Here is a 109816-nt window from a genome sequence, read left to right as displayed (position 1 = left end):
GTCGGAGGCGAAGTAGGTCAGCTCGCCGTCGGACTTGATCAGGACCCGGTCCTTGTCGTCGCCGAAGTCGGTCGTGCGCATCCACAGCGCGCCGTCCTGGGTGTAGACGTGGCCGAGGTCCTGGAGGCGCTGGAGCGTCTCGGGCACCGAGCCCGACTCGTGCAGCGACAGCTCGGAGAACCACACGTCGAAGTGGGTGTTGAAGCGCTCGAGCGAGGCCTGCTGCAGCCCCAGCTGGATCTCGTAGCCGGCAGCCCGCACCGCGGCGCGGCGCTCGTCGGCGGGCAGGTTGAAGATCCCCGGGTGAGCGGCGCCGACCTGGGTGGCGAGGTCGTCGATGTAGCCCCCGGCGTACCCGTTCTCGGGCTTGGGCAGGCCCAGCGCGGAGGCCACGATGGAGTCGGCGAAGTGGTTCATCTGCACGCCGCGGTCGTTGATGTAGAACTCGCGGGTCACCTCGGCGCCCGCGGCGGCGAGCACACGGCCGATCGCGTCGCCGAGCACCGCCCAGCGGGTGTGACCCAGGTGCAGCGGCCCGGTCGGGTTGGCGGAGATGAACTCCACGTCGATCTTCTGGCCCGCGAGCGTCCGCGTCCGGCCGTACGCCGCCCCGGCGGCCACGACCTCGGCGGCGATCCGGCCCTGGGCGCCGGCCTCGACGGTGATGTTCATGAACCCCGGCCCGGCGACGTCGACGGCCGCGATCCCGGCGTCGGCCCGCAGGAGCCCGGCCAGCTCCTCGGCCAGGGCGCGCGGGTTGGTCCCGGCCTTCTTGGCCAGCTGGAGGGCCACGTTGGTGGCGTAGTCGCCGTGCTCCTTCTGACGGGGGCGCTCGACGGTCACCTGGGACGGGACGCCGTCGGGCAGCGCGAGGCGCCCGTCGTCGACGAGAGCGGTCAGGGAGTCCACGACGAGGGTCGACAGCTGGGCGGGAGTCACCGACCCAGCCTATCGGCGGGCACCGGTTGGTCGCTCGGGAGCATCGGGCGGTAGTGTTCCGGCTCGTGCCACTGGCACGTCCCCACCCCGCCTCCGTAGCTCAGGGGATAGAGCACTGGTTTCCGGTACCAGGTGTCGCAGGTTCGAATCCTGCCGGAGGCACCACCCCTTCGCCTCGCCTCAGGCGGCGAAGTCCTGCACCACGTAGGTGCGACCGGACGACCCCGAGCGGTAGGCGTCCACACCGAGGTAGCGGAAGCGTCCGTTCAGGATGTTCGCGCGGTGGCCCGGCGAGTGCATCCACATGTCGACGACCCTCTCCGGCGACAGGTAGCCCGAGCCCCAGGCGATGTTCTCCCCCGCCCCGCGACGGTGGCAGCGGTTGATGATCGGCCACAGCGACTGGTGGCGGAACGCGTCGTGACCAGCCAGGTAGCGCGCCCACGAGGAGGCGAAGCCGTCGACGCAGGACTGCGCGCGCAGCGGCGCCAGGCCGTGGGCCCGCCGGGCGGCGTTGGTGAGGTTGAGCATCTGAGTGTCGTACGACGCCGCGATGGAGCTGTAGGCGACCCGCGCCGAGGCGGTGCCCGACGAGACGGAGGTGCTGACCGGCGTGGTGGCGGCGCCGGCAGCACCGGCGACGGCGACCTCACAGACGCCGACCCCGGCGACGAGGCCGGCTCCGAGGGCGAGGGACGCGAGCGTCCGGACGGTGCGGCGGTGGGACCGGACGTGGCTCATGGTGCACTCCCTCGAGAAACCCTGAAACGGTTGATAACGGACAAACCATCTCATACGTCCTCGGCTTTGGCACCCCCCTTCGCCGAACCGGATCGGTCCCGGACACGTCCGGGATTCCCCTCCTCCCCTGCGGTCCGCCGGAGCGGGGGTCTAGCCTTGACGCGAAGTCCCACACCCGCGTGTCGAAAGAGGCGAAACTGGCCGTGCCCGAGTCAACCGACGAAAGCTCGCCCTCGGGGTTCGGAGCCAACGAGTGGCTCGTGGACGAGATGCGTGAGCGCTTCGAGAAGGACCCCGACAGCGTCGACCGCGTCTGGTGGGACTTCTTCGACAAGGGCCACGCCGCCGACGCCTCGTCCGGCGACGGGTCCCCCTCGTCCAACGGGTCCACCTCGGAGGGCTCAGGGAGCTCGGGCGGCTCCGACACCGCCCACCACGCCGTGATCGAGTCCACCGGCGCCCCCAAGTCGCGACCCGCGGCGCCGGCGCCCTCCGACAGCACCCCCGCGAAGAAGAAGTCCGGTGCGTCCTCAGCGCCGGCGGCCACCACGAGCACGGAGAAGACGACGGACGACAAGGCGGCCCCGGCCCAGAAGCCGGCGGCGAAGAAGACCACCACCAGCAGCAGCAGCAACTCCTCCTCACGACCCACCGCCAAGGGGGCGGAGGAGAAGACCCGCGAGGACGCCCAGGACGCGGCCAAGGACGAGCCCACCTTCACCGTCCTGCGCGGCGCGCCGGCCCGCACCGTGGCCAACATGGACGCCAGCCTCACGGTCCCCACCGCGACCAGCGTGCGCTCGGTGCCGGTCAAGCTGCTGTGGGACAACCGCATCGTCATCAACAACCACCTGGCCCGGGCCCGCGGCGGCAAGGTCTCCTTCACGCACCTGATCGGCTTCGCCCTGGTCAAGGCGCTCAAGGCGATCCCGGACATGAACGTCGGCTTCGACACCGTCGACGGCAAGCCCAACCTGATCACGCCGGCCCACATCAACCTCGGCCTGGCCATCGACCTGCCCAAGCCCGACGGCACCCGCCAGCTGCTGGTCCCCAGCATCAAGGCCGCGGAGTCGATGGACTTCGCGCAGTTCTGGACGGCGTACGAGGACCTCGTGCGCAAGGCCCGGGGCGGCAAGCTCGCCGTCACCGACTTCCAGGGCACCTCGATCTCGCTGACCAACCCCGGCACCATCGGCACCAACCACTCCGTGCCGCGGCTGATGAAGGGCCAGGGCGCCATCATCGGCGTCGGCTCGATGGAGTACCCGCCGGAGTTCCAGGGCGCGTCGGAGGAGACGCTGACCCGCAACGCGATCAGCAAGATCATGACGCTGACCTCGACCTACGACCACCGCGTCATCCAGGGCGCGCTGAGCGGCGAGTTCCTGCGCCGGATGCACGGCCTGCTGCTGGGCGAGGAGGGCTTCTACGACGAGATCTTCCGGTCGCTGCGGATCCCCTACGAGCCGATCCGCTGGTCCAAGGACATCTCCACCAGCCACGACGACGAGATCTCCAAGCAGGCCCGGATCCTGGAGCTGATCCACGCCTACCGCGTGCGCGGCCACATGATGGCCGACACCGACCCGCTGGAGTACAAGCAGCGCAGCCACCCCGACCTCGAGGTCGAGAGCCACGGCCTGACCCTGTGGGACCTCGACCGCGAGTTCGCGACCGGGTCCTTCGGCGGCGAGCGCCGGTTCATGAAGATGCGCTCGATCCTGGGCATCCTGCGCGACTCCTACTGCCGCACCGTCGGCATCGAGTACATGCACATCCAGGACCCCGAGCAGCGTCGCTGGATCCAGGAGCGGGTCGAGCAGCCCCACCAGAAGCCCCCGCGCGAGGAGCAGCTGCGGATCCTGCTCAAGCTCAACCAGGCCGAGGCCTTCGAGACCTTCCTGCAGACCAAGTTCGTGGGCCAGAAGCGGTTCAGCCTCGAGGGCGGCGAGACCACGGTCCCGCTGATCGACGAGATCTGCGAGGCCGCCGCCGCCGAGGGCCTCGACGAGGTCACCATCGGGATGGCCCACCGCGGTCGCCTCAACGTGCTGGCCAACATCGTGGGCAAGTCCTACAGCCAGATCTTCCGCGAGTTCGAGGGCAACATCGACCCGCGCACCGTGCAGGGCTCCGGCGACGTGAAGTACCACCTCGGCGCCGAGGGCGAGTTCGCCTCCGACAACGGGGACCGGATCAAGGTCTCCGTCGCGGCGAACCCCTCCCACCTCGAGGCCGTCGACCCGGTCCTGGAGGGCATCGCCCGCGCCAAGCAGGACGTGCTCAACCAGGGCGAGCAGTTCCCGGTCCTTCCGGTGCTCGTCCACGGTGACGCCGCGTTCGCGGGCCAGGGCGTGGTCGCGGAGACGCTCAACCTCTCCCAGCTGCGCGGCTACCGCACCGGCGGCACCGTGCACGTCGTGGTCAACAACCAGGTCGGCTTCACCACCTCGCCGGCCGCGTCGCGCTCCTCGCTCTACTGCACCGACGTGGCCCGGATGGTCCAGGCGCCGATCTTCCACGTCAACGGCGACGACCCCGAGGCCTGCATCCGGGTCGCCCGGCTGGCCTTCGAGTACCGCCAGGCGTTCAACAAGGACGTCGTCATCGACCTGGTCTGCTACCGCCGTCGCGGTCACAACGAGGGCGACGACCCGTCGTACACCCAGCCGCTGATGTACGACCTGATCGAGAAGAAGCGCTCGGTGCGCAAGCTCTACACCGAGTCGCTCATCGGGCGTGGCGACATCACGCTCGAGGAGGCCGAGCAGGTCCTGCGCGACTACCAGCAGCAGCTGGAGCGCGTCTTCACCGAGGTCCGCGAGGCCACCTCGACGCCCGACGGGTGGACGACGGTGCCGGACTACCCCGAGAAGAGCCACGAGGACTTCACCACCGCGATCAGCGTCGAGGCCCTCAAGCGGATCGCCGACTCCTACGTCAGCGCGCCCGAGGGCTTCACGGTGCACCCCAAGGTCCTCCCGCAGCTGCAGAAGCGGTCCGCGGCGATGACCAACGGCCCGATCGACTGGGGCTCCGGCGAGATCCTGGCCCTCGGCTCGCTCCTGATGGACGGGCGACCCGTGCGGCTCTCCGGCCAGGACTCGCGCCGCGGCACCTTCGCCAGCCGGTTCGCCACGATCATCGACCGCACCAACGCCGCCGAGTGGACGCCGCTGGCCAACCTCACCGAGGACCAGGCGCAGTTCTACGTCTACGACTCGCTGCTCTCGGAGTACGCCGCCCTCGGGTTCGAGTACGGCTACTCCGTGGCCCGGCCCGACGCGCTGGTGGCCTGGGAGGCGCAGTTCGGCGACTTCGTCAACGGCGCCCAGACGGTGATCGACGAGTTCATCACCTCCAGCCACACCAAGTGGGGCCAGTCCTCGGGCGTCGTCCTGCTGCTGCCGCACGGCTACGAGGGCCAGGGTCCCGACCACTCCTCGGCCCGCATCGAGCGGTTCCTCACCATGGCCGCCGACGAGGCGTTCGTGGTGGCCCAGCCCTCGACGCCCGCCAGCTACTTCCACCTGCTGCGCCGCCACACCCTCGGCGAGCAGCACCGGCCGCTGATCGTCTTCACCCCGAAGTCGATGCTGCGCCGCAAGGAGGCCGCCTCGCGGCCCGAGGACTTCACTTCGGGCACCTTCCGGCCGCTGATCGGCGACGACCAGGTCGACCCGGAGAAGGTGGACACCCTGGTGCTCTGCAGCGGACGCATCACCTGGGACCTGATGGTGGAGCGCGCCAAGCAGCAGGGCGACTCGCCCACGACCGCGATCGCGCGGATCGAGCGTCTCTACCCCCGCCCCGAGGAGGAGCTGGCCGCGGAGATCGCGCGCTACCCCCACCTCAAGGAGGTCCGCTGGGTGCAGGACGAGCCCGCCAACATGGGTCCGGCCCCGCACTTCCAGCTCAACCTGTTCCCCATGCTGGACCACGAGGTCGAGGTCATCTCGCGGCCGATGTCCAGCTCGCCGTCGGTGGGCCAGCACTCCCGCCACGTCGAGGAGAACAAGGGCCTGATGAGCGCCGCCTTCGCCGAGGTGCGGGGCGCCGCGGAGGCGAAGTACTAGACGCCCATGTACTTCACCGACCGCGGCATCGAGGAGCTCCAGTCGCGCCGGGGTGGCGAGGAGGTCACCCTGGCGTGGGTCGCCGAGCGGCTCCAGGAGTTCGTCGACGTCCACCCCGACTTCGAGGTGCCGATCGAGCGGTTCGCCACCTGGTTGGCGCGACTCGACGACCCGGACGACGACTAGATGTCCACGCCGGGCTCGTCGACCACGCAGCCGCGGTCCGCCGGGTCGGCGTACCCGCCTGCGCCGTGGCACCTGCACGGCCAGCTGTGGCTCTCGCTCTTCACGGTCCGTCCCGGCAGCGACCCGGTGCACCCCGACCGCCCCGGAGGGGTGTACGGCGTGGCGCTGGTCTCCTACGAGGACCCGAGCCCGTTGGTCTACTCCGAGCTCCTCGTGGCCCGACCCGTGCGCGCGCAGGCGCAGATCACCGACATCTGGGTGGACTCCCCCGCCTCGCGCGACGGTGGCCGCGACCTGTGGGCGATCCCCAAGGACCTCGCGACCTTCCGTCGGGGTGACCGACCCGGACCGGCCGACCGCACGACGTGGGACGTCGCGGTGCGGGGCCGCCACAGCCTGGCGGCGCGCTTCACCGACGTCTCGCGCCACGCCCCCGTGCGCACGCCGTTCGCCTTCTCCACCCGCCAGGTGCGCGAGGACGGCGAGGTCGTGGTCACCGGCGTGACCGGCACCGGCCGGGTGCTCCCGTGCCGCTCCCGGTGGGACGTCGACCCCACGGGCCCGCTCGGCTGGCTCGCCGGGGCCCGTCCGCGCGGCAGCGTGCGGGTCGCCGACTTCGCGATGACCTTCGGCACGGCCGGCTGACCGGCTCGTCCCGGACGTGCGTCACCCCCCGCCGCGGGCGAACGGCAGGGGGGTGACGACGAGGTGGGCCCGACCGACCAGTGTGACGGTCGGACCGGTCAGAGGTCGGCGTCGTCCTCGCGGGAGGAGGGACCACGCCGGGGCTCCTCGAGCGTGTCGCGCGAGGCGCGCCTCGCCGAGTCGCGGATCTCGAACATCTCGGTGGCGAACCCGCCCAGGGTGCGGGCGACCTCTCCCACGGCCGAGGTGATGATGGTCGTCACCGAGCCCACGGCGTTGCTCGCCGCGGTCACGCCCTCCTGGAGCGCGTCCTTGCGGATCTCAGCCTTGCTGAGCCGGTCCTTCATGGCGCCATCCTCCCCCATCGCCGCCGATCAGGCAGCCATCGGGCGGGCCGAGGGCGTCTCGGCCTCGGGCGACGCCTTCGGCGCGCGCGTGCCGGGCAGGGCCAGCCGGACGATCTTGGCGAACACGCTGCCGAGCTGACGGTGCAGCGGACCGGAGTTGTACTGCAGGCCGTAGCGCTCGCAGATCTCCTGGACCTCGCCGGCGATTTCGGGGTAGCGACGCGCCGGGATGTCGGGGAACAGGTGGTGCTCGATCTGGTGCGAGAGGTTGCCGCTCATCAGGTGCATCAGCCTGGAGCCGGAGATGTTGGCCGAGCCGAGGACCTGGCGGTAGTACCAGTGACCGCGCGACTCCTCGGGCTTGCCGTCGGGGCCCACCGAGTCCAGGCACTCCTCCTGGCTGAAGCTCTCGACCCCGGCCGGGAAGTGGCCGCAGAAGATGATGTTGAAGGCCCAGACGTTGCGCACCAGGTTGGCGGTCACGTTGCCGGCCAGCGTCAGCGGGAACAGCGGGCCGGTCAGGGCCGGGAACAGGACGTAGTCCTTGAGGGCCTGGCGCTTGACCTTGGCCATGATCCCGCGGTGGAGGGCGGTGTTCTCGGAGATCTTGCGCTTGCCGGCGACGATGTTCTCGACCTCGAGGTCGTGCATCGCCACGCCCCACTCGAAGAACGTCATCAGCAGGAACGCGTACACCGGGTTGCCCAGGTAGTAGGGGTGCCAGGGCTGGTCCTCGTCCATCCGGAGGATGCCGTAGCCGATGTCGCGGTCCTTGCCGAGGATGTTGGTGAAGGTGTGGTGGATGTAGTTGTGGGAGTACTTCCACTGCTCCCCGGGGCAGACGTTGTCCCAGTCGAACATCCGGGAGTTCAGGCCCGGGTCGCCCATCCAGTCGTACTGGCCGTGCATGACGTTGTGGCCGATCTCCATGTTGTCCAGGATCTTGGAGATGCTCAGCGAGGCCACGGCCAACGGCCAGGCCGGCGGGAGGTACATCAGCGCGCGGCCGGCGACCTCGAACTGCTTCTGCTTCTTCACCACGCCACGGATGTACGCCGCGTCCTCCTCGCCGAGGTCGGCGATCACGCGCTGGCGGATGGCGTCGAGCTCGCGGCCGAACTGCTCGAGCTGCTCGGCGGACAGGCGCACCTTGGCGCCGTCGCGCTCGGTGGCCTCGATGGGGCCGGACGGGGTGGTCGTGGGGGTCTGGGTGGCGGTGCTCACGATGGTGGTTCCTTCCACTCGGGGTGTCGGGTCGGGCCGTGCCGGACGGCCCGGGTCAGGAGGTCAGAGGTCGACGGCGACGTCGCCGACGGGGGCGGAGACGCAGATGCGGATCTCCTCGTCGGGCTGCGAGGACTCCTCGCCGGTGAGGACGTTGCGCACCGTCCCCTCGGTCTTGCGGCACACGCAGGAGAAGCAGATCCCCATGCGGCAGCCGAACTCCGGCGTCAGGCCCGCGGCCTCGGCCTGCTCGAGGATCGAGTCGCCGCTGTTGGTGGCCGTGGTGCCGGCCCGGTCGAAGGACAGCTCGCCCTCGGCGTCCTCCCCGTCGACGGTGGCGCGGCGGGTGGAGAGCTTGAAGAACTCGGTGCGCAGGCGGGGCGACCCGGCGTACGCCTCGGTGACCAGCTCCATCATCCCGGCCGGGCCGCAGGCCCAGGTGTCGGTGTCGCGGAAGTCCGGGACGATCCTGCGCAGGCGCTGCTCGGTGAAGAGCTGGTCGCCGTGGAAGAGGTGCACGTCGACCTGGTTGTCGGCCCAGGCGATGCGCTGGAGCTCTTCGGCGAAGATCTGGTCCTCGGCGCTGCGCGCGAAGTGGATGAAGGTGACTTTGCGGTTGGCCCGGCCGTCGTACCCGTCGCGCAGCAGGGTGCGGACGTGGGACATCGCCGGGGTGATGCCCGAGCCGCCGGTGATGTAGACGAGGCGGTTCACCGTCGGCGTGGCCGCGCTCTCGTGGAGGGTGAACTCCCCCTGGGCCTGGCTCAGGTGCAGGACCTCGCCGGGCTGGGCCTCGTCGACCAGGTAGGCGCTGACGCGCTGCTGACCGGGACGCTCCGGCTCGTGGGCGCGCACGGTGATCGTGAACTGCTCGCCGGGGGCCGAGGCGGCCGAGGAGATCGAGAAGCACCGCGTGGTGCGGCGGTTGCCGTTGATCTCGACCCCGACCTGGACGTACTGGCCCGCGCGGTGCCCGCGCCAGGTGCTCGTGGGCTGCAGGGTCAGCGTCGCCACGGGGGTGCGCTCGGACTCCGGACCGTGGGTCTCGCGGGTGACGTCGACGATGCGGGCGCGCACCTCGGTGGCGGCCCACATCGGGTTCACCAGCTCCAGGTAGCGGTCGACGCCGTGCGGCGAGGTCAGCGCGGCGAGGGTCTTGGAACCCAGCACGCGGTCGGCGAGGGGCTGAAGCAAGGACATGACTTCTCCCGTCGTAAGAATTGAGTGAACATCTGTTCACCGAAAAGGATGCTCTGCTGCTCTGCCGGGGTCAAGGAGGAGCACGCGTGACGCCGACCACCACGGCCTCCGGGGCGGCGGGTCCCCGCCCGGGACGGGCCCGACTGCGACGCGGGTCACCCCCACGGAGCCGTGATCCGGGCGGGGTAGGGTCGCCGTCATGGACCGGGCCTCCGCAGCAGCGCTGACGGACGACGTCGTCCGGACCCCGGAGTCCCGCGGGGAGCGCAAGAGCCGCACCCGCCGCGCCATCATGGACGCGGCCCTCGAGCTGTGCGAGGACTCCAGCCTGGTGGCGCTGTCGCTGCGCCAGGTGGCCAAGGAGGTCGGGATCGTGCCGACCGCCTTCTACCGGCACTTCTCCTCGATCGACGACCTCGGGCTGGCCCTGGTCGAGGAGTCCTTCGTGTCGCTGCGCGAGATGCTGCGAGACGTGCGCCGGACGGACCCGACGTACCGCAACATCATCGACCGGTCGGTCGAGGTGCTGCTCGAGCACACCCGTTCACGGCACGCCCACTTCGCCTTCATCGCGCGCGAGCGTCTGGCCGGCCCTCCCGGCGTACGAGCGGCGATCCGGCACCAGATCGAGCTGGTCGAGCGGGAGCTGGCCACCGACCTCGCACGCCTGACCGACCCCGACCACTGGTCCACCGAGGACCTGCACGTGCTGTCGAACCTGATCGTCACCTCGATGGTCGGCACCACCGAGGCGGTGGTGACCGCGCGCCCCGAGGCCGAGGCCGCGATCATCGAGCACGCCCGCACCCAGCTGCGGATGATGCTCGTGGGCGCCCTCAACTGGCGCTCCAGCTGACCCGCTAGCGGCCCGGGCCCGGGCTCACCGTGAGGTCGGGGATCGTGGCGTCGCGGGGCAGGTCGAGGACGTGCAGGATCGCGTCGGCCACGGTCTCGGGGCGGATCCAGGCATCGGGGTCGTAGTCGGCCCCCTCCTGGTCGTGCACGCGCTGCTGCATCGGGGTCGCCGTGCGGCCGGGGTGCACCGTCGTCACGCGCACGCCGTGCGGGGCCTCCTCCTGCCGCAGGGCGTCGGCGAGGGCGCGCAGCCCGAACTTGCTCGCGGCGTACGCCGACCAGCCCGGGTTCGCACGCAGGCCGGCGCCGGAGTTCACGAAGACCACGGTGCCGCGCGCCGAGCGCAGGGCCGGGAGCGCGATCCGGGTCAGCTCGGCGGGGGCGAGCAGGTTGACGTCGAGCTGGGAGCGCCAGGCCCCGGCCGACAGCTCCCCGACCGTGCCGAGGTCGACCACCCCGGCGGCGTGGACCACCGAGTCGAGGGGTCCGGTCAGGTCGAGCAGCGCGACGGAGGCGACGTCAGCCAGGTCGGCCACGACCGTCCTCGCGCCCCCGAGGGACGCGGCCAGCTGCTCGGCCCGCTCCTCGTCGCGCGCGAGCACGACCAGCTCGTCACCCCGCTCGAGCAGGGCCCGCGCCACGCAGGCGCCGATGCCGGAGCCGGCGCCGGTCACCAGGTGCGTGCGGCGGTCGTCGGTGGCCCTCACCGGGTGAAGACGATCTTGCCGAAGACGTCACCCTCGGCCATGGCCGCGAAGCCGTCGGCGGCCTGCTCCATCGGCAGGGTGCGGTCGATCAGCGGCTTGGTGCCGGTGGCGTCCAGCAGCGTGACCAGGCTGGCCAGCTCCTGCCGGGTGCCCATGGTCGAGCCGATCACCCGCAGCTGGAGGAAGAAGATCCGGGTGAGCTCGGCGTCGTCGAGCTGCGGTCCCGAGGTGGTGCCCGAGGTGACCAGCGTGCCGCCGGGGCGCAGGGAGCGGATCGAGTGGGACCACGTGGCCTTGCCGACGGTCTCGATGACGCCGTCGACCTTGACCGGCAGGCGGGCGCCGGACTCGAAGACCTCGTGGGCCCCGATCTCCAGGGCGCGGGCGCGCTTGGCCTCGTCGCGGCTGGTGGCCAGGACGCGCAGGCCCGCGGCCCGGGCCAGGGTGATCGCCGCGGTGGCGACGCCGCCGCCGGCGCCCTGCACCAGCACGGTGTCGCCCGCGCGCAGGCCGCCCTGGGTGAACAGCATCCGGTAGGCGGTCAGCCAGGCGGTCGGCAGGCAGGCGGCCTCGGCGAAGGAGAGCGACGCGGGCTTGGGCACCACGTTGCCGCGCGGCACGGCGACCTTGTCGGCGAACGTGCCCTGGAAGCGCTCGCTGAGCAGCGACCGCTTGGGGTCGAAGGTCTCGTCGCCGGTCCACGACGGGTCGCTGATCACCGCGTGCACGACGACCTCGTTGCCGTCCTCGTCCAGACCTGCGGCGTCGCAGCCCAGGATCATCGGGAGCGCCTCCTGGCGCAGGCCCACGCCCCGCAGCGACCACAGGTCGTGGTGGTTCAACGAGGCGGCCTTCACGGTGACCGTGGTCCACCCGTCGGGCACCTCGGGGTCGGGGCGCTCCCCGACGACGAGGCCGTCGAGGGGGGTGTCGGAGGAGAAGCTGTCGGCGTAGACGGCGAACATGCAACCGACCCTAGCGGGCGCTCAGCGCCGCGCGACCCCGTCCCGACGGGCGGCCTCGGCGACCGCCTGCGCCACCGCCGGGCCGACCCGCGGGTCGAAGGCCGAGGGGATGACGTTGTCCTCGCTCAGGTCCTCGCCCACGATGCCGGCCAGGGCCGCCGCCGCGGCCAGCTTCATGCCCTCGGTGATCGCCGTGGCGCGCACGTCGAAGGCCCCGCGGAAGATGCCGGGGAAGGCCAGCACGTTGTTGATCTGGTTGGGGAAGTCCGAGCGCCCGGTCGCCACGACCCGCGCGTGGCGGTGGGCCACGTCGGGGTGCACCTCGGGGGTGGGGTTGGCCAGCCCGAACACGATCGAGTCCGGCGCCATCGTGGCCACGACCTCCTCCGGCACGGTGCCGCCGGAGAGACCGATGAACACGTCGGCGCCGACCATGGCGTCGGCCAGGGTGCCGGTGCGGCCGGTGAGGTCGGCGGTGATCCGGGCCAGCGCGGCCTTGGAGTCGTTGAGGTCGGTGCGCGTGGAGCTGATCACGCCCGTGCGGTCGGTGACCGTCACGTCGCGGATGCCGGCGGCCAGCAGGATCTTGGTGACCGCCACCCCGGCCGCGCCCGCGCCGGAGACCACGACGCGCGTGGTCTCCATCAGCCGCCCGGTGAGGCGCACGGCGTTCTCCAGCGCCGCCAGCGTCACCACCGCCGTGCCGTGCTGGTCGTCGTGGAAGACCGGGATGTCGAGGCGGGCCTTGAGCCGGTCCTCGATCTCGAAGCAACGGGGCGCGGAGATGTCCTCGAGGTTGACGCCGCCGAAGCTCGGGGCCATCCGGACCACGGTCTCGACGATCTCGTCGACGTCGACGGTGTCCAGGCAGATCGGGATCGCGTCGACCCCGCCGAACTGCTTGAACAGCACCGCCTTGCCCTCCATCACCGGCATCGCGGCGCGCGGGCCGATGTCGCCCAGCCCGAGGACGGCCGTGCCGTCGGTGACGACCGCGACGGTGTTGGGCACCCACGTGTAGTCGTCGCTCATCGAGGGGTCGGCCGCGATCGCCTCGCACACCTTGGCCACGCCCGGGGTGTAGGCCAGGGACAGCTCGGCCGGTCCGGTCAGCGCCACCCGCGAGGCGATCTCCATCTTGCCGCCGACGTGCAGCGCGAAGACCGGGTCGTCGGCGTGCGCACCGCGGGGAGCGGGCGCGGCGGGCGCGAGCGAGCCGGTCGGGTCGGCGGGGGCGCTGGTGGGGGTGCTGGCGGGGTCCGGTGCGGCCATGGGGCGGTCCTTGACGTGGGGCTCCGGGGAGGGAGCACGGGGAGGCGGGAACGGTGCGAGAGGTGACGTGGGTGTGGTCCGGCGACTCGACGCGAGGCCCGTGATGAGGCCGCGGAGTCGCGCACACGCAGGGGGATGACCCTGGTCGTCATCGTGCCACAGCGACCTCAGGCCCGGGACCGGGGCACCGGACCGGGGCGCGGCCACACGCGGACCACCACCGTGGCCAGGACGTCGGCGTCGGGCACCGCGCCCGCCGACCAGGAGTCGCGCCCCTCACGCGGGTTGTCGCGACTGACCCACCAGCCCTCGGGGGTCAGCCGGTCCAGCCGCTTCACCGCGACCACCCCGTCGGAGAACCGCACGATCGCGACGCCGCCCGCCCTCGGGACGCCGTCGTAGCGCACGAGCAGCCGGTCGCCGTCGACCAGCGTCGGCTCCATCGAGCGGCCCCGGACGAGGGCCAGGCCGAAGGGCAGTGTGACCCGTCGCAGACCGGGTACGTCCACCCCGGCACCTCCTCGTGCACCTGCCTCAGGGCACCTCCCCGGCGGGAGTAGTGTCGCAGCAGAGCCAGGCGCTCGAGCCACCCGGCGCCGTACCTGACACCACGTGAGAGGACCCACCCATGCTCAAGAAGCTGTTCGCCCCCACGATCGAGGTCTCGGCCCACTGCGACCTGCCGTGCGGCGTCTACGACCCGGCCCAGGCCCGCATCGAGGCCGAGTCCATCAAGGCCGTCATCAAGAAGGTCGCCGACAACGACGACCCCGACTTCCGCACCCGCGCGATCCTGATCAAGGAGCAGCGCTCGGAACTGGTCAAGCACCACCTGTGGGTGCTGTGGACCGACTACTTCAAGCCCCCGCACTTCGAGAAGTACCCCCAGCTGCACACGCTGGTGAACGAGGCCACCAAGCTCGCCGGCGCCAGCGGCACCAAGGGCGAGCTCGACGAGGGCGTCGCCGACCAGCTGCTGGCCAAGATCGACGAGATCGCCGAGATCTTCTGGGAGACCAAGAAGGCGTGACCTGCGTGGCAGGTCCCTGACCTGCATATTCACGCATCGGACGCCGCCTCAGTCCGCAGAGAGTCCGCAAGCGGACTGAGAGCGGCGTCCATCACGCTCCGGGTGCGGTCCTCGTCACCCGGCCACAGGTGGGCGTAGGTCCGCAGCGTGATCACCGCGGACGCGTGCCCGAGCACCGTCTGCACCTGCTTCACCGACGCCCCTCCCGCGATCAGCGCCGAGGCGAAGAAGTGCCGGAACCCGTGAGCCGTGACGTCGACACCGGCCTCCTCGGTCGCGGCCGCGAGCAGCCGCTTCCAGCGGCTGTAGTGCAGCGGGTCGCCGAACTCGTCGACGAACAGCGCGTCGCCGCTGCCGTACGCCGTTAGGTGGCCCGCCAGCTCGTCGAGCACGACCTGCCCCACCGGCACCGTCCGGCGCGACGCCTTCGACTTCAGCGAGGCCACCACGTTGGCCTGGGTCCGCTGGCGCTCGACCCGGATCGTGCGTCGCAGGAAGTCGACGTCGCCGACCTCGAGACCACGCAGCTCGCCGATCCTCAGCCCGGAGCCGGCGAGCAGCACGACCACGGCCCGCCACCGCTCCCCCATCGCGTCGGCCACTGCGGCGACCTCCTCGACGGTCGGCGGGATCACCTCGGCGCCGTCACCGCGCGGTAGCCGGATCCGCCGGCACGGGCTTGCCGATATGACCCGGTCCTCGACCGCGGCCGCGAACACCTGAGCCGTCACGTCGTAGATGTTGCGCACCGAGCCCGCGGACAAGCCCTTCGCCTCGAGCTCGCGGACAAAGCCCTGCACCGCGGTCGCCCGTACGCCCGCGATCGACGCGGCGCCCAGCGCAGGCAGCAGGTGGAGGCGCAGCGCGTTGTCGACGATGCGGCGCGTGCCCTCGCTGGAGACCTGCACAGCCTGCCACTGGGCGGCGTACGCCGCGACCGTGACCCGGCCGGCGCGCGGGTCGACGTAGTCACCGCGGACGACAGCGGCGGTGACCTGGTCGAGCCACCGCTGGCCGTCGACCTTCCGCGCGAAGTGCCTGGAGTGCTCGCGGCCGGCGTCGTCGCGGTAGCGCGCGCGCCACCGCCCGTCCGGACGCTTCGCGATGCTGGCCACGAGTCAGAGGTCCTTGAGCGGGTTGCGCGAGATGACGGCCTCGACCGAGTAGCGCTCGGCCGCGTCGTGGGCCAGTTGGAGCACCTCGGCGGGTAGCTCGCTGCCGTCCCACCGGGTCTCGGCGATGGTGTCGAGCAGGTTGCGGCGGGTGGTGGCCACGTGGCTGGCGGCCAGGTCGAGTTCACGGGCTTGCTTCTCGAGGTGGGTGACCACGCCTCGGACGAAGCTGGTCAGGCGGGCCGACTCGTGGCTTTCGCTCAGCAGCGCGTCCAGCTCGAAGCCGATCACCTCAGCCAGCGCCACGGCCTCGGCCCACTTCAGCGACCGGGCACCGCTCTCGAGACGGGTGATCGTCTGCGGGTAGATGCCCTCGAGACCGTGCTCGCCCAGTCGGTCGGAGACCTGCGCTTGAGTCATGCCGGCCTTCTCGCGGAGCTGGCGCAGCCGCGCCCCGATTGCCTGATCGCCCTTAACCACAACGGCACCGTAACACCAAAACCACACACTAGGCAGGTGTCATCAGGGTGGTGAGCGTGTACGCTTCTAGCACTAGCACTGCACAACATTTTGGCAAGGAGCCCGCCATGGAAACCTTCCTCCGCATCGAGGACGTCTCCGAGATGACCGGCGTGCCGGTCCCCACCCTTCGGCACTGGCGCGCCGCCGGCACCGGCCCGCGGTCCGCCAAGTTCGGCAAGCGCATCGTCTACCGCGAGGCCGACGTCCAGCACTGGATCGACGTGCAGTTCGAGCTCGACGCCCAGGAAGCGTGAGGTGACCTGGACCAAGCTCGACGACGGATTCCACGCGCAGGCGTCGCTCCTTCGCTGCAGCGACGCCGCGTTCAGGCTCTACGTCACCGGGCTCACCTGGGGCAACCAACAAGGCACCGACGGCCGCACACCGCTCGAGGCGGTCTACACGTTCGGGATCCGCGGCGAGGTCAAGGACGCCATCGACGAGCTGGTCCGCGTCGGGCTCTGGAGCGAGGTCCACGACGAGGACGGCGAGGCGTGGCAGGCCGACTGGGCCCACCAGGAGGACTCGGTCGTGGTCGCCGAGCGGCGTGCGCGTCAGTCCGAGAAGAGCGCACGAGACCGGCTGCGTCAGGACATGCACAAGGCCGGCGATCATCGGCTGTGCGCCGCGCCGCGCTACTGCGGGCACGCCGACCCACGTAACGCACAACGTGTCGTACGTCGTGGCGTAGTGGGTGAGATACCTGATGACACACGAGGTGTCGCACGTGGTGAGACACCTCGCCCCGTCCCGACCCGGTCCGACCCGTCCCGACCCGACCCGGCCCGACCTCAAGGGAGGGTCGAGAGGGGAGGGGGCACGGGCGCCAACTCCGCTGGAGCTACGTCGACGACCGGCCCCGGAGGGGACAAGCCGCGCCCGCACGACTTCCCCTACGACGCCTTCCCGGACCTGGAGGCCCTCTACCCAGAGCCCTTCCCGCGCGGCACCATCTGCCCCGCCTGCGGCCTGCCCGAGGGTCACATCGCGCACATGTCTCACGACTACAGCGGCGACGAGACCGTCACGACCTGCAACGACTGCGGCGCGCCCCCAGACCACATCTGGCACACCTGGCACCTGGAGGCCTCGTGACCACAGCCCCCGACGACTCCTGGACCACCCGCATCACCAACCCGCAGCTCCCGCTTTGGATGCGCGTCGCCGCCTACGCCGAAGCCCACGCCAACCGTCACGGCCACTGCCCCCTCACCCCCGAGCAACTCCACCGCGGCATCGACCCCACCCTCCCGAAGTCCTCCATCAGCGAAGCCATCCGCCGAGCCATCACCGTCCGCTGGCTCGACCCCGCGTCCACCGCACGATGCCTCATCCTCGCCGGCTACAACCCGGCCGACCCACGCTGCCCAGCCACCCACCGCACAGGAGCCTGACCATGACCATCTGCACCTGCACCGGACGCGGTCCGAGAGGCATCGAGCACCTCGTCTGGCCGGCCCGCCGACTCCGGAACAGGATCCGCAGCGCCTGGCTGTGGCGTCGGCAGGGCCGCCCGCTAGACGAACCGATCGTCGTACGCCGCGGCCAGATCACCTCCTGCCGACACGGCCACTACCTCGTGACCGACTGGTGTTGGGATTTCAGGCACCAGACCAGCCCGATCGCTGCCGACATCCTGGTCGACCGCTACACCGGCCGTTACCCCGTCCAGCGGGTGCGCGACCTGCACTGCTGCCCCGCCTGCCGATCGGAGTGACCAGCACCTGGTCAGGCCGCGTGGTCACCGAGGCCCGAGCCATCGTGGCCACGTGGCTGCCCGCACCCTGCGGCCAGTGCCGCAAGCCCGTCGCCCTCGACGACGACTGGGTCGTCGGCCACACCCTGGCCAGAGTCACACACCCCGAGCTCACCCTCGACCCCACCAACTGGCGACCCGAGCATCGCGCCTGCTCCGACAAGACCGGCCAGGCCGCCGTCATCGCGAAGGCGAAGCAAGACGCGCTCCGATCCGTCGGGATGTCCGATTTTCCCCGTTCGGGGGCCGGCGGGGAGCCCCCGCCCCTTCCCGTCTCTCTCCCTGCCGTCGAGGACCGCTGGACGGTGCCCGCGCGGCTCCGGTGGGCACATCACGTCCGCACGGCGCCTGACTGGCTCGCTCCGTACCTTCGGGTGCCTGGGGATGCGTCACCACCGCTGGCCATGACGGAGGTGCACCCGCTCGCGGTGTGCAGCTTCGCCGCAGAGTCGTGCACGCACGCGTGGCGCGGGGTGCCGTTCCTGGTGGAGCCGTCGGCCATCGCGTGGGTCGAGCAGAAGCTGGGGATCCGGCTGCGGTGGTGGCAGCGTCTGGCGATGCTGCGGCAGCTTGAGCACGACGCGGCGGGTCGGCTGGTGTGGCGGACGGTCGTCGAGTCCGGGACGCGGCGGATCGGGAAGAGCGTGCGGCTGCGGTCGATCGCCCTCTGGCGGCTCGAGCACGGCGTGCGGCTGTTCGAGCCTGGGCAGACCGTCATCCACTTCGGGCGGAAGCTGGACGTGGTGCGGGAGGTGCAGGAGCAGGCGTGGCCGTGGTGTGAGGCGCAGGGCTGGGCGGTGACGCGGAACAACAACGCCCGTGGTGTCACCCACCCGAACGGCGCCCGGTGGCTGGCGAAGACGTCGGCGTACGGGTTCGACGTGCACCTGGGCTTGGCCGACGAGTGCTGGGACATCGAACCGAGCCGGATCTCCGACGACCTCGAGCCGGCCGCGCTGGAGCGGGAGTCGTCGCAGGTGGCGTTGACCAGCACGTCGCACCAGCTGGCGACGCCGCTGATGAAGCGGCGGATCTCGGCGGCGATGGCTTCGGACGACGGCCGGACGCTGCTGCTGCTGTGGGGTGTGGAGCCGGGTGCGGACATCGAGTCGCCGGCGACGTGGAAGGCGGCGTCGGCGCACTGGTCGCAGGACCGGAAGGAGCAGATGGCGGCCACGCTCGCCGAGGCGCAGGAGGCGGAGCCGACGCTGGCCGAACCGGATCCGGTCGGGGCGTGGGCCTGCCAATACTTGAACGTCTGGGACCTGGTCGCGCGGAAGAAGGTCAAGGGCGAGCAGGTCGTCACGGCCGAGTCGTGGGGCGAGCTGCGCGAGGAGCTGCCGCTCGAGGATGTGCCGGCGTCGGTGGCGGTCGAGTCGTGGTTCGGTGACGGGATCAGCGTCGCGCTGGGCTGGCGGTCCGGTGCGCGCGCGGCGGTGACGGTGCAGGATCACCCGACCCTGGAGGCCGCGGCGGCCGCAGTGTCAGCGACCGGGTACCGCGGCGTCGTGCTGGTCGGATCGTCCCTGGCGACCGACCCGGCGCTGGCCGGGCTGCGACTCCAACCCATGACCCAATCGCCGTCGGCCGCCGTCGCGGAGCTGATGCGGCTCCTCGGCGAGGACGCGGTCCGCCACGACGGCGACGAGCACCTCTCCGGGCAGGTCCTGGGGGTCCGGACGGAGCCCGGGACGGGCGGGATCCGCCTCACGTCGCGGAGCCGCGTCGACGCCGTGAAGGCCGCCGTTTGGGTTATTTCCCGAAGCCGTTTAGCCGGTTCCGGTAAGCCGCGGATCGTGACGGCCAGAAGGCGTGCTTCTGCCTGAGGTAGGCGCCCAGGCTTCTCTCTGTGGGCGTGCTGAAGTCGTGGTTCCTTGGTCGGGCAGACCCGCTTGTGGAAGCCGCTCTCTCGTCGTCGGCGGACGCTGCTGGCCCCTCTGGTGCCTCCTCCTCCCAGTCGGGTCCGGCGTTCGCCGTCGACGAGGTCTCCTACCCCGCCAGCGTGGTCGGGTTGGAGTCCTACAGCTCCTCGCTGGCGCTGGCGCCGAGGATCGACCGGGCCCGCGCGCTGCAGGTCCCGGCCGTGAAGCGGTCCCGTGACCTGATCGCCGGGACGCTCGGCGGGCTCCCCCTCGAGCTGTTCGGCCCGGACCGCCGGCAGCAGTCGTGGCGGCTGTTCGAGCAGCCTGAGGCGAACGTGCCGCGGTCAGTGACGATGACCAAGACCTTCGAAGACCTCCTGTTCGACGCGGTCGCCTGGTGGCGGATCGCCGAGCGCGACTACCGCGGCTGGCCGACGGCCGTGAAGCGCCTCGAGGTCGGCCAGGTCACCGTCACCAACGGCGTGGTCTACGTCGACGGCAAGGCCGTCCCAGACGCGGACCTGATCCGGTTCCACAGCCCCAACCCCGGGCTGCTGACGGCCGGCGCGCTCGCGATCCGAACGTGCCTGCGGCTCGACCACGCCGCGGCCAACGCCGCCGACGGCGTCCCGCCCGTCGACTACTTCACGCCGAGTGAGCAAGCCGACCCCGCCGGCGACGGCGTCATCGAGGAGCTGCTCGACGACTGGGACGAGGCGCGCCGCAACCGCACGACCGCCTACGTGCCGTACGCCCTGAAGTACAACGTGGCCGGCTGGGACCCGGAGAAGCTGCAGCTGGCCGAGGCCCGGCAGCACGCCGTCCTCGACATCGCCCGCCTGACCGGCCTGGACCCCGAGGACCTCGGCGTCTCCACCACCTCGCGGACCTACCAGAACGGCTTCGAGCGCCGGAAGGCGCTGATCGACTTCACGCTCGCGCCGTACATGGTCGCCGTCCAGGACGTGCTGTCCATGCGCAACGTCACCCAGCAGGGGTACGCCGCGCAGTTCAACCCCGACGGCCTGCTTCGCGCCGACGCGAAGAGCCGCTACGAGGCCTACGCCGCAGGCCTCGCCGTCGGCGCCATCACCCCCGAGCGGGTCGCCGAGATCGAGGGCGTGCCCGTCGCGAGCGTCCGCGCGCTCCCTGGCGCCCAGACCGTCGACCAGAACGGAGCCCCCGTGGCTGCCTCGCACCTCCGCCCCGTCCAGAACTTCAGCACCGGCCCCGACGTGCGCCTCGACGCGGTCGGCGCCGAGGTGTTCGAGGTCAACGTCGAGGAGCGCACCATCCGCGGTCTCGCGGTGCCCTACGGCAAGGCCGCGCTCTCGGGTGGCATGGCCTGGCAGTTCTCCAAGGGCACCCTGCAGTACGCCGACGTCAGCCGCGTGAAGCTCTGGGTCCAGCACGACGCCTCCCGCGCGGTCGGCGTCGCCACCAAGCTCGAGGACACCGACGCCGGCCTGGTCGCGACCTTCAAGGTCGCCCGCGGCGCCGAGGGCGACCAGGCCCTCTCGCTCGCCGAGGACGGCGTCCTGGACGGCCTGTCGATCGGGCTCAAGAACGGCGGGAAGTTCCAGACCCGCGACGGCATCCAGCACGCCGTCGAGGCGCCGCTGATGGAGATCAGCCTCACCCCCGCCCCGGCGTTCGACGACGCCCGGGTCCACGCAGTCGCGGCGTCCGCCGCCAGAACAGGAGTCACCATGCCCTGCACCCTCTGTGGAGCCGTCCACGCCGCCGGCGTCACCGAGTGCGACGCCACCGTGCGCGCCGCGTTCGAGGCCGCCAACACCGGCCCCACCTTCGACGCCCAGCCGATCGCCGACGCGATCACCGCCGGGTTCGCCGGCCTGGTCAACCCGCAGGGCGGCCCCGGCCTGGTCCAGGTCGGCCAGTTCGAGGTCAACGAGCCCTCGCCCTACCGCTTCGACGGCACCGAGGGCGCCGAGTCCTTCTCCGAGGACCTCCGCAGCTACAACCAGGACCCCGAGGCCCGGCAGCGCCTCGAGACGTTCATGGAGGACGCCTGGAACCACCAGTTCGCCGTCACCTCCGGCAACACCGGCGCCCTCAACCCGGCCCAGAACCGGCCCGACCTGTTCGTGCCGAACCTGACCTTCACCCGCCCCCTGTGGGAGATGGTCTCCACCGGCGTCGTCACCAACAAGACGCCGTTCACCATCCCGAAGTTCGCCTCGGCCTCGGGCCTGGTCGGCCCCCACACCGAGGGCGTCGAGCCCACCCCCGGCGCGTTCTCGGCCACCAGCCAGACCGTCACCCCGGCGCCGGTCTCCGGCAAGGTCGAGATCGTCCGCGAGGTCTGGGAGCAGGGTGGCTCGCCGCAGGCCGACCAGATCATCTGGGGCGAGATGCAGAACGGCTACTACGAGGCCGTCGAGGCCAAGATCGCCGCCCAGCTCGCGGCCGTGTCCACCGCCGAGATCAACCTCGCCTCGGCCGTCGACGCCGCGCTGGTCAACCTGATGACCGGCATCTTCGTCGACCTGCAGTTCGTCCGCGGCGGCAACCGCTACAGCCGCCTCGCGCTCGACGGGCTGCTGTTCAAGGCGCTGGTCAACGCGGCCGACGGCAACCAGCGCAAGCTCCTCCCGCTCCTCGGCCCGGCCAACGCCCAGGGCCAGACCTCCGGCGGCTTCGACCGGGTCGCGATCGGCACCCAGGAGGGCCGCGCCGCCTGGGCCCTCGGCTCGACCAACGCCTCGAAGTCTTACCTCTTCGTGCCCTCCAGCGTGTGGGCCTGGGCCTCGGCCCCGAAGAAGTTCACCTTCGAGTACCGCGTCTCCGCGATCGACCTCGCGATCTGGGGCTACACGGCCTCGGCGGTCCTGCGGGACTCCGACGTCAAGCCGATCGACTACACCACCGCGGACGTCTGATGAGCACCGCGCAGGAGCGCTACCTGGGGGGCAACGCGCCCACGCCGTTCGCGCTGGGCGACGCCCCGGAGCCGGCGACCTTCCCCGAGGCGAAGAAGCCCCGCGCCAACGTGAAGCCGTCAGCGACCCACACCGGCACCGACCCCCAGGGTCGCGCCGTGGGACCCGCCGAGGACCACACGAAGCTCAAGCGCGACGTCGACGGCCTCTCGGTCAAGGAGGGCGCCACGCGGGCCCAGGAGGCGTCCCGGTGACCGCCGCGAAGCCCAAGGTCGTCGGGACGATCGTCGACGTCCCCGAGGGCGGCAAGGTGACCCGCCCCGACGGGACCGTCTCCACCGTCACCGGTGGGTCTTACGTCCTCGACGAGCCCGGCACCTTCGTCGTCGACGACCAGGAGGTCGTGGTCGAGTGAGCCCCTTCGTCGTCCCGAACACCATCACGCTCCCCGACGGCGTCCCGCCGGTCGAGGACGTCGTGGAGTACCTCGGCCTGCCCCGAGCCACGGACGACGAGCTCGAGGGCTCGGTGGCGAAGATCCAGTCGGCGTACGACGCGGAGATCATCGCCCAGGGCGTCAAGTGCCGCATCACGCCGTACAGCTCGGACCTCGCCGAGGCCTTGTACCGCCGGGTGAAGCGGAACCTGGCGATGCGCAACGTGCCCCTCGGGGTGCAGATGGACGAGACCGGCGGCACCCGCATCGGGTCGATCGACCCGGAGGTACGCCGCCTCGAGGCGCCCTACCGGAAGCTGGTCGTCGGATGAGCGTCCGTGACGAGCTCGCCGCCGCGGCGTCCACCGTCGACGGGGTCACCGCGACCCCGTTCTACCGACAGACCACCGAGGCCGGGTCGGCGTTCATCCGCCTCGACCGCATCGACTACCCCGACCGGTTCGGCGGCGTCCGCACCTGGAACGTCGTCGTGGTCCTCCCGCAGGACCTGGCCGAGGCCGAGCAGTACCTCGAGGCGAAGCTCCCGGGCCTCCTCGAGGCCCTCGAGCCGCACATGACCGTCCGCGAGGTCGTGCCACAGCGGCTCAGCATCACCGACGTCGGCGCCCTGCCGTGCGTCTTCATCAACGGCTCCCGCGAGGAGAACTAGCTATGGCCGGACTCGGCACTCGTTCGCTCATCATCACCATCGGCGCCACCGACTACACCGCCCAGGTGTCCAAGGCGGTGATCACCTCCAAGGAGTCCGACGCGGACTTCCAGACCTTCGCCGACGCCGCGGCCGGTGGCGGTCGCGACTACCAGCTGGAGTTCACCGCGGTCCAGGACCTCGTCACCGGGACCCTGTGGGACAAGGTCTTCACCGCGCCCGGCACCACCGTCGCGTGCGTCCTGAAGCCCTACGGCGGGGCCGCGGCCAGCCCCACCACGCCGTGGTTCAACTTCAACGCGGTCGTCTCCGAGCCCGACGGCGACTTCCTCGGCGGCGAGCAGGACAAGTCCACGTCGGCGCGGATGACCTTCGACTGCAAGTGGGACCTGACCGCCAAGCCGACCCGCGTCACGGCCTGACCGATGGCCGCCGGCACCCGCGTCGGGTTCAAGGTCACCGGGCTCACGCAGCTCGTCCGTGACCTCAAGGCCCTTGGGCTCGACGTCGACGACCTCAAGGACGCCTTCTCCGCGATCGCAGACGAGGGCGCCAAGGCGGTCAGCCGGCACGTCCCGCGCCGCTCGGGGCGCCTCGCAGCGTCCGTGCGGGGCAACCGAGCCCAGTCCAAGGCCGTGGTCGCCGCCGGCCGCGCAGCTGTCCCGTACGCCGGGCCCATCAACTACGGCTGGCCCTCCCGGGGCATCGCCGCGGCCGGGTTCATGCAGAAGGCCGACGACGAGATGCGGCCCAAGGCCGTCGAGCTGCTCGAGCAGAACATCAACGCCCAGATCCAGAAGCGAGGACTCGCATGAGCCAGGCACCGCACTACTACCCCGGCGGCGACGCTGCGCCGTCGTACCCGCCCACCCTCGGCGATGCGCCGCAGCCGGCCCAGACCCCGGCCGAGGCCGCCACCGCGGTCGCGCGCGAGGGCTACGACGTCGAGGAGGTCGTCGGGTCCCTCAACGGCTTCGACGAGCTGGCCGTGAAGAAGGCGTTCGGGACCCCCGTCGGCGAGCTCGAGGGCACCTTCATGCTCCGCGCCTGCGCCTTCGTGCTGTTCAAGCGCCAGGGCCAGTCCGACCGGGAGGCGTACGACGCCGCGATGACGCTGACGCTCACCCAGTGCGACGAGATGTTCGTCGGCCACGAGGACGAGCCGATGCCCGACGAGCCGGTGACGCCCGCGGGAAAAGACGCCTCGCTGCCCAGCGTGACGCCGAGCAGCTCGCCGCACTGATCCTCCTCACCCACCTGTCCCCGGACGAGATCCAGCAGCTCACCCGACAGCAGAAGAACGCGATCGTCCAACTTGCCAACCGCCGCTAGGAGCCCACCATGGCCGGCCCGATCCGCATCGCGGTCCTCGCCAACGCCTCCCAGGCCAAGCGCGAGTTCAACGACGTCGCCGACACCGGGCAGTCCCGCTTCGGCAAGCTCGGCGGCTTCGCTCGCGGGGCCGGCGTCGCAGTCGCCGGCGGTCTCGCGCTCGGTGCCGCCGCGGCGGTGAAGTTCGGGTCGGTGGCCGTGCAGTCGGCCTCGGACGCCCAGCAGTCGATCGGGGCCACCGAGACGGTCTTCGGGAAGTACGCCGGCACCGTCATCAAGACCTCGAACCAGGCCGCCACGCAGTTCGGGCTCTCGGCCAACCAGTACCGCGAGAACGCCAACCTGATCGGGTCGCTGTTCAAGGGCCAGGGCGTCTCCACCGACCAGCTCGCGTCGAAGACCAAGAGCATGATCGGCACCGCGGCCGACCTGTCCGCGACGTTCGGCGGCACCACCAAGGACGCCGTCGAAGCGCTGGGGTCGGCGTACAAGGGCGAGTTCGACCCGCTCGAGCGCTACGGCATCAGCATGAAGCAGTCGGACATCACCGCCCGACTCGCGGCTAAGGGCCAGGACAAGCTCACCGGCGCCGCGCTGAAGCAGGCCACCCAGGCCGCGGCGACCGACATCATCATGAAGCAGGCCGCCCAGACCCAGGGCGCGTTCGGCAAGGAGTCCGACACCCTCGCCCACCAGCAGCAGGTGCTGGGTGCGAAGTGGGACGACATGAAGGCCAAGATCGGGGCCGCGCTGCTCCCGGTGCTGACCAAGCTCGCGGCATTCGTCGCCGACCGGATGATCCCGGCCATCACTCAGCTGTGGACCAACATCCAGCCGGCGGTCGCCCGGTTCGGGGCCCTGTTCACCTCGGCCGGGAGGGGCCAGTCGATCTTCGCCACCCTGGCCGGCATCTTCGGCCGGGTCGGCGCGTTCCTGGTCGGCACGCTGGTCCCGGCGGTCGTGCGGTTCTACCAGCGGGTCGCGGTCAACCTGCTGCCCATCGTGCGGCAGCTCGTCACCACGTTCCAGACCCGGGTGCTCCCGACCCTGATCCGGGTCGCCCCGACCGTGCAGCGGATCGTCACCCAGGTCGCGAAGGCCGCGGCCAAGTTCCTGGTGTTCGCCGCCGCCGTCGCCGGCCGGGTGCTTCCGCCGCTGATCCGGTTCGCCGGGTTCATCTTCTCCCGCGTGGTGCCGGCCATCGTGCGGATGGTCGCGATGAACGTCCGCATCATCGCCGTGCTCGCCCGCGTCGTCGGCGCCATCGCCCGTGGCGTCGCCGCGTTCGTCCGGTTCCAGGTCGCCGTGGTCCGCACCGTCGGCCGCGCCCTCAGCTACATCGCGGGCATCCCGGGCCGGATCCGAGGCGCCCTGGGGTCGGCCGGGTCGATCCTGTACGGCGCGGGCAAGGCCGTCATCCAGGGCCTGATCAACGGGTTCACCGCGATGTTCGGGAAGGTCGCCAGCGTCCTGGGCAACCTCACCGGCTACATCCGAGCCCACAAGGGCCCGCCGTCGGTCGACCGGCGGCTCCTGACCCCGGCGGGTATCTCGATCATCCAGTCCCTCATGGACGGGTTCGACGTCCAGACCCCGGCGCTGCGCCGCCAGCTGCAGAACCTCACCCAGGACATCAGCGGCTTCACCGCCAAGCCGACCGCGACGCTGCAGCTCGACGCTGCCGGCGCGTACACCGCCCTGCAGCGCGAGGACCGGACTCTGTCCATCCGGTTCACCGCCGAGCAGATGACGGCCGTGCAGCGCGGCAAGCAGGCGACGATCGACATCCGCGAGTACCGGTCCGCCGGCGGCAAGCTGTGATCGGCCTCGACAGCGTCAAGCTCGAGGTCTCTACCGACCCGCCAGCCGGCATCCTGACCAACCAGGTCGCCAACCCCTCCGGTGAGTACGGCGGGTCCGGGTGGATCACCCCGCCGGCCGGGGTATCGATCAACGCCGTGCCGGGCCGGCTGCTCGAGCTGCGCACCAACGGCGGCGTGAACACCTACGGCTACACCGAGCTGATCCCGATCGTCCCCGGCCAGTGGGCCAGCGCCAGCTACGAGGCCCCGGTCGTGCGCGGGGTGTACGCCGCGCGCCTGCAGTTCCAGAAGGCCGACGGCAGCGACTGCGCCACTCAGCCGGCCGCCGCCGCCCGCGTCGGAGCCTCGGCCACCCGACTGGCACGCCCGGCCGCCCAGGCGCCGTCTGACGCCGCCTTCGTGCGGTTCCAGTGGAACCTCTACAAGAACACCGCCGGCACGATGCCGCCCAAGGGCTACTACATGCGGTTCACCCGGATCATGGTCGCCGTCGGTGCGACTGCGGCCGCGGTCACCAGCAACCCGCCGTTCAACGACGTCACCTTCTGGCGCGACGTCACGCCGACGACGTCGAAGATCACCACCCACCGCGGCGACCTCGACGCCGGCGAGCTCGTGGCCACCATCTTCGACAACACCCTCGACCCGGCCACCTCCACCGCGCTGCGCTCCGGGCGACGTGTGCGGCTCTCTGCGGTCGACGCCGGCGGCGACTGGGACACCGTGTGGATCGGGACCGCGCAGCGCCCCAGCGCCGACTACGACCCCGTCCTGAAGGCGTCCAACGACCCCCGCGGCACCCGCATCACCCTCTCGGCCGTCGACGACACCGCGAAGTGGGCGGCCCGCACCCGGGCCCGCGGCTACTACGACGTGGCGAACCTGCCCGCCCTGTTCGAGGGCGCCGGGGTCCCGTGGGTCGTCGACGGCAACAACGGCCAGGTCGCCGCGCCGGCCGCCTCTCGCAGCTACAACGCGCCGGCCGACACCAGCGTCCTTGACCACACCCGCCGCGTCCGGAACAGCTACTACTCCACCGACCCGACCTTCTACGTGGCCGCCTGGATCGACCGGTACGCCGTCGCGCAGGTGTGGTTCAACGACACCGACCGCACCGGCCGCCGCGCGCTGCTCGAGGACCCCAACCTCGACACCGGGATCGACGACTGGGAGCCCAACCCCGTCGACCTCACCCCGATGCCGCCCAGCGGCCAGACCTACTCCGCGGCCGGCCTCGCCTACGTCACCGACACCCTGACGGTCAACGACCACGCCCTGCAGATCACCACCACTGCGGCGGGGATCAACTGCGCCCGCACCGCACCGGTCGCCGTGCGCCCCGGACAGCGCCTCAACGCGGCGTTCTCCATCCGCCTGGTCAGCGCCCCGGTCGGGCGGCAGATCCTCACCAACGCCGTGTTCCGCGACTCCGACGGCGCCAAGGTCGCCGCGCCCACCCTGGCCAACACCGCCGGCTACAGCGCCACGACCTACCTCGGCTACGGCGACCGACAGGTCGACGTCCCCGCCCGGGCGGTCACCGTCGAGCTCGAGCACATGATCTTCAACGCCGCCGGAGCCGGGGAGACCATCAACGTCGCCTCCACCGAGCTCTACGTCTACCGCGACGTACGGCTGGGCCAGGCCGACCTCAACTCCGCCCCGCTCTCTAACGGCGACGGCGACAACTTCAACCAGCTCACGATCGACACCATCTACAGCGCCACCGACGGCACTGGCTCCACCTCGGAGACCCACGGCCCCTATGTCAGCGCCTCCTCGGTCGCCCAGTACGGGCCCGCCGCAGCGACCGTGCCCACCGTCGGCTGGGCCTCGACGAAGTCGAACCTGAGCACCTTCACCAACTACCTGCTCTCGCGGAACAGCACACCCGAGACCCACGTCGGGGAGCTGGTCATCCCGATCCGCACGACCCTCGACGTCGCCCGCCACGCGTTCCGCGACGTCTGGGACCTGGTCGACGTCACCTGGCCCATCGCCGACTTCGTCCGCGTCGTCGAGGTCGACCACACCATCACCGCCACCAGCAAGGGGGCGCGCTGGTCGTGCTCCCTCGTCGTCGCCTCACCCACCCGCCTCGTGCTCTGAGAGGACATCGAATGGAACTCGTCGCCGAGCAGCCGCTCAGCATCGCTCAGACCGCAACTCTCACGCACGGCTTCACGCTGGCCGACGTCGAGCGCGCGGCCCGCATCGCGGTCAGCAAGCACGTCTTCTCCTGCGGGCTGCTCGAGGACGAGGAGCGCTACAACAGCGCCTGGCACGGCATCGCCGTCCACCTCTACGAGTGCGGCTGCGGCTGGGACGAGCAGCAGTGCAACCGCACCGGCGGCGTGATCTTCCGCGACCTGCTCTTCGCCGGCATCCACGGCATCGACGAGGCCCTCAACGCAGCTGGTCACCACCACGGCCGACCCCGAGGCGGGGCCGTCGGCACGGCGCCGAACTTCGTCCGCTACTGGGGGAGCGAGCCCCCGGCCTACACCCTGCCCAGCCGGCGCCCGAAGTACCGCGAGTCCGACGCCGACTTCGTGAGCCAGATCTGCAACCGCTTCCTGCTCCGCGAGGCACTCGCAGTCCTCACCGCCGACCAGTACGACGCGATCGCGACCCTGGCCGCGTTCGACAACGACCGCGAAGCCGCCGCCGATGCTCTAGGACTCTCGGCCACCACCTACAGCGGTCGCGTGGCCCGCGCCAGAAAGCTGATGGTGGAGGTGTGGTTCAACGGCCAGCCCGAGCTAGCGCCGCCGGTGGTGGACCCGGTCACCCAGTGCAAGCGCGGTCACGCTCGGGACGAACACGGCTACCAGCGCGGGAAGGGCGGCGCCAGCAAGTGGGGGTGCCGCGAATGCGACCGGATCACTGGACGGGAGCGCGCGCGCCGCTACCGGGCCGAGGCCAGCGCCGCCAGGGTGCTCGCCTCCGAAGACGACGTGGCCTGACGCCCTAGGACGTGCCAGAGGCACGTGGGACCGTGTTGGGCATGACCCTCTCAGCCAGCGACCCCTGCCAGGCGTGCCAGTCCACCGTGCACATCGAGAAGCGCGACGGACCCCGCCGGCAAGGCGCCGCCACGACGCCGCAGTACGAGGTCCGCGTCTGCGACAACCCAAACTGCCGCACGAACGACCCGCGCCAGCGGCGGGTCCTCGAGTCGCCCTAAAGCTTGAACCGCCACGAGATCCCGCGGCCGAGGCGAACACTGCCCCGACCGCGGGAACTCACACTCACGCGCCCACGCCGCTTCGACACCGACACACCCGACTTCGACAGGTTGAGGCCGAGGCCACGGCCCAGCCGGTAGCGACGCGAGAACGAGAGACCCATGACCGCAGGCTAGGCCTGCTCCTCCCCGGTGTCATCGAGCTCGTTCACCACGTCCAGCCAGTGGTCGAGCCGCCCCTCGAGGTCACGGACGCGCCGCTTCAAGTCGTCCTCACGGAACTCACCCGCCCACGCCGCGCCCTGCATCGCCGCCCGGGCGAACTCCTGGGCGTCTTGCGGGCCAAGGTCGACGTACAGGTTGTCGAGCCGCAGACGCACGATCCACCGGTCGTCGTCCTTCGCGACCGCGTCGATGCTCCACGCGTACTCCAGCGGCCCGTCCGGGGCCGAGATGTCGACGCCGTGGCCGACGCCCACCCGGTGGGTCACCACGCCCTGGTCGTCGGGCCGGTGGTTGCGGCGCTTGCGGGACGAGTCGCACGGCTGACGAGTGCAGCGACGCGGCTCGGGGGTAGCGCTCTCGGGCGCAGGGGTAGTACCTTCTGTCTCAGACATTGCTTTCCCCTTCGGGGACCTGGCCCTCAGAGTTGCACCTCTGGGGGCTTCTTCACGTCCTGGCGGAGTTGCACCTCCACCTGGACCTGGTGTGCGACGCGGGACGCGTCCCGCCACGACGCTCGGCTACACCAACGGCCCACCCGCCCGCCGGCTGTTCGCCTCGATGAACGCCTCGAGCTCGTCAGCCCGCACCCTCGTCTTGGTGCGAGCGCCCTTGGCGCGGATCTCGACCGCGGTCAACTTGCCGACCGCGATCAAGCCGTAGATGTGGCCGCGTGAGCAGTCGAGCTGCTCCGCTGCGCTGGTGATGGACAGCAGCCGGGTCACGAGCCCTCACCGGCCTTGCGTCGACGCGCCTGGGCCGACTTCAGCGCGATCCGCTGGTAGAAGGCACTGCGCGCGTTCTCGACCCGCCTGGCCCGCTCGTCCGGGGCGAGGGCCCCGTCGGGGTCGACCTCCCGCTCGAACCGGCGCGTCATCCCGTCCCGCGCGGCCTGCGTCGCCGCCGACCTGTCCGTCTCCCGCGCCCACCGGGCGTTCGCCGCGATCTTCGCGATCTGCCTCCGGTCACTCATGGCTCTGCTCCCTGCTCCTGGGGCGCGGTGAAGTCCGCACCCGGTCCGCAAGAAGACCATCGAGAACGGACAATGGCGGCGCACAACGAACACAGACGCGCAGGTCAGCGGGGCACATTCGGCGGCATGGCCCACAACGGGCCATGCGGGCCTCCTAGGAGACCAAGAAGGCCTGACCGCGCCTCGGCGACGAGCCCCCGTCCTCCCCCGGGAGGGCGGGGGCTCGACCGTTCCCGGACCGGCCCCGTCTGGACCGAACGCGAGCGGACCCGACCTCCTCCCACTAGTCTCGGCAGCACCCCACTCCCCCTCGTGAGGATGCCGCTGTGAGTCGCCGACCCGACGTCGAGCTCCGTCTGCCCGCCGAGACCGCGTACGTCGCGGTGCTGCGGATGACCACGGCCGGCCTGGCGGCGCGACTGGACTTCACCCTCGACGACATCGAGGACCTGCGGATGGCGGTCGGCGAGGCGTGCGCCCTGGTCCTGGAGGACGCGGTCCCCGACACCGACCTGCTGGCCGGGTTCGACCTGGGCGACGGGTCCATCCGGGTCAGCATCTCCGCCGAGGAGGTCGCCTCCGCCCCGTCATCGGGCACCGACAGCTTCGGCTGGCAGGTCCTGACCGCGCTGACGGCCGACGTCACCACCGGCACCGACGGCCCCCGTCGCGTCGTCTCCTTCACCGTGCGCTCCAGCATCGCGGCGTGACGTGGACGGCCCTGGCGACGGCGACCACCGGCGCCGTCCTCCGACCGGCGCCCAGCTCGACGTCCGCGAGCAGAGCCACCGGCTCTTCGACGAGCTGGGGAGGTCGGCGACCACCGACGCCCGGCGCGCCGACGCCCGGGAGGAGCTGGTGCGGCTGCACCTGCCGCTGGTGGACCACTGCGCGCGTCGCTTCCGCAACCGCGGTGAGCCGCTCGAGGACCTCGTGCAGGTCGGCACCATCGGGCTGATCAAGTCCGTGGACCGGTTCGACCCGCAGCGGGGGGTGGAGTTCTCGACGTACGCCACCCCGACGATCCTGGGCGAGATCAAGCGCTACTTCCGCGACAAGGGCTGGGCGATCCGCGTCCCGCGACGCCTCCAGGAGCTGCGGATGGCCCTGGGGTCCGCGACCGCCGAGATGTCCCAGGACCTGGGCCGCTCCCCGACCCCGCGCGAGCTCGCCGACCGTCTCGGGATCGAGGTCGAGGAGGTGATGGAGGGCCTGGAGTCCGCCAACGCCTACTCCACGCTGTCGCTGGACGCCAGCGACGACTCCGACGGGGTGGGCCCGAGCATGCTGGACCACCTCGGCGAGGACGACGAGGCACTGGCGCACGTCGAGATCCGCGAGTCCGTGCGGCCGCTGATCGAGGGCCTGCCCACCCGGGAGCGCCGGATCCTCGTGCTGCGGTTCTTCCGCGGCATGACCCAGTCGCAGATCGCCGACGAGATCGGCGTCTCCCAGATGCACGTGTCGCGGCTCCTGAGCCGCACCCTGGACCAGCTGCGCACCTCGATGAGCGAGGTCGGCTGAGCCGGTCGGATCAGGTCGGGCCCCGTCAGGTCAGTCGGCGCGCTCGAGGGCGTCGATCGAGCGGGGGTGCAGCAGGCCCGCCAGGACCACCGCGGCGGAGACCGCCAGCACCACGGCCACCACCAGCGTCGACCCCGAGCGGAAGTTCCAGGCCAGGCCCAGCAGCATCAGCTGGGCCAGCAGCACGGGCCCACGCGCCCACGGCCGCACGCCGTGCAGCCCCCACGCGCAGAAGAGGAGCGCCGCTCCCGCGGCCAGGAGGAACGCGGCCGTCGTCAGCCCCATGGTCAGCCGGCCGGAGCTGAGGTTGGCCACCTCGCCGATGCCGTAGAGCAGCGCCAGCAGCCCCTGCACGAAGGTCAGACCGGCCGCGGCCGAGAGCGGGGCCGGCGTGCCGTGGGGGGAGTACGGCGACCGCGTGGTCGGGTCGTCGGCCCGATCGGACTCGTCGCCCGGGTCCCCGTCAGGTGTGTCGTGGTGTGATGGCACCAGCCGAGCCTATTCCTCGGGCGCCTGTGACCAAGGCGACCTAGGGTGGGGGTTGTCATCGCGATGGGCTGTTGCGACGATCGACGCTGGGCCGTGCACCGCCACCCATGCGAGTGTGCCCGCACGACGTTTCCCCGCCACTGACACACCAGGTGAGCGGGTCACTACTAGTGAACACGTTCACGAGATGCTGGAGGGTTCCCCCACCCATGGATTGGCGCCATCGTTCCGCGTGCCTCGACGAGGACCCGGAACTGTTCTTCCCCATCGGCAACACCGGCCCCGCGATCATGCAGATCGAGGAGGCCAAGCAGGTCTGCCGTCGCTGCGAGGTGCGCGAGCAGTGCCTCGCCTGGGCTCTCGAGGCCGGGCAGGACCACGGCGTGTGGGGTGGACTCAGCGAGGACGAGCGTCGCGCTCTGAAGCGTCGCAACGCCCGTGCCCGCGTGCGCACCGCCTGAGCGGCTCGCGCCGCGCGATCAGCCGCCCCCGAGCGGCACGTCCACCGCGACCCGGGTGCCGGGGCCGTCCTGACGCGGCCCGAAGTCGATGGTGCCGCCGATCTCCCCGACCAGCGTGGTCACGATCGAGAGCCCCAGGCTGGCCGACCCCTCGACGGTGAACCCCGGCGGGAGACCCCGGCCGTCGTCCTCCACCACCAGGCGCAGCCGCTCGGGCGTGCGCGAGCCGTCCACCACGAGCCGGCCTCCCGACTCGGGCGCGAAGGCGTGCTCGACGGCGTTCTGGACCAGCTCGGTGAACACCATCGCCAACGGCGTCGCCAGCTCCGAGGGGATCGGCCCGACGCTGCCCGTGCGGGTCGTGCGCACCCGGGCCCCCACCGAGCCGATGTCGCTGACCAGGCGGGTCAACCGGTCGGCGACGTCGTCGAAGTCGACCGCCGGATCCTGGGCGAGGCTCAGGGTCTCGTGGACGACCGCGATCGCGCCCACGCGGCGTACGGCCTCCTCCAGGGCGGTGCGGCCCTCGGGTGACCCGATGCGCCGCGCCTGGAGCCGCAGCAGCGCGGCGACCGTCTGGAGGTTGTTCTTGACCCGGTGGTGGATCTCCCGGATGGTCGCGTCCTTGGTGACCAGCTCGCGGTCGCGGCGGCGCAGGTCGGTGACGTCGCGGAGGAGCACCAGCCCGCCCGTCCGCTCCCCGGTCGGACGCAGCGGGATCGCCCGCACGATCACGCTGGCCTGGGCGTTGCCGAGCTCGGTGTCGCGCGGCGCCTGCGCCCCCAGCACGGCGCCGATGGTCTCCTCGTCGGGGCGCAGGTCGGCTGGGACCAGGTCCCGCGTCGTCCCGGCCAGGGACCGGCCCGCGAGGTCGCCGGTGAGCCCGAGCTTGCGGAAGACCGACAGCGCGTTGGGGCTGGCGTAGGTCACCAGGCCCTCGGCGTCGACGCGGATGAAGCCGTCGCCCACCCGCGGGGTGTCGGCGTGCTCCGAGCGCTGCCCCGCGAACGGGAAGGCGCCCCGGGCGATCATCTGCGACAGCTCCGTGGCCGAGGCGAGGTAGGACAGCTCCAGCCGGCTGGGCGTCCGCACCCCCTGGAGGTTGGTGTTGCGAGCCACCACCGCCACCAGGTGGTCGCCCCGGCGCACCGGGATCGCCTCGACGCGCACGGGCACGTCGTCGCGCCACTCCGGGTCGCCCTCGCGGGCGATCCGGCCCTCGCGCAGGGCGACGTCGAGCAGTGGCCGACGGCCGGCGCCGAGGAAGGAGCCGACGATGTCGTCGACGAAGGCGGTGGGGCCGGTGGTCGGGCGGATCTGGGCGCCCGCCCAGTAGCCGGAGCCGTCGCGTGCCGGCAGCCAGAGCACCAGGTCGGCGAAGCTGAGGTCGGCCACGATCTGCCAGTCCGCGACCAGCATCGCCAGCCACTCCACGTCGGCGGCGGAGAGGTCGGTGTGGGTGCGGGCCAGGGCCCCCAGCGACGGCACGCGGACCACCCTAGGTGTCACCCCGGCGACGACCCGCCTCGGCCCGTGCACCGGGCTAGCCTGACGGCCATGACCTCCGAGGACCCGAGCCAGAGCGCCGCCCCCACCGAGGCCCACTCCGGCCGGCACGCGGTCGAGGTGGCCCGGGCGCACGGGGTGGAGACCATGTTCACGCTGTCGGGCGCCCACGTGTTCCCGATGTACGACGGAGCGGTGCACGCCGATCCGCCGATGCGGATCCTCGACGTGCGCCACGAGCAGACGGCCGCGTTCGCCGCCGAGGCGACCGGTCTCACCCGGGTGCCCGGCCTGGCCGTCCTCACCGCCGGTCCGGGCGTCACCAACGGGGTCAGCGCCGTGACCCAGGCGCAGTTCAGCGGCTCGCCCCTGGTCGTGGTCGGCGGCCGCGCCCCGGCCGAGCGCTGGGGGTCGGGGTCGCTCCAGGAGCTCGACCAGCCGCCGATCCTCAGCACCGTGACCAAGTCGGCCCGCACGATCCACCACGCCGAGGAGGTCGCGGACGGCGTCCACGAGGCCTTCACGCTCGCCGGGTCCTCCCACCGCGGCCCCGTCTTCGTCGACGTGCCGATGGACGCCTTCTTCGCCTCCTCCACCGTCACCCGGCCCACCACGGGTCCCCGGAGCCGGGTCGAGCCCGACGGCGAGGCGGTCGCCGCGCTGGCCGAGCTGCTGGGGACCAGCCGCCGGCCCGTGCTGGTCCTCGGCACCGACGTGTGGGCCGACGGCGCGGAGGAGGCCGCGCTGCGCCTGGTCGAGGAGCTGGGCCTGCCCGCGATCACCAACGGCATGGGCCGGGGCGTGGTGCCCGGCGGGCACCCGCTGCTGGTGACCAAGGCCCGCAGCGCCGCCTTCGCGGGCGCCGACCTGGTGGTCGTCGTGGGCACCCCGCTGGACTTCCGGCTCGGGTACGGCGTCTTCGGCGGGAAGTCCGTCGACGGCGCGCCCCCCACCCCGGCCGCCCGGGTCGCCCACGTCGCGGACTCCCCCGGCCAGCTGTCCCGGCACGCCGAGCTCGCCGCGCGCGTCAGCGGTGACCTGGGGATGGCGCTCGACGGCCTGTGCGAGGCCGTCGGACGGCTGCCGCGCCGACCCGACTGGGCCTCCTGGGTGACCACCCTCCAGGACACGGTGCGGGCGGCGACCGAGCGGGACGCCGGCCTCCTCGCCGCCGAGGCCGACCCGATCCACCCGGCCCGCATCTACGGCGAGCTGGTCCCGCGGCTGGCCGACGACGCGGTCGTGATCGGCGACGGCGGCGACTTCGTGTCCTTCGCCGGCAAGTACGTCGAGCCGAAGCGCCCCGGCGGCTGGCTCGACCCAGGCCCCTACGGCTGCCTCGGTGCCGGTCTCGGCGCGGCGATCGCGGCCCGGATCGCCCGGCCCTCGGCCCAGGTGGTGCTGCTGTACGGCGACGGCGCCGCCGGGATGTCGCTGATGGACGTCGACACCCTGGTGCGCCACGACCTGCCGGTCGTCATGGTGTGCGGCAACAACTCGGCCTGGGGGCTGGAGAAGGCCCCGATGCAGATGCTCTACGGCTACGACGTCGCCGCCGACCTGGCCCCCGCGACGAGGTACGACGAGGTGGTGCGCGCCCTGGGCGGCGCCGGGGAGACCGTGACCGACCCGCGACGGATCGGCGAGGCGCTGGACCGCGCCTTCGCCTCCGGGGTGCCCTACCTGGTCAACGTGATCACCGACGTCGACGCCGCCTACCCGCGCGCCACGTTCGGGATCTGAGCGTGGACGTCCGGCTGGCACGGCGCTCGGACCTCGAGCGCGTCGGCGAGATCACCGCGGCGGCGTACGCCGACTTCCTGGTGGGTCCGCGCGACCCCTACCTCGAACGCCTGCGCGACGCCGAGGCACGGGCGCGCGAGGCCACGCTGTGGGTGGCCGCCGACGAGCGCGACGGCCCGGGGTCCTCGGTCGTGGTGGGCTCGGTGACCACCTGCCCGCCGGGGTCGCCCTGGCGCGAGATCGCCGAGGACGGCGAGGGCGAGATGCGGATGCTGGCCGTCGATCCCGGGGAGCAGGGGCGCGGCGTCGGCCGGGTCCTGGTGGGCCACGTGCTGGCCCGCTGGCGACGCGAGGGCCTCGAGGCCGCGGTGCTCTCCAGCCTGCCCGAGATGCACGCGGCGCACCGGCTCTACGAGTCCCTGGGGTTCACCCGGGTGCCCGGGCGCGACTGGAGCCCCGTGGCGGGCACCCGGCTGATCGCCTACCGGCTCGAGCTCACGCCGGGCTGACGCGGGCCAGGAAGCGGGCGGCGTCCACCACCACCCGGGTGACCTCGCCGCTGGCCAGCAGGCGGCCGGCGGGGGCCTCGCGGACGGCGACGGAGAACCGCACCAGCCGGCCGTCGACGTGCACGACCCCGGCCGACACGGCCACGCGTCCGCCCACCGGCGTGGGCGCGGTGTGCTCGAGGGAGACCCGGGTGCCGACGCTGGTCTCGCTGTCGTCGAGCACGGGCGCGAGGGCCGCGCAGGTCGCGGCCTCGCACCACGCCAGCAGTCGCGGCGTGGCCAGCACCGGCAGCGAGCCGGACCCCAGGGCCTCCGCGGTGTCCTCGGGCGTCACCACGCGCTCCTCGCGGGCCTCCAGGCCCACCTGCAGCTGGCCGCGGGGGCTCACGGGAGCAGCACGTCGAACTTCTCGACGTCTCCCCCGGCGGGCTCGATCGTGACCTCGCCGAAGACGACGTACGTCGCCAGGCGGCCGTCGTAGGGGTGGTAGAGGCCGGTGCACCCGCCGATGGCGAAGGCCAGGGCGACGAGGTCGCGGACCTGCTCCTCGCCGACCTCCAAGGGGGAGGTGGTCAGCGCGACCACGTCGTGCTCGGTGCCGAAGGCCCGCACGCGCTCGGCGGTGCGGCTCATCTCCTCCAGGATGGTGGCGTTGTCCCAGGCCCACACGAAGCTGCCGGCCTTGCTGCTCCAGGAGCCGAGGATCTGGGCGGGGGCGGAGACCACGCGGTCCGCGAAGGTCCACACCACCCGGCCCTCGCGCTGGTCCAGGCTCCACCGGTCGGCGGACCCCAGGCCCCACCGCTCGGCGTGGGCGCGGGTGCTCTCGGCGATGTGGTCCTGCCCCTGCATCAGCAGGTCGGCGAGGTCGTTGTCCATGGGGTCATCCAAACACCCGGGCCCCAGCAACGGCGTCCCGGACGGCCCTCGGGACGGGCCCCGGACGCGCAGAAGCCCCGGACCCGGCTACGACCGGTGGTCCGAGGCCTCGACGACAGGTGCCCCACGTGGGGAGGCACCCGGGCCCGAGCGGTGCTCAGGCGTTGGGGCGCTTGCCGTGGTTGGCTGCCTTCTTCTTGCGAGCGCGGCGCTTGCGTCCGGTCTTGCCCATGGTGGTCCTCCTGTGGCTCGGTGTCCCGGACGTCTCACCCGGGACCGCCGACCATCCTCTCAGGTCCCCCGCACCTCTGACGAATCCGGTGCGGTACGACGCCGTGGTGGCCCTGGTGGGGAGCCCGGCTCAGTCGTGGCGGGTGATCTGGACCTGCGCCTGGTGCAGCGAGAACATCACGCGCTGGCGCAGTCCCTCGGGGGCCACCTCGGTGCAGGACCGGGCGACCAGCGTCTTGACGGTGCGCTCGAGGTCGTAGCGCGCCAGGCACGGCCCGCAGTCGTCGAGGTGCTGCTGGATCTCGGCGCAGTCGGCCTTGTCCAGCTCGTTGTCGAGGAAGAAGAAGACGCGTCCGAGGACCTCGGAGCAGTCGGTGGGCTCCTGCGCGCTCATCGGGTGACCCCCTTGGTCGCCGAGCTGGAGATCAGGTCGTTGTCGCGGACGTAGTCGGCGAGCATCTCGCGCAGCTGGCGCCGACCGCGGTGCAGACGCGACATCACGGTGCCGATGGGCGTCTCCATGATCTCGGCGATCTCCTTGTACGGGAAGCCCTCGACGTCGGCGAGGTAGACGGCCAGCCGGAAGTCCTCGGGCAGGCGCTGCAGCGCGTCCTTCACGTCGGAGTCGGGGAGGTGCTCCAGCGCCTCGGTCTCGGCCGACTTCAGGCCGGCGGAGGAGTGGGACTCGGCCCGGGCGAGCTGCCAGTCCTCGACGTCCTCGGCCATCGACTGCTGCGGCTGCCGCTGCTTCTTGCGGTAGGTGTTGATGAAGGTGTTGGTCAGGATCCGGTAGAGCCACGCCTTGAGGTTGGTGCCCGGACGGAACTGGTGGAAGGACCCGTAGGCCTTCGCGAACGTCTCCTGGACGAGGTCCTCGGCGTCGGCCGGGTTGCGCGTCATCCGCATCGCGGCGGAGTAGAGCTGGTCCAGGAACGGCATCGCGTCGCGCTCGAAGCGCAGCTGGCGCTCGGCGTCGGACTCGGTGGCCGGGTCGATCGTGGCGGGGTCGATCCCGTCCTCGGCGGCACGCAGGTCGTCGAGGGGGCTGAGCGGTGCGGTGTCGGAGCTTGTGGGGTCACTCATCGTGTCCCAGAGTAGCGACTCGTGGGCGACCTGTGGTCGCTCGATGGTGTCCAGCAACGGACTCCCCCTCTGCTCGTCGTGACGGTGACGTGGAGGTGAACACGGGCAGGTCAGGTTCGATTCCCCGCCACGTCGCGCACGATCCACTCCAGCGTCGCCTCGAGCACGACGGCCAGCGCCTCCTCCTGCGTGACCGGCCCCGACCTCAGCACCTTCATCCCGTGGTCGGCACCCGGCACGACGGCCAGGTCGAGGTCGTCCGGGAACTCCTCGGGCGTCCCGAAGGGGTCCCGCTCGCCCTGGACGACCAGGGTCCGCACGCGGGCCCGGTGCAGCTCCTCCAGGCGGGACCGCTCGGGCTTGCCGGGCGGGTGCAGCGGGAAGGCCAGGGCCAGGACGCCGACCGCACCGACGCCGCGGGCGATCCGGCAGGCCGAGCGCGCCCCGGCGCTGCGACCACCCACGACCAGCGGGGTGCGCGTGCGCATCGAGTCCATGACGGCCACGAAGCACTCGTCGATGACCGCGGGTCGCGGCGCCAGCCGGCCCCCGGCCACGCGCCAGGGCATCTCCACCAGGGTCGTGGAGATGTCCTGCTGCGGCAGCGAGCGGGCCAGCCGGACCAGGTCCGGCGCGTCGATCCCGCCCCCGGCCCCGTGGGTCAGCACCAGGGTGGCGATCGGTCGGCTCGCACGGCGTACGACGACCCGGGCATCGCCCCGCGGGGTGGGGACGAGCCGCGTGCTGACCACCCCTCAGCCCTCCTCGAGGGCGATCGGCGCCACCAGCTCGGGACCGTTGTTGCGGACGTTGGAGACCAGCGTGGAGACCGGCCGTGCCTCAAGCCGGCCGGGGGCGGCGGGCTCGAGCAGCCCCAGCAGGGTGTCGCGGTCGTGCACCCGGGGGTCCAGCCACGCGTCGTACCGGTCGGGGGTGAGCATCAGCGGCATCCGCTCGTGGATGTGGCCCAGCGAGTCCTCCGCGGTCGTGGTGAGCACCGTGCAGGTCCAGCGGAAGCGGTCCGGGTCGTCCTCGGCCCGGTCCGGGTCGCGCCAGATCTCGTAGAGCCCGGCCATCGCCAGGACGCCGCCGTCGGCGGGGGCGATGTAGTAGGGCTGCTTGCGGGGCTTGCCGGCGCGGGTGAGCTCCTGGGTGGGGTACCACTCGTAGTAGCCGTCGGCGGGCAGCAGGGCACGGCGACGCTCGAAGGCGCGGCGGTAGGCCGGCTTCTCCGCGACCGTCTCCATCCGGGCGTTGATCATCCGGCTGCCGATCGAGGGGTCCTTGGCCCACGACGGCACCAGCCCCCAGGTCAGGACCCGCAGCTGACGCTCGGGGGCCGTCGGCTCCCCCGCCCCGTCCGGGTCCGCCCGGGGCGGGCGCTCCACGACGGCGTACACCGGCTTGGTGGGGGCCACGTTCCAGTCCGGGTCGAGCCGCGGGAGGTCGGGGCCCTGGGGACCACGGAGGATCTCGAACTCCTCCACCAGGTCCTCGGGCTGCCGACTGGAGGCGTAGCGACCGCACATGCGGCTCAGGCTAGTGCGTCCCCCGTGCGTCTCCCGAGCGTCTTCCCTGCGTCCGGGGTCCTCGCTTCGGCCGCTTGATCCCCCGACGATCGGGTAAAGATGTAGCCATGACCGTCACACGACTCCTCGCCCGCCCGATGCTCGCCTCGATCTTCGTCGTCGGCGGGGTCAACGCGCTCAAGAACGCGCCCGCCCTGGCCTCGGCCGCCAAGCCCGTGGTCGACAAGATCCGCCCGACCCTGGACCAGGCGCTGCCGGTCAACGTCCCCCAGGACACCGTCACCCTGGTGCGCATCAACGCCGCCGCACAGCTGCTCGCGGGCATCTCGCTGGCCCGCGGCCGCGCCCCCCGCGTCTCGAGCACCGTGCTGGCCGCCTCCCTGGTCCCCACCACCGTCGCCGGGCACCAGTTCTGGAACGAGACCGACCCGGCCGCCAAGGCCCAGCAGCGCATCCACTTCTTCAAGAACCTCTCCCTGCTCGGCGGCCTGATCCTCGCCGCCGTCGACACCGAGGGTCGTCCCGGCGTGGCCTGGCGCGCCCAGCACGCCGGCACCACCGTCAAGCGCGAGGCCAAGCTGCTCAAGCGCCAGGCCAAGGTCGAGGCCAAGCTCGCCGCGAAGTCGGTCCGGGCCTAACCTCGGGGGCGTGGAGACACGCCTAGACCTCTGGCCCGCGCCCGTCGCGCGACGGCCCCTCGACGCCAGCATCACGCTGCCCGGTTCGAAGTCCCTCACGAACCGGGCCCTGGTGCTGGCGTCGTTGTCGTCCGGCCCCTCGGTGGTGCGCCGGGCGCTGCGCTCCCGCGACACCGAGCTGATGGCCCGTGCGCTGACGGACCTGGGGTCGGCCGTCGACGTCTCCGGCGACGACTGGACGGTCACCCCCGGGGCGCTGGGCGCCGCCCACGTCGACTGCGGGCTCGCCGGCACCGTGATGCGGTTCGTCCCTCCCGTCGCGGCCCTGGCCCACGGGGCGGTCACCTTCGACGGAGACGTCCACGCCCGCACCCGTCCCATGTCGGAGGTCCTGGTGGCGCTGCGCGGCCTCGGCGTCACCGTCGAGGACGAAGGACGCGGCACGCTGCCCTTCACCGTGCGGGGCGACGGCTCGGTCCGCGGCGGGACCGTGGTCATCGACGCGTCGGCCTCGAGCCAGTTCATCTCCGCGCTGCTGCTCGCCGGGGCGGCGTACGACGAGGGGGTGGACGTGCGCCACGACGGCAAGCCGGTGCCCTCGCTCCCCCACATCGACATGACGGTCGCCTGCCTGCGCGAGCACGGCGTCGAGGTCGACGACAGCGACGCCAACCGCTGGCACGTGCCGCCCCAGCCCATCCGGGCCACCGACGTGACCATCGAGCCCGACCTGTCCAACGCCGCGCCCTTCCTGATGCTGGCCATGACCAGCGGCGGCCGGGTGACCGTGCCGGGCTGGCCCACCGGCACCACCCAGCCCGGGGACCACCTGCGCGACCTGCTGGCCCGGATGGGCGCCGAGGTGACCCTCGACGACGCCGGCCTGACGGTGGCCGGCAGCGGCACCGTCGGCGGCCTGGACGCCGACCTGCACGACGTCGGCGAGCTCGCCCCCGCGATCGCGGCGCTGTGCGCGGTGGCCGACGGCCCCTCCCGCCTGCGCGGCATCGCCCACATCCGCGGGCACGAGACCGACCGCCTCTCCGCCCTGGCCGCCGAGCTCACCGGCCTCGGCGCGGGCGTGGAGGAGCACGAGGACGGTCTGAGCATCGTGCCGGCGCCCCTGCACGGCGGGGAGTTCAAGACCTACGCCGACCACCGGATGGCCCACGCCGCGGTCATCATCGGCTCGGTGGTCGAGGGCGTCCTGGTGGAGGACGTGGGCACCACCGCCAAGACCTTCCCGGGGTTCGCCGAGGTCTGGGCGGGCCTCGTCGGGTGACCCGCTACGACCAGTACGACCCCGAGAGCTTCGACCGGCCGCGCCGGCACACCCGGCCGCGCACCAAGGACCGACCCAGCTACGACGACGCCGTGCCGGCCGTCGTGGTCACGGTCGACCGGGGCCGCTACACCTGCCGGCTCGACCTGCCGGCGGGCACCGAGCGCACCGAGCTGCTGGGCGGCCCCGGGGGCGGCCTGGTCACCGCGATGAAGTCGCGCCCGCTGGGCCGCAAGGGCGTCGTCGTCGGCGACCGCGTGCGGCTGGTGGGCGACACGAGCGGCGCCGACGGCAGCCTCGCGCGCATCGTGCTCGTGGACCCGCGCTCGACGGTGCTGCGCCGCACGGCCGACGACGACGACCCGGTCGAGCGGGTGATCGTGGCCAACGCCGAGCAGCTGGTCATCGTCACCGCCCTGGCCGACCCCGAGCCCCGGGTGGGCCTGATCGACCGCGCCCTCGTGGCGGCGTACGACGCGGGGATGGAGCCGCTGCTCTGCCTGACCAAGGCCGACCTGGCCACCCCCGACGCCCTGCTGGCCGCCTACCGGCCGCTCGGGGTCGACCACGTCGTGACCCAGCGAGGCGGTGACGTCGGCGAGCTCACCGACCGCCTGCACGGGCGCACCAGCGTGATGCTGGGCCACAGCGGCGTCGGCAAGTCGACCCTGGTCAACGCCCTGGTCCCGGACGCCCGCCGCGAGGTCGGCGTGGTGAACGCCGTGACCGGGCGCGGGCGGCACACCTCGACCAGCGCGCTGATGCTCTCGCTGCCCGGCGGCGGCTGGATCGTGGACACCCCGGGCATCCGGTCCTTCGGGCTGGCCCACGTGCAGCCGGACGTGCTGATCACGCACTTCGGGGACCTGACCGAGCTCACCGCGTCGTGCCCGCGGGGGTGCACCCACGGGGCGGGCGAGCCCGAGTGCGGCCTCGACGAGGCCGAGGGTCAGCAGGCCGAGCGCGTGCAGTCCTTCCGGCGGCTCCTGGCCAGCCGGGAGGCCGGGGACGCCGGCTGGTGAGCCTGGTGCCCACCGGCCGACGCCACCCGAGGTCCCGCGGCGAGGGGCCTCAGCCCTTCCAGACCGAGCGGGCGCCGGCGTCACCGGTGAGGTAGACGAGCACCAGCACGACGATCGCGAGCAGCGGGAGCAGCACCACCAGGGGCTTCTCCAGCACCGCGACCCTGGCGACGCGGTCGCCGCCGGTGATGCGGCTGACGACCGGCATGACCACGAAGGCCACGATCATCACCACCGCGAGGACGTACATCGCGACCTGCAGCTTGTCGGCGTACTCGGAGTGCTCGTGGATCAGGGCCGAGCGCGGCCCCCTGGTCTCCTGGAGGTTCTCCCCGGTCAGCGTGGCTGCCTGGACAAAGAGAGCGGCGAGGATCGAGAGGACGAGGGCGGGCCAGCGGGCCGCCCACCTCCACCTGGGTACGACGAACGCGATCACGGAGAGCGCGGCGAGCGGGACGAACACGACGGCTGCGTGCACGACCAGGGGGTGCAGGGGAACACCGTTGATTTCCATGTCGGCAGGGTAGCGGCGCAGGTCACGCCGCCGCGGGCTTAGCCTGTGACCCATGCCGTCCGACTTCACCGACGACCTCCGGCTCGCCCACGTGCTGGCCGACGACGCCGACTCCACGGCCTCGTCGCGCTTCAAGGCCCTCGACCTGCACGTGATGACCAAGCCCGACCTCACGCCGGTGACCGACGCCGACAAGTCCGTGGAGGAGGGCATCCGTCGGGTGCTCTCCCGGGCCCGCCCCCGCGACGCCGTCCTGGGCGAGGAGTCCGGCTCGACCGGCCACAGCCAGCGTCGCTGGGTGGTCGACCCGATCGACGGCACCAAGAACTTCGTCCGCGGCGTCCCGGTGTGGGCCAGCTTGATCTCCCTGATGGTCGACGACGAGGTCGTCGTCGGCGTGGTCTCGGCCCCGATGCTCAACCGGCGCTGGTGGGCGATGAAGGGCGGCGGCGCCTGGACCGGCAAGTCGCTCCTGCGCGCCTCCCGCTGCCAGGTCAGCGACGTCTCGCGCGTCGAGGACGCCTCGCTGTCCTACTCCTCGCTCTCGGGCTGGGACGAGCGCGGGCGGCTCGACGACTTCCTGTCCCTGTCGCGCCGCTGCTGGCGCACGCGGGCGTACGGCGACTTCTGGTCCTACATGATGGTGGCCGAGGGCGCCGTCGACATCGCGACCGAGCCGCAGCTCGAGGTGTACGACATGGCCGCCCTCGACGTGATCGTGCGCGAGGCCGGCGGCGTGTTCACCTCGCTCGAGGGGGAGCCCGGACCGGCCGGCGGCAGCGCCCTGGCCACCAACGGCAAGCTGCACGACCAGGCGTTGGCCTTCCTCGGCGCGCTCGGCGAGGAGGACGGGGGCGACCACCACACCGGTGGGACGGTCCACGACCTCAACTCCCGCCGCGGCGAGCAGTCGACCCCCTCCCCCCGCCCGTACGAGGACTGAGGCCGGCCCGCACGCCCTCCCCGCGGGACCCGGCCGCGGGGTCACCTGGTGGCCTTCGCCCCTGGGCAGGGGCCCGCGCGAGCACTATGTTCGTCGGACCCCGGGCACGACCGGTTCGCGCGCCCGGCCCACCGAAGGGCTCGCCATGAAGATCTCCGACGTCATCCGCACCAAGTCCAGCGCTGGCACCGTCACGGTGGCGCCCGAGTCCACGGTGCGCGAGCTGCTCGCGGTGCTGGCCGAGCACAACATCGGGGCGGCCGTGGTGAGCTCCGACGGCAGCACGGTCGAGGGGATCGTGAGCGAGCGCGACGTCGTGCGCCACCTGCACCGCGAGGAGGGCGTCCTGGACGGCTCGGTGGCCGCGATCATGACCGCCCGCGTGCGCACCTGCGAGCCGCACGAGGACCTCGACGGGTTGATGGCCCAGATGACCGAGCACCGGATCCGGCACGTGCCCGTCGTCCAGGACGGTCGGCTCGTCGGCGTCGTCAGCATCGGCGACGTCGTGAAGAACCGCATCGACCAGCTGGAGTTCGAGCGTGACCAGCTCGACTCCTACGTCCACCAGGGCTGAGCCCGGGCGGGTCAGGCGCGCTGGCGCGGACGCAGCTCCTTGGCGGCGTACTTGCCGACCTGCCAGGTGGCGTGGGCGTCGGAGCTCGCGCCGACCAGGCCGCCGGCGACGGGGACCCGCTTGCCGACGGTGGTGACCAGACGGCGCCCGGCGACGCCGCTGATCAGGGCGGCGGCGACCTGGCGGGAGACCTGGCGGTCGAGCTCCTCGGAGTGGTCCTGCACCGTGGCGATGTGGCGCGGGGTGCCGGGCAGCTTGCCGGACTTCACCAGCTGCCGCACGTCGCCCTCGCCCAGGATGCAGGCCAGGATCGCGTTGTGGACCCGGGGGTCGGCCAGGTCGTAGCCGTGCAGGTGGGCGATGCCGGCGACCATGCGGCACTGCAGCAGGGCCAGTCCCGCCAGGTTGGCGGGGATGGTCGCGGCCAGCGTGACCAGGCCGCCGAGGTTGGTGGCGAAGCCCTGGGCCCCTGCGAACTTCACGTGGTTGGAGATCAGGTCCTTGACCGCCGCGTCGACGGCCGCAGGGCCGGTGCCCTGCTGCTCGGCCAGCTGGCTCTCGGCCGCCGCGGCCGCACCCTTGAGCGGACCGACGCCGGCGATGGCCTGGGCCAGCGCGCGGTGGATGACCGCGGACGCCGGTCCGGGCGCGATGTCGGCGGCCCTGGGGGCGAAGCGGTGGGTGATCCGGCTGGTGATGCCCATGCTGGGGGCTCCTTCGTCGATGGACCGTCCGGCGGACGTCTGAGGTGTGCGGCCCGAGGGCGTGCTCGTACCCCGTGCCGCCCTCGTGAGACGCGCGGGAGCCGGGATCGTCACGCCGGGGTGAGCAGGCTCACGCGGCCGCGGGGTCCGTCCCGGTCGGGTCGACCCACAGGCAGAACGGGTGTCCTGCGGGGTCCAGGCAGACCCGGACGTCCTCCTGGGGCTGGTGGTCGGCGAGCGCCGCCCCGCACCCCAGCGCGTGGGTCAGGGCACCCTCCAGGTCGTCGACCTGGACCTCCAGGTGCACCTGGAGGGGCGGGGCGTCGGCGCGGGTCGGCCACGCCGGGGGCCGGTGGCCCTCGTCGAGGTCGAAGGCCAGCGTGATCGTCGGCGTGCGCAGGACCACCCAGGTCGGGTCCTGGGGCACCGGGCGGTCCTGTCCCAGCAGGTCGGCGTAGAAGCGCGCCAGACCCGCCGGGTCGGCGCTGGAGAGGGTCACGGTGGAGACGCGGATCCCGTACGGCACGGGACCAGTGAACCTCGCGGACGGGGTCAGGCACCACCCTCCCCGACGTGGGTCCGTGCGTGGGAGGGTGTCGGGATGACTGAGCAGAAGCCTGAGATCGACTTCATCGACGGCCCGCCCCCGGCGGACCTCCAGATCACGGACGTGACCGAGGGCGACGGCCCCGAGGCCACCGCCGGCAGCACCGTGTCGGTGCACTACGTGGGCGTGGCCCACTCCACGGGCGAGGAGTTCGACGCGTCGTACAACCGCGGCGCCCCGCTGGACTTCCGCCTCGGGGTCGGCCAGGTCATCTCCGGCTGGGACACCGGCGTGCAGGGCATGAAGGTCGGCGGCCGCCGCCAGCTCGTGATCCCCCCGCACCTGGGGTACGGCGACCGTGGGGCCGGCGGGGTCATCAAGCCCGGCGAGACCCTGATCTTCGTGGTGGACCTGATCTCGGTCCGCTGACCCCCGGGCGGCTCCTGGCTACCAGGGGACGTCGATCTCGGCGTCCCCGCTGGCCACCCGGGCGGAGACGCCCCCCAGCGTGACCACGTCGCCGGCCACCAGCTGGCGCCCGCGGCGGGTGTCCACCTCGCCGTTGACCTGCACCAGGCCCCGACCGACGACCTCCTTGGCCTCGGCCCCGGACTCGATCAGGTTGGCCAGCTTGAGGAACTGACCCAGGCGGATCACCTCGTCCCGGATGGGGACGTCCTCGACCGGGTCCTGCGGCTTCTTGCGGGTCCAGCGCTTCACGGGGTCCTCCCGGACTCAGACGACGAGCGACACGGCGTGGATGACCAGGCCGACCAGGCCGCCCACGATGGTGCCGTTGATGCGGATGAACTGCAGGTCGCGGCCGACGTGGAGCTCGATCTTGCGCGAGGCCTCCTGGCCGTCCCAGCGCTCGATGGTCGCGGTGATGACCGCGGTCAGCTCGGTGCCGTAGCGGCCCACGGCCCAGACCACCAGGTCGGAGGTCCAGCCGTCGAGCCGGCCGCGCAGCGCGTCGTCGCGCTGCACCCGCTCGGCGAACGCGACCAGCTCCACCGTCGCCTTGTCGCGCAGCGGGCCCTGCTCGTCGTCGAGCGCCTCGAGCAGGGCACGGCGGAAGGCGGCCCACAGCGACATCCCGGTGGCGACGACCTGCGGCTGGGAGAGCACCCGGACCTTGAGCTTCTCGGCGCGCTCCTGCGTGGCGGGGTCGTGGAGCAGGTCCTGCGCCAGCTGGGCGAGCAGGCTGTCCAGGGCCTGGCGGGCGTGGTGGTCGGGGTCGCGCCGGATGTCGGCGACCCAGCGCACGGACTCGACGTACAGCCGCTGGGTGACGACCTCGTTGAGCCGGTCGGGGGTCCACCAGGGGGCCCTCTCGGTGATCACCTCGGTGAACTCGTCCTGGTGGTGCTCCAGCCAGCGGTGCGCCTCGTCCAGGGCCAGGTCGACCAGGCCGTGGTGGGCGCCGTCGGCGACGATCTCCTGGAGCAGGCCCCCGGCGAGCGGTGAGATCGGCTCGGCCTTGAAGCGCGGCACGAGCACCTCCTCGACCGCGGTGCGGACGTCCTGGTCGCGCAGGCGGGTGACGACGGTGGACAGGACCGACGCCCCCTCGGCCACGACCCGGCGGGCGTGCGGCTCCTCACCGACCCAGCGGGCGACGCGGGTGACGACGTCGGCGGCGGCGAGCCGCTCGCGGATGACCGCCTCCTGGAGGAAGTTCTCGGCGAAGAACTCCTCGAGGCTCTTGCCGAACTCGTCCTTCTTGCGCGGCACCAGCGCGGTGTGCGGCACCGGCAGGCCCAGTGGGTGGCGGAAGAGCGCCGTCACGGCGAACCAGTCGGCCATCGCCCCGACCATGCTGGCCTCGGCGCCGGCGTTGACGAACCCCCAGACGCCGGTGCGTCCCAGGGTGAGCAGGTAGACGACGGCGGCGAGGACGAGGAGGGCCAGCGCGACGGTCTTCATCCGCCGCAGGCGCCGGAGCCGTTCGGCGTCGGCCGCGTCGGCGGTGGTCAGGGGCGCGGTCATGGTGGGCCGAACCTATCGGACCCCGTCGGAGCGCCCTGTGGGAAACCCCGGTCAGACGGCCGCCGGACCGTACACTCAGGCGGTGTCGAACACCCGTGGCCCTCGCGGCCCCCGTGGCCCCCGCGCCCGCCTCCTCGTCCCCCTGCTGCTGGTCTCCGGGCTGGTCCTGCCGTCGGCGGTGCTGGCCTCGGCGACCCCCGCCACGGCGCAGGACCGGACCCACGGCTCCACGACGCGCGTCACCCCGGGCCCCGACCGGTCGAGCCGACCGGTCACCCGCGGCCAGGCCCTGGCGCTGCTCCACCGGGCCCAGGCCCGCCTGGAGCCCCGCACCCCGCGCTCGGGCCGCGTGAGCGGTCGCGGCCCCGCCACCGAGGTGACCACGACCCTCGTGCAGCTGTTCCACGCGCGCTCGGCCCTCACCGGCGCCGACCGCCGTGCGGCCGACGCGCTCCTGGCCCGGCCCACCGACGGCGGCGGGACGGACGCGGCCACCTACGGCGACGCCACCGACCACGCCTACTGCGGGTCGGCGGACTCGCACTTCTGCATCCACTACGTCACCACCGGGGTCAACCGCGTCTCCCCGACCGACGCCGACCACGACGGCACGCCCGACTACGTCCAGACCGTCGCGGCCACGATGGACACCGTCTGGAACGCGGAGATCGACCGCCTGGGCTACCGCGCGCCGCTCTCCGACGAGGCCACGGTGGGCACCGAGCCGGGCAACCCCGACGGGCGCGTCGACGTCTACCTCGCCCAGCTCGGGCCCCAGGGCCTCTACGGCTACTGCGCGCCCGAGGGCGCCAGCGACGACCGGCAGGTCCCGGGCTACTGCGTGCTCGACAACGACTACTCGCTGCGCGAGTACGCCACCTCCAACCCGCTGCTGCCGATGCGGGTCACCGCCGCCCACGAGTTCTTCCACGACGTCCAGTTCGGCTACGACGTCGCCGAGGACACCTGGTTCATGGAGGGCACCGCCACCTGGATCGAGGACGAGGTCTTCGACTCGGTCAACGACAACTACCAGTACCTCGCCGACAGCCCGATCCGCTTCCCCAGCCGCGCCGTCGACTACTCCGTGGGGCTGCACCCCTACGGCGCGTGGATCTTCTTCCGCTACGCCGCCGAGTCCCTGGGCGGACCCGACGTGGTGCGCTCCTTCTGGGACGCCGCGGACGCCGCCACCGGCTCGCAGTACTCCCTCCAGGCGATCGTCTCCACGGTCTCCCAGCGGCACTCCTGGAGCGACTTCTTCGCCCGGTTCGCGACCTGGAACCTGCTGCCCCCGGGCACCTACTCCGAGCGCGCCGGCTACCCGGCGCCGGCGTACCGCAGCACCCGCACGCTGACCACGCGGTCGCCCTCGACCGGGACCGTGCGCACCGACCTGGTCCACCTCAGCAGCGCCTCGGTGCGCGTCAGCCCCGCCTCCACCCTCCCGGTGGGCCGGCACCTGCGCGTCACCATCGACGCCCCCGACCGCAGCCGTCAGCCCGCCGCGCTGCTGCTGGTGCGGGCCACCGACGGCACGGCCCGGACCGTCCCGCTGACCCTGGACGCCGCCGGCAAGGTCACCACCGTGCTCGGCTTCGACCGTCGCAAGGTCCGGTCGGTGACCGTCACGGTGGCCGACACCTCGCCGACCATGCGGTCGTGCGGGACCGTCGCCGCCTCCGACGGCGGACCGCTCTACAGCTGCTTCGGCCGCGGCACCACCGACCCCACGTCGGCCAACCGCAACACCTACGCCGTCACCGCCCGGGCGTTCTGACCCGGTCGCCGACGCCCCTCGCCGCCACCCCATCCACCGCGGGCGGCGGCGACGAAGCACCCCCGAGCCCGATCCAGCACGACCCACCCGTCCCCACCCCACGAGGAGATCCCTGTGCCGACCCTGAGCGACTTCACCGCCACCACCATCACCGGCGAGGAGCAGCCGCTGTCGGCGTACGCCGGCCAGGTCGCGCTGGTGGTCAACACCGCGTCGCAGTGCGGCTTCACCCCGCAGTTCGAGGGCCTGGAGAAGCTGCACGAGCAGTACGCCGACCAGGGACTCGTCGTGCTGGGCTTCCCGTGCAACCAGTTCGGCGAGCAGGACCCCGGCAGCGACAGCGAGATCGGCTCGTTCTGCCAGAAGAACTACGGCGTCAGCTTCCCGATGTTCTCCAAGGTCGACGTCAACGGCGACGACGCGCACCCGCTCTACAAGTGGCTGCGCACCGAGAAGAAGGGCCTGCTCGGCGAGAAGATCAAGTGGAACTTCACCAAGTTCCTGGTCGGTCGCGACGGCGAGGTCGTCAAGCGCTACGGCTCGACCACCAAGCCCGAGAAGATCGCCGGCGACATCGAGAAGCAGCTGGCGCACCAGGCCGGCTGACCCCTCCTCCCACCGGCCTCCACCGGCTCGGGGTACTCCGCGGTAACGTGGCGAAGCACGTCCCGCGCCCGCCCGACAGGAGCAACAGATGCAGCTGGCCCTGACCGAGGAGGAGTCCGCCTTCCGCGAGGAGATGCGCGACTTCTTCACCACCAAGATCCCCCAGGAGATCCGCGACCAGGTGGCTTCGGGCCACCACGTCGGCAAGGAGGGGATCGTCGAGACCCAGCGGATCCTCAACGCCGCCGGGCTCGCCGTCCCCAACTGGCCCGCGGAGTGGGGCGGCCGCGACTGGTCGCCGCTCCAGCGCCACATCTGGCACGAGGAGATGCAGCTGGCGTGCGTGCCGCCGCCGCTGGCCTTCAACGCCAGCATGATCGGCCCGGTGATCGCGCAGTTCGGCAGCCAGGAGATGAAGGAGAAGTTCCTCCCGGCCACCGCCAACCTCGACATCTGGTGGTGCCAGGGCTTCTCCGAGCCCAACGCCGGCTCCGACCTGGCCTCGCTGACCACCAAGGCCGTCCGCGACGGTGACGACTGGGTCATCAACGGCCAGAAGACGTGGACCACGCTCGGCCAGCACGCTGACTGGATCTTCTGCCTGTGCCGCACCGACCCGGACGTCAAGAAGCAGGCCGGGATCTCGATGATCCTGATCCCGATGGACACCGAGGGCGTCACGCTGCGCCCGATCCAGCTCATCGACGGCGGCCACGAGGTCAACGAGGTCTTCTTCGAGGACGTCCGCGTCCCCGGCGAGAACCTCGTGGGTGAGGAGAACCAGGGCTGGACGATGGCCAAGTTCCTGCTCGGCAACGAGCGGGTCGGCGTCGCGCCGGTCGGTGCGACCAAGCGCAACCTGGCCCACGCCAAGGAGCTCGCCCAGGAGACCGGCGCCCTGGAGGACCCCGTCCTCGCCGCGCAGATCGTCTCGCTGGAGAACGACCTGCTGGCCCTGGAGCTGACCGCCCTGCGCGTGGTGGCCCACTCCGCCGACGGCAAGCCGCACCCGGCCTCCTCGGTCCTGAAGCTGCGCGGCACCGAGCTGCAGCAGGCCGTCAGCGAGCTGCTGGTCGACGTGGCCGGCCCGCTCGCGCTGGCCTCCTTCGCCGAGGACGGCTCCGACGTCCCGGTGTGGGCGCGGACCAGCGCCCCGACGTACCTCAACCTGCGCAAGGCCTCGATCTACGGCGGGTCCAACGAGGTCCAGCGTCAGATCATCGCCGGCACGATCCTGGGACTGTGAGGAGAGACCATGGACTTCACCCTTGACTCCGAGCAGACCGCGCTGCGCGACGCCGCACGCGGGCTGCTGAAGGGCTACGACGCCGAGACCCGGCGCCAGACCGTGGCCAAGGACCCCGGCTTCGACGAGGCGATGTGGGGCCGGCTGGCCGAGATGGGCCTGCTGGGCCTGCCGTTCAGCGAGGACCACGGCGGCATGGGCGCCGGACCCGTCGAGCTGTCGGTGGTGTGCGAGGAGATCGGGCGCGTCACCGCCCCCGAGCCCTACGTCGAGTCGGTCGTGATGGCCGGCGGCCTGGTCGCGGCGCTCGGCACCGACGAGCAGCGCACCGACGTCCTCGGTCGGCTCTCCGAGGGCGCGGTCATCCTGGCCGCGGCGGTCCACGAGCCCGGCAAGCGCTGGGACCTGGTCGGCGGCGGCGTCACCGAGACCGACGGGAAGCTGACCGGCGTCAAGGAGCCGGTGCTCGCCGGCGGTCGCGCCGACCTGCTGGTCGTGACGGCCCAGACCGCCGACGGCCCGGCCGCGTTCCTGGTCGAGCCCGGCGAGGGCGTGAGCGTCACGTCGTACGCCACCTTCGACGGCACGCGGGCGGCCCGGATCGCCTTCGACGGCGCACCGGCCACCCGCCTGGGTGACGGCTCGACCGACACCCTGGCCGCGCTGGAGCGGGTCGTGGCGGCGGCGAAGATCGCCTACTGCCACGAGGCCGTGGGCCTGATGGAGTCGGCGCTGAAGATGACGACCGAGTACCTCACCACCCGCAAGCAGTTCGGGGTCACCCTGAACCGCTTCCAGGCGCTCACCTTCCGCGCCGCGGACATGTACACCTCGGTGGAGCTCACCAAGAGCATCGTCACCTGGGCGACCATGGTGCTCGCCGACCGCAGCTCCACCCCTGACAAGGTCACCGAGGCCTCGCGCCGGGCCAAGCTGCAGGTCAGCAAGGCCGGGCGTCACGTCGGGCAGGAGGCGATCCAGCTGCACGGCGGCATCGGCATGACCATGGAGTACGCCGTCGGGCACATCACCGCCCGCCTCACCGCGATCGACCACCTGCTCGGCGACGGGCGCGCCCAGACCGGGCACCTGGCCGAGCACCTCACGGAGTACGGCGTGGTCGACCCGCTGCGCTGAGCCGCCACGTGCCACGGCCCGGGACCCCTCGAGAGGGGGGCCCGGGCCGTCGTACGTCGTGGCTCGTCCGGTCGACTCGCGCGAGGTGGTGGACGGTCTCGGGCCGGCAGGAGCCTCGTGGAGCGTCTCCAACCCCGATCTGCATGCCGTTCGAGCCCACCGTCAGCCGGCGTACCAGGAGCCGCGACCGCCGGGGAACCAGTCCTCCATCGGGTTGCCGCCACCGCCGCGGCGGCCGCCGCGGCCACCCCGGCCGCCGAGGTAGCTGCCCACGACCGCCGCGCCCAGGTCGTCGAGCTCCGGTGCCACGACGCGTCCCTCGACCCGGTCGGCGAGCTGGTCCAGGAAGCGGGCCAGGCCCGGGTCGTCGCCGAGCCGGAAGATCGTCACCTGGGCCCCCAGGCGGGCGCTGGTGTCGAGCTCGCGCACCGACCACGCCACCGTCAGCGGGTGCGGCGGGTAGGAGAACCACACCTCGCCGTCGGGCTCGAGGTGGCTGGTGGGCTCCCCGTCGGTGACGATCAGTAGCACCGGCTGGGCGCTGGGGTGCTTGCGGAAGTGGCGGTTGGCCAGCAGGAGGGCGTGGTGGAGGTTGGTGCCCTTGTCCCAGCGGGCGTCGAGGCCGGTGAGCTCCTCGATCTCCATCACCCGCGCGGACCGGCCGAAGCCGATCAGCTGGAGGTGGTCGCCGCGGAAGCGGGTGCTGATCAGCTGGTGCAGCGCCAGGGCCGTCCGCTTCATCGGCACCCAGCGGTTGGCCATCGCCATCGAGAACGAGGTGTCGACCAGCAGCGCGACCGCCGCCTGGGTGCGGGCCTCGGTCTCGTCGACCTCGACGTCGCCGATCTGGAGGCGGACGCCGTGCGCGACTTCGCCGCCCTCGCCGACGGTGCGGGTGATCGCGTTGGTGATGGTGCGCGTGACGTTCCACGGCTCGGTGTCGCCGTACGCCCACTCCCGGCTGGCCCCGCTCAGGTCGCCGGCCGCGCCAGCGTGGCGCAGGTCGCGCTGGCCCTGGCGACCCGAGATCCGCTGGGCCACGTCGCGCAGCAGCGCCTTGCCCAGCTGGCGCATCGCCTTGGGCGAGAGGGTGAGCTGGCCGTCGGAGCTGCGCTTGAGGTAGCCGGTCTCCTTCAGCGCCTTCTCCAGCTCGGCCAGCGTGCGGGCGTCGATGCCGGCCTGCTCGCCGAGCTGCTTCTCGAGCTTGTCGACGTCGACGTCGTCCATCCGCGAGCCGTTGTAGGACTGCGCGAGCTGCTCGGCCAGGTCGTCGAGGTCGGCCAGGTCCTGGAGCACACCGGTGCCGTCGCCCAGGCCGAGGCCCTGCTCGCCGCCGAAGTCCTCCGACCCGCCCCAGTCCTCGCCGGGGCGCAGCGAGCGCAGGTTGTCGTCGAGCTGGGACAGCGACTGCATCAGCTCGGGGCTGCCGAAGGCCTCGGAGGCCAGGGCGTCGAGCTCGTCGCGCTGCTCCTGGGTCATCGAGTTGCGCATCCGCTGGGCGGCCGCGGCCCGCTGGGCCAGGGAGTCCATCAGCTCGTCGATGTCGCGGGGGTTCTCGGGGAAGAAGTCGCCGTGGGCGTCCATGAAGTCGGTGAAGTCCTGCTCGGTGTCCTCGCCGCGCCGGTGCTTGTCCAGCAGCGCGTTGAGGTCGGTGAGCATCTCGTTGACCCGGGCGCGGTCCTCGTCGGTCGCGTTCTCGAGCGCCTGCTTCATGCCGGCGAAGCGCTGGTCCAGCATCTCGCGACCGAGCAGGTCCTTGATCTTCTCGAAGTCAGCGCGGGCCTCGGGGCTCTTCCAGTCGTAGTCCCCCAGCTCGTTGACGGCCGCGGCCGTGCTCGGGGGCAGGGCCCCCAGCTGGAGCTCGCGGAAGGCCCGGTCGCCGTCGTCCATGTCGACGTCGCGCGCCAGCTGTCCACGCTCGGCCAGGACGGCCTTGTCCAGGAGCTCGCGGACCTCTTGGAGCGTGCCGTCGAGGTCGTGCTTGCTCAGCAGCTCGCGCCGCTTCTCGGCCACGCGACGGGCGAGGTCGTCCAGGCCGGCCTGGTTCTCGCCACCGCGACGCAGGAACTCCCGCATCGCGCGCTCGGGGCTGTAGCCGGCCATGACGTCCTCGCCGATGGCGTCGAGCGCCTCGGCCAGGTCGACGGGCGGGGCGAGCGGGTCCGGCCCGCCGGAGTAGCGGCCGTAGCGGGACCGCCGCCGCCGGTCAACCACCGTGCACCCGCGTCACGAGGGTCGGGTGGGCCAGGGTGCGGGGGATCTCGGCATCCTGCTCGACCCGGGCGATCAGGTCCTCGACCTCGGCGTCGTCGAGCGAGGAGTCGACGGCCACGTCGTAATCGATGCCGTGCGAGCGCCAGGAGTCCGGGTCGAAGGCGCCCCGGGCGGTGACGCGCACGCCGTCCAGGCGGGTCCCGCGCCGCTGGGCCTCGCGGTAGACGCTGTTCAGGACGCACCCCGCGACCGCCAGGTGGAGCAGGTGGGCGCCCGAGAACGCGGCGTCGAAGGTGACCCCGGAGCCGGTCCAGGGGTGCTCCACGGCGATGCCGTCGTCGACCGCGAGCGTCCCGGCGCCGACCGTCGCGGTGTGGTGCTCAGCCATAGACGGTCTCGCCCTCGCCGGAGGCCTTGTCGACCCGCTTGGCCAGGAACAGCCCCTCCAGGGCCAGCTCGATCGCGCCGGCCCGCTCGCCGTCGTCGGTCGCACCGAGGCGCTCGCAGACCTGGTCGTAGAGCTCGGACTCGCCCAGCGGTGGCAGACCGGTGAGCACGTCGCGGGCGGTGACCTGCTCGCCCGTGGTGATGCTGGCGCCGCGCTCGATGGCCTGGACCAGCAGGCCCAGGTCGACGCCGGCCAGGTGGGCGCGCACCGTCTCGGCGGTCGCCTTGCGCAGGAGGTGCTCCAGGACCTGCTGCTCGCGGCCCTCCTCGCCGGTCTCGAACTCGATCTTGCCGCCGAGCACGTCGACCGAGGTCTCCAGGTCGACGACCCGGGCGACGGCGCGCTCCTCGCCCTGGGAGGTGGCGCGGTGCAGCGCCGCAGCGGCGATGGTCTCGGCGCCCGCGATCGAGAACCGGGCGGAGACGCCGGAGCGCTGGTCGACCGAGGAGGACTCGCGCAGCGCCCGGGTGAAGCGGGCCAGGATCTCGATCAGGTGGTCGGGCACGTGGGCGACCAGGTCGGCCTCCTGCCGGATCACCGCGACCTCGTCCTCGAGGTCGAGCGGGTAGTGCGTGCGGATCTCGGCGCCGAAGCGGTCCTTGAGCGGGGTGATGATGCGGCCGCGGTTGGTGTAGTCCTCGGGGTTGGCGCTGGCCACCACCAGGGTGTCCAGGGGCAGTCGCAGCACGTAGCCCCGGATCTGGATGTCGCGCTCCTCCATCACGTTGAGCATCGCGACCTGGATCCGCTCGGCGAGGTCGGGGAGCTCGTTGATGGCCACGATGCCGCGGTGCGAGCGCGGGATCAGCCCGAAGTGGATCGTCTCGGGGTCGCCCAGGCTGCGGCCCTCGGCGACCTTCATCGGGTCGACGTCGCCGATCAGGTCGGCGACCGAGGTGTCGGGGGTGGCGAGCTTCTCGGCGTACCGCTCGTCGCGGTGGCGCCACGCGACCGGCAGCTCCTCGCCCAGCTCGCGGGCCCGGCGCTGGGAGGCGTGGGTGATCGGGTCGTAGGGGTGCTCGCCGAGCTCGGAGCCGTCGATGACGGGGGTCCACTCGTCGAGCAGGCCGACCAGCGTGCGCAGCAGCCGGGTCTTGCCCTGGCCGCGCTCGCCCAGGAGGACCACGTCGTGGCCGGCGAGGATCGCGCGCTCGAGCTGCGGGATGACGGTGCTCTCGAAGCCGTGCAGCCCGGGCCAGGGGTCGCGGCCCGTGCGGAGCGCGTCGAGGAGGTTCTCGCGCAGCTCCTGGCGCAGGCTGCGCTGCTCGTGACCGCTCGCGCGCAGGGCGCCGACGGTGGCGAGGTCGGGGGCGTTGGTGGGGCGAGCAGTGTGGGTCGTCGTCACCCTGGCCACGCTACTCAGCACGGGAAACGAGGTGGCGCGGGCGGGCAGGATGGGGGCATGGCTGCCGCACTCCCGTCCCACCCGGCGCTCCCCCGCTCCGGCGCCTGCCCGTGCGGGCTGGCGGCGTACGCCGTGTGCTGCGGGCCGCTGCACCGGGGCGAGCGGCAGGCCGCGACGCCGGAGGAGCTGATGCGCTCGCGCTTCGCGGCGTACGCCGTGGGCGACACCGACCACGTCTGGCGCACCTGGCACCCGCGCACCCGCCCCGACCAGGTGACGCACGACCCCACGACGCGCTGGACCCGGCTGGAGGTCGTGGAGGCCACCGACGACGTGGTCGAGTTCCGCGCCCACCACGAGTCGCCGGACGGCCCCGGGGTGCTCCACGAGCGCAGCGTGTTCGCGCGGCGAGCCGGGCGCTGGTTCTACCTGGAGGCCGTGTGAGCGACGCCCCGGGCGCGGCGACCGTGCGTCCGCGCCGTCCCGTGGACCTGCCCGTGCTGGAGCAGCTGCTGGGCGAGCAGCAGGCGGCCACGGAGTACCCCCTGCGCTGGCCGCTGCCGTTCCCGGTCGAGCGGTTCCTGGTCCGCACCGGGGAGCAGGCGGCGTGGGTCGTCGAGGTCGACGGCGAGGTGGCCGGACACGTGGCGGTGTCGGCCCCGGAGCCCGACGACGAGCTCTGCCGGGCGGTGCTCGACCTGCTCGGCCACGGGGACTTCGCCCTGGTCACCGTGCTCTTCGTCGGGTCCGACCACGGGGGCCGGGGGCTGGGCTCGTTGCTGCTGGAGACGGCCACCGGCTGGATCCGCGGGCAGGGGCTCACGCCGGTGCTCGACGTGGTGCCGACCCACGGCCGCGCGGTCGCGCTCTACCTCGCGCGCGGGTGGGTCGAGATCGGCCGGCTGCGGCTGGACTGGCTGTCCCCGGACCGTCCCGACCTGCTGGTGATGACCCCGGGCCGAGGAGGGTTGTGAAACCCTGTCGAACGTGTCCCCCGGCCTGGTGTCCGTGCTCCTGGTCGTGCTCGGGGTGCTGCTCGTCGGTGCGGTCGCCGGTCTGGTGGTGACGACCCGGGAGCTCCGGATCACCCGCCGGCGGGTCGAGGAGCTCGAGGACCGGCTGGCGGCGTACGCCGTGGAGGAGAACCGCAGCGGGCGGGCGGTCAAGGCCGCCGGGCTCGCGATGCGGACGGCCGTCGACGCGGTGAGCCGGGTGCGCTCGCAAGGCGTGCGCGGCATGCTGCTCAGCTCCATCGACGACTTCGCCGCCTGGACCGCCGAGGCGCGCGAGGACGTGGTCCGGGTGGCCGACGAGGACGGCAACGTGACCGTGCTGTTCACCGACATCGAGAACTCCACGGCGCTCAACGACGAGATCGGCGACGAGAGGTGGGTGCGCCTGCTCGACGCCCACGACGAGCTGCTCGGCCACTGCTTCGACCGGCACCGGGGCCACGTGGTCAAGAACCAGGGCGACGGCTACATGGTGCTGTTCTCCACCCCCGAGCTCGCCCTGGAGGCCGCGCTCGACGTGCAGCACGCGTTGAACGCCAAGCGCCAGCGCAGCCGTCGGCTGCGGTGGAACCCGATCCGCGTGCGGATCGGTCTGCACACCGGCACCGCGATCGAGCGCGACGGCGACTGGTTCGGGCGCAACGTGGCCAAGGCCGCCCGGGTGGCCGCGATGGCCGACGGGGGCGAGATCATGGTCAGCAGCGAGACGGCCGCACGTCTCTCCGAGTCCGCGAGGTGGACCATGAGCCAGACCGAGCCCGTCGAGCTCAAGGGCCTGCCCGGCGAGCACACCCTGTGGCTGGTGGAGGAGCGGTGATCCGGCGCGTGCTGGTCGTCGACGGCGCCAACGTGGTGGGCGCCACCCCCGACGGCTGGTGGCGCGACCGGGCCGGCGCGGCGGTGCGGCTGCACGGCCGGCTGGCGGTCGCCGACACGGCGTACGACGAGATCGTGCTGGTGCTCGAGGGCAAGGCCAAGGGCGGCCTGCGACCCGGCCGCGACGCCCACCTGCGCACCGTCCACGCCCCGCGCGACGGCGACGCCACCATCGTCAAGGAGTCGCGGGCGGCCCGCGAGCGGGAGCACGAGGTCACCGTGATCACCGCCGACCGGGCGCTGCAGATGAAGGTCGAGGCGCTCGGCTGCCGCACGATGAGCCCCACCTGGCTGCTGGCGGTCATTGCCGACTGAGGTGGAGCCGGCAGTGTGGGTGGGCCGACCGACGCGCCGTCAGCGGCCCTGGGCGCGCTTCTGCCGGATCACCGAGGCGAGGTCGAGCTCGTTCTCCTCGCGCCAGCGGGCGAGCTTGCGCAGGTCGGTCTCGAGCGACCCGGGCGGGCTGGCGAGCCGCTCGTGGTGCCAGCGCAGGGCGTCCTCGGCGTACGCCACCCAGGCGACCGGGCGTGCCGAGCGGATGGCGTCCAGCGCGGGGACGGGCTCCCAGCCCTGGCCCAGGAGGACCGCGAAGCCGAGCGAGGGGCCGCGGTTGACCCCCATGTGGCAGTGCGTCAGGACCGTGCCGCCCGCCTCGAGCGCCTCGAGGGCCCAGCCGACGCCGTGCTCGAACCACGAGGTGGGCACCTGCTGGCCCGCGTCGTCCATGCCGTGGTGCAGGTAGCTGATCTCCGGCGCCAGCCGGGCCACCCACTGCTCGTCGTTCCACTCCACGCGGGCGTCGACCACGTGGGTGACGCCGGCCTCGCGCAGCTCGTGCAGCTGGCTGGCGGCGAGCTGCTCGTCACGGGTGTCGAGGTCGCCGCCGACGACGAGGTGGTCGGTGACGAAGTCGGCGTCGGCGGTGGCCAGGTTCGGTCGCGGGTTCGGTCGGGGAGTCGGTCGCGGGTTCGTCGGGGGGCCGGGCACCGGGAGAACCTAGCCCGCCGCGCCCGGCGTGGCGCCGGTCGGGAGGTCGAGGACCTCGGCGAGGGAGGTCCGGAGCCGCTCGGACGCCGCAGCCGCAGCCGCGGCGTCGCCACTGTCGGTGTCGGCGCCGGGAGCGCGACGGCCCTGCCCGTCGTCGCGCTCGCCCTCCGCGCCCGCGTCGCTCGAGCCGGCGGAGCCCGCCGCCCGGCCCCGTCCGGGCTGCTCGTCCCCGGAGGAGCCCTGGCTCGCCTGCTCCTGGCCCGACTTCTTCTGGCTCGTCGTCGCCGGCTGGCCCGACTTCTGGCCCGACTGCTTCTGGCTCGACTGCTTCTGGCCCGACGTCGCCGGCTGGCCCGACCCGGCTGCCTGGCTGGGCTGCTCGCCGCCGCCGGACTCCGAGTCGGCGTGGCCCGGAGGGGACTGGTCCTGAGAGCTCTGGCCCTGGGGGCTCCGGTCCTGGCCGGTCGACTGCTGACCGGTCCCGGACCGGCCGGGAGCGGGCCCGCGGTCGGCCCCCTGCGACCCCCGGGACGGTCGGTCGTCCGCGTGCCGACCGGCCTCCCCGGCGTCCCCACGGGCGGGCCCGGAGGCGGCCGGGGCGGGGTCACGGGTCCGCGAGACCCCGGTGGGGTCGGCGTCGTGGTTGGCGTCGTGGTCGGTCGGGGTCAGCGGTGCGGCCAGGCGGGCGGCGAGCCGCCCCGGGGTCTCGACGTGCGGCGGGCGGGTGTCGGAGGCCCGAGGAGCCCCGGGAGCCGACGACAGCGGGCGGTCACCCGCGCCTGCCGGGGGCTCGGGGAAGTCGAAGGGCAGGTGGATGCGCGAGAAGTCCGCGACCTGGCGCTGCCACGGCCGGGGCAGGGTGTTGGCCGCGGCCGAGAGCCCCGTGGCACCGACGCCCGCCGCGGCCAGCACCAGGGCACCGGCCAGCGCCCGTCGTCCCCGGACCCGCAGCGGCAGGACGACTCCGGGCCGGTCCTCCGGGTCGGGCCGACGAGCGGGGGCTGCCGCGCGGGACGGCGCCCCCCGGTCGAGCAGCCCGCGCAGCTCGGGCGACGGCACGGGAGCGGTCCGCAGGAGCGGTGAGAGGGCACGGGACAGCGCGTGCTCGAGCCCGTCGTCGGACGCCGGGGCGGCGTGGCCGTCGGCCGTGGCGGCGTCGTCGAGCGCCGACTCGCGCAGCACCGCGGCGACCCGCGGCAGGAGGTCCGGGACGTCGTTCACCGCGCCACCTCCCGGTCGAGCATCAGGGTGCGCAGGCGCTCGAGGCCCCGCCGCTGGAGCTGCTTGACCGAGGCCACCGTCTTGCCGGTCACCTCGGCGGTCTGCTCCAGGGTCAGGTCGCCCAGGATCCGCAGGGTCACCACGGCGCGCTGGTCCTCTCCCAGGTCGGCCATCAGGGCCACCGCCCGCTGCGCCTCGAGGGAGGACACGGCGACGTGCTCGGCGGACTCGCTGACGCGGTCGTCCCACTCGGGCTCGTAGGACAGGTCGACCGGGCGGCGGGCGCGCCGGCGCACGTCGTCGACCGAGCGCGCGTGCGCCACCGAGAACACCAGCGTGCGCAGGCCGGCCGCGCCGCCCCGCAGCGAGGGCAACCGGGGGTAGACGCCCAGGAACACCTCGCTGGTGAGCCCGTCGGGGTCCTCGACGCCGCGGGAGCGGAGGTAGCCCAGGACGCGCGGGGCGAGGGCGGCGTACACCTCCCGGAAGGCCTGCGGGTCGCCGGCCGCCGCCAGCTGGGCGACGTCGTCGGTGAGCTCCACGACCTGCGACTCCTCGAGTGGGGGGACGCCCAAGTAGCCTGCCGGCCACCAACGGGGGGTAGGGGTGGCCGACAGGCTACGTCATGGGGGGCACGCCCCGGCTCGGCCCGCCGGAGCGAGCCGGGTGCCGTGGAGGTGGTGCTCATCCGCCTCACCGTCCCTGGGTCGTGCACCAGGGTGATCGACGCCGGGGGCCGGAGGTTCCGCTTGAAAACGAAACTTTCTCGTTCGCCCTGGTCAGCGGCTGAAGCGCTCGTCCCGCCGCTCGGCGTTGTGGTCGGCGTTGTTCTGGTAGTGCATGACGACGTCGCTGAAGGTCTTCCAGTCCACGTCGCGGGCCGAGACCAGGACCCAGTTGTCCATGTAGTGGGCGAAGGCGATCTCACCGTCGCGCACCCGGATGTCGACGGCGGGGTCCTCGAGGTCGTAGCGGTGGGTGTGCCCGTCGCGCCGGATCTCGATGATCGCGCGGTCGACGGTGATCCGCTGCGGGATCCGGGCCTTGAGGTAGGTCCACCCCCCGACCACGACCAGCCCGCAGACCGCAGCGAGCACGGTCAGCGGCGTCGTCCGCGTCGACGACAGCTGCAGCAGGCTCCACCCCAGGCCCACCAGTCCGGCGACGATGAGGACGCCCACGACCTTGCGTCCGGGGCTGGGGGCCACGAAGACGTGCTGCCCCCCGACCTTGTCCGTGCTGGTGCTCATCGTCGCGCTCCTGTCCGGGCGCGCTGCGCCGTGCGCCCGGACCCCAGCGTGGCACTGCAACGGGCTAGACGTGGGGGAAATGTCAGGATCCGTAGGCGCCCGACGACGGTGTGACGAGGTGGTCGAGACCGGCGTACACCGACAGCGCGTTGCCGGCGAGCACCAGCGCGGCGGTCTCGTCGTCGGGGCACAGGGCGGCCACGGCGGCGGCGTTGCGGGCGGTGCCGGGCACGCCGGGCCAGTCGGTGGCGAAGATGAACCGGCGGGCCAGCCGGGCGAGGTCGAAGCGCGCGTAGTACTCCGGCAGCCGGCGGGGCGGCAGCCCGGAGAGCTCGATCCACACGCGCGGGAAGGTCAGCGCCATCGACGCGGCCGCGTCGTACCACCACCCCCGGCCGCCGTGGGCCAGCACGACGTCGACCTCGGGGAAGTCGCGCAGGACGGGCAGCAGGTGCTCGGGCGAGGCGAGCTCGTTCATCGACCCGGGGAAGGTGCTCGTGCCGCAGTGCACGACGAGCGGGACGCCCCGCTCGGCCAGGACGGCGTACGCCGGGTAGAGGGCGCGGTCGTCGCAGCGGAACCCCCCGTGCACCGGGTGCAGCTTGAGCGCCGCCGCCCCGTGGTCGAGCTGGCGGGTGAGCTCGCGCGCGATCGGGAAGTGCAGGTGGGGGTTGACGTTGGCCACCGGCCGGAAGCGGCGCGGGTCGTGCTCGACCAGGGGCAGCAGGTCGTCGAAGAGCTGGTAGCCGGTCGCCTTGGGGCTGTGCTCGCAGAACAGCAGCGCGGCGTCCACGCCCTGCTCCTCGAACACCTCGGTCAGGGCGGCCGGGACGGGACGGCCCTCGGCGTCCCACACCCGCTCCAGGACGCCCGCGGGCCCGAACTCTCTCGCCCAGTCGGTCCACGCGGGCGCGACCGACCCCAGGACCGGGACGTGCACGTGGGCGTCGACCAGGAGGTGCTCGGCCAGCATCAGGACCAGGTCCGGACGCGCTCGGTGTCGGTGCCGAGGTCACCCACCTTCGCGGCCCCTCCCGGCGCTCCCAACGGCCCGTCGCGACCGGGCAGGACCTCGAGGAAGAACGCCGCGTTGTCCTCCACGAAGGCCTCGTCGCCGTCGGCCACCCGGCGGTCCTGGGTGATCGCCTCGACCGGGCACACCGGCTCGCAGGCGCCGCAGTCGATGCACTCCCGGGGGTGGATGTAGCTCTTGCGGTCGCCCTCGTAGATGCAGTCCACGGGGCACTCGTCGACGCAGGCCTTGTCGTTGACGTCGATGCAGGGGCTGGCGATCACGTAGGGCATCAGGAGACTCCTGGCTGGGTGCGCGGGTGGGGCCGGTGGTGGGTGGACCGGGTCACGAGGTCACCTCGGCGGCCTCGCGCGCGCCGGTGGTCGCGGGCTCGGCCTGCGGGTCGTCCCGGACCATGCCACGGACCTTGAAGCGCTGGAGCTTGCCGGTGGCGGTCTTGGGCAGGTCCTCGACGAACACGACCTGGCGCGGCGCCTTGAAGTGCGCCAAGCCGTCGCGGCACCAGGTGACCAGGTCCTGCTCGACGAGGTCCGGCTCGCCGTCCCCCCGGCGCACCACGACCACGGCGACGGGCTTGTCGAGCCCGTCGGCGTCGGCCACCCCGACCACCGCGGCCTGCTGGACCGCCGGGTGCTCCAGGAGCCGGCTCTCGACCTCGGCCGGGGAGACCCAGATCCCGCCGGCCTTGAGCATGTCGCTGTTGCGGCCCAGGCAGGTGAAGTAGCCGTCCTCGCCGCGCACGTAGGTGTCGCCGGTGGAGAGCCACTCGCCCTGGAAGACCAGGCGCGAGGCGTCGGTGCGGTGCCAGTAGCCCAGCGCGATGGAGGCGCCGCGGACGAAGAGCGCGCCCGGATGCCCGGCGGGGACCTCGTGGCCCGCGGCGTCGCGCACCTGGAGGTCGTAGCCGGGCACGGCCGTGCCGGTCGTCCCGGGCCGGATGTCGCCGGGACGGTTGGAGAGGAAGATGTGCAGCGCCTCGGTGGAGCCGATGCCGTCGAGGACCTCGACGCCGAACCGGTCGGTGAACCGGCGCTGCAGCGGCGCCGGGAGGACCTCGCCGGCCGAGGCGCACAGCCGCACGGAGTCGAACGCGGTCGCGGGCAGGTCGCTGCCGACCAGGGCGGCGTAGAAGGTCGGCACCCCGAAGAACAGCGTCGGCCGGTCGCGCTCGAGGCGCTCGCGCACGACGTCGGGGGTGGGTCGCCGGGGCTCCAGGACCGTGGTCGCCCCGACCGAGAGCGGGAAGAAGACGGTGTTGCCGATGCCGTAGGCGAAGAACATCTTGGGCACCGAGAAGGTCACGTCGTCCTCGGTGATGCCCAGGACCTGGGTGCCGTAGGTCTCGCAGACGTGCCGGACGTTGGCGTGACGGTGCATCGCGGCCTTGGGCTGGCCGGTGGTGCCCGAGGTGTAGAGCCACAGCGCCCACGAGTCGTCCACGGTCGGCGCGGTCGAGGTGTCGCCGGACGCGCCCGCGACGACCAGGTCGGCGTACGACGTGAGCGCGACGCCGTCGGGCAGGTCGATCCGCCCCTCCCCCGCGAGCACCACGTGCTCGACCGCGGGGCAGGACGCGACCGCCGCGGTCACGGCGTCGGCGTACTCCGGGGAGGCGACCAGCACCCGGGCGCCGGAGTCGGCCACGATCGAGGCCAGCTCGGCCCCGGTGAACATGGTCGAGACCGGCACGGCCACGAAGCCACCGCGGAACGCGCCGAGGATCGAGGTCAGCATCGGCACGTCGTCGGAGGTCACCAGCACGACCCGGTCGTCGTGGTGCAGCCCGAGGGTGCGCAGCCCGGCGGCCACCGCGCCCACCCGGTCGTCGAGCTCGGCGTAGGTCCACCGCTCGGCGGCGACCACGGCGGTGCGGTCCCCCCGGCCGGCGTCGACCTGGCGGCGCACCAGGTAGTCCGCGGCGTTGAACCCTCCAGCGGTCGGGCCGGTCGTGACCACCTCACACCCGCCGGTGGTCGTAGGAGCCCCGCTGGCCGGTGCCGTAGCGCCGCAGCGCGCCGTCGGGGCCCGAGGCGTTGGGACGCACGAAGATCCAGTTCTGCCAGGCCGTGAGCCGCCCGAAGATCTTGGTCTCCATCGTCTCGGGACCGACGAAGCGGTGGTTGGCCTCCATGCCGGTGAGCGCGTCGGGGCTCAGCGAGGCGCGCTCCTCGAGCACGATCCGGAGCTCGTCCTCCAGGTCCAGGTCGTCCAGCGCCATCGTCACCAGCCCGGCCTCCTCGGCGGCGCGGGCGTCCAGCGGCCGGTCGAGCACCTCGCGGGCGCGGGCCAGGTCCTCCTCGCGGCCCCAGAAGCGCGAGGCCAGGCGGGTCAGGCCGTTGCCCATCGGGAACGGCCCGTCGTTGCTGGCGGTGAGCGCGACGCGGGCAGGCTCGGCGTCGGGGTCGACGTCCTCGTAGACGCCGTCGAGCATGTACTGCCGGTCGCAGGCCAGCGCCAGCTCGGCCAGCAGCCCACCGAAGCAGCTGCCCGGCTCGACGACCGCGACCAGGCTCCGGCTGGTGACGTCGAGGCGCTTGAGCGTCCGGGCGGCGTACGCCGAGGTCTCGTGCGCGAACCAGTCGCCCGCGTCGACCAGCTCGCGCAGCCGGGCGTCGTGGGCCAGCACCCGGTCGAGGTCGCCCTCGGTGCGCAGCACCCACGTGCCCAGCTCCTGCTCGTTGGTCCGCAGGCGCAGCACCAGGTCGTCGAGCTCCCGGGCCACCGCCAGGGGCCACCACGCGACCCCCTGGGCGCGCGCCGCGGCGGCGTCGGCGGGCGGCTCCTCGCCGGGCCCCAGCACGGTGACGTCGACCCGGCGTCCGGCCCGGTCGAACCGCGCCTTCACGTGGGGGTAGGACAGCCCGTCCTCGTCCTCGGTGCGCTCCAGCGGGGTCAGCGCGACCCCGTCGTCGGCCGTGGCCGGTCGCCGGTCCGAGGCGGCGACGGCCCGCTCGGCCCGGGCCCGGATGTCGGCGTCCCAGCGGGCCCGGCTCACGGTCGCGTCCACGAGTCCCCACTCGACGGCGGTGGCGCCCCGGTAGCCCTCGGACCGGGTGGCGAACAGGTCGGCGCGGTCCTTGCGCACCAGGCGCTTGTCCACGACCCGGGTCAGTCCGCCGGTGCCGGGCAGCACGCCCAGCAGCGGCACCTCGGGCAGGCTCACGGTCGAGGAGCCGTCGTCGATCAGCACGATCTCGTCGCACGCCAGGGCCAGCTCGTAGCCGCCGCCCGCCGCGGTCCCGTTCAGCGCCGCGATCCAGGTCTGCCCGCTGCCCTCGCGAGCACCCTCGATGGCGTTGCGGGTCTCGTTGGTGAACTTGCAGAAGTTCACCTTCCACGCGTGGCTGGACTGCGCGAGCATCCGGATGTTGGCCCCGGCGCAGAACATCCGGTCCAGGCCGCCGGTCATCACCACGGCCGTGACCTGGGGGTGCTCGAAGCGCAGCCGCTCGACCGCGTCGTGGAGCTCGATGTCGACGCCGAGGTCGTAGGAGTTCATCTTCAGCGCGTAGCCCTCGACCAGGCCCGCATCCTCGTCGACCAGCAGGGTCAGGGTCGCGACCGCGCCGTCGACCTCCAGGCGCCAGTGGTGGTAGCGGTCGGGGTGGGTCTCGAAGTCGACGACCGGCACCGGCGCCGGCCGGGTCTGGTCGGCGCGCTCGGGCGCGTCCAGGACGGACATGGGTGCACCTCGTTCGGTGGGGTGGGCGTCGCCTGGGACTCTACGCCGACACGGCGGACCGTCAAGAGTTTGTCGCACGTCCTCCGGGAGCGGCGTACGCCGACGCGGGGCGACGACGCGCGACAATGACGCCCGTGCCCACCGACCCCGCCCCCACGTCGCCGGTCTCGCGCCGCCGCGAGACCGGGGCCGCCAGCGCACGGTCGCTGCTGCTGACCGTGCTCGGGGAGTTCGTCCACCCGCGCCACGCGTCGGTGTGGACCGCGACCCTGATCGAGGCGCTCGGCGCCCTGGGCGTCGAGGAGAAGTCGGCCCGGCAGTCCTTGGCCCGCACCGCCCGCGAGGGCCACCTGCGCTCGGAGCGCCACGGCCGCCGGGTGCTGTGGGAGCTGAGCCCCGAGGGCGCCGAGCTGCTCGAGAGCGGCACCCGCCGCATCTACGGGTTCATGGGCGAGCGGCACCCCTGGGACGGACGCTGGCTGGTGCTGACGGTCCCGGTCCCGGAGACCCAGCGACGCCTGCGCCACCGGCTGCGCACCCGCCTGACCTGGCTCGGCCTCGGGTCCCCCACCTCCGGGCTGTGGATCACTCCCGACGCCGCCAAGCGGGCCGGTGTGCAGGAGGTCATCCGCGACCTGGGGCTCGAGTCGCAGGCCTTCGCCTGGACCGGCTCGGCCGCCGGCCTCGGCGACGAGCAGCGGCTGCTCGGCGACGCCTGGGACCTGGCCGAGGTCGAGGAGCGCTACCGCGAGTTCCTCCTGGAGTACGCCGACCGCGAGGTCGCCTCGCCCCAGGAGGCGTTCACCGCCCAGGTCGAGATGGTGCAGGAGTGGCGCCGCTTCCCGTTCCTGGACCCCGACCTGCCCCGCGAGCTGCTCGACCACGACTGGCCGGGCCCGCGCGCCGCGGCGGTCTTCCACGCCCAGCACGCGGCGTGGCACGAGGCCGCCCAGGCCCACTGGGACGGGCTCGACGCCGCCGCCCGCGCCGGCTGAGGACGCCCCTCCGCGCTGCGCCGGGGATCAGGCGTGGCGGTAGGTGACGACCTTGCTGCCGTTGTAGCAGGCCGGCCGGGGTGCGACGACCGAGCTGGGGATCGACCAGCGGCGCAGGTCCCGGCAGGTCCAGATGTCCTGGGTGCCGAGCACCTCGCGCCACTGGCCGGAGACGCGCTTCCAGATCGCGGCGTACCCACCGCACTGGTTGACCGCGCCCCGGGCGTAGCCGTCGGAGCGCACCCGGTTGACGCTCAGGCCCACCGCCGACGGCGAGCAGGTCCGGGTGGCCTGCAGGTGGTGGATGGTGCGCTTGGCGAAGGCGCGGAAGTCGGCCGGGGCCCCCGGGAGCCTGCGGTCGACGTTGACCGCGCGCTGGATGAACACGCCCTGGTCGCCGCCGTAGACGTGGAGGGTCGGGGTCGCCGCCCGGGCGGGGCCGGCGGCGAGGGTCAGGGCTCCGGCGAGTGCCAGCAGGAGGCTGAGCAGCGGGGTGACCGGGGTGAGGACGCGTCGTGACATGGGGACTCCCGAGAGTGGTTGTCGATGACAAGCACACGCTAGGACCGCGCTCGCCGTCGCCACCAGGTCGGCGCCCCAGGTCGGCGGGAGCTCGCCACGGGTGGGGGGTCAGGCGTGGCGGTAGGTGACGAACCGGGCGCCGGTCCAGCACTCCTTCGGGCCCGGGCCCGGGATCATCGAGGACGGGACCGACCAGCGGCGGAGGTCGCCGCAGGGCCAGCCGGACTGCGTGCCGGTGACCATCCGCCAGCGTCCCGACACGCGCTTCCAGATCAACAGGGCCCCGCCGCAGGCGTTCTCGGCCCCGGAGGCGAAGCCGTCGGTCCGCACCCGCCACACGGTGAGGCCGCGCGCCGACCCCGCGCACTCGTCGAGGCCGCGCAGGTAGGTGACCCGTCGCTTCACGAAGCGCCGGAAGTCCGCCGGGGACCCCGGCAGCCGACGGTCGACCTGGGTGGTTGAGGTGAGGTACACGCCCGTGCCGTCCGACCCGCGGTAGGTCAGCAGCCGTCGCGCGGCCGCGTCGGCGGACGAGGTCAGGGCCAGCGTGCCGGTGAGGGCAGCGAGGAGCGCGGTCAGGACGACGAGGAGCGAGGTGGGTAGGCGCACGAGGGACCTCCGGAGCAGGCCGGTCCCGACGGGTCCGACGTGCTCAGCAACCTAGCCAGCCAGCCGCTCCGTGGGCAGCGTCCGTCCGCGGAAGACACACCCCCGGAAACGGTGGCTGGCGCAGCTCAGACCAGGCCCTCGTCGGCGAGGTGCACGTAGTCGAACTCCACCGGCTGGTCGTTGATGCCGGCGTTCGGCGGGGCGATCCAGCCGGCGAACTCACCGGGCTCGTAGACCGGCACCATCAGGGCCGCGACGTCCGCGCGGTCCTGGTCGCTGGGCAGCCACCCCTCGACCTGGGCTGCCCACGCGGCGTCGTCGAGCACGTCGCCGTGGGGGCCGACGTGGTGGGCGGAGTAGGTGCCGACCCGGCGGTTGAACCCCTCGTGGGGCAGGTAGAGCCGCTCCTCGAGGCCGGCCTCCTCGAGCGCCTGGTTCCACCGTCGTACGCCGTTGGCGCAGTCGGCGACGTACTCGTCGCGCAGGTCGAGGTTGAGCGCGCTGAGCATCGGGACCGTCCGGGTCCTGATCTCACCGTCCTCGACGTGCTGCATCTCGCGGGTGTCCTCGAGGAGGACGTGGTCGTCCTTGCGGCGGGTCTCCTGCCAGCGGCCCTTGAGGCCGGAGGAGTAGTAGTTGCCGGCGTTGGTGGACTGCTCGGAGCCGAAGAGGTCCATCGAGACCGAGAACTGGAAGTTGAGGTACTTCTGGATCACCTCGAGCGGGATCACCCCGTGCTCGAACCCGGCGTCGGAGCCGTGCGCGGCCATCTTCTCGGCCGTGCGCTCGACCACCCGCTGCACGCCGGTGGTGCCCACGAACATGTGGTGGGCCTCCTCCTTGAGCATGAACTCACAGGTGCGCGCCAGGGGGTCGAAGGCCGACTCCTTGAGGGTGCCGAGCTGGTACTTCCCGTCGCGGTCGGTGAAGTAGGTGAACATGAAGAACTGCAGCCAGTCGGTGGTCTCCTCGTTGAAGGCGCCGAGGATGCGTGGGGCGTCGAGGTCGCCGGAGTTGCGCTTGAGCAGCTGCTCGGCCTCCTCGCGGCCCTCGCGGCCGAAGTAGGCGTGCAGCAGGTAGACCATCGCCCAGAGGTGACGACCCTCCTCGACGTTGACCTGGAACAGGTTGCGCAGGTCGTAGATCGACGGGGCGGTCGCCCCCAGGACCCGCTGCTGCTCGACCGAGGCGGGCTCGGTGTCGCCCTGGATCACGATCAGCCGCATCAGGTCGGCGCGGTGCTCGCCGGGCACCTCGGTCCACACCGGCTCGCCCTTGTGCTTGCCGAAGGACACCGTCTTGTCGGGGTCGCCCTCGGCCAGGAAGATCCCCCAGCGGTACTCCTCCATCGGCACGTGCTCGAAGTGCGCCCACCCGTCGCGGCCCACGGCCACGGCCGTGCGGAGGTAGACGTCCTTGGTCGGCAGCGCCGGGCCCAGGGTCTTCCACCAGTCGAGGAACTTGGGCTGCCAGCCCTCGAGCGCCCGCTGGAGCCGCCGGTCCTCGTTGAGGTTGACGTTGTTCGGGATCTTCTCGGAGTAGTCGATGCGGCTCAGCGGGCCGGTCGGCGCCGGCGCGGCGCCGGTGCGGTCGTCGGCGCGCTCGTTGGTCTGGGTCATCTCGTGCTCCCTGGGTTCGGCGAACCCTCTCGTTCTACACTCCCGTGGCGGAATTGCCAAGGGACTGTCGACTGTGCGGCGTCCGGGTCGGCACGGGTCGGGCCGGGTCGATTGGGGAACATCCCGGCCCGTCGACGCCTTGGACCAGGGGTGGGCGTCCTTCCCGGGGCCCCACGACCGACCGACACCCAACCTCGAGGAGTCACGCGTGACCCAGAACCTCGCAGCCCCGTCCGGCACCTTCCAGCTCGGCGGCGACCTGCCCGTCGTACGCCTCGGCTACGGCACCATGCAGCTGCCCGGCGAGGGGGTCTGGGGTCCGCCGCGCGACCACGACGAGGCGATCAAGGTCCTGCGCCGTGCCGTCGAGATCGGCATCACGCTCTTCGACACCGCCGACTCCTACGGCCCCTACGTCGCCGAGGACCTGCTGCGCGAGGCGCTCCACCCGTACGGCGACGACGTCGTGATCGCGACCAAGGCCGGCCTGACCCGCCAGGGCCCGGGCGTGTGGACCCCGCTCGGCCAGCCGGCGTACCTGCGCCAGGAGGTCGAGCTCAGCCTGCGCCGCCTCGGCCTGGAGCGGATCGACCTGTTCCAGCTGCACCGCATCGACCCGGCGTACCCCGTGGCCGACCAGGTGGGCGAGCTCAAGGCCCTCCAGGACGAGGGCAAGATCCGGCACATCGGCCTGTCCGAGATCAGCGTCGACGACCTCGTCGAGGCCCAGAAGACCGCCGAGATCGTGTCGGTGCAGAACCTCTACAACCTGGCCAACCGCGACGCCGAGGCCCTGCTGGACCACTGCACCGAGCACGGCATCGGCTTCATCCCGTGGTTCCCGCTGGCCACCGGCGCGCTGTCGAAGGAGGACGGCCCGCTGGCCGCCGCCGCCAAGGAGCACGACGCCTCCCCCTCGCAGCTGGCGCTGGCCTGGCTGCTCAAGCGCTCGCCGGTCGTGCTGCCCATCCCCGGCACCAAGTCCGTCGACCACCTCGACGCCAACACCGCCGCCGCCTCGATCGAGCTGAGCGACGCCGAGTTCGAGGCGCTGGGCGAGGCCGCGAAGGCGGGCGCCTGATGCACTACACCCGTCTGGGCCGCACCGGCCTCGAGGTCTCCCGGATCGCGATCGGCTGCATGAGCTGGGGCGACCCGGCGCGGGGCGGCCACCCGTGGGCCAAGGACGAGGCGTTCGCCGAGGAGACGATCCGCGCCGCGCTCGAGGCCGGGATCAACTTCTTCGACACCGCCAACGTCTACTCCGGCGGCTCCAGCGAGGAGTTCACCGGTCGCGCGCTGTGGAAGCACGCCAAGCGCGAGGACGTCGTCCTGGCCACCAAGGTCCACGGCCGGATGCGCCCGGGCCCCAACGGCGCCGGGCTCTCCCGCGCGGCGATCCTGCACGAGGTCGACGCCTCGCTGGAGCGGCTCGGGACCGACTACGTGGACCTCTACCAGATCCACCGGTGGGACCCCGCGACCCCGATCGAGGAGACGATGGAGGCGCTGCACGACGTCGTCCGGTCGGGCAAGGCCCGTTACATCGGTGCCTCCTCGATGTACGCCTGGCAGTTCGCCAAGGCCCAGGAGGTCGCACGGGCCCACGGCTGGACCGAGTTCGTCTCGATGCAGGACCACTACAACCTGGTCTACCGCGAGGAGGAGCGCGAGATGCTCCCGCTGTGCGCGGACCAGGGCGTCGGCGTGATCCCGTGGAGCCCGCTGGCGCGCGGACGTCTGACCCGGCCGTGGGACACCGCGACCAACCGTACCGAGACCGACGAGTTCGGCGGCTCCCTCTACCGCGACGAGGACGCCGCCATCGTGCAGACCGTCCTCGACGTCGCCGGCGAGCGCGACGTGGCCCCGGCGCAGGTCGCCCTGGCCTGGCTGCTCGCGCAGCCGGTCGTCACCTCCCCGATCGTCGGGGTGACCAAGCCGGAGCACCTCACCGACGCCGTCGCGGCGGTCGACCTCGAGCTGACCGAGGACGAGCTGGCCCGGCTGGGCGAGGGGTACGTCCCCCACGCGATCGCCGGCCACCGGTAGCAGCGCGTGGCAGGGGGTTCCGCGACCGACGTACGCCGTCGGCGCGGGGCTCTGGCCGTGCCCTCACATCGCCGGGGCGCCGGACTCCTGGGGGTAGAGGTTCTGCAGGCGGACCTGGCCGCGGCTGACCAGCGCGCCGTCCTCGCGACGGGTCTCGACCAGCCAGACCTGCTGGGACCGGCCGCGGTGCACGGGCTCGGCGACCGAGGTCAGGGTGCCCTCGCGGACGGCCTTGTAGAAGTCGGTGGAGTTGTTGACCCCGACGACCTGGCCCTTCTCCCCCAGCCACAGCGCGCCGCCGATGCTGGCCAGGGTCTCCACGACGCTGCAGTGCACCCCGCCGTGGACGATGCCGTAGGGCTGGTGCAGCTTGGGCTGGGCCTCCCACGTCGCGGTGACCCGGTCGCCGGTGGTCTCGGTGAGGTCCAGGCCGAGCCAGGCCACGAACTGACCCGTCATGTCGATGCTCTCGTCGGTCATGGCGAGCATCCTCCCAGCGGAGCACGCCGAGCGCAGCGCCGGCCCGTCTGGGCATGATGGGGCGGTGACCGACGCCCCGCTCATCGTCTCCCTCCTGCTCGACCCCGAGACCCAGGCCCGCCTCGACGAGGAGCGGTCGGCCCTGTTCCCGGCCGAGCGGCTGGTGGTGGGCGCCCACGTCACCCTGTTCCACGCCCTGCCCGCGACCCTGCGCGCCGACGTCGAGACGGTGCTCGCCGAGGCCGCCGCCGAGCTGCCGCTGGAGGTTCGCGTGCACGACGTCTACTCCCTGGACCGGGGCGTCGCCTACCGGCTGCTCTGCCCGGCGCTGGACCAGCTGCACCTGGGCTGGCAGCAGCGCTGGAAGGAGCACCTGACCCGTCAGGACGCCCAACGTCTGCACCTGCACGCCACGGTGCAGAACAAGGTGGCCAGCTCGACCGCCCGCCGCACCCTGGACGACCTGCGCGGCCGCTTCACCCCGTCGGTGGCCCACGGGGTCGCGTTCGAGCTGTGGCGCTACGACGGCGGACCGTGGTCGCCGCTGGGCCGGTTCCCTTCCGGCGACCAGCCGGCCTGAGCCCGGCCCAGGGCGTCGGTCCGGCTCAAGCCCCGGCGGGCTCGAAGCGCCTCAACCGGTGGGTGCGCCGGACCAGCGCGCGCATCCGGGCCAGGTCGGGGAGGTCCACCCCGAGCGCCCGGGCCTGGACCAGGACGTTGCCCAGTGCCGCCGCCTCCTGCGGCCCCGCGACGACGGGCAGCCCGCAGGCGTCGGCAGTGAGCTGGCAGAGCAGCGCGTTCAGCGACCCGCCGCCCACCACGTGCACGACCGTCGGCTGCACCCCGGCCAGGCGGGCGGCCACCCCCACGCTCCGGGCGTACGCCGAGGCGAGGCTGTCGAGCACGACCCGCACCAGCTCGACCGGCTCGCCGGACAGCGCGATGCCGGCCTCGCGGGCCAGCGCGACCACGCGCGCCGGCATGTCGTCGGGGGCGACCAGCCGGTGGTCCCCGATCTCGAAGGTGCCCGGCGAGGGGTGCACGGCCGCCGCGGCCAGCAGGTCCGGCAGCTCGACGGAGAGCCCCTCGGCGCGCCAGGTCCGCAGGCACTCCGAGAGCACCCACAGGCCGGAGACGTTCTGGAGGAACCGGGTGGTGCCGTCGACGCCGGCCTCGTTGGTGAAGTCGGCCTCGCGGGCGGCCTCGGTGAGCACCGGCTCGGCCAGCTCCAGCCCCACCAGCGACCAGGTGCCCGAGGAGACGTAGGCGAACGGCTCGTCGCCGGCCGGCACGCCCACGACCGCCGAGGCGGTGTCGTGCGACCCCACGGCCACGACCGGCACCCCGGACGGCAGGCCGAGCGCGGCCGCGACGTCGTCGAGCACCGGCCCGACCACGGTGCCGGGGTCGACCAGCGGCGGGAGCAGGCCCGTCGGCAGGTCGAGCTCCTCGAGCAGGTCGGTGGACCACTCCCGCGAGCGGGCGCCGTAGAGCTGCGTGGTCGAGGCGTTGGTGCGCTCGGCGACCACCCGGCCGGTGAGCCACGAGGTGATCAGGTCGGGCACGAGCAGCAGGTGCGCGGCCCCGGCGAGGTCCTCCCGCCCGGCGACGAGCTGGAACAGGGTGTTGAAGGGCAGGCGCTGGAGGCCGGTCTCGGCGTACAGCCGCGCGGCGCCGACCCGCGCCTCCACGACGTCGGCGACGCCGTCGGTGCGCCCGTCCCGGTGGGAGTACGCCGGCCCCAGCAGCCGCCCCTCGGCGTCGATCAGGCCGTAGTCGACCGCCCAGGAGTCGATCCCGATCGCGTCCACGGGGCCGGTGGCCGCGGCCCGCCGGATCCCCTCGAGCACCTCGCGGTGCAGCCGCTCGAGGTCCCAGCGCAGCGAGCCGTCGGCGTGCCGCTCGGCCCCGTTGGGGAAGCGGTGCACCTCGGTGAGCTCGATGACCTCGGGGTCGAGGCCGACCCGGGCCGCCATGACGCGGCCCGAGGTCGCCCCGAGGTCGACCGCGACGACCCGGACCGGGCGCCGGTCCCCCGTCGGGCTCATCGCAGGAAGGCCGCGGCGACGCCTGCGTCGACGGGGACGTGCAGGCCGGTCGTGTGCGTCATGTCGGGACCGCACAGCACGAAGACCGCGTTGGCGATGTGCTCGGGGAGCACCTCGCGCTTGAGGATGGTGCGCTGGGCGTAGAACTTGCCCAGGTCCTTCTCCTCCACGCCGTAGACGGCCGCCCGGTTGGCCCCCCACCCGGAGGCGAAGATGCCCGAGCCCTGGACGACCCCGTCGGGGTTGACGCCGTTGACCTTGACGCCGTGCTCGCCGAGCTCGGCGGCCAGCAGCCGCACCTGGTGGGCCTGGTCGGCCTTGGTGGCGGAGTAGGCGATGTTGTTGGGCCCGGCGAAGACGCTGTTCTTCGAGGAGATGTAGACGACGTCGCCGCCCATCTGCTGGTCGATCAGCACCCGCGCGGCCGCCCGGGCGACCAGGAAGGACCCCTTGGCCATCACCGCGTGCTGGAGGTCCCAGTCGGCGGCGGTGGTCTCGAGCAGCGACTTGCTCAGCGACAGGCCGGCGTTGTTGACGACCAGGTCGAGACCGCCGAAGGCGAGCACGGCGGCGTCGACGGCCGCCTGCACGGCGTCCTCGTCGCTGACGTCGGCGGCGACGCCGATGGCCACGTCCGGGCCGCCGATCTCGGCCGCCGCCGCCTGCGCCTTCTCCAGCGACAGGTCGGCCACGACGACGCAGGCGCCCTCGGCGGCGAGCCGCTTGGCCGTGGCCTTGCCGATGCCGCCGGCGGCACCGGTGACCAGGGCGATCCGGGTGGCCAGCGGCTTGGGCGCCGGCATCCGCTGGACCTTGGCCTCCTCCAGCGCCCAGTACTCGATCCGGAACTTCTCCGCCTCGTCGATGGGGGCGTACGTCGAGAGGCCCTCCGCCCCGCGCATCACGTTGATGGCGTTGACGTAGAACTCCCCCGCCACCCGGGCGGTCTGCTTGTCCTTGCCGAAGCTGAACATGCCCACGCCGGGGACCAGCACGACCAGCGGGTCGGCCCCGCGGATGGCCGGCGAGTCCGGCGTCGCGTGCCGGTCGTAGTAGGCCTGGTAGCGCTCGCGGTACTCCCCGTGCAGCTCGCGCAGCCGGGCGACGGTCTCCTCGACCGAGGCGGAGGCGGGCAGGTCGAGCAGCATCGGCTCGACCTTGGTGCGCAGGAAGTGGTCGGGGCAGGACGTGCCGAGCGCGGCCAGCCGCGGGTGCTCGGTCGCGGCCAGGAAGTCGAGCACCACCTGGGCGTCGGTGAAGTGGCCGACCACCGGCCGGTCGGTGGAGGCCAGGCCGCGGATGGTGGCGCCGATCGCGGCCGCCTTGGCGCGCCGCTCGGCCTCGGGCAGGGCCTCGAAGCCGGGCAGCACGGGACCGAACGGCTCGGGCTTGGAGTGCTCGGTGATCCAGGCCTCGGCGGTGGCGATGATCCGCAGCGAGGCGGCCTCGCACTCCTCGCTGGTCCGACCCCAGGCGGTGATGCCGTGACCGCCCAGGATGCAGCCGACGGCCTGGGGGTTGGCCTCCTTGATGGCCGCGATGTCCAGCCCGAGCTGGAAGCCGGGCCGGCGCCACGGCACCCAGACGACCTCGTCGCCGAAGATCTCCCGGGTCAGCCGCTCGCCGTCGGCGGCGGTCGCGATGGCGATGCCGGAGTCGGGGTGCAGGTGGTCCACGTGGGGGGCGTCGACCAGGCCGTGCATGGCGGTGTCGATCGAGGGGGCGGCGCCGCCCTTGCCGTGCAGGCAGTAGTCGAAGGCGGCGACCATCTCGTCCTCGCGCTCGACGCCGGGGTAGACCCCGACCAGGGCGCGCATCCGGTCCAGGCGCAGGGCGGCCAGGCCGGAGGCCTTCAGGGTGCCGAGGTCGCCCCCGCTGCCCTTGACCCAGACCAGCTCGACGGGCTCGCCGGTGACCGGGTCGGTCCCGGCGCCCTTGGCGGAGGTGTTGCCGCCGGCGTAGTTGGTGTTGCGCGGGTCGGCGCCGAGACGGTTGGACCGCTCGACCAGCTCGACGACGACGGGGTTCTCGCTCACGGTCGCTCTAGTTCCATCCTGCTTGGGAGCCGCCCACGCGGGCGGTCTCGATCTCGTCCTGGTAGCCGCTGGCCAGGTAGGCCCGCACCGGGTCGGCCGGCAGCCCGCGCTCCTCGCGCCAGCCGGCCAGGTCACGTCGCACGTCGGTGTAGAAGGCGTCCATGAACACCTCGTTCGCCCCGAGCACGTCACCGCGGCGACGCGCCTCGTCGAGGGCGGCGGTGTCGAGCAGGAGCGCGCGGGCGAGCATCTCCTGCACGTTGAGCACCGACCGCACCTGGCCGGGCACCTTGGCCTCGATGTTGTGGCACTGGTCGAGCATCAGCGCGACGTCCGACCCCTCGCCGTACCCTCCGCCGCGGACGACCTCGACGAGGATCCGGAACAGCTGGAACGGGTCGGCCGCGCCGACGATCAGGTCGTCGTCGGCGTAGAAGCGGCTGTTGAAGTCGAAGGAGCCCAGCTTCCCCAGCCGCAGCAGCTGGGCGACGATGAACTCGATGTTGGTGCCGGGGGCGTGGTGGCCGGTGTCGAGGCAGACCACGGCGCGGTCGCCGAGGGCCTGGACCTGGACGTACGACGTGCCCCAGTCCGGGACGTCGGTGTGGTAGAACGCCGGCTCGAAGAACTTGTACTCCAGCACCAGCCGCTGGTCCTCCCCGACGTGGGAGTAGATCTCGGCCAGGCTCTCGGCAAGCCGGTCCTGGCGGGAGCGGATGTCGTCCTGGCCGGGGTAGTTGGTGCCGTCGGCCAGCCAGATCTTCAGGTCGCGGGACCCGGTCTCGCGCATGATCTCCAGGCAGTGCACGTTGTGCCGCACGGCCTTGGCGCGGACGGCCGGGTCGGCGTGGGTCAGGCTGCCGAGCTTGTAGTCGTCGTCCTGGAAGGTGTTGCTGTTGACCGTGCCCAGCGCGACGCCGAGCGACTCGGCGTGGGCCTTGAGCGCGGCCCAGTCGTCGACCAGGTCCCAGGGAATGTGCAGCGCGACGCTCGGGGCCAGGCCGGTGAACCGGTGCACGGTGGCGGCGTCGGCGATCTTCTCCTGCACCGTGCGGGGGGTGCCGGGGCTGCCGAAGACCTTGAAGCGGGTCCCGGAGTTGCCGTAGGCCCACGACGGCACCTCGATCGCGAGCGCGTCGAGCTGCCCGCTGATGTCGGCGAAGCTGGTCATGTCGTCCTTCTCTCCTCGGCTCCCGAGGGGCCGAGCTGGTCCTCGAGGTGGAAGACCTCGCGGAGCTGGGTGAATCCGGTGTCGGGGCGGGCGTCGCCCAGGTCCTCGAAGAACCCGGCCATGTCGGCCTGCCACCGGGCGTTGACCTCGGTGTCCTCCATGCCGGCCAGGGCGGCCGACAGGTCGGGGGTCTCGAGGTAGCCGATCAGCAGGCCGTCCTCGCGCAGGAACAGCGAGTAGTTGTGCCACCCGGTCGCCGCGAGGGCGGCGAGCATGTCGGGCCACACGGCGGCGTGCCGCTCGGCGTACTCCTCGAGGCGGTCGGGGCGGACCTGGAGCCAGAAGCACACGCGCTGCACGGTCGGGGTCCGTCCTTCGAGGGGGTGGATCGGGCTGGGTCGGGGTGGAGCAGGGGGGGTGGGGGCGGGCCGGCCGGGTCGCGGTCGACCCGCCCCCGGGACCGCCTAGAACTTGAACTTGTCGATGTTCGACTTGTTGAACTTGAAGGGGTCGCCCAGGACGACGGTGCCGTTGGCGCCGACGGTGAACTCGCCGAGCTTGCCGGCCTTGAACTTCTGGCCCTCCTTGCCGGTGACCTTGCCGGTCACCAGCGCGTCGGCGGCGTACGCCGCGAGGTAGCCGAGGTCCTCGGGGTTCCACAGCGCGAACTCCGTGACGGTGCCGTCCTTGACGTAGGCGCGCATCTGGTTGGGGGTGCCCAGACCGGTCAGCGCGACCTTGCCCTTGCTGCTCGACTTGGACAGGTAGCGCGCCGCCGCGGCGATGCCGACCGTGGTCGGGGAGATGATCCCCTTCAGGTTCGGGTGCTTCTGGAGCAGCGCCGCCGTCTTGTCGAAGGAGGTCTGGTCGTCGTCGTTGCCGTAGACGGTCTCGACGAGCTTGACCTTGGGGTGGTTGGCCGCCAGGTCCTTCTTCATCAGCGCGATCCACGCGTTCTGGTTGGTGGCGTTGGCGCTGGCCGAGAGGATCGCCACCTCGCCGGAGTCGCCGATCTGCTGGGTGACCATGTCGACCTCGACCTTGGCGATGCCGTCCGCGGTGGCCTGGTTGATGAACAGGTCGCGGTACTTGGGGTCGGTGTCGGAGTCGAAGGTGACGACCTTGGTGCCGGCCTGGCGGGCCTTGGTCAGCGAGTCGCCCAGGGCGGTGGGGTCGTTGGCCGAGAGCACGATCGCGGAGGTGCGCTTCTGCGCCTCGGTGTCGATGTACTGCGACTGCGCGTCGGCGCTGGCCTCCTGCGGACCGACCTGGGAGTAGGTCCCGCCGAACTCCTTGACGGCCTTGGCGCCACCGGCGTCGCTGGTGTCGAAGTAGGGGTTGCCGAGGTTCTTGGGGATGAAGGTGACGGTGGCGGCCTTCGAGCCGGAACCGGAGCCCGAGCCCGAGGCGCCGGAGTCGCCGGCGCCCTTGCCGCAGCCGGTGAGGGCCAGGCTGAAGGTCAGGGTGACGGCGGCGAGGCCGGCGACCCTCTGGGAGCGGATGAACATGGTGGTTACCTCTCTGGTGTTCCGACGCCGGCTGGCGAGAGCGTGGGGTGGTCGCCCCGGTGGTGACGCCTGGCGGTGAGGCGGGAGGCCCACGCCAGGACGGAGGTGGACATCACCGAGGCCACGAGCAGCAGCCCGATGATGATGTTGATGACGTTGACCGTGACGCCCTGCAGCCGCAGGGCGCTGGAGAGCACCCCGATCAGCAGGACGCCGGCGACGACGCCGGCGAGCTTGCCGCGGCCACCGAAGATGGAGACCCCACCCAGCAGCACCGCGGCGATGACCTGCAGCTCCAAGCCGGTGGCGTTGTCGCCACGGGCGCTGGTGAAGCGCAGCGTGAAGTAGACCCCGGCCAGGGCCGAGACGGTCGCCGAGAGCACGAACAGCGTGAACCGGGTGCGGCGCACGGGCACCCCGGTGAACTCCGCGGCCTCGTCGTTGAGACCGATGTCGTAGACGCCGCGTCCGAAGGCGGAGAAGTGCAGCATCCAGGCGAAGAACGCGGCGAGCAGGCCGAAGACGACCATCACGACCGGGATCCCGGTCGAGCCGATCTCGGCCTTGGCCAACGAGGTCCAGCGCTCGGGGAAGGTGGTGATCGCGGTGGTGCCGAGCAGGCCGACGGCGATCCCGCGGAAGAGCGCCAGGGTGCCGATCGTCACCGCCAGGGAGGGCAGCCCCAGGAACGCGATCAGGAACCCGTTGAGGCTCCCGCAGGCGACGCCCGCCACCAGGCACACGACCGTCGCGACGGGCACGGACACCCCGTGGGAGACCATCTCGCCCAGCAGCGCGCTGGAGAGCCCGACCACGCTGGCCACCGACAGGTCGATCTCGCCGGTCACGATCACGGCCGTCATCGGCAGCGCGATCAGCAGGATGGGGGCCACGTCGAGCAGCAGGAAGGTCATCGTCAGCTGCGAGGCGAAGAAGGAGACGCTGTTGATCGCCCAGACCAGCACGGCGACCAGGACGGCGACGACCACGGCCTCGCGGGAGAGCAGCAGCCGGCGCCACAGGGGCTGGGCGTGGGCGGGGTAGGTGCGCGGTGCCTGGTGGGGCACCTGCTGGGTCGTGCTCATGCTGCGTCCCTCGCTTCGACGAGCCGGCGGGCGCGCCGCTGGCTGACCAGTCGGTCCAGCGCGATCGCGCTGAGGATCAGGGCTCCCACGAGCGCCTGCTGCCAGAAGTCGGGGATGCCCACGATGGGCAGCACCCGGTTGATGGTGACCAGCAGGACGGCGCCGATCGCGGCGCCCCAGACGGTCCCGCTGCCGCCGAAGATGGCGACCCCGCCGACCACCACGGCGGCCACGGCCTGGAGCTCGACGCCGGTGCCGGCCCCGGAGCTGACGGTGCCGTAGCGGGCGGCGTACGCCACCCCGGCCAGGCCGGCGAGCGCGCCGCTGAGGACGAACGCACCGATCACGCGGCGCCGCACGCGCAGGCCGTAGAGCTCGGCGGCGTCGGGGTCCGAGCCGATCGCGTAGAGCTCGCGACCGCCGCGGGCGGTGTGCAGGTAGTAGCCGACGGCCGCGACCACCACGACGGCGAGGAGGAAGAGCACCGGGATGCTGAGCACCGTCTGGGTGCCGAGGTTGCCGAAGGAGTCGGGCAGGTCCGAGGCGTTGATGCGGTTGCTGCCGGCCCAGGTCAGGACCACGCCGCGGTAGACGTAGAGCGTCCCGAGGGTGATCACCAGGGCCGGGACCTTCCCGAAGCCGACGAGCAGGCCGTTGACCAGCCCCAGCAGGGCGCCGACCAGGACCGCCACGAGCACCACCGCGACCAGCGGCAGGCCGGTGTCGATGAACAGCCGCCCCGTGAGGTACGCCGTGAGGCCGAGCACCGACCCGACCGAGAGGTCGACGTTGCGGGTGATCACCACGACGCACTGGCCGGCGGCCAGGAGCAGCAGGATCGAGGGGGTCAGCAGCAGGTCGCGCCAGCTGTTCTCGCTGAACAGGAAGGAGGGCGACTTCACCGTGGCCGCGGCCACGACGAGCAGCAGCACGACCAGGATCGAGGCCTCGCGCGACTTCACGACGGTCTCGAGGACGCGCCGGCCGCGCGACTGCGCGCTCGGGGCGACCAGGCCCGCGGTGGCGGGGTCGAGGGGCTGCTCCTCGGCGTGCGAGGGGGTGCGGGTCTCGGTCATGCGGACACCTCCCGGGTGCTGGTCGCGGCTCGCATGACGTTCTCCGGCGTGGCGTCGTCACGGGCGATGTCGGCGGTCAGGCGGCCCTCGCAGACCACGAGCACGCGGTCGGCCATGCCGAGGACCTCGGGCAGCTCGGAGGAGATCATCACGATCGCCATCCCCTGCCCGGCCAGCTCGGAGAGGAGCCGGTGCACCTCGGCCTTGGTGCCGACGTCGATGCCGCGGGTGGGCTCGTCGATGATCAGCAGCGACGGCTCGGTGGCCAGCCACTTGGCGATCACGACCTTCTGCTGGTTGCCGCCGCTCATGGTCGCGGCGTTCATGTCCAGCGCGTTGGTCTTGACCTCGAGCCGGGCCGCCCAGGGCGCGGCGGCGCGGTCCTCGGCCCGGCCGGTGAGCACGCCGGCGCGGCTCAGGCCACGGCGCACGACGCCGGCGACGTTGCGCGAGACCGAGGCGTCGATGACCAGGCCCTGCTTGCGCCGGTCCTCGGGGATGAACGCCATCCCGGCCCGGATGGCGGCGCGCGGGTCGTGCCGACGCACGGCGCGACCCGCCAGGGTGACCGTGCCCTCGTCGTAGCCGTCGATGCCGAAGATCGCTCGGGCGATCTCGCTGCGACCGGCGCCGACCAGGCCGGCCAGCCCGACGATCTCGCCCGCCCGGACGGTGAGGGAGACGTCGTGGAAGACCCCGGCCGAGGTCAGGCCCGCGACCTCCAGGACGGGGTCGCCGAGGGTGGCCGGCGTCTTGGGGAACAGCTCCCCCACGTCGCGGCCGACCATCAGGGAGACCATCTGGTCGATCGTGGTGCCCGTGGTCGGCAGGGTGTCGACGTAGGCGCCGTCGCGCATCACCGTGACGGTGTCGCACAGGTCGAAGACCTCGTCGAAGCGGTGGGAGATGAAGACCAGGCCCCGGCCCTCGTCGCGGAGCCGGCGGGCGACGGTGAACAGCCGCTCGACCTCGACGCCGCTCAGCGCCGCGGTCGGCTCGTCCATCACGAGCACCTTGGCGTCGAGCGAGATCGCCTTGGCGATCTCGATGATCTGCTGGTCGGCGATCGAGAGGCCCAGGGCGGGGCGCCGGGGGTCGATGCGCACCCCGAGCCCGGCGAAGAGGCGCTCGGCCTCGGCGTGCATGGCGGCCCGGTCGATGCGGCGCCCCGGGCCCAGCAGCTGGCGGCCCATGAAGATGTTCTCGGTGACCGAGAGGTCGGGGAACAGCGTGGGCTCCTGGTAGATGACCGCGATGCCGGCGGCCTTGGACTCTGCGGTGGACCCGAAGTCGACCGGGGCGCCGTCCAGCAGCAGGTCGCCCGCGTCGCGGCGGTAGACGCCGGCGACGACCTTGACCAGCGTCGACTTGCCGGCGCCGTTCTCCCCGACCAGCGCGTGGATCGAGCCGTGCTCGACCCGCAGCGAGCCCGAGCGCAGGGCGCGCACGGCGCCGAAGCTCTTCGCGACGTCGCGCAGCTCCAGGGCGGCGGGGGGTGCGGCTGTGCTCATGGGGGTCCGTTCGTGATTGAAAGGTTTCAACTCGTGAGGAGGAACGTAGGTGACCGTCATCACAGAAGTCAACGACCTGGTGGTAACTTTCGGCTCACGACATCACCGCCGCCGAGCCCGTGTCCGCCTTGACACGTTTCATCCGGCAGCGGCTCCCCACCGCCACCATCGACCCCGCACCGCCACCACCGCCACCGCCACCGCCACCACCATCGACCGGCCGACCCAGGAGGACCGTGAGCGACAGGACCCCCTCGGTCAAGGACGTCGCCGCCTCGGCGGGGGTCTCCCTGGGCACCGTGTCCAACGTGATGAACCGCCCCGACCGGGTCTCACCGGCCACCCGTCAACGGGTCGAGCAGGCGATGGCCGACCTCGGCTTCGTGCGCAACGAGACCGCGCGCCAGCTGCGGATGGGCAGCAGCCGCACGCTGTCCTACGTCATGCTCGACGCCCGCAACCCGTTCTTCACCGACGTGGCGCAGGGCATCGAGACGGCCGCCGAGGGCGCGCACACCTCGCTGTTCCTGTGCAACAGCAACAACAGCGCCTCGCGCGAGGAGAGCCACCTGGCGCACCTGGTCGAGCAGCGGGTGCAGGGCATCCTGCTGACCCCGCTCGACCCCGACTCCCCCACGATCCCCGCGATCGTGGCCCGCGGGATCCCGGTCGTGATCGTGGACCGCACGACCCGCGACGAGCGGTTCTGCTCGGTCGCGGTCGACGACGAGCTCGGCGGGCGCCTGGCCGTGGAGCACCTGGTGGACCGCGGCCACCGGCGGGTCGCCTTCGTCGGCGGGCCCGAGGGCCTGGGCCAGGTCGACGACCGGTACGCCGGTGCCCGGGCCGCGTGGGAGGAGGCGGGTCTGCCGGCCGAGGACCTGGTGCGGATGCCGACCGCGACGATGGGCGCCGACGACGGGAGGGCCGCCGGGGAGCTGATCACGGGGCTGCCGTCACGCCGCCGGCCGACCGCGGCGTTCTGCGCCAACGACCTGCTCGCCCTGGGCCTGCTGCAGCAGACCGTCGCCTCGGGTCGCTCGGTGCCCGCCGACCTGGCCATCGTGGGCTACGACGACATCTACTTCGCCGCCGCGGCGACCGTGCCGCTGACCTCGGTGCGTCAGCCCCGGGTCGAGCTCGGCCGCACGGCCGCGGAGCTGCTGCTCTCGGAGTCCGACCCCGACCACGTGCACCGGCAGGTGCTGTTCCGTCCCGAGCTGGTCGCCCGCGCCTCGACCTAGCCGTCCTCGGCCCGCGGCGCGGGGCGGGTCGCGCCGTCGGCGGCGTCGGTCTGCGCGTCGGTCCGGGGTTGGGTCCGCGGCGCGCTCCGACGGCCGCGGCGGGTCCGACGGACCGGGTGGCCGTCGTCGTCCTCGAGGGTGACGTTGCTGGCGGCGGTGGCGCCGATCGCGGTGCCGATGAAGGCGTAGACGGCCAGCGCGGCCTTGAGGAAGTCGGGCATCGGGCCGCTCGAGACGGCACCGATGGCCGCCTGGACGCAGCCGATCAGCAGCCCGACGGCGGCGTACGTCGTGTAGACGTCCTGGCGCAGCTTCGGCGACAGGATCCCGGTCAGCGGACTCGGCACGTCGGCTCCCCCTCCGGCGACCGGCCACCCGCGGACCGGCACGCCCGGCTCCACCCTGGCACGACGAGGGGCCGCCGGGGAGGCGCTCCTCCCCGACGGCCCCTGGTGCACGTCGGTGGTCTGGTCCACGTCGCCCGCGCCGGTGGCGCGGGCCCACCGGACCACCGGCTCCCGGTCAGCCCGGGATCATCCAGCTGAGCACCGGGGTGGCCTGGAGGCCGACGATGATGCACATCAGGACGAGCAGGAACAGGCTCCAGCCGATGACCCGGCGGAAGAGCTCCCCCTCCTGGCCCGACATGCCCACCGCTGCGGCGGCGATGGCGAGGTTCTGCGGGCTGACCATCTTGCCGAGCACACCGCCGGAGGAGTTCGCCCCGGCCATCAGCACCGGGTCGAGCCCGGCCTTGGCCGCTGCCTGCACCTGCAGCGCCCCGAACAGCGAGTTCGAGGAGGTGTCCGACCCGGTCACCGCCACGCCGATCCAGCCCAGGACCGGCGAGATGATCGCGAAGAGGCCGCCGGTGCCGGCGAGCCAGGCGCCCAGCGAGCCGGTCTGGCCCGACAGGTTCATCACGTAGGCCAGGGCCAGCACGGCCATGACGGTGATGATCGCGGACTTCAGCTCGACGTACGTCGCGAGGTAGGTGCGGAACGCCTTCCCGGGCTTGACCTTGAGGATCACCATCGTGATCAGGCCGGCGATCACCAGCAGCGAGCCGGCGGCGGGCAGCCAGTTGAACTTGAACTGCGTCACGACGGGCTTGCCGGCCGCGTTGACGATGTCGAGGCCGGGCCAGTCGAAGAGGTAGGTGAACGGCGCCTTGGCCAGGAAGTCCACGACCGCGGGGATGTTGGTGATCGAGAAGATCACGATGATGACGAGGTACGGCGCGTAGGCCCGCATCACCTCGGCGCCGGTGTCGGCCAGCTGGGGCCGGTCGTGGTAGTCGTCGCCGGTGGCCGTGGCGGTGGCCGTGCCGCCGCCGCCGGAGGTGCGTCGGTCCGAGCCCTGCGAGCTGTGCGCGTGCTCGCGCTCCTCGGCGTCGACCTTCTCGGCGGTGAGGACCTCGGCGGGCGACCAGACCCGGACCAGGAGGACCAGGGCGCCGGCGGCCAGCAGCGAGGCGACGATGTCGGTCAGCTGCACGGAGATGTAGTTGGCGGTGACGAACTGCGCGACGGCGAAGACGGCGCCCGAGAGCAGGGCGGGCAGCCAGGTCTGGCGCACGCCGCGACGGCCGTCGACGATGAAGACCAGGATCAGCGGGACCACCAGGGCCAGGATCGGGGTCTGGCGACCGACCATCGAGCCGAGGGTGTGCAGGGCGTTGGCGTCGGAGAGGCGCGGGTCGTTGCTGACGCCGGCGGCGATCGGGGCCAGCGTGACGACCGGGATGGCCAGGGCGCCGAAGGCGACCGGCGCGGTGTTGGCGACCAGGGCCACGGTCGCGGCCTTGAGGGGCTTGAAGCCCAGCGACATCAGCATCACGACCGAGATCGCGACCGGGGTGCCGAAGCCGGCGAGCGCCTCGAGCAGGGCGCCGAAGCAGAAGGCGATGATGATCGCCTGGATCCGCTGGTCGGGGCTGACCTTCTCGAAGGAGCGGCGCAGCACGTCGAAGTGACCCGAGGCCACGGTGAGGTTGTAGATCCACACCGCGTTGATCACGATCCACAGGATCGGGAAGAAGCCGAACAGCGCCCCGTCGACGGCGGCGCTGAGGCTCTGCCCCACCGGCATCGAGAACAGCACGACCGCCACCACCAGGGCGACCGCGAGCGAGATCAGCCCGGCGACCCAGGCCTTGAGCTTCAGGCCACCGAGCAGCACGAAGAGCACCGCCAGCGGGATCAGGGCGCACAGGGCGCTGAGCGTGAGCGAGTTGGCTACCGCGCTCGGGTCTTGTTTGAACATCGGTTCTCCTCGGGAGGGGCCCGGCTGAGCCGCGCGGGCCATGGGTGGTGCGGTTGCTGCTGGGTCAGGTGGTGGTGCCGCGGGTCAGCTCGGCGGCCGGCACACCGCGGATCGAGGCGTCGAGCACCTCGATGGTGTGCGCCATCCCCATCGGGTGGCCGGAGCGCTCGATGGCCGAGGTGACCTGCATCAGGCACCCTGGGTTGGCGGTCACGAGCACCTCGGCCCCGGTCTTGACGATGTTGGCGGCCTTGCGGTCGCCCAGCTCGCGGGCCGGCTCGGGGTTGAGGATGTTGTAGATGCCCGCCGAGCCGCAGCACAGCTCGGCCTCGGCGATCTCGCGCAGCTCCAGTCCCGGGATCGCACGGAGCAGGTCGCGCGGCTCGGCCCGGATGCCCTGGGCGTGGGCCAGGTGGCAGGCGTCGTGGTAGGCGATGGTCATCTCCAGGGGGTGGCGCGGGGCCACCGGACCGAGCTCGACCAGGATCTCCGACACGTCGCGGACCTTGTCGGCGAAGGCCTTCGCCCGCTCGGCGTACGCCGGGTCGTCGGCCAGCAGGGCGGCGTACTCCTTCATCGTGGAGCCGCACCCGGCGGCGTTGACGACGACCGCCTCGACGCCGGACGCCTCGAAGGAGTCGATCAACGCACGGGCGTAGCCCTGGGCCTCGCCCTCGCGACCGTTGTGCGCCGACAGCGCCCCGCAGCAGCCCTGGGCGGCCGGCACGACGACGTCGCAGCCCTCGGCCTGGAGCACCCGCGCGGTCGCGGAGTTCACGCCGGGGAAGAAGGCGCCCTGCACGCAGCCGACCAGCATCCCGACGACCATGCGGCGCTCGCCGCGGGCCCGGATGTAGGGCGGCAGCGGCTCGGGCCGGCCGATCTTGGGCGCCAGGCTCTCCATGGCCGCGAGCTGCGGGGAGATCCGGTCCAGCAGGCCGGTGCGGCGCATCAGACGGTCGAGACCTGTGCGCTGGATCGCGCGCAGCGGGCCCCTCATCAGCTTGAGCCGCTCGGGACGAGGGAACAGCGCGAAGATCAGGCCGCGGAGCGCCTTGTCGGCGGGCGTGCGGTCGTGGTGGCGCTCGACCTGGTTGCGGGTCTGCTCGATCAGGGTGTCGTACTGCACCCCCGACGGGCAGGCGGTCACGCAGGCCATGCAGCCCAGGCAGGCGTCGAAGTGGCCGACCATCGAGTCGGTCATCGGCTCGCCCTCCAGCCCCTCCTTCATCAGGTAGATCCGGCCGCGCGGGCTGTCCATCTCCTCACCCCACAAGACGTAGGTGGGGCACGTGGGCAGGCAGAAGCCGCAGTGCACGCAGTCGCCGATCAGGGCGGCGTCCGGCGGGTGGTGCTCGTCGAAGGCGCCGTCGGGGTTGCCCCAGTCGATGGCGGCGTTGCCGGTGGACGCCGTCTCCACGACCGCGCCCATCTCCCCCAGCGTGCCGGAGGTGTCGTGCTGGCTGGTGTCGGTCATGGCTAGAGGCCTCCCACGAAGCGTCCCGGCGAGAGCCGGTGGTCGGGATCGAACTGGTCCTTGACGCGGCGCATCAGGTCCAGGGCGGGGACGGGTCCCCACAGGTCGACGGCGCCCTTGACCGCCGCCGGGGCGTCGACCACGACGGCCGCACCACCACGGGCGCCGCACGCCGCGCGCAGGCGGCGCACGGTCGCGACGACGTCCTCGACCGGTGTCCCGGCCTCGATCGCGCCGTAGACCACGCCGGAGCCGGCCGAGCCGCGCAGGTGCACGCGGCTGCCCTGCGCCGCGGCGAGCACGTCGCCCAGGCCGGAGAGGGCGAAGGTGAGCTTGAGCGCGGTGGCCCGGTCGTCGCCGGTGGCCGTCGGGTCCCAGGGGTACGTCGTGCCTCCGCCGGGCTCCTGGTCGGACTCCTCGGCGCCGGCGCCGAGCAGGGCCAGGGTGGAGCGGACGCGCCCGGCGACCCCCTCCTCGCGGCCCTCGAGCAGGACCGAGAGCGTGCCGCGACCCGCGTCGGCCCCCTCGCCGCCCCGCCAGTCGACCTCGACCGCGGCCGGGACGACCTGGCTGTGCACGGCGGCCTGCGCGGCGGCCAGGGCCTCGGCCGGGCTGCCGACCGGCACGGTGACCCAGCGGTGGGTCGGGGCCAGCGGGTGCAGCCGGAAGGTGGCGTCGACGATCACGCCGAGGGTGCCGGCGGAGCCGATCAGCAGCTTGCCGAGGTCGTAGCCGGCGACGTTCTTGACCACCCGGCCCCCCGCCTTGGCCACGACGCCGTCGGCGCGGACCAGGGTGATGCCGATCAGCAGGTCGCGGGCGCTGCCGACCGACGTGCGGCGGGGGCCCGAGGTGTTCGCGGCCAGGACGCCGCCGATGCTCGCGCCGGGGACGGTCTCGTCCAGCACCAGGCGCTGGCCGCCCTCGGCGACGCGCTCCTGGAGGTCGGCGAGGCGGCAGCCGGCCTGAGCGGCGACGATCAGGTCGCCGGCGGCGTGGTCGAGCACCTGGTCCATCGCCGCCAGGTCGAGCACCACGTCGGCCGAGGCCGGCGGGGCGCCCCAGCCGAGCTTGGTGCCGCGCCCGCGGGGGACGACGGTGAGGCCGTGGGCCGCGGTCGCGCGCAGCACCTCGGCGACCTGGTCGGTGTCCCGGGGCCGGGCGACCAGGCCCGCGGGCACGCCGTCGACCGCGTCACCCGGGCCGGCGTCGGTCACGTCGGCGCACGCCGAGGCGACCGCGGCGCGGGCGTCGGTGGAGAGCCGCTCGTGGGTCTGCGTGCTCATCAGAAGACCTCCGCCAGACCGGCCTGCTGGAGCGGGTGGGCGGCCTTGTGGCGACCCGGGACCTCACCGCACAGCCGTGGTGTCGGGAACACCTTGCCGGGGTTGGAGATGTTCTGCGGGTCGAAGGCGCAGCGCACCAGCTGCATGGTGTCGAGGTCCTCGTCGGTGTACATCCGCGGCATGTACTTCGCCTTGTCCATCCCGACGCCGTGCTCGCCGGTGATCGAGCCGCCGTGGCTGATGCACAGGTCGAGGATCGCGCCGCTGACCTTCTCGGCGGCCTCGCCCGCCCCCTCGATGCCGTCGTCGAAGAGCACCAGCGGGTGCAGGTTGCCGTCGCCGGCGTGGAAGACGTTGGCCACCCGCACGCCGCTCTCGGCGGACAGGTCGGCGATCGCCTTGAGCACCTCGGGCAGGGCGGTGCGCGGGATGACGCCGTCCTGGACGATGTAGTCGGGGCTGATCCGCCCCACCGCGGCGAAGGCGGACTTGCGGCCCTTCCAGATCAGGGCGCGCTCGGCCGGGTCGGTGGCCAGCCGCTGCTCGAAGGCACCGTTGTCGTTGCAGAGCCGCTCGACGTCGGCGTACTCCTGCTCGACCTCGACCGCGGCGCCGTCGAGCTCGATCACCAGCACGGCGCCGGCCCCGTCGGGGTAGTTGCAGTGCACGGCCGCCTCGGCGGCCTCGATGGCGAGGGCGTCCATCATCTCGATGGCCGCGGGGACGATGCCCGCGGAGATGATCGCCGACGTCGCGGCGCCGGCCTGGTCGGTGGTCTCGAAGCCCACCAGGATCGTGCGGACCTCCTCGGGCAGGCGCACCAGGTTGACCGTGGTCGCGGTGACCACGCCCAGGGTGCCCTCGGAGCCGACCACGGCCCCGAGCAGGTCGTAGCCCGGCGCGTCCGGGGCGTCGCCGCCCAGGACCACGGTGTCCCCGTCGGGGGTGACCAGCTCGGCGCCGGTGACGTGGTTGGTGGTGAAGCCGTACTTCAGGCAGTGGGCGCCGCCGGAGTTCTCGGCCACGTTGCCGCCGATGGAGCAGATCTGCTGGCTGGAGGGGTCCGGGGCGTAGTAGTAGCCCTCGGGCGTCGCGGCCCTGGTGACGTCGAGGTTGATCACGCCCGGCTCGACGACCGCGCGCTGGTCCTCGCGGCGCAGCTCGCGGATGGTGCGCAGCCGCGAGGTGACCACCAGGACGCCCTCGGCGTGCGGCAGGGCGCCGCCGGAGAGCCCGGTGCCCGAGCCGCGCGCCACGAAGGGCACGCCGTGCTCGGCGCAGGTCCGCACGATCGCGGCGAGGTGACCGGCGTCCTCGGGGATGACCACCAGCGCCGGGGTGACCCGGTAGTGGGCCAGCCCGTCGCACTCGTAGGTGCGCAGCCGGGCACGGTCGGTGATGACGCCGGCCTCGGGGAGGATCCGGCGGGCCACCTCGGCGACGGCCCGGATGCCCGGGCTGTCGGCGGCGGTGGACCCCTCGACGGACTGGGTCGCGGGCGCGGTCGTCGTCATCGTGTGCTCCTAGTCGACCTGGGCGACGAGGTCGGCGGCCTCGATGCCGGCCACGGCGGCGGCCTCGTCGTTGTCGGAGGTGTCACCGGTGACGCCGACGGCACCGACCAGCCCACCGTCGGTGTCCTTGACCAGGACGCCCCCGGGCACCGGCACGAGCGCGCCACCGACGGCCGAGGTGACGGCCGCGACGAAGTAGGCCTGCTGCTCCGCGCGGGCCATGATCGCCCGCGAGCCCTGGCCCAGGCTGAGCGCGCCGTGGGCCTTGCCGAAGGCGATCTCGAAGCGCTTCATCGACGCCCCGTCCTCGCGCTCGGCGGCGACGACGTGGCCGCCCGGGTCGAGGACGACGACCGTCAGGGGCTTGAACCCGGCCTCGGCACCGTGGGCGCGGGCCCCGGCGACGATGGTGCGGGCGGTCTCGAGGGTGAGGTGGACGTGGGTCACGAGGCGTTCCCTTCGGAGGAGTGGTTCTTCTTCACCGCGGCCCGGCGCCGGTGCAGGATCGGCTCGGTGTAGCCGCTGGGCTGCTGCAGACCCTCGAAGACCAGGTCGTGCGCCGCGGCGTACGCCTCGCCGTCGAGGTCGGGGGCCATCGGCACGTAGGAGTCGTCGCCGGCGTTCTGCTCGTCGACGACGGCGGCCATCCGGCGCAGGGTCTCCTCGACCTGGTCGGAGGTGACCACGCCGTGGTGCAGCCAGTTGGCGACGTGCTGGGCGGAGATCCGGCAGGTCGCGCGGTCCTCCATCAGCGGCTCGCCGGTGATGTCGGGGACCTTGGAGCAGCCGACCCCGGCGTCGACCCAGCGCACGACGTAGCCCAGCAGGCTCTGCAGGTTGTTCTCGATCTCGCTGCGGCGGTCCTCCTCCGACCACGAGTCCGGGTCGCCGATCGGGACCTGGAGCAGGTCGAGGCGGTCGCGACGACGTCCGGCCGCCTGGAGCTCCTCCTGGCGGGCCCGCACGTCGACCTGGTGGTAGTGCAGCGCGTGCACGGTGGCCGCGGTCGGCGAGGGCACCCAGGCGCAGCTCGCGCCGGCCTTGGGGTGGCCGATCTTGGTCTCGAGCATGTCGGCGAGGCTGTCGGGCGCGGCCCACATCCCCTTGCCGATCTGGGCCCGGCCGAGGAGGCCGCACTCGAGCCCGATGTCGACGTTGAGGTCCTCGTAGGCGCCGATCCAGGTCTCGGCCTTCATGTCGTTCTTGCGCACGACCGGCCCGGCCTGCATCGAGGTGTGGATCTCGTCGCCGGTGCGGTCCAGGAAGCCGGTGTTGATGAAGGCCACCCGCTCGCGCGCCTCGTGGATGCAGGCCTTGAGGTTCAGCGACGTGCGCCGCTCCTCGTCCATGATCCCGACCTTGATGGTCAGCGGCTCCAGGCCCAGGAGCTGCTCGACGCGGCCGAACAGCTCGACGGCGAGGGCGACCTCCTCGGGACCGTGCATCTTGGGCTTCACGACGTACATCGAGCCCTGCGTGGAGTTGGCCAGCTCGGACTCGCCGCGCAGGCCCTTGACGCTGCCCAGCGCGGTCATGATCGCGTCGAGGATCCCCTCGGGGACCTCCTGGCCCTCGGCGTCGAGGACCGCGTCGGTGGTCATCAGGTGACCGACCTGGCGGATGAACAGCAGCGAGCGACCGCGGAGGGTGACGTCCTGCCCGTCCACACCGGTGTAGGAGCGGTCGGGGTTCATCGAGCGGGTGAAGGTCTTCCCGCCCTTGGTGACCTCCTCGGCCAGGGTGCCGTCCATCAGGCGCATCCAGTTGCGGTAGCCGAGCACCTTGTCCTCGGCGTCGACCGCGGCCACGGAGTCCTCGAGGTCCATGATCGTGGAGACCGCCGACTCGAGCAGCAGGTCCTTGACCCCGGCCTTGTCCGTCGAGCCGATGGCGTCCTCGGCGTCGACCTGGATCTCGACGTGCAGCTGGTGGTGGACCAGCAGGACGGCCTCGGGGGCCTCCTTCGAACCGCGGAACCCGACCAGCTGGGCCGGGTCGGCCAGGCGCGAGGGGGCGTCGCCGATCGTGACGGCCAGCCCCTCGTCGTCCACGGCGTACGCCGAGGCGTCGGCGTGCGAGCCGGAGTCGAGGGGGAAGTGCTCGTCGAGGAAGGCCCGGCCGCGCTTGATGACCTCGTCGCCGCGGGTGCGGTTGTAGCCCTCGCCGGGAGCCAGGTCACCCTCGTGGGAGATCACGTCGGTGCCGTAGAGCGCGTCGTAGAGCGAGCCCCACCGGGCGTTGACGGCGTTGGTCGCGAACCGCGCGTTGAGCAGCGGGACCACCAGCTGGGGGCCGGCGATGCGCGCGACCTCGTCGTCGACGCCGGAGGTGGCCACCTCGACGGTCTCGGGCTCGTCGAGCAGGTACCCGAGGTCCTTCAGGAGGGCGAGGTAGTCGCTGCCCTCGGAGGTGTCGGGCTTGCCCGGGTGGGCGCGGTGCCAGTCGTCGAGCGAGGACTGGATGCGGTCGCGCATCGCGAGCAGCTCGCGGTTGCGGGGGGACAGGTCGCCGACGATGGCGGCCACGCCGTCCCAGAACGCCTCGGGGTCCACGCCCGTGCCGGGCAGGGCCTCCTCGGTGACGAACCGGTGCAGGGCCTCGGCGACGCGAAGCCCTCCGCCGACCTCGACGCGCTGCTCCGTGCCGGTGGTGTCCGTGCCAGTCATGCGCCACTCCTGTTCCGTGCCGGTCCGCCTGGACCGGAAGTCTTGCCACAATTTCCACATCGTGGAAACATCAGTGCTCGATAATGGAAACTACGGATCGGGCGTCCTCCGTGTCAACCGTCACACGACGCCTGTGGAGACGCCAGTGCCCCGTGACAGTGAGATCACGCCCGCCACGTCCGGGCCCTCCGCCGGCCCGGCGCGCCCCGGCGGGGTGCAGTCGCTCCACCGCGCCCTGGACGTCCTCGAGACGGTCGCCTCGCGCGGCGGCACGCTGACCCTCGGCGAGATCGCGGAGACCACCGGGGTCCCGCTCCCGACCGTGCACCGGCTGCTGCGCACGCTGGTCGAGCGCGGGTACATGCGCCAGACCCCCGACCGGCGCTACGCCCTGGGCTTCCGGCTGGCCCCGCTGGCCGCGTCGGCCGGCTCCATGGTGGGCGCGGGCACCGAGCGCGAGCTGACCTCGCTGGTCGACGCGCTCGGCGAGACCGCCAATCTCGCGGTCCTCGACGGCGACCGGGTCGTCTACGTCGCCCAGGTCCCCGGCCGCCACTCGATGCGGATGTTCACCGAGGTGGGTCGTCGCGTGCACCCGCACTGCACGGCCGTGGGCAAGGCGATGCTGGCCCACGCCGGCGACGACGACGTCCGCGTCCTGCTGCGCCGCACCGGGCTCCCCCGGCACACCGACCACACCCTGACCGACCCCGAGGAGTTCCTGGCCCGGCTGGCCGTGGTGCGCGAGCAGGGCTACGCCCTGGACGAGGGCGAGCAGGAGGTCGGGGTGCGCTGTGTCGCGGTGGCCCCGACCGGGACCGCCGTGCCGATCGCGGTCTCGGTCTCGGGACCCGCGCCCCGGATGACCGACGACCTCGTGGCCCGGGCCGTCCCGCTGCTGCGCGCCGCGGCGGCCCGGCTCGTCGCCGACCTCACCTAGGCGGTCGCGTCGGGGCTCAGGACCCGCCGACGACGAGGTCGGCGACCACCCGCCCCAGCTCCTGGCCGGCGTCCTCCTGGAGGAAGTGGCCGGCGCCGGCGATCACCGGGTGGTGCAGGCCGCGGGTGCCGGGCACCAGCCTGCGCAGCACCGGCCCCATCGCACCGGTGATCGGGTCGCCGTCGCTGAAGGCCACCAGGAAGGGCTTCTCCCACTGGCCCAGCACCTCCCACGCGGCGCGGTTGGCCTCCGTCGCCGGGTCGTCGGGGCGGGTGGGGACCAGGCCGGGCATCGCGCGCGGTCCCGCCTTGTGGGCCTCGTCCGGGAAGGGGGCGTCGTACGCCGCTCGGGCCGCGTCACCGAGCCCGCGGTGGCACCCCGCGGCGACCAGCCGACCGACGTCGAGCACCTCCGCGGACTCGACCGCGCGCCGGAACCGCCACCACACCTCGGGCATGTCGTGGTCACCGGTCGGCAGGCCGGTGTTGGCCGCGACGACGCGGGCGTGACGGTCGGGGTCCTCGGCGACCAGGCGCAGCCCGATCAGCCCGCCCCAGTCCTGCCCCACCAGCGTGACGTCGCGCAGGTCGAGGGCCTCCACCAGCGCACGCACCCAGCCCACGTGGCGGGCGTAGGTGTGGTCCTCGACCCGGGTCGGCTTGTCGGAGCGGCCGAAGCCGACGAGGTCGGGGGTGATCGTGCGCAGCCCCGCGCGGGTCAGCGAGTCGACCACGTGGCGGTAGAGGAAGCCCCAGGTCGGCTCGCCGTGGAGCAGCAGCACGACGGGCGCGTCGGCCGGCCCCGCGTCGACGTACGCCATCCGCAGCGAGCCGCCCTCGGTGTCCGCCACCTCGACGTACGACGGGGTGTGGGCCCACCCGTCCTCCAGCCCCTCGAACCGGTCCTCGGGCGTGCGCAGGAACTCCATCGGCCCAGTGTGCCGCCTCCCCGGTCGGCCCGGACGGTTCTCGGGACCAGGTCCCGGCTACTCCGGCAGCTGCTCCCCGGGCAGCGGGCCGAGCACCTCGAACGCACCGAGGTGCTGCTCGACGTCGCCGCGGGTGGTCCAGGACCGCAGCTGCTCGGCGGTGCGACGCGACATCAGCGCGCGCCCCAGGTCGAAGTCCGAGGCGCTCACGACGACGGCGGCGTCCTCGGCCGGCCCGCCGCCCGAGACCCACGTCCACGTCTCGCCGACCAGCGCGATCGACGGCAGGCCCTCGACCCGGCCCGCGAACCGCCCGACCATCCGGTCGCGGACGGCGGCGAAGGCCTCGGTGCCGCGGCCTCCCGGCACGCCGAGGGCGCTGCGCAGGTCCTGCTCGTGGATCGTGACGTCACCCAGCGGGCGGGTGCCGTGCGCGCGCATCCAGGCCTCGAGGTCGTCGGCGAGCCCCCGCCACTCCGCGACCAGCTCCTCGACCGAGCGGTCGCGCCGCGCGTCGACCTGGGCCTGGGTCCACGCCTCGTTGTGGTCGTCGGGCTCGTCGCCGCCCAGCACGTCGGCCCCCAGGCCGACCACGTGCGAGAGCAGGTCGCGCACGGTCCAGTCGGGGCACGCCGGGACCCGCTGCTCCGTCGCCTCCGCCGGGACCCCCGTCACCAGCTCGCACACCCGCTCGTGGGCCTCGCGCCACGCCCGCACCTCGTCGACCTGCGTCATGCCCCGAGACAACCACACCGCCGTGGCCGACCTTCAGACGACGTCCTCGCGCGGGGTGCCGCCGCCGAAGGTGCTGCTCACCTCGCCGCCGGCCAGCACGCGGTACGGCGCGGCCGAGGTGCGCGCGCTGGTCAGCAGCGCCTCGACCGGGACGTCGGTGACGCCGGCGACGAGGAGCAGGTTGCCGGGTCGGCGACCGCGCAGGGTGGCCGGCTCGGCGCTGACCGCCACGGCCGCGAACCGGGTGCGCAGGGCGGCCACGACGTCGCGGGCCACCGGGAACGGCGCCCGGTCGGCGAGGTTGAGCACCACCAGGCCACCGGGCGCGAGCACCCGGTCGAGCTCCTCGACGCAGCCGGTGGTGAGCAGGGAGGCGGGCACCTCGCCGTCGGCGTACGCATCGACCACGACCACGTCGGCGTGGTCGTCCCGCAGCGCGGCCAGGCCCTCGCGGCCCTCCTGCGGGCGCACCTTGACCCCGCTGCGCCGCGGCAGCGGGATCGCCTCGCGCACCAGCGCGGTGAGCCGCTCGTCGGGCTCCAGGACGACCTGGGCCGAGCGGGGCCGGGTGTGCGCGACGTAGCGCGGCAGGGTCAGGCCGGCCCCGCCGACGTGCACGACGCGCACGGGCACGCCGGGGGCCGCGACGGCGTCGAGGACGTCACCGGTGCGGCGGACGTAGTCGAAGTCCAGCCGCGTCGGGTCGGCGAGGTCGACCAGCGACTGGTCGCGACCGTCGAGGCGCACCAGGAAGGCGTCGGGGCGCCCGGCCGGGACGACCTCCCCGGACCAGTCGTCCGGAGCCGCGCTCACCCGGCTGCGAGCGGGTCAGGCACCGGGAGGCGTGGAGGCGTCGATCTGCTGGGCGAGGTAGCCGGCCGCACCGACGCGCTTGATCGCCTCGAGCTGGGCCTCGAACCACTCGGCGTGGCGCTCCTCGTCGCGGGCCATCTCCTCGAAGACCGACGCGGTGGCGTGGTCGCCGAGGTCGTGGCACTCCGAGGCGGCGCCGTTGAACTGCCGGACGGCGACCTTCTCGCTCTCGTAGGCCAGCGAGAGCATCTCCTCCGGGGTCTCCCCGACGGCGATGTTGCCCAGGCGCTGCAGGTTGGGGTGCCCCTCGAACATCAGGATGCGGTTGATGATCGCGTCCGCGTCCTTCATCTCGTCGATGGAGAGGCCGTAGAACACCTTGCCCAGCTTCGGCAGGCCCCAGTTGTCGAGCATCCGGGCATGCAGGAAGTAGGTGTTGGTCACGGTGAGCTCGAAGGTGAGCGCCTCGTTGAGGAGGTCCACCACGCGGGGGCTAGCTGGCTGCACTGTCGATCTCCGTCATCAGGTTGCGGGACTCCTGGGAGCCCTGGTGCTCGCACAGGACCTTGCGCACCGAGAAGACGCACGACCCGCACTGCTGGCCGGCCCCGGTGGCCTTGCACACCTGCGCCACCGTGCGGGCCCCCGACTGCACGGCCGCTGCGACGTCGCGGTCGCTGACCACGGCGCAGTGGCAGAAGATCACGAGGGCTCCGTACGTCGAGGGCAGGTAAGGCTTACCTCACCAAGGGTGCCCTCATCTCAGGCCGCGGTCAACCCGCGCGCCCGCTGTGACGCCTCACGCAGCGGAGAGGAGCTCCTCGACCAGGGCGTCGAGGTCCACTCGGTCGGACTCGGTGCCCGGTGCCACCAGCGCGTGGGAGGCGACCAGGAACTCCGCGACCGCACGGCTCGGGGCCTGGAGCTCCACGAGGCTCTCGTCGGCACCCACGAGCTCGATCATCACCACGGCGCGGGCAGAGGTGTCCAGGCACGGCCACAGGTGCACGTCGCCGTCGCCGGCCACGTCGTAGAGGCCGGTGGCGAGGAGGTCGCGCGCGAAGTCCCAGCGGATGGGGCCCTGCGAGGTGTCGAACACCAGCGCCACGGCGAACGGGTCCGCGGCGTCGTAGACCAGGTCGGCCGGCATCGGCACGGTGTCCGCGCTGCGCTGGTCGAGGAGGTCCAGGACGAGGTGGTGCACGACCTCCTGCGCCGTCCCCGTCGTCACGTCACCCGATCGGCCCTGGGGGCCGTGCCCGTGCTGTCCCTGGTTCATGCCTCCATCCTGCTGTCCCGGGTCCCGGGACAGCAGGGCCGTGTGGGGCATCCTTCCTAGTGCATGGGCACCCCCGACCCCGGGTACGCGCCCTCCGTGCCTTCCCCCACCGGCGAGTCCCTCGCCCCCCACGTCCTCGTCCTCTTCGGGGCCACCGGCGACCTCGCGGCCCGCAAGCTCTTCCCCGGCCTCTACCGGCTCGGGGCCGCCGGCCGCCTCCCCGAGGAGTACGCCGTGATCGGCAGCGGCCGACACTCACCCGGCTCCGACGACGAGTTCCGCGACCAGGTCCGCGAGGGGCTGGAGGACACCGTCGGCGACCTCGACGAGGACCTCCTGTCGGACTTCCTGGGCCGGATCTCCTTCCAGACCTCCAGCGCCGACGACGGCTCCGACCTCGCGCAGGCCGTGCACGACGCCGAGGAGCGGCTGACCGACGACACGGACGACTCGGTCGACGACGTGCGTCGCCTGGTCTACCTCTCGGTCCCGCCCAGCGCCATGGACGGCATGGTCGCCATGCTGGGGCGCGAGCACCTCACCGACCGCGGCCGGCTCGTCCTGGAGAAGCCCTTCGGGCTCGACCTGGAGTCGGCCAAGGAGCTCGACGCCTCGCTCAAGGAGGTCGTCGAGGAGGACCAGGTCTTCCGGATCGACCACTTCCTGGGCAAGGAGGCGGTGCAGAACATCCTGGCGCTGCGCTTCGCCAACGGCCTCTTCGAGCCCGCGTGGAACCGCGAGAGCATCGCCTCGGTGCAGATCGACGTGCCCGAGGAGCTGGGCATGGAGGGGCGCGGCAGCTTCTACGAGTCCACCGGCTGCCTGCGCGACATGATCTCCACCCACCTGTGCCAGCTGCTGGGCTTCGTGGCCCTGGAGGACCCCGGCACCTTCGACGAGCGGTCGGTGCGCGACGCGAAGTCGGCGGTGTTCCGCGACCTGCGCCCGCTGGACCCGGCCAAGGTCGTCTTCGGCCAGTACGACGGCTACCGCGACGAGGACGACGTCGACCCCGACTCCCAGGTCGAGACCTTCGTGGCCATCGAGACCTACGTCGACAACGACCGCTGGCGCGACGTGCCGTTCTACCTGCGCACGGGCAAGCGGATGGGGCGCTCGGACCGGGTGATCACGTTGCGGTTCCGGGCCTCGCGCTCGACCCTGTTCGACGGCCAGCCCGACTCCGAGGACCGCGCCAACGACCTGGTCCTCAAGCTCAGCGACGAGGCCGTCGTGCGGGTCGACCTGCGCGCCAAGCGCCCCGGCCCCGACCTCGACCTGGTCAGCGCCGCGATGCGCCTGGACCTCGGCGAGCAGGCGCCCGACGACACCCCGCTGGAGGCCTACGAGCGGCTGCTGCTCGACGTGCTGCGCGGCGACCGGACGCTGTTCACCCGGGCCGACGAGGTCGAGCGGCTGTGGGAGGTCTGCCAGCCGGTGCTGGAGAACCCGCCCGCCCCGCAGTCCTACGAGCCCGGCTCCTGGGGCCCGCAGGCCGCTCTGGACCTCCCGCTGGGCGGCTGGCGCCTGCATGGCTGAGACCGCGACCGACGCGGGACCCGGGGCCGCGGGCGCCTTCCTGCCCATCGCCCAGCACGGCCTGATCGGCGACCTGCGCACCTGCGCGCTGGTCGGCTCCGAGGGCACCATCGACTGGTTCTGCGCCGGGCGCTTCGACTCCCCGAGCGTCTTCGGGTCGCTGCTCGACCCCGAGCACGGCGGGTCCTGGCGGCTGGAGCCGCTCGACGGCGACGAGGGGGGCGAGGGAGAGGTCCGGACCAGCCAGTTCTACTTCCCCGAGTCCGCCATCCTGGTCACCCGCTTCATGACCGAGCGGGGCGTGGCGGAGGTGCACGACTTCATGCCCGTGCTGGCGCCGCACGACCCCGACCACCGCCAGCGGATCGTCCGGCGGGTGACGGCCGTGCGCGGCAGCACCCGGCTGCGCTCGGTGCTGGCGGCCCGTCCCGACTACGGCCGGGTCGACCCCGTGACCGAGCGGGTGGGCGGCGGCGTGCTGATCTCCGGGGACGGCGTGCGCCTGGGCCTGACCGCCTCGGTCGACACCGAGCTGGTCGACGGCACCGTCACCTCCGAGCTGGAGCTGCACCAGGGGCAGGAGGCGCTGTTCGTGCTCGAGGTGCTCGAGGAGGGCGGTGCGGTGGCCTCCCTCGACGAGGTCGACAGCACCCACCTCTTCGACCGGACGGCCGCGTTCTGGCGGGCCTGGATGGCTCAGTCGACGTACGCCGGTCGGTGGCGCGAGACCGTGCACCGCTCGGCCCTGACCCTGAAGCTGCTGACCCACGAGCCGACCGGCGCGATCATCGCCTCCCCGACCACGAGCCTTCCCGAGGCGATCGGCGGGGCGCGCAACTGGGACTACCGCTACGTCTGGATCCGCGACGCCGCCTTCAGCCTCTACGCCCTGCTGCGGCTGGGCTTCACCGCGGAGGCGCACGCGTTCATGGGCTGGCTCTCGGAGCGCATGGGCGAGACCCGCGACGACGACGAGGAGCTCGGACCGCTGCGGGTGCTCTACGACATCGACGGCAACGTGCGCGACGAGGTCGAGCTGGACCACCTGCGCGGCTACCGGGACTCGCGACCGGTGCGCGTCGGCAACGGCGCGGTGGGGCAGCTCCAGCTCGACATCTACGGCGAGCTGATCGACTCGGTCTACCTGTTCAACAAGTACGGCCCCGGCATCAGCGTCGACGCCTGGCAGGACCTCGTGCGGGCGCTGGAGTGGCTGCTGGACCACTGGGACACCCCCGACGCCGGCATGTGGGAGATCCGCGACGACCCGCGTCACCACACCACCTCGCTGCTGATGAGCTGGGTGGCGATCGAGCGGATGATGCGCGTCGCGCGGCAGCGCGGGCTGCCCGGCGAGCTCGCGCGGTGGGCCGAGACACGCGACGCGATCTGGACGCGGATCATGACCGACCACTGGGACGCCGACGTGGGTGCGTTCATGCAGCACGCGGGCGCCGACACCCTCGACGCCGGGGTGCTCCTGATGCCGATGGTGAAGTTCATCGCGCCCAACGACCCGCGCTTCGTCTCCACCCTGGCCGAGGTCGAGCGTCGGCTGGTCTCAGACAGCCTGGTCTTCCGCTACGACGTCGACGCCTCGCCGGACGGCGTGGGCGGGCGCGAGGGCACCTTCAGCCTGTGCTCGTTCTGGTACGTCGAGGCGCTGACCCGCACCGGCCGCCTGGAGGAGGCCCGGCTGGCGCTGGAGAAGATGTTCACCTACGCCAACCACCTGGGGCTGTACGCCGAGCAGGTGGGCCTGGCGGGCGAGCAGCTGGGCAACTTCCCGCAGGCCTTCACCCACCTGTCGCTGATCAGCGCGGCGCTGAACCTGGACCGCGAGCTGGGCTGAGCGCCCGCGTCCGCGCGGGGAGCACCTGGCGCGCCACCGCCGGCACCCACACGCAGGCGTAGGCCAGGCTGGTCAGCACGTCGGTGAGGTGGTGCGCCCCCTGGTAGAGCCGCGAGGCCAGCACCAGCAGGGGCACCAGCGCGAGGAGGCCGAGGACGACCCGCTCCAGCGGGCGCGGTCGCACCAGGCCATAGGTCACGAGCAGCAGCGCCGTGCCGAGCGCCAGCGCGGTCGCCGTGCCGGTGTGCCCCGAGGGGAAGCTGTGGTCCGGGACCAGGCCGGGGTCCAGGATCCGCACCGGCGGGCGGTCGCGGTGGACGACGTGGGTGACGCCGTAGTAGACGACCCCCATCCCCAGGGTCGTCACGACGGCCAGCACCAGCGGTCGCCACGAGCGGACGACGGCGGCGACCACGAGGCCGACCCCCAGCAGGACCGGGAAGCCGACGCGGGTCTCCCCGGCGTACGTCGCCACGTCGGCGAGCCGCGAGAGCCCGGGCGTGCGGTGGGCAGCGATCCAGCGCGCGAGGTCGTCGTCGAGGCCGCCGACCGAGGACGCGAGCGGGTGGGTGAGCAGCCACCCCACGCCCAGGACGACCAGGACGATCGCGGCCAGGGTGGCGAGCAGGACGGCGGCGGGGCGTGCCGCCCTAGTCACGGTGGCCCTTCAGCCGGCGCCCGACGGCCTGCTGGATCTCGCGGTTTGCGTCGCGCTCGGCCAGCGCGTGGCGCTTGTCCCAGGTCTTCTTGCCGGTCGCCAGCGCGATCTCGACCTTGGCCCGACCGTCCTTGAAGTAGAGCCGGATCGGCACGATCGTCATCCCGCGCTCGTCGACGCGTCGCTGTATGCGGGCGATCTCCGAGCGGTGCAGCAGCAGCTTGCGCTTGCGCTTGGCGGCGTGGTTGGTCCAGGTCGCCTGCTCGTACTGGGGGATGTGCACCTGGTGCATCCACACCTCGTCGTCCTCGACGTCGACGAACCCGTCGACCAGCGAGGCCCGCCCCGCCCGCAGCGCCTTGACCTCCGAGCCCTGGAGCACGATCCCGGCCTCGAAGGTCTCCCCGAGGTGGTAGTCGTGGGCCGCCTTGCGGTTGGTCGCCACCACCGGGTCGGTCTGCTTCGCGCGCCCCTTCGGCGCCCCTGCTCGCATCCGCCCATCCTCCCAGACCCCACCCGCCGAGGAGGCCCATCTGGTCGCCGAGGAGGCCCATCTGGCGGCCGAGGAGGCTCGTCTGGCCCGCGAGGGGGCTCGTCTGGCGGCCGAGGAGGCTCGTCTGGCCCGCGAGGGGGCTCGTCTGGCGGCCGAGGAGGCTCGTCTGGCCCGCGAGGGGGCTCGTCTGGCGGCCGAGGAGGCTCGTGTGGTCGCGCCCCGTGGCCGGTGCCACGATGGCGGCATGACCGAGCCGCTGCGACTGGCCACGACCCCCACGCCCCTCGAGCCCGCGCCGCGGCTGGGCGTGGCGATCGGCCTCGGACCCGACGACCTCTGGGTCAAGCGCGACGACCTGCTCGGGCTGGGCGGGGGCGGCAACAAGGTCCGCAAGCTGGAGCGCACCGTCGCCGACGCCGTACGCCGACGCGCAGCCGCCCTGGTCACCACCGGGGCCGCCCAGAGCAACCACGCCCGCCTGACCGCGGCCGCCGGGGCGCGGGTCGGCCTCGAGGTCCACCTGGTGCTGGGCGGCGACGAGCCGGAGCTGCCCACGGGCAACCTGCTCCTGGACCACCTCCTCGGCGCCCACCTGCACTGGGTCGGCGGGTTCGACGCCGAGGTGCTCGAGGAGCGCGCCCGCGAGCTGTGCGCCACGCTGACCGCCGCGGGCACGCCGGCGGCGCAGATCCCGTACGGCGGGTCCAACGCCCTCGGCGCCTCGGCGTACGCCGACGCCGGCCGCGAGCTCCTCGACCAGGCCCCCGACCTGGCCCACGTCGTGGTCGCGGTCGGGTCGGCCGGCACCGTCGCCGGGCTGGTCACGGCGCTGGGGAGCGCCCGCGTGCTCGGTGTCGACACCGGCGCGACCACCGACCCGGACGTGCGCACCGCCCGGCTGGTCACCGAGCTCGGTGGCGACCCGGCCGGGCTCCGGCTGCGGCGCGACCAGGTCGGCGCGGGCTACTCCACCCTCACCGACCCGGTCCGCGAGGCCCTGCTCCTGGCGGCCCGGACCGAGGGACTCGTGCTCGACCCCGTCTACACCGGTCGCGCGCTGGCCGGGCTGGTCGCGGCCGTGCGTGACGGCGACGTCGCGCCCGGCGAGCGCACCGTGCTGCTGCACACCGGCGGCCTGCCCGGCCTGTTCGGCTCGAGCGAGGTGCCCGGGTGGGCCGCGGCGCTCGAGCCGCGGGTCACCGGACGATCTTGACGTTGAACGACGCCGTGCCGAGCGTCCCCATCAGCCGCAGCCAGATCGGCAGCAGCATCTCGGTGCCGCGGGCGCCGTCGATGCCGCCGAGGTCGACCACGTCGTCGTGACCGAAGGACTCCAGCAGGCCCACGACGGTGGCCTTGGCGTCGGCGTCGTCACCGGCGACGAACACCGTCGAGCTCTCCCCCAGCGACGCGGGGTCGACCATGAGGGTGGCGTTGAGGGTGTTCAGGGACTTGACCAGGTGGGCACCGGGGAAGGCTGCCTGGAGCTGCTCGCCCAGGGAGTCGGTGTCCTTGACGAACAGCGAGGGCGGGAAGCCGGCCGAGAAGTCGAGCGGGTTCGAGATGTCCAGGACGGGCTTGCCGGCCAGGTTCTCCGCCCCGGCCAGGGTCAGCACGTCGTGCGCGACGCCGCCCGAGACGGCGAGGACGACCAGGTCGGCGCCGGCGGCCGCCTCGGCTTACGTCGACAGCGCGACGCCCGCGTGGTCGGCGTGCCAGGACCCGAACGGGGCGCCGCCCGTCGCGTCGGGCTCGGTGCGCGCGGCGGTCGCCTCGGGGTCGCGGGTACCGACGACGACGGTGTGGCCGAGCTCGAGACGGCGGCGGCGGCGTTGAGGGCGGGGTCGGCGCCCGGGACCCCTCCGGCCTGGCCCGCTCGCTGACCCTGCTGCTCGACGGCGGGCTGGCCTCCGGCGCGCTGGACGCCGACCCGGACGCCCCGGTGCGGGCCACGGAGTCCGCCCGGGTGCTCGTGGCCGCCGCGACCCCGCTGACCAGACGGGCCTCCTCGCGCGCCAGGTGAGCCCCCTCGCGCGCCAGGTGAGCCCCCTCGCGCGCCAGGTGAGCCTCCTCGGCGGTGCGCCGGGGCTAGCGTGAGCGGGTGACCAGCCCGTCGCCGCACCGGCTCTCGCGGGCCGACGCCCGCCGGGTGGCCGTGCGCGCGCAGCTGCTGACCGAGCCGCGTCCGGCCGACCTGCTCGAGGTCGTGCGGCACCTCGGGGTCGTGCAGCACGACCCGACGGCCGCGGTCGTCCCGAGCGCGCACCTGGTGCTCTGGAGCCGGCTGGGGTCGGCGTACTCCCCCGACGACCTGGACGACGCCCTCGTCGACGGCTCCCTGCTCGAGCTGCACGGCTTCGTCCGGCCGGCCGAGGACCTGGCGCTGTTCCGGGCCGACATGGCCGCGTGGCCCGACCACCTCGGGGCCAAGCCGTGGCACCGCGGCGTCGCCGACTGGCTGGAGGACAACGAGGCCTGCCGCCGCGACATCCTCGAGGCGCTGCGCCAGGACGGTCCCCTGCCGGCGCGCGCGCTGCCCGACACCTGCGTGCGGCCCTGGAAGTCCTCGGGCTGGAACGACCGACGCAACGTGGGCCGGATGGTCGAGGTCATGGTTGCCCGCGGGCAGGTCGCCGCGGCCGGGCGCGAGGGGCGCGACCGGCTCTGGGACCTCGCCGAGCGCGTCTACCCCGACGACCCGGCGGTGCCCGCGGAGGAGGCCCACCGCGAGCGCGACGTACGCCGGCTCCGGGCGCTCGGCATCGCCCGCGCCAGGGCCCCCGAGACGCCGGGCGAGCCCGACCACGTGGGCGAGGCCGGCGAGGACGCCGTCGTCGAGGGCGTCCGCGGGCGCTGGCGCGTCGACCCCACCTTTCTCGACCCGTGGGCGGAGCCCGAGGGCCGCACGGTGCTGCTCTCCCCCCTGGACCGGCTGGTGCTGGACCGCCGCAGGATGACGGAGCTGTTCGAGTTCGACTACCAGCTCGAGATGTACAAGCCGGCCGCGAAGCGGCGCTGGGGCTACTGGGCGCTGCCGGTCCTGAGCGGCGACCGGCTGATCGGCAAGGTCGACGCCACCGCCGAGCGCGACGCCGGTGTGCTGCGCGTCGACGCCGTGCACGAGGACGAGCCCTTCGACGCCGCCACGACCGAGGCGGTCCGGGGCGAGGTCGAGGCCCTCGCGGCCTGGCTGGGACTCACCGCCGAGCTGCCGCGCTGAGGCCCGGCCGCCGGCTGAGCCTCCTCGGCATGCACACGAGCCCCCTCGGCCGCCACACGAGCCCCCTCGGCGTGCACACGAGCCCCCTCAGCGGAAGGCGGTCTGGCCCGTGAGGTGCTGGCCCAGGATCAGCTGGTGCACCTCGGAGGTGCCCTCGTAGGTCAGCACCGACTCGAGGTTGTTGGCGTGGCGCATGATCGGCCACTCCAGCGTGATGCCGGCGGCGCCGAGGATCGTGCGGCACTCCCGGGCGATCGCGATCGACTCGCGCACGCTGTTGAGCTTGCCCAGGCTGATTTGCTCCGCGCGCAGGGTGCCGTTGTCCTTGAGTGCGCCGAGGTGCAGCGCGAGCAGCATCCCCTTGCCGAGCTCCAGGGTCATGTCGGCGAGCTTGGCCTGGGTGAGCTGGTAGGCCGAGAGCGGCTTGTCGAAGATCTCGCGGTCGCCGGCGTACGCGATGGCGGTCTCGAGGCAGTCCCGCGCCGCCCCCAGCGCGCCGAAGACGATCCCGAAGCGGGCCTCGTCCAGGCACGACAGCGGGCCGCGCAGGCCCTGGACCTCGGGGAGCACCGCCGAAGCGGGCAGGCGGACGTCCTCGAGCACCAGCTCGGAGGTCACCGAGGCGCGCAGCGACATCTTGTGCTTGATCGCGGGCGCGGAGAAGCCAGGGGTGTCGGTGGGGACCACGAAGCCGCGCACCTTCTCGTCGGTCTGGGCCCACACGACCGCGACGTCGGCGACCGAGCCGTTCGTGATCCACATCTTGTTGCCGTTGAGGACCCAGTCGCCGCTCGCGTCCTGCTTGGCGCGGGTGCGCATGCCGCCGGGGTTGGAGCCGAAGTCGGGCTCGGTCAGGCCGAAGCAGCCGATCGCCTCGCCCGCGGCCATCCGCGGCAGCCACTCCTGCTTCTGCTCCTCGCTGCCGTGCTTCCAGATCGCGAACATCGCCAGCGACCCCTGCACCGAGACCAGCGAGCGCAGGCCGGAGTCGCCCGCCTCGAGCTCCATGCAGGCCAGCCCGTACGCCGTCGCACTGGTGCCCGCGCAGCCGTAGCCCTCCAGGTGCATCCCGAGCACCCCCAGCGAGCCCAGCTCCTTGGCCAGCTCGCGGGCCGGGATCTCCCCGGCCTCGTACCACTCCGCCAGGTGCGGCTTGACCTTCTCCTCGACGTGGTGGCGCACCGCGTCGCGCATGGCGCGGTCCTCCTCCCCGATCAGGGCATCGGTGCCGACGAGCTCGAGGGGGGTCTGGGGGCTGGTCACAGGAGGGTCCGATCTGTCGCGCGGGTGGGCCCGCGGTGAGGCGGTCCCGGCCAGTATCTCCCCGGCGCGGTGACACGTCCCGTCGTCGCCGCCGCACGGCCGCAGATGCCCTGATCTCTGGCACCATGTCGCCACGTCGCCCCCAGCGCACCGCTGTGCCGACCGGAAGGACGCCGCATGCCCCCAGGTCCCGGACCCCAGCAGCCGGACGAGCAGTCCGAGCACCAGTCCGGCCGACCGGCCGACCGACCCACCGGCGCCCCCACCGAGGCGGACCTCCGCGCGGCCGAGGAGCGCCTGGCCCGGGCGACCGAGCGCTACCGGTCGCTGTTCGACAACAACCCGCACGCGGCGTTCTCCCTCGACCTCGAGGGGCCCTTCACCGACGCCAACGCGGTGACGCAGGCCCTGAGCGGCTACACCCTGGAGGAGCTGCGCGAGCTGAGCTTCACCCACCTGGTCGTCGAGGACGACGTGCCGGGCGCCCTCACGGTCTTCCTCGGGGCGCTCGAGCAGAAGCCGCAGCAGCACGTCGCCTCGATGCAGACCCGCGATGGCCGTGTGATGGAGATCAGCATCGCGGCGGTGCCGGTGATCGTCGACGGCGAGGTGATCGGCGTCGACGCGGTCGCCGAGGACATCACCGAGCAGAACCAGCTGCGCCGCGACCTCGAGGCCGCCCGTCGCTCGGCCGAGGAGGCCGACAGTGCCAAGTCGCTGTTCCTGGCCAACATGAGCCACGAGGTGCGGACGCCCCTGACCAGCGTGCTCGGCGCCACCGAGATGCTCGGCGAGGGCGACCTCGACGAGCAGCAGCAGCGCCTGGTCCAGATCATCCAGCGCTCCGGGGAGCGGCTGCTGCACCTGGTCAACGACATCCTCGACGTCTCCCGTCTCGAGGCCGGCAAGCTCGCCGTGCACCACGCGCCGTTCACC

The 109816-nt window shown here is 72.8% G+C and carries 122 protein-coding genes and 1 tRNA gene (2 of these 123 cut by a window edge); 54 read left to right on the top strand and 69 right to left on the bottom strand.

Features of this window, described 5'->3' with window-relative positions; genetic code table 11:
• A protein-coding gene (gene argS, locus ACYVDA_RS13540) for an arginine--tRNA ligase (RefSeq protein ID WP_460818910.1) crosses the window boundary here: on the bottom strand, window positions 1–939 show its 5' portion. 744 nt of this gene lie to the left of the window's left edge; 939 of the gene's 1683 nt are visible here — the first part of the coding sequence; it begins with the start codon at window positions 937–939; its stop codon lies off the left edge, out of view.
• 89 nt (window positions 940–1028) lie between these two features.
• Between argS and ACYVDA_RS13535 the strand changes: the two genes are divergently transcribed.
• Window positions 1029–1104 (top strand) — tRNA-Arg (locus ACYVDA_RS13535).
• Window positions 1105–1119: 15 nt separating this feature from the next.
• Here the strand turns inward: ACYVDA_RS13535 and ACYVDA_RS13530 are convergent.
• On the bottom strand, window positions 1120–1680 hold the full coding sequence (locus tag ACYVDA_RS13530; protein ID WP_460818909.1) for a CAP domain-containing protein: 561 nt from the start codon (window positions 1678–1680) through the stop codon (window positions 1120–1122).
• Between the two features lie 203 nt (window positions 1681–1883).
• Between ACYVDA_RS13530 and ACYVDA_RS13525 the strand changes: the two genes are divergently transcribed.
• Genes ACYVDA_RS13525 through ACYVDA_RS13515 form a run of 3 tightly spaced genes read left to right on the top strand, consistent with a single transcriptional unit; the run spans window position 1884 to window position 6590 of the window.
• Complete coding sequence (locus tag ACYVDA_RS13525; RefSeq protein WP_460818908.1) at window positions 1884–5759, top strand: multifunctional oxoglutarate decarboxylase/oxoglutarate dehydrogenase thiamine pyrophosphate-binding subunit/dihydrolipoyllysine-residue succinyltransferase subunit; 3876 nt, start codon at window positions 1884–1886, stop codon at window positions 5757–5759.
• 6 nt (window positions 5760–5765) lie between these two features.
• A complete protein-coding gene (locus ACYVDA_RS13520) occupies window positions 5766–5945 on the top strand; it encodes a DUF6104 family protein (protein ID WP_460818907.1) in 180 nt (59 codons plus the stop codon).
• The gene (locus tag ACYVDA_RS13515; RefSeq protein ID WP_460818906.1) at window positions 5946–6590 is read left to right on the top strand and encodes an acetoacetate decarboxylase family protein; all 645 of its coding nucleotides are present in this window, start codon (window positions 5946–5948) and stop codon (window positions 6588–6590) included. It abuts the gene before it with no gap.
• 98 nt (window positions 6591–6688) lie between these two features.
• On the opposite strand, the gene ACYVDA_RS13510 is transcribed toward ACYVDA_RS13515, so the two are convergent.
• From ACYVDA_RS13510 to ACYVDA_RS13500, 3 genes are all read right to left on the bottom strand, one after another.
• The gene (locus ACYVDA_RS13510; protein WP_460818905.1) at window positions 6689–6937 is read right to left on the bottom strand and encodes a hypothetical protein; all 249 of its coding nucleotides are present in this window, start codon (window positions 6935–6937) and stop codon (window positions 6689–6691) included.
• 27 nt (window positions 6938–6964) lie between these two features.
• A complete protein-coding gene (locus ACYVDA_RS13505; RefSeq protein ID WP_460818904.1) occupies window positions 6965–8161 on the bottom strand; it encodes a fatty acid desaturase family protein in 1197 nt (398 codons plus the stop codon).
• 63 nt (window positions 8162–8224) lie between these two features.
• On the bottom strand, window positions 8225–9361 hold the full coding sequence (locus ACYVDA_RS13500; RefSeq protein ID WP_460818903.1) for a ferredoxin reductase: 1137 nt from the start codon (window positions 9359–9361) through the stop codon (window positions 8225–8227).
• 199 nt (window positions 9362–9560) lie between these two features.
• Here ACYVDA_RS13500 and ACYVDA_RS13495 point away from each other — a divergent pair, with 199 nt between their 5' ends.
• On the top strand, window positions 9561–10217 hold the full coding sequence (locus ACYVDA_RS13495; protein ID WP_460818902.1) for a TetR family transcriptional regulator: 657 nt from the start codon (window positions 9561–9563) through the stop codon (window positions 10215–10217).
• Between the two features lie 4 nt (window positions 10218–10221).
• Here the strand turns inward: ACYVDA_RS13495 and ACYVDA_RS13490 are convergent, their stop codons facing one another.
• From ACYVDA_RS13490 to ACYVDA_RS13475, 4 genes are all read right to left on the bottom strand, one after another.
• Complete coding sequence (locus tag ACYVDA_RS13490) at window positions 10222–10923, bottom strand: SDR family oxidoreductase (protein WP_460818901.1); 702 nt, start codon at window positions 10921–10923, stop codon at window positions 10222–10224.
• Window positions 10920–11888: a zinc-binding dehydrogenase gene (locus ACYVDA_RS13485; protein ID WP_460818900.1), complete on the bottom strand. Its 969-nt coding sequence runs from the start codon at window positions 11886–11888 to the stop codon at window positions 10920–10922. The genes ACYVDA_RS13490 and ACYVDA_RS13485 overlap by 4 nt, the downstream gene beginning before the upstream one ends.
• A gap of 21 nt (window positions 11889–11909) precedes the next feature.
• Window positions 11910–13025: an NAD(P)-dependent malic enzyme gene (locus ACYVDA_RS13480; protein WP_460819081.1), complete on the bottom strand. Its 1116-nt coding sequence runs from the start codon at window positions 13023–13025 to the stop codon at window positions 11910–11912.
• 302 nt (window positions 13026–13327) lie between these two features.
• Window positions 13328–13669, bottom strand: coding sequence for a S24 family peptidase (locus ACYVDA_RS13475; protein ID WP_460818899.1), 342 nt, complete (start codon window positions 13667–13669; stop codon window positions 13328–13330).
• A gap of 119 nt (window positions 13670–13788) precedes the next feature.
• Here ACYVDA_RS13475 and sodN point away from each other — a divergent pair, with 119 nt between their 5' ends.
• Window positions 13789–14190 carry a superoxide dismutase, Ni gene (gene sodN / locus ACYVDA_RS13470; RefSeq protein WP_460818898.1) on the top strand — a complete coding sequence of 134 codons (402 nt, stop codon included), beginning with the start codon at window positions 13789–13791 and terminating at the stop codon, window positions 14188–14190.
• A 29-nt stretch (window positions 14191–14219) separates the two neighbouring features.
• On the opposite strand, the gene ACYVDA_RS13465 is transcribed toward sodN, so the two are convergent.
• Window positions 14220–15305, bottom strand: a complete 1086-nt coding sequence (locus ACYVDA_RS13465; protein ID WP_460818897.1) for a tyrosine-type recombinase/integrase — start codon at window positions 15303–15305, stop codon at window positions 14220–14222.
• A 3-nt stretch (window positions 15306–15308) separates the two neighbouring features.
• On the bottom strand, window positions 15309–15782 hold the full coding sequence (locus ACYVDA_RS13460; protein WP_460818896.1) for a helix-turn-helix domain-containing protein: 474 nt from the start codon (window positions 15780–15782) through the stop codon (window positions 15309–15311).
• A gap of 107 nt (window positions 15783–15889) precedes the next feature.
• Between ACYVDA_RS13460 and ACYVDA_RS13455 the strand changes: the two genes are divergently transcribed.
• The 17 genes from ACYVDA_RS13455 to ACYVDA_RS13375 all read left to right on the top strand — a co-directional run bounded on the left by ACYVDA_RS13455 (window position 15890) and on the right by ACYVDA_RS13375 (window position 29793).
• The gene (locus tag ACYVDA_RS13455) at window positions 15890–16078 is read left to right on the top strand and encodes a helix-turn-helix transcriptional regulator (RefSeq protein ID WP_460818895.1); all 189 of its coding nucleotides are present in this window, start codon (window positions 15890–15892) and stop codon (window positions 16076–16078) included.
• A 1-nt stretch (window position 16079) separates the two neighbouring features.
• On the top strand, window positions 16080–16919 hold the full coding sequence (locus ACYVDA_RS13450; protein ID WP_460818894.1) for a hypothetical protein: 840 nt from the start codon (window positions 16080–16082) through the stop codon (window positions 16917–16919).
• On the top strand, window positions 16916–17218 hold the full coding sequence (locus ACYVDA_RS13445) for a hypothetical protein (RefSeq protein ID WP_460818893.1): 303 nt from the start codon (window positions 16916–16918) through the stop codon (window positions 17216–17218). The genes ACYVDA_RS13450 and ACYVDA_RS13445 overlap by 4 nt, the downstream gene beginning before the upstream one ends.
• Before the next feature lie 2 nt (window positions 17219–17220).
• Window positions 17221–17541 carry a hypothetical protein gene (locus tag ACYVDA_RS13440; protein WP_460818892.1) on the top strand — a complete coding sequence of 107 codons (321 nt, stop codon included), beginning with the start codon at window positions 17221–17223 and terminating at the stop codon, window positions 17539–17541.
• Complete coding sequence (locus ACYVDA_RS13435) at window positions 17538–19406, top strand: HNH endonuclease (RefSeq protein ID WP_460818891.1); 1869 nt, start codon at window positions 17538–17540, stop codon at window positions 19404–19406. Before ACYVDA_RS13440 ends, ACYVDA_RS13435 begins: the two co-directional genes overlap by 4 nt.
• A gap of 68 nt (window positions 19407–19474) precedes the next feature.
• On the top strand, window positions 19475–22345 hold the full coding sequence (locus ACYVDA_RS13430; protein ID WP_460818890.1) for a phage portal protein: 2871 nt from the start codon (window positions 19475–19477) through the stop codon (window positions 22343–22345).
• Window positions 22345–22599 carry a hypothetical protein gene (locus tag ACYVDA_RS13425; protein WP_460818889.1) on the top strand — a complete coding sequence of 85 codons (255 nt, stop codon included), beginning with the start codon at window positions 22345–22347 and terminating at the stop codon, window positions 22597–22599. The genes ACYVDA_RS13430 and ACYVDA_RS13425 overlap by 1 nt, the downstream gene beginning before the upstream one ends.
• A complete protein-coding gene (locus ACYVDA_RS13420) occupies window positions 22596–22760 on the top strand; it encodes a hypothetical protein (protein ID WP_460818888.1) in 165 nt (54 codons plus the stop codon). The genes ACYVDA_RS13425 and ACYVDA_RS13420 overlap by 4 nt, the downstream gene beginning before the upstream one ends.
• Entirely contained in the window at window positions 22757–23113 is a 357-nt protein-coding gene (locus ACYVDA_RS13415) for a hypothetical protein (RefSeq protein WP_460818887.1), read from the top strand. Before ACYVDA_RS13420 ends, ACYVDA_RS13415 begins: the two co-directional genes overlap by 4 nt.
• The gene (locus ACYVDA_RS13410; RefSeq protein WP_460818886.1) at window positions 23110–23451 is read left to right on the top strand and encodes a hypothetical protein; all 342 of its coding nucleotides are present in this window, start codon (window positions 23110–23112) and stop codon (window positions 23449–23451) included. Before ACYVDA_RS13415 ends, ACYVDA_RS13410 begins: the two co-directional genes overlap by 4 nt.
• 2 nt (window positions 23452–23453) lie before the next feature.
• Window positions 23454–23873 carry a hypothetical protein gene (locus ACYVDA_RS13405; protein WP_460818885.1) on the top strand — a complete coding sequence of 140 codons (420 nt, stop codon included), beginning with the start codon at window positions 23454–23456 and terminating at the stop codon, window positions 23871–23873.
• A 3-nt stretch (window positions 23874–23876) separates the two neighbouring features.
• A complete protein-coding gene (locus ACYVDA_RS13400) occupies window positions 23877–24266 on the top strand; it encodes a hypothetical protein (protein WP_460818884.1) in 390 nt (129 codons plus the stop codon).
• Window positions 24263–24694, top strand: a complete 432-nt coding sequence (locus ACYVDA_RS13395; RefSeq protein ID WP_460818883.1) for a hypothetical protein — start codon at window positions 24263–24265, stop codon at window positions 24692–24694. Before ACYVDA_RS13400 ends, ACYVDA_RS13395 begins: the two co-directional genes overlap by 4 nt.
• 98 nt (window positions 24695–24792) lie before the next feature.
• Window positions 24793–26604, top strand: coding sequence for a phage tail family protein (locus ACYVDA_RS13390; protein ID WP_460818882.1), 1812 nt, complete (start codon window positions 24793–24795; stop codon window positions 26602–26604).
• Window positions 26601–28715, top strand: a complete 2115-nt coding sequence (locus ACYVDA_RS13385; RefSeq protein WP_460818881.1) for a hypothetical protein — start codon at window positions 26601–26603, stop codon at window positions 28713–28715. The genes ACYVDA_RS13390 and ACYVDA_RS13385 overlap by 4 nt, the downstream gene beginning before the upstream one ends.
• Before the next feature lie 11 nt (window positions 28716–28726).
• Window positions 28727–29572: a hypothetical protein gene (locus ACYVDA_RS13380; RefSeq protein ID WP_460818880.1), complete on the top strand. Its 846-nt coding sequence runs from the start codon at window positions 28727–28729 to the stop codon at window positions 29570–29572.
• 41 nt (window positions 29573–29613) lie between these two features.
• Window positions 29614–29793: a hypothetical protein gene (locus ACYVDA_RS13375; RefSeq protein WP_460818879.1), complete on the top strand. Its 180-nt coding sequence runs from the start codon at window positions 29614–29616 to the stop codon at window positions 29791–29793.
• Here the strand turns inward: ACYVDA_RS13375 and ACYVDA_RS13370 are convergent.
• The 4 genes from ACYVDA_RS13370 to ACYVDA_RS13355 form a co-directional block, all read right to left on the bottom strand.
• Window positions 29790–29957, bottom strand: coding sequence for a DUF4236 domain-containing protein (locus tag ACYVDA_RS13370; RefSeq protein WP_460818878.1), 168 nt, complete (start codon window positions 29955–29957; stop codon window positions 29790–29792). The genes ACYVDA_RS13375 and ACYVDA_RS13370 overlap by 4 nt on opposite strands.
• 9 nt (window positions 29958–29966) lie before the next feature.
• A complete protein-coding gene (locus ACYVDA_RS13365) occupies window positions 29967–30287 on the bottom strand; it encodes a hypothetical protein (RefSeq protein ID WP_460818877.1) in 321 nt (106 codons plus the stop codon).
• 249 nt (window positions 30288–30536) lie between these two features.
• Window positions 30537–30740, bottom strand: a complete 204-nt coding sequence (locus tag ACYVDA_RS13360) for a helix-turn-helix domain-containing protein (RefSeq protein ID WP_460818876.1) — start codon at window positions 30738–30740, stop codon at window positions 30537–30539.
• Window positions 30737–30988 (bottom strand): hypothetical protein, encoded by a 252-nt coding sequence (locus ACYVDA_RS13355; RefSeq protein ID WP_460818875.1) that lies wholly within the window; start codon window positions 30986–30988, stop codon window positions 30737–30739. Before ACYVDA_RS13355 ends, ACYVDA_RS13360 begins: the two co-directional genes overlap by 4 nt.
• Before the next feature lie 326 nt (window positions 30989–31314).
• On the opposite strand from ACYVDA_RS13355, the gene ACYVDA_RS13350 reads away from it, so the two are divergent.
• The gene (locus tag ACYVDA_RS13350; protein WP_460818874.1) at window positions 31315–31698 is read left to right on the top strand and encodes an ATP-binding protein; all 384 of its coding nucleotides are present in this window, start codon (window positions 31315–31317) and stop codon (window positions 31696–31698) included.
• Between the two features lies 1 nt (window position 31699).
• A complete protein-coding gene (locus ACYVDA_RS13345) occupies window positions 31700–32512 on the top strand; it encodes an RNA polymerase sigma factor SigF (RefSeq protein ID WP_460818873.1) in 813 nt (270 codons plus the stop codon).
• A 30-nt stretch (window positions 32513–32542) separates the two neighbouring features.
• Here ACYVDA_RS13345 and ACYVDA_RS13340 read toward each other — a convergent pair whose 3' ends face one another.
• Window positions 32543–33001, bottom strand: a complete 459-nt coding sequence (locus tag ACYVDA_RS13340; protein ID WP_460818872.1) for a hypothetical protein — start codon at window positions 32999–33001, stop codon at window positions 32543–32545.
• A 209-nt stretch (window positions 33002–33210) separates the two neighbouring features.
• Here ACYVDA_RS13340 and ACYVDA_RS13335 point away from each other — a divergent pair, with 209 nt between their 5' ends.
• A complete protein-coding gene (locus ACYVDA_RS13335; RefSeq protein ID WP_460818871.1) occupies window positions 33211–33462 on the top strand; it encodes a WhiB family transcriptional regulator in 252 nt (83 codons plus the stop codon).
• An 18-nt stretch (window positions 33463–33480) separates the two neighbouring features.
• On the opposite strand, the gene ACYVDA_RS13330 is transcribed toward ACYVDA_RS13335, so the two are convergent.
• The gene (locus ACYVDA_RS13330) at window positions 33481–34950 is read right to left on the bottom strand and encodes a sensor histidine kinase (protein ID WP_460818870.1); all 1470 of its coding nucleotides are present in this window, start codon (window positions 34948–34950) and stop codon (window positions 33481–33483) included.
• A 69-nt stretch (window positions 34951–35019) separates the two neighbouring features.
• On the opposite strand from ACYVDA_RS13330, the gene ACYVDA_RS13325 reads away from it, so the two are divergent.
• Window positions 35020–36711 carry an acetolactate synthase gene (locus ACYVDA_RS13325; protein WP_460818869.1) on the top strand — a complete coding sequence of 564 codons (1692 nt, stop codon included), beginning with the start codon at window positions 35020–35022 and terminating at the stop codon, window positions 36709–36711.
• A 2-nt stretch (window positions 36712–36713) separates the two neighbouring features.
• Window positions 36714–37220, top strand: a complete 507-nt coding sequence (locus ACYVDA_RS13320; RefSeq protein WP_460818868.1) for a GNAT family N-acetyltransferase — start codon at window positions 36714–36716, stop codon at window positions 37218–37220.
• Here the strand turns inward: ACYVDA_RS13320 and ACYVDA_RS13315 are convergent.
• The 7 genes from ACYVDA_RS13315 to ACYVDA_RS13285 form a co-directional block, all read right to left on the bottom strand.
• Window positions 37207–37608: a thioesterase family protein gene (locus tag ACYVDA_RS13315; RefSeq protein WP_460818867.1), complete on the bottom strand. Its 402-nt coding sequence runs from the start codon at window positions 37606–37608 to the stop codon at window positions 37207–37209. The two genes, ACYVDA_RS13320 and ACYVDA_RS13315, sit on opposite strands and share 14 nt — an antisense overlap.
• The gene (locus tag ACYVDA_RS13310) at window positions 37605–38099 is read right to left on the bottom strand and encodes a DUF6882 domain-containing protein (protein WP_460818866.1); all 495 of its coding nucleotides are present in this window, start codon (window positions 38097–38099) and stop codon (window positions 37605–37607) included. The genes ACYVDA_RS13315 and ACYVDA_RS13310 overlap by 4 nt, the downstream gene beginning before the upstream one ends.
• Before the next feature lie 157 nt (window positions 38100–38256).
• On the bottom strand, window positions 38257–38331 hold the full coding sequence (locus tag ACYVDA_RS13305; RefSeq protein WP_371863162.1) for a 50S ribosomal protein bL37: 75 nt from the start codon (window positions 38329–38331) through the stop codon (window positions 38257–38259).
• Window positions 38332–38460: 129 nt separating this feature from the next.
• Window positions 38461–38724 carry a mycothiol system anti-sigma-R factor gene (gene rsrA, locus ACYVDA_RS13300; protein ID WP_460818865.1) on the bottom strand — a complete coding sequence of 88 codons (264 nt, stop codon included), beginning with the start codon at window positions 38722–38724 and terminating at the stop codon, window positions 38461–38463.
• Window positions 38721–39413 (bottom strand): sigma-70 family RNA polymerase sigma factor, encoded by a 693-nt coding sequence (locus ACYVDA_RS13295; protein WP_460818864.1) that lies wholly within the window; start codon window positions 39411–39413, stop codon window positions 38721–38723. The genes rsrA and ACYVDA_RS13295 overlap by 4 nt, the downstream gene beginning before the upstream one ends.
• Before the next feature lie 110 nt (window positions 39414–39523).
• Entirely contained in the window at window positions 39524–40165 is a 642-nt protein-coding gene (locus ACYVDA_RS13290; RefSeq protein ID WP_460818863.1) for an alpha/beta hydrolase family protein, read from the bottom strand.
• A gap of 3 nt (window positions 40166–40168) precedes the next feature.
• Window positions 40169–40942: an SOS response-associated peptidase gene (locus tag ACYVDA_RS13285; RefSeq protein WP_460818862.1), complete on the bottom strand. Its 774-nt coding sequence runs from the start codon at window positions 40940–40942 to the stop codon at window positions 40169–40171.
• Between the two features lie 107 nt (window positions 40943–41049).
• On the opposite strand from ACYVDA_RS13285, the gene ACYVDA_RS13280 reads away from it, so the two are divergent.
• From ACYVDA_RS13280 to rsgA, 3 genes are read left to right on the top strand one after another with little or no spacing between them, the layout of a single operon-like run.
• Complete coding sequence (locus ACYVDA_RS13280; protein WP_460818861.1) at window positions 41050–41580, top strand: DoxX family protein; 531 nt, start codon at window positions 41050–41052, stop codon at window positions 41578–41580.
• A gap of 10 nt (window positions 41581–41590) precedes the next feature.
• Window positions 41591–42862, top strand: a complete 1272-nt coding sequence (aroA, locus tag ACYVDA_RS13275) for a 3-phosphoshikimate 1-carboxyvinyltransferase (protein ID WP_460818860.1) — start codon at window positions 41591–41593, stop codon at window positions 42860–42862.
• Complete coding sequence (gene rsgA / locus ACYVDA_RS13270) at window positions 42859–43884, top strand: ribosome small subunit-dependent GTPase A (protein WP_460818859.1); 1026 nt, start codon at window positions 42859–42861, stop codon at window positions 43882–43884. Before aroA ends, rsgA begins: the two co-directional genes overlap by 4 nt.
• 49 nt (window positions 43885–43933) lie before the next feature.
• On the opposite strand, the gene ACYVDA_RS13265 is transcribed toward rsgA, so the two are convergent.
• Window positions 43934–44398 (bottom strand): DUF2231 domain-containing protein, encoded by a 465-nt coding sequence (locus ACYVDA_RS13265; protein ID WP_460818858.1) that lies wholly within the window; start codon window positions 44396–44398, stop codon window positions 43934–43936.
• Window positions 44399–44450: 52 nt separating this feature from the next.
• Here ACYVDA_RS13265 and hisN point away from each other — a divergent pair, with 52 nt between their 5' ends.
• Together hisN and ACYVDA_RS13255 are read left to right on the top strand one after the other, a co-directional pair.
• Complete coding sequence (gene hisN, locus ACYVDA_RS13260) at window positions 44451–45341, top strand: histidinol-phosphatase (RefSeq protein WP_460818857.1); 891 nt, start codon at window positions 44451–44453, stop codon at window positions 45339–45341.
• Window positions 45342–45486: 145 nt separating this feature from the next.
• Window positions 45487–45918: a CBS domain-containing protein gene (locus tag ACYVDA_RS13255; RefSeq protein WP_460818856.1), complete on the top strand. Its 432-nt coding sequence runs from the start codon at window positions 45487–45489 to the stop codon at window positions 45916–45918.
• An 11-nt stretch (window positions 45919–45929) separates the two neighbouring features.
• On the opposite strand, the gene ACYVDA_RS13250 is transcribed toward ACYVDA_RS13255, so the two are convergent.
• Together ACYVDA_RS13250 and ACYVDA_RS13245 are read right to left on the bottom strand one after the other, a co-directional pair.
• A complete protein-coding gene (locus ACYVDA_RS13250) occupies window positions 45930–46622 on the bottom strand; it encodes an EcsC family protein (protein ID WP_460818855.1) in 693 nt (230 codons plus the stop codon).
• Window positions 46623–46752: 130 nt separating this feature from the next.
• Window positions 46753–47148, bottom strand: a complete 396-nt coding sequence (locus ACYVDA_RS13245) for a VOC family protein (protein ID WP_460818854.1) — start codon at window positions 47146–47148, stop codon at window positions 46753–46755.
• 75 nt (window positions 47149–47223) lie between these two features.
• Between ACYVDA_RS13245 and ACYVDA_RS13240 the strand changes: the two genes are divergently transcribed.
• Window positions 47224–47598: an FKBP-type peptidyl-prolyl cis-trans isomerase gene (locus ACYVDA_RS13240; RefSeq protein ID WP_460818853.1), complete on the top strand. Its 375-nt coding sequence runs from the start codon at window positions 47224–47226 to the stop codon at window positions 47596–47598.
• An 18-nt stretch (window positions 47599–47616) separates the two neighbouring features.
• Here the strand turns inward: ACYVDA_RS13240 and ACYVDA_RS13235 are convergent, their stop codons facing one another.
• Together ACYVDA_RS13235 and ACYVDA_RS13230 are read right to left on the bottom strand one after the other, a co-directional pair.
• Window positions 47617–47838 (bottom strand): RNA-binding S4 domain-containing protein, encoded by a 222-nt coding sequence (locus ACYVDA_RS13235; protein WP_460819080.1) that lies wholly within the window; start codon window positions 47836–47838, stop codon window positions 47617–47619.
• A gap of 66 nt (window positions 47839–47904) precedes the next feature.
• A complete protein-coding gene (locus ACYVDA_RS13230; RefSeq protein ID WP_460818852.1) occupies window positions 47905–49158 on the bottom strand; it encodes a DUF445 domain-containing protein in 1254 nt (417 codons plus the stop codon).
• Between the two features lie 82 nt (window positions 49159–49240).
• Between ACYVDA_RS13230 and ACYVDA_RS13225 the strand changes: the two genes are divergently transcribed.
• The 4 genes from ACYVDA_RS13225 (at window position 49241) to ACYVDA_RS13210 (ending at window position 53927) form a co-directional block, all read left to right on the top strand.
• The gene (locus ACYVDA_RS13225) at window positions 49241–50938 is read left to right on the top strand and encodes an MXAN_6640 family putative metalloprotease (protein ID WP_460818851.1); all 1698 of its coding nucleotides are present in this window, start codon (window positions 49241–49243) and stop codon (window positions 50936–50938) included.
• Window positions 50939–51052: 114 nt separating this feature from the next.
• Window positions 51053–51544 carry a glutathione peroxidase gene (locus ACYVDA_RS13220; protein WP_460818849.1) on the top strand — a complete coding sequence of 164 codons (492 nt, stop codon included), beginning with the start codon at window positions 51053–51055 and terminating at the stop codon, window positions 51542–51544.
• 88 nt (window positions 51545–51632) lie between these two features.
• Window positions 51633–52790, top strand: a complete 1158-nt coding sequence (locus ACYVDA_RS13215) for an acyl-CoA dehydrogenase family protein (RefSeq protein WP_460818848.1) — start codon at window positions 51633–51635, stop codon at window positions 52788–52790.
• Window positions 52791–52799: 9 nt separating this feature from the next.
• Window positions 52800–53927, top strand: a complete 1128-nt coding sequence (locus ACYVDA_RS13210; protein WP_460818847.1) for an acyl-CoA dehydrogenase family protein — start codon at window positions 52800–52802, stop codon at window positions 53925–53927.
• A gap of 162 nt (window positions 53928–54089) precedes the next feature.
• Here the strand turns inward: ACYVDA_RS13210 and ACYVDA_RS13205 are convergent, their stop codons facing one another.
• From ACYVDA_RS13205 to ACYVDA_RS13195, 3 genes are read right to left on the bottom strand one after another with little or no spacing between them, the layout of a single operon-like run.
• Entirely contained in the window at window positions 54090–56141 is a 2052-nt protein-coding gene (locus tag ACYVDA_RS13205) for a vWA domain-containing protein (protein WP_460818845.1), read from the bottom strand.
• Window positions 56134–56529: an OsmC family protein gene (locus ACYVDA_RS13200; RefSeq protein ID WP_460818844.1), complete on the bottom strand. Its 396-nt coding sequence runs from the start codon at window positions 56527–56529 to the stop codon at window positions 56134–56136. Before ACYVDA_RS13200 ends, ACYVDA_RS13205 begins: the two co-directional genes overlap by 8 nt.
• Window positions 56522–57934 (bottom strand): magnesium chelatase, encoded by a 1413-nt coding sequence (locus ACYVDA_RS13195; RefSeq protein ID WP_460818843.1) that lies wholly within the window; start codon window positions 57932–57934, stop codon window positions 56522–56524. Before ACYVDA_RS13195 ends, ACYVDA_RS13200 begins: the two co-directional genes overlap by 8 nt.
• Window positions 57935–57991: 57 nt before the next feature.
• On the opposite strand from ACYVDA_RS13195, the gene ACYVDA_RS13190 reads away from it, so the two are divergent.
• The 4 genes from ACYVDA_RS13190 to ACYVDA_RS13175 are packed head-to-tail and all read left to right on the top strand — an operon-like array spanning window position 57992 to window position 60138.
• Window positions 57992–58378 carry a YchJ family protein gene (locus ACYVDA_RS13190; RefSeq protein WP_460818842.1) on the top strand — a complete coding sequence of 129 codons (387 nt, stop codon included), beginning with the start codon at window positions 57992–57994 and terminating at the stop codon, window positions 58376–58378.
• Window positions 58375–58908 (top strand): GNAT family N-acetyltransferase, encoded by a 534-nt coding sequence (locus ACYVDA_RS13185; RefSeq protein ID WP_460818841.1) that lies wholly within the window; start codon window positions 58375–58377, stop codon window positions 58906–58908. The genes ACYVDA_RS13190 and ACYVDA_RS13185 overlap by 4 nt, the downstream gene beginning before the upstream one ends.
• 13 nt (window positions 58909–58921) lie before the next feature.
• The gene (locus tag ACYVDA_RS13180) at window positions 58922–59764 is read left to right on the top strand and encodes an adenylate/guanylate cyclase domain-containing protein (RefSeq protein WP_460818840.1); all 843 of its coding nucleotides are present in this window, start codon (window positions 58922–58924) and stop codon (window positions 59762–59764) included.
• Entirely contained in the window at window positions 59761–60138 is a 378-nt protein-coding gene (locus tag ACYVDA_RS13175) for an NYN domain-containing protein (protein WP_460818839.1), read from the top strand. The genes ACYVDA_RS13180 and ACYVDA_RS13175 overlap by 4 nt, the downstream gene beginning before the upstream one ends.
• A 39-nt stretch (window positions 60139–60177) precedes the next feature.
• Here ACYVDA_RS13175 and ACYVDA_RS13170 read toward each other — a convergent pair whose 3' ends face one another.
• From ACYVDA_RS13170 to boxC, 8 genes are all read right to left on the bottom strand, one after another.
• On the bottom strand, window positions 60178–60810 hold the full coding sequence (locus tag ACYVDA_RS13170; RefSeq protein ID WP_460818838.1) for a dual specificity protein phosphatase family protein: 633 nt from the start codon (window positions 60808–60810) through the stop codon (window positions 60178–60180).
• 9 nt (window positions 60811–60819) lie between these two features.
• Window positions 60820–62031, bottom strand: a complete 1212-nt coding sequence (locus ACYVDA_RS13165; RefSeq protein ID WP_460818837.1) for a hypothetical protein — start codon at window positions 62029–62031, stop codon at window positions 60820–60822.
• Window positions 62028–62573: an RNA polymerase sigma factor gene (locus ACYVDA_RS13160; protein ID WP_460818836.1), complete on the bottom strand. Its 546-nt coding sequence runs from the start codon at window positions 62571–62573 to the stop codon at window positions 62028–62030. The genes ACYVDA_RS13165 and ACYVDA_RS13160 overlap by 4 nt, the downstream gene beginning before the upstream one ends.
• 237 nt (window positions 62574–62810) lie before the next feature.
• Window positions 62811–63281: a hypothetical protein gene (locus ACYVDA_RS13155; protein ID WP_460818835.1), complete on the bottom strand. Its 471-nt coding sequence runs from the start codon at window positions 63279–63281 to the stop codon at window positions 62811–62813.
• A gap of 82 nt (window positions 63282–63363) precedes the next feature.
• Window positions 63364–64254 (bottom strand): amidohydrolase family protein, encoded by an 891-nt coding sequence (locus tag ACYVDA_RS13150; protein WP_460818834.1) that lies wholly within the window; start codon window positions 64252–64254, stop codon window positions 63364–63366.
• Window positions 64254–64586 carry a ferredoxin gene (gene fdxA, locus ACYVDA_RS13145; RefSeq protein ID WP_460818833.1) on the bottom strand — a complete coding sequence of 111 codons (333 nt, stop codon included), beginning with the start codon at window positions 64584–64586 and terminating at the stop codon, window positions 64254–64256. The genes ACYVDA_RS13150 and fdxA overlap by 1 nt, the downstream gene beginning before the upstream one ends.
• A 52-nt stretch (window positions 64587–64638) precedes the next feature.
• Window positions 64639–66270 carry a benzoate-CoA ligase family protein gene (locus ACYVDA_RS13140; protein ID WP_460818832.1) on the bottom strand — a complete coding sequence of 544 codons (1632 nt, stop codon included), beginning with the start codon at window positions 66268–66270 and terminating at the stop codon, window positions 64639–64641.
• Window position 66271: 1 nt separating this feature from the next.
• On the bottom strand, window positions 66272–67996 hold the full coding sequence (gene boxC / locus ACYVDA_RS13135; RefSeq protein WP_460818831.1) for a 2,3-epoxybenzoyl-CoA dihydrolase: 1725 nt from the start codon (window positions 67994–67996) through the stop codon (window positions 66272–66274).
• 134 nt (window positions 67997–68130) lie between these two features.
• Between boxC and ACYVDA_RS13130 the strand changes: the two genes are divergently transcribed.
• Window positions 68131–68991, top strand: a complete 861-nt coding sequence (locus tag ACYVDA_RS13130) for a PaaX family transcriptional regulator (protein ID WP_460818830.1) — start codon at window positions 68131–68133, stop codon at window positions 68989–68991.
• 27 nt (window positions 68992–69018) lie between these two features.
• Here ACYVDA_RS13130 and ACYVDA_RS13125 read toward each other — a convergent pair whose 3' ends face one another.
• The 3 genes from ACYVDA_RS13125 to boxB form a co-directional block, all read right to left on the bottom strand.
• Window positions 69019–69513 carry a hypothetical protein gene (locus tag ACYVDA_RS13125; protein WP_460818829.1) on the bottom strand — a complete coding sequence of 165 codons (495 nt, stop codon included), beginning with the start codon at window positions 69511–69513 and terminating at the stop codon, window positions 69019–69021.
• A 108-nt stretch (window positions 69514–69621) separates the two neighbouring features.
• Window positions 69622–70122, bottom strand: coding sequence for a hypothetical protein (locus ACYVDA_RS13120; RefSeq protein WP_460818828.1), 501 nt, complete (start codon window positions 70120–70122; stop codon window positions 69622–69624).
• A gap of 125 nt (window positions 70123–70247) precedes the next feature.
• Window positions 70248–71741: a benzoyl-CoA 2,3-epoxidase subunit BoxB gene (gene boxB, locus ACYVDA_RS13115; protein WP_460818827.1), complete on the bottom strand. Its 1494-nt coding sequence runs from the start codon at window positions 71739–71741 to the stop codon at window positions 70248–70250.
• 208 nt (window positions 71742–71949) lie between these two features.
• Between boxB and ACYVDA_RS13110 the strand changes: the two genes are divergently transcribed.
• The gene (locus ACYVDA_RS13110; RefSeq protein WP_460818826.1) at window positions 71950–72822 is read left to right on the top strand and encodes an aldo/keto reductase; all 873 of its coding nucleotides are present in this window, start codon (window positions 71950–71952) and stop codon (window positions 72820–72822) included.
• A complete protein-coding gene (locus ACYVDA_RS13105; RefSeq protein WP_460818825.1) occupies window positions 72822–73793 on the top strand; it encodes an aldo/keto reductase in 972 nt (323 codons plus the stop codon). The genes ACYVDA_RS13110 and ACYVDA_RS13105 overlap by 1 nt, the downstream gene beginning before the upstream one ends.
• Window positions 73794–73856: 63 nt before the next feature.
• Here the strand turns inward: ACYVDA_RS13105 and ACYVDA_RS13100 are convergent, their stop codons facing one another.
• Window positions 73857–74273, bottom strand: coding sequence for a PaaI family thioesterase (locus ACYVDA_RS13100; protein WP_460818824.1), 417 nt, complete (start codon window positions 74271–74273; stop codon window positions 73857–73859).
• A 64-nt stretch (window positions 74274–74337) separates the two neighbouring features.
• Here ACYVDA_RS13100 and ACYVDA_RS13095 point away from each other — a divergent pair, with 64 nt between their 5' ends.
• The gene (locus ACYVDA_RS13095) at window positions 74338–74853 is read left to right on the top strand and encodes a 2'-5' RNA ligase family protein (protein ID WP_460818822.1); all 516 of its coding nucleotides are present in this window, start codon (window positions 74338–74340) and stop codon (window positions 74851–74853) included.
• 25 nt (window positions 74854–74878) lie between these two features.
• Here the strand turns inward: ACYVDA_RS13095 and ACYVDA_RS13090 are convergent, their stop codons facing one another.
• From ACYVDA_RS13090 to ACYVDA_RS13055, 8 genes are all read right to left on the bottom strand, one after another.
• Window positions 74879–76321, bottom strand: coding sequence for a rhamnulokinase (locus tag ACYVDA_RS13090; protein ID WP_460818821.1), 1443 nt, complete (start codon window positions 76319–76321; stop codon window positions 74879–74881).
• On the bottom strand, window positions 76318–78357 hold the full coding sequence (locus ACYVDA_RS13085; protein ID WP_460818820.1) for a bifunctional aldolase/short-chain dehydrogenase: 2040 nt from the start codon (window positions 78355–78357) through the stop codon (window positions 76318–76320). Before ACYVDA_RS13085 ends, ACYVDA_RS13090 begins: the two co-directional genes overlap by 4 nt.
• Window positions 78358–78364: 7 nt before the next feature.
• Window positions 78365–79528 carry an L-rhamnose isomerase gene (gene rhaI / locus ACYVDA_RS13080; protein ID WP_460818819.1) on the bottom strand — a complete coding sequence of 388 codons (1164 nt, stop codon included), beginning with the start codon at window positions 79526–79528 and terminating at the stop codon, window positions 78365–78367.
• Window positions 79525–79878: an L-rhamnose mutarotase gene (locus ACYVDA_RS13075; protein ID WP_460818818.1), complete on the bottom strand. Its 354-nt coding sequence runs from the start codon at window positions 79876–79878 to the stop codon at window positions 79525–79527. Before ACYVDA_RS13075 ends, rhaI begins: the two co-directional genes overlap by 4 nt.
• A gap of 114 nt (window positions 79879–79992) precedes the next feature.
• Window positions 79993–81036: a rhamnose ABC transporter substrate-binding protein gene (rhaS, locus tag ACYVDA_RS13070; RefSeq protein WP_460818817.1), complete on the bottom strand. Its 1044-nt coding sequence runs from the start codon at window positions 81034–81036 to the stop codon at window positions 79993–79995.
• Between the two features lie 5 nt (window positions 81037–81041).
• Window positions 81042–82121 carry an ABC transporter permease gene (locus ACYVDA_RS13065; RefSeq protein WP_460818816.1) on the bottom strand — a complete coding sequence of 360 codons (1080 nt, stop codon included), beginning with the start codon at window positions 82119–82121 and terminating at the stop codon, window positions 81042–81044.
• Window positions 82118–83197: an ABC transporter permease gene (locus tag ACYVDA_RS13060; protein WP_460818815.1), complete on the bottom strand. Its 1080-nt coding sequence runs from the start codon at window positions 83195–83197 to the stop codon at window positions 82118–82120. The genes ACYVDA_RS13065 and ACYVDA_RS13060 overlap by 4 nt, the downstream gene beginning before the upstream one ends.
• Window positions 83194–84708, bottom strand: a complete 1515-nt coding sequence (locus ACYVDA_RS13055; protein WP_460818814.1) for a sugar ABC transporter ATP-binding protein — start codon at window positions 84706–84708, stop codon at window positions 83194–83196. Before ACYVDA_RS13055 ends, ACYVDA_RS13060 begins: the two co-directional genes overlap by 4 nt.
• A gap of 236 nt (window positions 84709–84944) precedes the next feature.
• Between ACYVDA_RS13055 and ACYVDA_RS13050 the strand changes: the two genes are divergently transcribed.
• Complete coding sequence (locus tag ACYVDA_RS13050) at window positions 84945–85952, top strand: LacI family DNA-binding transcriptional regulator (RefSeq protein WP_460818811.1); 1008 nt, start codon at window positions 84945–84947, stop codon at window positions 85950–85952.
• Here ACYVDA_RS13050 and ACYVDA_RS13045 read toward each other — a convergent pair.
• The 7 genes from ACYVDA_RS13045 to ACYVDA_RS13015 all read right to left on the bottom strand — a co-directional run bounded on the left by ACYVDA_RS13045 (window position 85949) and on the right by ACYVDA_RS13015 (window position 95160).
• Window positions 85949–86299 (bottom strand): hypothetical protein, encoded by a 351-nt coding sequence (locus tag ACYVDA_RS13045; protein ID WP_460818809.1) that lies wholly within the window; start codon window positions 86297–86299, stop codon window positions 85949–85951. The two genes, ACYVDA_RS13050 and ACYVDA_RS13045, sit on opposite strands and share 4 nt — an antisense overlap.
• Window positions 86300–86474: 175 nt before the next feature.
• A complete protein-coding gene (locus ACYVDA_RS13040) occupies window positions 86475–88217 on the bottom strand; it encodes an L-lactate permease (protein WP_460818808.1) in 1743 nt (580 codons plus the stop codon).
• A 64-nt stretch (window positions 88218–88281) separates the two neighbouring features.
• Entirely contained in the window at window positions 88282–89694 is a 1413-nt protein-coding gene (gene glcF, locus ACYVDA_RS13035; RefSeq protein WP_460818807.1) for a glycolate oxidase subunit GlcF, read from the bottom strand.
• A 2-nt stretch (window positions 89695–89696) separates the two neighbouring features.
• Complete coding sequence (locus ACYVDA_RS13030; protein WP_460818806.1) at window positions 89697–90980, bottom strand: FAD-binding oxidoreductase; 1284 nt, start codon at window positions 90978–90980, stop codon at window positions 89697–89699.
• Entirely contained in the window at window positions 90980–92494 is a 1515-nt protein-coding gene (locus tag ACYVDA_RS13025; RefSeq protein ID WP_460818805.1) for an FAD-linked oxidase C-terminal domain-containing protein, read from the bottom strand. The genes ACYVDA_RS13030 and ACYVDA_RS13025 overlap by 1 nt, the downstream gene beginning before the upstream one ends.
• 9 nt (window positions 92495–92503) lie before the next feature.
• Window positions 92504–92941: a GlcG/HbpS family heme-binding protein gene (locus ACYVDA_RS13020; RefSeq protein ID WP_460818804.1), complete on the bottom strand. Its 438-nt coding sequence runs from the start codon at window positions 92939–92941 to the stop codon at window positions 92504–92506.
• The gene (locus ACYVDA_RS13015) at window positions 92938–95160 is read right to left on the bottom strand and encodes a malate synthase G (protein ID WP_460818802.1); all 2223 of its coding nucleotides are present in this window, start codon (window positions 95158–95160) and stop codon (window positions 92938–92940) included. Before ACYVDA_RS13015 ends, ACYVDA_RS13020 begins: the two co-directional genes overlap by 4 nt.
• 145 nt (window positions 95161–95305) lie before the next feature.
• Here ACYVDA_RS13015 and ACYVDA_RS13010 point away from each other — a divergent pair, with 145 nt between their 5' ends.
• A complete protein-coding gene (locus ACYVDA_RS13010) occupies window positions 95306–96100 on the top strand; it encodes an IclR family transcriptional regulator (protein ID WP_460818801.1) in 795 nt (264 codons plus the stop codon).
• Window positions 96101–96116: 16 nt separating this feature from the next.
• Here the strand turns inward: ACYVDA_RS13010 and ACYVDA_RS13005 are convergent, their stop codons facing one another.
• The 6 genes from ACYVDA_RS13005 to ACYVDA_RS12980 form a co-directional block, all read right to left on the bottom strand.
• Entirely contained in the window at window positions 96117–97028 is a 912-nt protein-coding gene (locus tag ACYVDA_RS13005; protein ID WP_460818800.1) for a haloalkane dehalogenase, read from the bottom strand.
• Between the two features lie 57 nt (window positions 97029–97085).
• Window positions 97086–97763 carry a maleylpyruvate isomerase family mycothiol-dependent enzyme gene (locus ACYVDA_RS13000; RefSeq protein WP_460818799.1) on the bottom strand — a complete coding sequence of 226 codons (678 nt, stop codon included), beginning with the start codon at window positions 97761–97763 and terminating at the stop codon, window positions 97086–97088.
• Between the two features lie 33 nt (window positions 97764–97796).
• Entirely contained in the window at window positions 97797–98576 is a 780-nt protein-coding gene (locus tag ACYVDA_RS12995) for a spermidine synthase (RefSeq protein WP_460818798.1), read from the bottom strand.
• A gap of 15 nt (window positions 98577–98591) precedes the next feature.
• A complete protein-coding gene (bfr, locus tag ACYVDA_RS12990; RefSeq protein ID WP_460818797.1) occupies window positions 98592–99059 on the bottom strand; it encodes a bacterioferritin in 468 nt (155 codons plus the stop codon).
• Window positions 99060–99069: 10 nt separating this feature from the next.
• Window positions 99070–99282, bottom strand: coding sequence for a (2Fe-2S)-binding protein (locus ACYVDA_RS12985; RefSeq protein ID WP_460818796.1), 213 nt, complete (start codon window positions 99280–99282; stop codon window positions 99070–99072).
• A 93-nt stretch (window positions 99283–99375) separates the two neighbouring features.
• Window positions 99376–99855, bottom strand: a complete 480-nt coding sequence (locus tag ACYVDA_RS12980) for an SsgA family sporulation/cell division regulator (RefSeq protein ID WP_460818795.1) — start codon at window positions 99853–99855, stop codon at window positions 99376–99378.
• A 96-nt stretch (window positions 99856–99951) separates the two neighbouring features.
• On the opposite strand from ACYVDA_RS12980, the gene zwf reads away from it, so the two are divergent.
• Window positions 99952–101394 (top strand): glucose-6-phosphate dehydrogenase, encoded by a 1443-nt coding sequence (zwf, locus tag ACYVDA_RS12975; RefSeq protein ID WP_460818794.1) that lies wholly within the window; start codon window positions 99952–99954, stop codon window positions 101392–101394.
• Entirely contained in the window at window positions 101387–103246 is a 1860-nt protein-coding gene (locus tag ACYVDA_RS12970; protein ID WP_460818793.1) for a glycoside hydrolase family 15 protein, read from the top strand. Before zwf ends, ACYVDA_RS12970 begins: the two co-directional genes overlap by 8 nt.
• Here the strand turns inward: ACYVDA_RS12970 and ACYVDA_RS12965 are convergent.
• Window positions 103209–103904, bottom strand: coding sequence for a phosphatase PAP2 family protein (locus ACYVDA_RS12965; RefSeq protein ID WP_460818792.1), 696 nt, complete (start codon window positions 103902–103904; stop codon window positions 103209–103211). The two genes, ACYVDA_RS12970 and ACYVDA_RS12965, sit on opposite strands and share 38 nt — an antisense overlap.
• Window positions 103897–104397: an SsrA-binding protein SmpB gene (gene smpB / locus ACYVDA_RS12960; RefSeq protein WP_460818791.1), complete on the bottom strand. Its 501-nt coding sequence runs from the start codon at window positions 104395–104397 to the stop codon at window positions 103897–103899. The genes ACYVDA_RS12965 and smpB overlap by 8 nt, the downstream gene beginning before the upstream one ends.
• Before the next feature lie 244 nt (window positions 104398–104641).
• Here smpB and ACYVDA_RS12955 point away from each other — a divergent pair, with 244 nt between their 5' ends.
• On the top strand, window positions 104642–105610 hold the full coding sequence (locus ACYVDA_RS12955) for a pyridoxal-phosphate dependent enzyme (RefSeq protein WP_460818790.1): 969 nt from the start codon (window positions 104642–104644) through the stop codon (window positions 105608–105610).
• Here the strand turns inward: ACYVDA_RS12955 and ACYVDA_RS12950 are convergent.
• Window positions 105594–106013: an NADPH-dependent F420 reductase gene (locus ACYVDA_RS12950; RefSeq protein WP_460818789.1), complete on the bottom strand. Its 420-nt coding sequence runs from the start codon at window positions 106011–106013 to the stop codon at window positions 105594–105596. The two genes, ACYVDA_RS12955 and ACYVDA_RS12950, sit on opposite strands and share 17 nt — an antisense overlap.
• Before the next feature lie 3 nt (window positions 106014–106016).
• Between ACYVDA_RS12950 and ACYVDA_RS12945 the strand changes: the two genes are divergently transcribed.
• On the top strand, window positions 106017–106280 hold the full coding sequence (locus ACYVDA_RS12945; protein WP_460818788.1) for a hypothetical protein: 264 nt from the start codon (window positions 106017–106019) through the stop codon (window positions 106278–106280).
• 218 nt (window positions 106281–106498) lie between these two features.
• On the top strand, window positions 106499–107617 hold the full coding sequence (locus ACYVDA_RS12940) for a DNA glycosylase AlkZ-like family protein (RefSeq protein WP_460818787.1): 1119 nt from the start codon (window positions 106499–106501) through the stop codon (window positions 107615–107617).
• An 87-nt stretch (window positions 107618–107704) separates the two neighbouring features.
• On the opposite strand, the gene ACYVDA_RS12935 is transcribed toward ACYVDA_RS12940, so the two are convergent.
• Entirely contained in the window at window positions 107705–108880 is a 1176-nt protein-coding gene (locus ACYVDA_RS12935) for an acyl-CoA dehydrogenase family protein (protein ID WP_460818786.1), read from the bottom strand.
• A 177-nt stretch (window positions 108881–109057) separates the two neighbouring features.
• Between ACYVDA_RS12935 and ACYVDA_RS12930 the strand changes: the two genes are divergently transcribed.
• Window positions 109058–109816, top strand: the 5' portion of a protein-coding gene (locus tag ACYVDA_RS12930) for a sensor histidine kinase (protein ID WP_460818785.1). Its footprint extends 474 nt past the window's final position; the window shows 759 of its 1233 coding nt (coding positions 1–759); its start codon is at window positions 109058–109060; its stop codon lies off the right edge, out of view.

It is taken from the genome of Nocardioides korecus, assembly GCF_054778395.1.
Note: the sequence above shows the minus strand (reverse complement) of the source record. Positions and strands in the feature narration are given on the sequence as shown.

Excerpts from the sequence above, each read along its gene's own strand:
- ACYVDA_RS13530 (WP_460818909.1), bottom strand. The coding sequence starts at position 1,680 with ATGAGCCACGTCCGGTCCCACCGCCGCACCGTCCGGACGCTCGCGTCC.
- ACYVDA_RS13520 (WP_460818907.1), top strand. The coding sequence starts at position 5,766 with ATGTACTTCACCGACCGCGGCATCGAGGAGCTCCAGTCGCGCCGGGGT.
- ACYVDA_RS13515 (WP_460818906.1), top strand. The coding sequence starts at position 5,946 with ATGTCCACGCCGGGCTCGTCGACCACGCAGCCGCGGTCCGCCGGGTCG.
- ACYVDA_RS13510 (WP_460818905.1), bottom strand. The coding sequence starts at position 6,937 with ATGAAGGACCGGCTCAGCAAGGCTGAGATCCGCAAGGACGCGCTCCAG.
- ACYVDA_RS13500 (WP_460818903.1), bottom strand. The coding sequence starts at position 9,361 with ATGTCCTTGCTTCAGCCCCTCGCCGACCGCGTGCTGGGTTCCAAGACC.
- ACYVDA_RS13495 (WP_460818902.1), top strand. The coding sequence starts at position 9,561 with ATGGACCGGGCCTCCGCAGCAGCGCTGACGGACGACGTCGTCCGGACC.
- ACYVDA_RS13485 (WP_460818900.1), bottom strand. The coding sequence starts at position 11,888 with ATGTTCGCCGTCTACGCCGACAGCTTCTCCTCCGACACCCCCCTCGAC.
- ACYVDA_RS13480 (WP_460819081.1), bottom strand. The coding sequence starts at position 13,025 with ATGGAGATCGCCTCGCGGGTGGCGCTGACCGGACCGGCCGAGCTGTCC.
- sodN (WP_460818898.1), top strand. The coding sequence starts at position 13,789 with ATGCTCAAGAAGCTGTTCGCCCCCACGATCGAGGTCTCGGCCCACTGC.
- ACYVDA_RS13455 (WP_460818895.1), top strand. The coding sequence starts at position 15,890 with ATGGAAACCTTCCTCCGCATCGAGGACGTCTCCGAGATGACCGGCGTG.
- ACYVDA_RS13440 (WP_460818892.1), top strand. The coding sequence starts at position 17,221 with ATGACCATCTGCACCTGCACCGGACGCGGTCCGAGAGGCATCGAGCAC.
- ACYVDA_RS13425 (WP_460818889.1), top strand. The coding sequence starts at position 22,345 with ATGAGCACCGCGCAGGAGCGCTACCTGGGGGGCAACGCGCCCACGCCG.
- ACYVDA_RS13410 (WP_460818886.1), top strand. The coding sequence starts at position 23,110 with ATGAGCGTCCGTGACGAGCTCGCCGCCGCGGCGTCCACCGTCGACGGG.
- ACYVDA_RS13405 (WP_460818885.1), top strand. The coding sequence starts at position 23,454 with ATGGCCGGACTCGGCACTCGTTCGCTCATCATCACCATCGGCGCCACC.
- ACYVDA_RS13400 (WP_460818884.1), top strand. The coding sequence starts at position 23,877 with ATGGCCGCCGGCACCCGCGTCGGGTTCAAGGTCACCGGGCTCACGCAG.
- ACYVDA_RS13395 (WP_460818883.1), top strand. The coding sequence starts at position 24,263 with ATGAGCCAGGCACCGCACTACTACCCCGGCGGCGACGCTGCGCCGTCG.
- ACYVDA_RS13390 (WP_460818882.1), top strand. The coding sequence starts at position 24,793 with ATGGCCGGCCCGATCCGCATCGCGGTCCTCGCCAACGCCTCCCAGGCC.
- ACYVDA_RS13380 (WP_460818880.1), top strand. The coding sequence starts at position 28,727 with ATGGAACTCGTCGCCGAGCAGCCGCTCAGCATCGCTCAGACCGCAACT.
- ACYVDA_RS13375 (WP_460818879.1), top strand. The coding sequence starts at position 29,614 with ATGACCCTCTCAGCCAGCGACCCCTGCCAGGCGTGCCAGTCCACCGTG.
- ACYVDA_RS13370 (WP_460818878.1), bottom strand. The coding sequence starts at position 29,957 with ATGGGTCTCTCGTTCTCGCGTCGCTACCGGCTGGGCCGTGGCCTCGGC.
- ACYVDA_RS13355 (WP_460818875.1), bottom strand. The coding sequence starts at position 30,988 with ATGAGTGACCGGAGGCAGATCGCGAAGATCGCGGCGAACGCCCGGTGG.
- ACYVDA_RS13335 (WP_460818871.1), top strand. The coding sequence starts at position 33,211 with ATGGATTGGCGCCATCGTTCCGCGTGCCTCGACGAGGACCCGGAACTG.
- ACYVDA_RS13325 (WP_460818869.1), top strand. The coding sequence starts at position 35,020 with ATGACCTCCGAGGACCCGAGCCAGAGCGCCGCCCCCACCGAGGCCCAC.
- ACYVDA_RS13310 (WP_460818866.1), bottom strand. The coding sequence starts at position 38,099 with ATGGACAACGACCTCGCCGACCTGCTGATGCAGGGGCAGGACCACATC.
- rsrA (WP_460818865.1), bottom strand. The coding sequence starts at position 38,724 with ATGAGCGCGCAGGAGCCCACCGACTGCTCCGAGGTCCTCGGACGCGTC.
- ACYVDA_RS13295 (WP_460818864.1), bottom strand. The coding sequence starts at position 39,413 with ATGAGTGACCCCACAAGCTCCGACACCGCACCGCTCAGCCCCCTCGAC.
- ACYVDA_RS13285 (WP_460818862.1), bottom strand. The coding sequence starts at position 40,942 with ATGTGCGGTCGCTACGCCTCCAGTCGGCAGCCCGAGGACCTGGTGGAG.
- ACYVDA_RS13280 (WP_460818861.1), top strand. The coding sequence starts at position 41,050 with ATGACCGTCACACGACTCCTCGCCCGCCCGATGCTCGCCTCGATCTTC.
- ACYVDA_RS13265 (WP_460818858.1), bottom strand. The coding sequence starts at position 44,398 with ATGGAAATCAACGGTGTTCCCCTGCACCCCCTGGTCGTGCACGCAGCC.
- hisN (WP_460818857.1), top strand. The coding sequence starts at position 44,451 with ATGCCGTCCGACTTCACCGACGACCTCCGGCTCGCCCACGTGCTGGCC.
- ACYVDA_RS13255 (WP_460818856.1), top strand. The coding sequence starts at position 45,487 with ATGAAGATCTCCGACGTCATCCGCACCAAGTCCAGCGCTGGCACCGTC.
- ACYVDA_RS13250 (WP_460818855.1), bottom strand. The coding sequence starts at position 46,622 with ATGGGCATCACCAGCCGGATCACCCACCGCTTCGCCCCCAGGGCCGCC.
- ACYVDA_RS13240 (WP_460818853.1), top strand. The coding sequence starts at position 47,224 with ATGACTGAGCAGAAGCCTGAGATCGACTTCATCGACGGCCCGCCCCCG.
- ACYVDA_RS13230 (WP_460818852.1), bottom strand. The coding sequence starts at position 49,158 with ATGACCGCGCCCCTGACCACCGCCGACGCGGCCGACGCCGAACGGCTC.
- ACYVDA_RS13215 (WP_460818848.1), top strand. The coding sequence starts at position 51,633 with ATGCAGCTGGCCCTGACCGAGGAGGAGTCCGCCTTCCGCGAGGAGATG.
- ACYVDA_RS13210 (WP_460818847.1), top strand. The coding sequence starts at position 52,800 with ATGGACTTCACCCTTGACTCCGAGCAGACCGCGCTGCGCGACGCCGCA.
- ACYVDA_RS13200 (WP_460818844.1), bottom strand. The coding sequence starts at position 56,529 with ATGGCTGAGCACCACACCGCGACGGTCGGCGCCGGGACGCTCGCGGTC.
- ACYVDA_RS13190 (WP_460818842.1), top strand. The coding sequence starts at position 57,992 with ATGGCTGCCGCACTCCCGTCCCACCCGGCGCTCCCCCGCTCCGGCGCC.
- ACYVDA_RS13155 (WP_460818835.1), bottom strand. The coding sequence starts at position 63,281 with ATGAGCACCAGCACGGACAAGGTCGGGGGGCAGCACGTCTTCGTGGCC.
- ACYVDA_RS13150 (WP_460818834.1), bottom strand. The coding sequence starts at position 64,254 with ATGCTGGCCGAGCACCTCCTGGTCGACGCCCACGTGCACGTCCCGGTC.
- fdxA (WP_460818833.1), bottom strand. The coding sequence starts at position 64,586 with ATGCCCTACGTGATCGCCAGCCCCTGCATCGACGTCAACGACAAGGCC.
- boxC (WP_460818831.1), bottom strand. The coding sequence starts at position 67,996 with ATGTCCGTCCTGGACGCGCCCGAGCGCGCCGACCAGACCCGGCCGGCG.
- ACYVDA_RS13125 (WP_460818829.1), bottom strand. The coding sequence starts at position 69,513 with ATGTCACGACGCGTCCTCACCCCGGTCACCCCGCTGCTCAGCCTCCTG.
- boxB (WP_460818827.1), bottom strand. The coding sequence starts at position 71,741 with ATGACCCAGACCAACGAGCGCGCCGACGACCGCACCGGCGCCGCGCCG.
- ACYVDA_RS13105 (WP_460818825.1), top strand. The coding sequence starts at position 72,822 with ATGCACTACACCCGTCTGGGCCGCACCGGCCTCGAGGTCTCCCGGATC.
- ACYVDA_RS13100 (WP_460818824.1), bottom strand. The coding sequence starts at position 74,273 with ATGACCGACGAGAGCATCGACATGACGGGTCAGTTCGTGGCCTGGCTC.
- ACYVDA_RS13090 (WP_460818821.1), bottom strand. The coding sequence starts at position 76,321 with ATGAGCCCGACGGGGGACCGGCGCCCGGTCCGGGTCGTCGCGGTCGAC.
- rhaI (WP_460818819.1), bottom strand. The coding sequence starts at position 79,528 with ATGACCAGCTTCGCCGACATCAGCGGGCAGCTCGACGCGCTCGCGATC.
- rhaS (WP_460818817.1), bottom strand. The coding sequence starts at position 81,036 with ATGTTCATCCGCTCCCAGAGGGTCGCCGGCCTCGCCGCCGTCACCCTG.
- ACYVDA_RS13065 (WP_460818816.1), bottom strand. The coding sequence starts at position 82,121 with ATGAGCACGACCCAGCAGGTGCCCCACCAGGCACCGCGCACCTACCCC.
- ACYVDA_RS13060 (WP_460818815.1), bottom strand. The coding sequence starts at position 83,197 with ATGACCGAGACCCGCACCCCCTCGCACGCCGAGGAGCAGCCCCTCGAC.
- ACYVDA_RS13055 (WP_460818814.1), bottom strand. The coding sequence starts at position 84,708 with ATGAGCACAGCCGCACCCCCCGCCGCCCTGGAGCTGCGCGACGTCGCG.
- ACYVDA_RS13040 (WP_460818808.1), bottom strand. The coding sequence starts at position 88,217 with ATGTTCAAACAAGACCCGAGCGCGGTAGCCAACTCGCTCACGCTCAGC.
- glcF (WP_460818807.1), bottom strand. The coding sequence starts at position 89,694 with ATGACCGACACCAGCCAGCACGACACCTCCGGCACGCTGGGGGAGATG.
- ACYVDA_RS13030 (WP_460818806.1), bottom strand. The coding sequence starts at position 90,980 with ATGAGCACGCAGACCCACGAGCGGCTCTCCACCGACGCCCGCGCCGCG.
- ACYVDA_RS13025 (WP_460818805.1), bottom strand. The coding sequence starts at position 92,494 with ATGACGACGACCGCGCCCGCGACCCAGTCCGTCGAGGGGTCCACCGCC.
- ACYVDA_RS13015 (WP_460818802.1), bottom strand. The coding sequence starts at position 95,160 with ATGACTGGCACGGACACCACCGGCACGGAGCAGCGCGTCGAGGTCGGC.
- ACYVDA_RS13005 (WP_460818800.1), bottom strand. The coding sequence starts at position 97,028 with ATGGAGTTCCTGCGCACGCCCGAGGACCGGTTCGAGGGGCTGGAGGAC.
- ACYVDA_RS13000 (WP_460818799.1), bottom strand. The coding sequence starts at position 97,763 with ATGACGCAGGTCGACGAGGTGCGGGCGTGGCGCGAGGCCCACGAGCGG.
- ACYVDA_RS12980 (WP_460818795.1), bottom strand. The coding sequence starts at position 99,855 with ATGAACCAGGGACAGCACGGGCACGGCCCCCAGGGCCGATCGGGTGAC.
- ACYVDA_RS12970 (WP_460818793.1), top strand. The coding sequence starts at position 101,387 with ATGGCTGAGACCGCGACCGACGCGGGACCCGGGGCCGCGGGCGCCTTC.
- smpB (WP_460818791.1), bottom strand. The coding sequence starts at position 104,397 with ATGCGAGCAGGGGCGCCGAAGGGGCGCGCGAAGCAGACCGACCCGGTG.
- ACYVDA_RS12955 (WP_460818790.1), top strand. The coding sequence starts at position 104,642 with ATGACCGAGCCGCTGCGACTGGCCACGACCCCCACGCCCCTCGAGCCC.